The 113,873-nt window shown below is 65.1% G+C and carries 102 protein-coding genes (1 of these 102 running past the window's edge); 58 read left to right on the top strand and 44 right to left on the bottom strand.

What is annotated here, in order from left to right; all coding sequences use genetic code 11:
• On the bottom strand, positions 1-779 hold the 5' portion of the coding sequence (locus tag AC3FKG_RS15395; RefSeq protein ID WP_488743465.1) for a tripartite tricarboxylate transporter substrate binding protein. The gene continues 229 nt to the left of window position 1, outside the view; only the first 779 of its 1,008 coding nucleotides appear in the window; its start codon is at positions 777-779; its stop codon lies off the left edge, out of view.
• A 278-nt stretch (positions 780-1,057) separates the two neighbouring features.
• On the opposite strand from AC3FKG_RS15395, the gene AC3FKG_RS15390 reads away from it, so the two are divergent.
• From AC3FKG_RS15390 to AC3FKG_RS15380, 3 genes are read left to right on the top strand one after another with little or no spacing between them, the layout of a single operon-like run.
• On the top strand, positions 1,058-1,390 hold the full coding sequence (locus tag AC3FKG_RS15390) for a helix-turn-helix domain-containing protein (RefSeq protein ID WP_483708281.1): 333 nt from the start codon (positions 1,058-1,060) through the stop codon (positions 1,388-1,390).
• Entirely contained in the window at positions 1,383-2,699 is a 1,317-nt protein-coding gene (locus AC3FKG_RS15385) for a HipA domain-containing protein (protein ID WP_488743464.1), read from the top strand. The genes AC3FKG_RS15390 and AC3FKG_RS15385 overlap by 8 nt, the downstream gene beginning before the upstream one ends.
• A 46-nt stretch (positions 2,700-2,745) precedes the next feature.
• On the top strand, positions 2,746-3,132 hold the full coding sequence (locus AC3FKG_RS15380; RefSeq protein WP_483708279.1) for a RidA family protein: 387 nt from the start codon (positions 2,746-2,748) through the stop codon (positions 3,130-3,132).
• A gap of 108 nt (positions 3,133-3,240) precedes the next feature.
• Here AC3FKG_RS15380 and AC3FKG_RS15375 read toward each other — a convergent pair whose 3' ends face one another.
• The 5 genes from AC3FKG_RS15375 to AC3FKG_RS15355 all read right to left on the bottom strand — a co-directional run bounded on the left by AC3FKG_RS15375 (position 3,241) and on the right by AC3FKG_RS15355 (position 9,429).
• The gene (locus AC3FKG_RS15375; protein WP_488743463.1) at positions 3,241-4,950 is read right to left on the bottom strand and encodes a gamma-glutamyltransferase family protein; all 1,710 of its coding nucleotides are present in this window, start codon (positions 4,948-4,950) and stop codon (positions 3,241-3,243) included.
• Positions 4,951-5,069: 119 nt separating this feature from the next.
• Entirely contained in the window at positions 5,070-5,606 is a 537-nt protein-coding gene (locus tag AC3FKG_RS15370) for a DUF1097 domain-containing protein (protein ID WP_488743462.1), read from the bottom strand.
• A gap of 26 nt (positions 5,607-5,632) precedes the next feature.
• On the bottom strand, positions 5,633-6,901 hold the full coding sequence (locus AC3FKG_RS15365; protein WP_483708276.1) for an amidohydrolase family protein: 1,269 nt from the start codon (positions 6,899-6,901) through the stop codon (positions 5,633-5,635).
• Between the two features lie 273 nt (positions 6,902-7,174).
• Positions 7,175-7,828, bottom strand: coding sequence for a response regulator (locus AC3FKG_RS15360; RefSeq protein WP_483708275.1), 654 nt, complete (start codon positions 7,826-7,828; stop codon positions 7,175-7,177).
• On the bottom strand, positions 7,825-9,429 hold the full coding sequence (locus AC3FKG_RS15355) for a PAS domain-containing protein (RefSeq protein WP_488743461.1): 1,605 nt from the start codon (positions 9,427-9,429) through the stop codon (positions 7,825-7,827). Before AC3FKG_RS15355 ends, AC3FKG_RS15360 begins: the two co-directional genes overlap by 4 nt.
• Positions 9,430-9,704: 275 nt before the next feature.
• Here AC3FKG_RS15355 and AC3FKG_RS15350 point away from each other — a divergent pair, with 275 nt between their 5' ends.
• Positions 9,705-10,370 (top strand): GntR family transcriptional regulator, encoded by a 666-nt coding sequence (locus tag AC3FKG_RS15350; RefSeq protein ID WP_488743460.1) that lies wholly within the window; start codon positions 9,705-9,707, stop codon positions 10,368-10,370.
• 118 nt (positions 10,371-10,488) lie between these two features.
• On the opposite strand, the gene AC3FKG_RS15345 is transcribed toward AC3FKG_RS15350, so the two are convergent.
• The 9 genes from AC3FKG_RS15345 to dapC all read right to left on the bottom strand — a co-directional run bounded on the left by AC3FKG_RS15345 (position 10,489) and on the right by dapC (position 18,952).
• Positions 10,489-11,079, bottom strand: coding sequence for a cysteine peptidase family C39 domain-containing protein (locus AC3FKG_RS15345; protein ID WP_488743527.1), 591 nt, complete (start codon positions 11,077-11,079; stop codon positions 10,489-10,491).
• A gap of 220 nt (positions 11,080-11,299) precedes the next feature.
• Entirely contained in the window at positions 11,300-12,427 is a 1,128-nt protein-coding gene (locus tag AC3FKG_RS15340; RefSeq protein WP_488743459.1) for a CAP domain-containing protein, read from the bottom strand.
• Positions 12,428-12,472: 45 nt separating this feature from the next.
• Positions 12,473-13,741 (bottom strand): MFS transporter, encoded by a 1,269-nt coding sequence (locus AC3FKG_RS15335; RefSeq protein WP_483708269.1) that lies wholly within the window; start codon positions 13,739-13,741, stop codon positions 12,473-12,475.
• A 156-nt stretch (positions 13,742-13,897) separates the two neighbouring features.
• Positions 13,898-14,791: a 50S ribosomal protein L3 N(5)-glutamine methyltransferase gene (gene prmB, locus AC3FKG_RS15330; RefSeq protein WP_488679312.1), complete on the bottom strand. Its 894-nt coding sequence runs from the start codon at positions 14,789-14,791 to the stop codon at positions 13,898-13,900.
• Between the two features lie 42 nt (positions 14,792-14,833).
• Positions 14,834-15,985, bottom strand: coding sequence for a succinyl-diaminopimelate desuccinylase (gene dapE, locus AC3FKG_RS15325; RefSeq protein ID WP_488743458.1), 1,152 nt, complete (start codon positions 15,983-15,985; stop codon positions 14,834-14,836).
• A gap of 16 nt (positions 15,986-16,001) precedes the next feature.
• The gene (locus tag AC3FKG_RS15320; protein ID WP_488743457.1) at positions 16,002-16,349 is read right to left on the bottom strand and encodes an ArsC family reductase; all 348 of its coding nucleotides are present in this window, start codon (positions 16,347-16,349) and stop codon (positions 16,002-16,004) included.
• A gap of 25 nt (positions 16,350-16,374) precedes the next feature.
• Positions 16,375-16,734 carry a hypothetical protein gene (locus tag AC3FKG_RS15315; RefSeq protein ID WP_483708264.1) on the bottom strand — a complete coding sequence of 120 codons (360 nt, stop codon included), beginning with the start codon at positions 16,732-16,734 and terminating at the stop codon, positions 16,375-16,377.
• A gap of 114 nt (positions 16,735-16,848) precedes the next feature.
• Entirely contained in the window at positions 16,849-17,676 is an 828-nt protein-coding gene (gene dapD / locus AC3FKG_RS15310) for a 2,3,4,5-tetrahydropyridine-2,6-dicarboxylate N-succinyltransferase (RefSeq protein ID WP_011298055.1), read from the bottom strand.
• Positions 17,677-17,752: 76 nt separating this feature from the next.
• Positions 17,753-18,952 (bottom strand): succinyldiaminopimelate transaminase, encoded by a 1,200-nt coding sequence (gene dapC, locus AC3FKG_RS15305; protein WP_483708263.1) that lies wholly within the window; start codon positions 18,950-18,952, stop codon positions 17,753-17,755.
• 174 nt (positions 18,953-19,126) lie between these two features.
• Here dapC and AC3FKG_RS15300 point away from each other — a divergent pair, with 174 nt between their 5' ends.
• A complete protein-coding gene (locus AC3FKG_RS15300; protein WP_488743456.1) occupies positions 19,127-20,092 on the top strand; it encodes a DMT family transporter in 966 nt (321 codons plus the stop codon).
• A gap of 22 nt (positions 20,093-20,114) precedes the next feature.
• On the opposite strand, the gene AC3FKG_RS15295 is transcribed toward AC3FKG_RS15300, so the two are convergent.
• A complete protein-coding gene (locus AC3FKG_RS15295; RefSeq protein WP_483708261.1) occupies positions 20,115-20,942 on the bottom strand; it encodes a ferritin-like domain-containing protein in 828 nt (275 codons plus the stop codon).
• A gap of 406 nt (positions 20,943-21,348) precedes the next feature.
• On the opposite strand from AC3FKG_RS15295, the gene smc reads away from it, so the two are divergent.
• Genes smc through def form a run of 4 tightly spaced genes read left to right on the top strand, consistent with a single transcriptional unit; the run spans position 21,349 to position 28,843 of the window.
• The gene (smc, locus tag AC3FKG_RS15290; RefSeq protein ID WP_483708260.1) at positions 21,349-24,864 is read left to right on the top strand and encodes a chromosome segregation protein SMC; all 3,516 of its coding nucleotides are present in this window, start codon (positions 21,349-21,351) and stop codon (positions 24,862-24,864) included.
• Entirely contained in the window at positions 24,861-26,168 is a 1,308-nt protein-coding gene (locus tag AC3FKG_RS15285; RefSeq protein ID WP_483708259.1) for a cell division protein ZipA C-terminal FtsZ-binding domain-containing protein, read from the top strand. The genes smc and AC3FKG_RS15285 overlap by 4 nt, the downstream gene beginning before the upstream one ends.
• A gap of 12 nt (positions 26,169-26,180) precedes the next feature.
• Complete coding sequence (ligA, locus tag AC3FKG_RS15280; RefSeq protein WP_488743455.1) at positions 26,181-28,313, top strand: NAD-dependent DNA ligase LigA; 2,133 nt, start codon at positions 26,181-26,183, stop codon at positions 28,311-28,313.
• Entirely contained in the window at positions 28,310-28,843 is a 534-nt protein-coding gene (gene def, locus AC3FKG_RS15275) for a peptide deformylase (protein WP_488743454.1), read from the top strand. Before ligA ends, def begins: the two co-directional genes overlap by 4 nt.
• A gap of 96 nt (positions 28,844-28,939) precedes the next feature.
• Here the strand turns inward: def and AC3FKG_RS15270 are convergent, their stop codons facing one another.
• The 3 genes from AC3FKG_RS15270 to map all read right to left on the bottom strand — a co-directional run bounded on the left by AC3FKG_RS15270 (position 28,940) and on the right by map (position 34,471).
• Positions 28,940-30,880 carry a pseudouridine synthase gene (locus AC3FKG_RS15270; RefSeq protein ID WP_488743453.1) on the bottom strand — a complete coding sequence of 647 codons (1,941 nt, stop codon included), beginning with the start codon at positions 30,878-30,880 and terminating at the stop codon, positions 28,940-28,942.
• A 23-nt stretch (positions 30,881-30,903) separates the two neighbouring features.
• A complete protein-coding gene (locus AC3FKG_RS15265) occupies positions 30,904-33,486 on the bottom strand; it encodes a [protein-PII] uridylyltransferase (RefSeq protein ID WP_483708254.1) in 2,583 nt (860 codons plus the stop codon).
• Positions 33,487-33,562: 76 nt separating this feature from the next.
• On the bottom strand, positions 33,563-34,471 hold the full coding sequence (gene map / locus AC3FKG_RS15260) for a type I methionyl aminopeptidase (RefSeq protein WP_488743452.1): 909 nt from the start codon (positions 34,469-34,471) through the stop codon (positions 33,563-33,565).
• Positions 34,472-34,724: 253 nt separating this feature from the next.
• Here map and rpsB point away from each other — a divergent pair, with 253 nt between their 5' ends.
• From rpsB to AC3FKG_RS15180, 16 genes are all read left to right on the top strand, one after another.
• Positions 34,725-35,468: a 30S ribosomal protein S2 gene (gene rpsB / locus AC3FKG_RS15255; RefSeq protein WP_483708252.1), complete on the top strand. Its 744-nt coding sequence runs from the start codon at positions 34,725-34,727 to the stop codon at positions 35,466-35,468.
• A gap of 296 nt (positions 35,469-35,764) precedes the next feature.
• Positions 35,765-36,643 carry a translation elongation factor Ts gene (tsf, locus tag AC3FKG_RS15250; protein WP_483708251.1) on the top strand — a complete coding sequence of 293 codons (879 nt, stop codon included), beginning with the start codon at positions 35,765-35,767 and terminating at the stop codon, positions 36,641-36,643.
• A 267-nt stretch (positions 36,644-36,910) separates the two neighbouring features.
• Positions 36,911-37,621, top strand: a complete 711-nt coding sequence (gene pyrH / locus AC3FKG_RS15245) for a UMP kinase (RefSeq protein ID WP_483708250.1) — start codon at positions 36,911-36,913, stop codon at positions 37,619-37,621.
• Positions 37,622-37,727: 106 nt separating this feature from the next.
• The gene (frr, locus tag AC3FKG_RS15240) at positions 37,728-38,288 is read left to right on the top strand and encodes a ribosome recycling factor (RefSeq protein WP_483708249.1); all 561 of its coding nucleotides are present in this window, start codon (positions 37,728-37,730) and stop codon (positions 38,286-38,288) included.
• Positions 38,289-38,336: 48 nt separating this feature from the next.
• Positions 38,337-39,107, top strand: coding sequence for an undecaprenyl pyrophosphate synthase (gene uppS, locus AC3FKG_RS15235; protein WP_483711495.1), 771 nt, complete (start codon positions 38,337-38,339; stop codon positions 39,105-39,107).
• A gap of 39 nt (positions 39,108-39,146) precedes the next feature.
• Positions 39,147-39,968 carry a phosphatidate cytidylyltransferase gene (locus AC3FKG_RS15230; RefSeq protein WP_483708248.1) on the top strand — a complete coding sequence of 274 codons (822 nt, stop codon included), beginning with the start codon at positions 39,147-39,149 and terminating at the stop codon, positions 39,966-39,968.
• Between the two features lie 17 nt (positions 39,969-39,985).
• Complete coding sequence (ispC, locus tag AC3FKG_RS15225) at positions 39,986-41,173, top strand: 1-deoxy-D-xylulose-5-phosphate reductoisomerase (protein ID WP_488743451.1); 1,188 nt, start codon at positions 39,986-39,988, stop codon at positions 41,171-41,173.
• A gap of 120 nt (positions 41,174-41,293) precedes the next feature.
• On the top strand, positions 41,294-42,685 hold the full coding sequence (rseP, locus tag AC3FKG_RS15220) for an RIP metalloprotease RseP (RefSeq protein ID WP_488743450.1): 1,392 nt from the start codon (positions 41,294-41,296) through the stop codon (positions 42,683-42,685).
• Between the two features lie 98 nt (positions 42,686-42,783).
• Positions 42,784-45,138 (top strand): outer membrane protein assembly factor BamA, encoded by a 2,355-nt coding sequence (gene bamA, locus AC3FKG_RS15215; protein ID WP_483708245.1) that lies wholly within the window; start codon positions 42,784-42,786, stop codon positions 45,136-45,138.
• A gap of 21 nt (positions 45,139-45,159) precedes the next feature.
• On the top strand, positions 45,160-45,687 hold the full coding sequence (locus tag AC3FKG_RS15210; RefSeq protein WP_483708244.1) for an OmpH/Skp family outer membrane protein: 528 nt from the start codon (positions 45,160-45,162) through the stop codon (positions 45,685-45,687).
• 32 nt (positions 45,688-45,719) lie between these two features.
• On the top strand, positions 45,720-46,808 hold the full coding sequence (lpxD, locus tag AC3FKG_RS15205; protein ID WP_483708242.1) for a UDP-3-O-(3-hydroxymyristoyl)glucosamine N-acyltransferase: 1,089 nt from the start codon (positions 45,720-45,722) through the stop codon (positions 46,806-46,808).
• A gap of 15 nt (positions 46,809-46,823) precedes the next feature.
• A complete protein-coding gene (gene fabZ, locus AC3FKG_RS15200) occupies positions 46,824-47,276 on the top strand; it encodes a 3-hydroxyacyl-ACP dehydratase FabZ (protein WP_483708241.1) in 453 nt (150 codons plus the stop codon).
• A 108-nt stretch (positions 47,277-47,384) separates the two neighbouring features.
• Positions 47,385-48,188 (top strand): acyl-ACP--UDP-N-acetylglucosamine O-acyltransferase, encoded by an 804-nt coding sequence (lpxA, locus tag AC3FKG_RS15195; RefSeq protein ID WP_483708240.1) that lies wholly within the window; start codon positions 47,385-47,387, stop codon positions 48,186-48,188.
• A gap of 12 nt (positions 48,189-48,200) precedes the next feature.
• Positions 48,201-49,409, top strand: a complete 1,209-nt coding sequence (gene lpxB / locus AC3FKG_RS15190; protein WP_488743449.1) for a lipid-A-disaccharide synthase — start codon at positions 48,201-48,203, stop codon at positions 49,407-49,409.
• The gene (gene rnhB / locus AC3FKG_RS15185; protein ID WP_483708239.1) at positions 49,409-50,065 is read left to right on the top strand and encodes a ribonuclease HII; all 657 of its coding nucleotides are present in this window, start codon (positions 49,409-49,411) and stop codon (positions 50,063-50,065) included. Before lpxB ends, rnhB begins: the two co-directional genes overlap by 1 nt.
• 28 nt (positions 50,066-50,093) lie before the next feature.
• Positions 50,094-50,879 (top strand): TrmH family RNA methyltransferase, encoded by a 786-nt coding sequence (locus AC3FKG_RS15180; RefSeq protein WP_483708238.1) that lies wholly within the window; start codon positions 50,094-50,096, stop codon positions 50,877-50,879.
• Positions 50,880-50,891: 12 nt separating this feature from the next.
• On the opposite strand, the gene ppsR is transcribed toward AC3FKG_RS15180, so the two are convergent.
• On the bottom strand, positions 50,892-51,797 hold the full coding sequence (ppsR, locus tag AC3FKG_RS15175; protein ID WP_483708237.1) for a posphoenolpyruvate synthetase regulatory kinase/phosphorylase PpsR: 906 nt from the start codon (positions 51,795-51,797) through the stop codon (positions 50,892-50,894).
• Between the two features lie 291 nt (positions 51,798-52,088).
• On the opposite strand from ppsR, the gene ppsA reads away from it, so the two are divergent.
• The 3 genes from ppsA to AC3FKG_RS15160 all read left to right on the top strand — a co-directional run bounded on the left by ppsA (position 52,089) and on the right by AC3FKG_RS15160 (position 56,073).
• A complete protein-coding gene (gene ppsA, locus AC3FKG_RS15170; RefSeq protein WP_483708235.1) occupies positions 52,089-54,473 on the top strand; it encodes a phosphoenolpyruvate synthase in 2,385 nt (794 codons plus the stop codon).
• 183 nt (positions 54,474-54,656) lie between these two features.
• Positions 54,657-55,082, top strand: a complete 426-nt coding sequence (locus AC3FKG_RS15165; protein WP_483708234.1) for an NfeD family protein — start codon at positions 54,657-54,659, stop codon at positions 55,080-55,082.
• A gap of 61 nt (positions 55,083-55,143) precedes the next feature.
• Positions 55,144-56,073 carry an SPFH domain-containing protein gene (locus tag AC3FKG_RS15160; RefSeq protein ID WP_483708233.1) on the top strand — a complete coding sequence of 310 codons (930 nt, stop codon included), beginning with the start codon at positions 55,144-55,146 and terminating at the stop codon, positions 56,071-56,073.
• 19 nt (positions 56,074-56,092) lie between these two features.
• Here AC3FKG_RS15160 and smpB read toward each other — a convergent pair whose 3' ends face one another.
• On the bottom strand, positions 56,093-56,545 hold the full coding sequence (gene smpB, locus AC3FKG_RS15155; RefSeq protein WP_488743448.1) for an SsrA-binding protein SmpB: 453 nt from the start codon (positions 56,543-56,545) through the stop codon (positions 56,093-56,095).
• A gap of 212 nt (positions 56,546-56,757) precedes the next feature.
• Between smpB and AC3FKG_RS15150 the strand changes: the two genes are divergently transcribed.
• Both AC3FKG_RS15150 and AC3FKG_RS15145 read left to right on the top strand, forming a co-directional pair.
• On the top strand, positions 56,758-57,195 hold the full coding sequence (locus tag AC3FKG_RS15150; protein WP_483708231.1) for a type II toxin-antitoxin system RatA family toxin: 438 nt from the start codon (positions 56,758-56,760) through the stop codon (positions 57,193-57,195).
• Positions 57,182-57,529, top strand: coding sequence for an RnfH family protein (locus AC3FKG_RS15145; protein ID WP_483708230.1), 348 nt, complete (start codon positions 57,182-57,184; stop codon positions 57,527-57,529). The genes AC3FKG_RS15150 and AC3FKG_RS15145 overlap by 14 nt, the downstream gene beginning before the upstream one ends.
• A 37-nt stretch (positions 57,530-57,566) precedes the next feature.
• On the opposite strand, the gene AC3FKG_RS15140 is transcribed toward AC3FKG_RS15145, so the two are convergent.
• Positions 57,567-58,103: a DUF4124 domain-containing protein gene (locus tag AC3FKG_RS15140; protein ID WP_488743447.1), complete on the bottom strand. Its 537-nt coding sequence runs from the start codon at positions 58,101-58,103 to the stop codon at positions 57,567-57,569.
• Positions 58,104-58,206: 103 nt separating this feature from the next.
• Positions 58,207-59,166, bottom strand: coding sequence for a DMT family transporter (locus AC3FKG_RS15135; RefSeq protein WP_488743446.1), 960 nt, complete (start codon positions 59,164-59,166; stop codon positions 58,207-58,209).
• Between the two features lie 123 nt (positions 59,167-59,289).
• Here AC3FKG_RS15135 and guaB point away from each other — a divergent pair, with 123 nt between their 5' ends.
• The 5 genes from guaB to pdeM all read left to right on the top strand — a co-directional run bounded on the left by guaB (position 59,290) and on the right by pdeM (position 66,699).
• On the top strand, positions 59,290-60,753 hold the full coding sequence (gene guaB / locus AC3FKG_RS15130; RefSeq protein ID WP_483708227.1) for an IMP dehydrogenase: 1,464 nt from the start codon (positions 59,290-59,292) through the stop codon (positions 60,751-60,753).
• A 76-nt stretch (positions 60,754-60,829) separates the two neighbouring features.
• Positions 60,830-61,453, top strand: a complete 624-nt coding sequence (locus AC3FKG_RS15125; protein WP_483708226.1) for a hypothetical protein — start codon at positions 60,830-60,832, stop codon at positions 61,451-61,453.
• Positions 61,428-63,047: a glutamine-hydrolyzing GMP synthase gene (guaA, locus tag AC3FKG_RS15120; protein ID WP_483708224.1), complete on the top strand. Its 1,620-nt coding sequence runs from the start codon at positions 61,428-61,430 to the stop codon at positions 63,045-63,047. Before AC3FKG_RS15125 ends, guaA begins: the two co-directional genes overlap by 26 nt.
• A gap of 281 nt (positions 63,048-63,328) precedes the next feature.
• Entirely contained in the window at positions 63,329-66,007 is a 2,679-nt protein-coding gene (locus tag AC3FKG_RS15115; protein WP_488743445.1) for a ligase-associated DNA damage response DEXH box helicase, read from the top strand.
• Positions 66,004-66,699 (top strand): ligase-associated DNA damage response endonuclease PdeM, encoded by a 696-nt coding sequence (pdeM, locus tag AC3FKG_RS15110; RefSeq protein WP_483708221.1) that lies wholly within the window; start codon positions 66,004-66,006, stop codon positions 66,697-66,699. Before AC3FKG_RS15115 ends, pdeM begins: the two co-directional genes overlap by 4 nt.
• On the opposite strand, the gene AC3FKG_RS15105 is transcribed toward pdeM, so the two are convergent.
• Entirely contained in the window at positions 66,692-67,114 is a 423-nt protein-coding gene (locus AC3FKG_RS15105; RefSeq protein WP_488743444.1) for a hypothetical protein, read from the bottom strand. The genes pdeM and AC3FKG_RS15105 overlap by 8 nt on opposite strands.
• A 173-nt stretch (positions 67,115-67,287) precedes the next feature.
• Between AC3FKG_RS15105 and AC3FKG_RS15100 the strand changes: the two genes are divergently transcribed.
• Positions 67,288-67,794 carry a DUF1993 domain-containing protein gene (locus AC3FKG_RS15100; protein ID WP_483708219.1) on the top strand — a complete coding sequence of 169 codons (507 nt, stop codon included), beginning with the start codon at positions 67,288-67,290 and terminating at the stop codon, positions 67,792-67,794.
• A gap of 39 nt (positions 67,795-67,833) precedes the next feature.
• Here AC3FKG_RS15100 and AC3FKG_RS15095 read toward each other — a convergent pair whose 3' ends face one another.
• Entirely contained in the window at positions 67,834-69,039 is a 1,206-nt protein-coding gene (locus AC3FKG_RS15095; RefSeq protein ID WP_483708218.1) for an MFS transporter, read from the bottom strand.
• A gap of 421 nt (positions 69,040-69,460) precedes the next feature.
• Here AC3FKG_RS15095 and queE point away from each other — a divergent pair, with 421 nt between their 5' ends.
• The 5 genes from queE (at position 69,461) to AC3FKG_RS15070 (ending at position 73,998) form a co-directional block, all read left to right on the top strand.
• Positions 69,461-70,096: a 7-carboxy-7-deazaguanine synthase gene (queE, locus tag AC3FKG_RS15090; protein ID WP_483708217.1), complete on the top strand. Its 636-nt coding sequence runs from the start codon at positions 69,461-69,463 to the stop codon at positions 70,094-70,096.
• A 106-nt stretch (positions 70,097-70,202) separates the two neighbouring features.
• Positions 70,203-70,679 carry a 6-pyruvoyl trahydropterin synthase family protein gene (locus AC3FKG_RS15085; RefSeq protein WP_488743443.1) on the top strand — a complete coding sequence of 159 codons (477 nt, stop codon included), beginning with the start codon at positions 70,203-70,205 and terminating at the stop codon, positions 70,677-70,679.
• A gap of 7 nt (positions 70,680-70,686) precedes the next feature.
• The gene (gene tadA, locus AC3FKG_RS15080) at positions 70,687-71,220 is read left to right on the top strand and encodes a tRNA adenosine(34) deaminase TadA (RefSeq protein WP_488743442.1); all 534 of its coding nucleotides are present in this window, start codon (positions 70,687-70,689) and stop codon (positions 71,218-71,220) included.
• A 14-nt stretch (positions 71,221-71,234) separates the two neighbouring features.
• Positions 71,235-72,191: a muramoyltetrapeptide carboxypeptidase gene (gene ldcA / locus AC3FKG_RS15075; protein ID WP_483708214.1), complete on the top strand. Its 957-nt coding sequence runs from the start codon at positions 71,235-71,237 to the stop codon at positions 72,189-72,191.
• A 184-nt stretch (positions 72,192-72,375) separates the two neighbouring features.
• Complete coding sequence (locus AC3FKG_RS15070; RefSeq protein WP_483708213.1) at positions 72,376-73,998, top strand: ABC-F family ATPase; 1,623 nt, start codon at positions 72,376-72,378, stop codon at positions 73,996-73,998.
• Positions 73,999-74,078: 80 nt separating this feature from the next.
• Here AC3FKG_RS15070 and AC3FKG_RS15065 read toward each other — a convergent pair whose 3' ends face one another.
• The gene (locus tag AC3FKG_RS15065; protein ID WP_483708212.1) at positions 74,079-74,675 is read right to left on the bottom strand and encodes a hypothetical protein; all 597 of its coding nucleotides are present in this window, start codon (positions 74,673-74,675) and stop codon (positions 74,079-74,081) included.
• Positions 74,676-74,864: 189 nt separating this feature from the next.
• Here AC3FKG_RS15065 and AC3FKG_RS15060 point away from each other — a divergent pair, with 189 nt between their 5' ends.
• The 4 genes from AC3FKG_RS15060 (at position 74,865) to AC3FKG_RS15045 (ending at position 80,419) form a co-directional block, all read left to right on the top strand.
• Positions 74,865-76,295: an aldehyde dehydrogenase family protein gene (locus AC3FKG_RS15060; protein ID WP_488743441.1), complete on the top strand. Its 1,431-nt coding sequence runs from the start codon at positions 74,865-74,867 to the stop codon at positions 76,293-76,295.
• 124 nt (positions 76,296-76,419) lie between these two features.
• Positions 76,420-78,909 (top strand): penicillin acylase family protein, encoded by a 2,490-nt coding sequence (locus tag AC3FKG_RS15055; RefSeq protein WP_483708209.1) that lies wholly within the window; start codon positions 76,420-76,422, stop codon positions 78,907-78,909.
• A gap of 68 nt (positions 78,910-78,977) precedes the next feature.
• Positions 78,978-79,697 carry a glutamine amidotransferase gene (locus AC3FKG_RS15050; RefSeq protein ID WP_488743440.1) on the top strand — a complete coding sequence of 240 codons (720 nt, stop codon included), beginning with the start codon at positions 78,978-78,980 and terminating at the stop codon, positions 79,695-79,697.
• On the top strand, positions 79,694-80,419 hold the full coding sequence (locus AC3FKG_RS15045) for an MOSC domain-containing protein (RefSeq protein ID WP_488743439.1): 726 nt from the start codon (positions 79,694-79,696) through the stop codon (positions 80,417-80,419). Before AC3FKG_RS15050 ends, AC3FKG_RS15045 begins: the two co-directional genes overlap by 4 nt.
• Positions 80,420-80,435: 16 nt before the next feature.
• On the opposite strand, the gene AC3FKG_RS15040 is transcribed toward AC3FKG_RS15045, so the two are convergent.
• Positions 80,436-80,684 (bottom strand): DUF1289 domain-containing protein, encoded by a 249-nt coding sequence (locus AC3FKG_RS15040; protein ID WP_488743438.1) that lies wholly within the window; start codon positions 80,682-80,684, stop codon positions 80,436-80,438.
• 196 nt (positions 80,685-80,880) lie between these two features.
• Here AC3FKG_RS15040 and AC3FKG_RS15035 point away from each other — a divergent pair, with 196 nt between their 5' ends.
• From AC3FKG_RS15035 to yddG, 4 genes are all read left to right on the top strand, one after another.
• Positions 80,881-81,345 (top strand): PaaI family thioesterase, encoded by a 465-nt coding sequence (locus tag AC3FKG_RS15035; protein ID WP_488743437.1) that lies wholly within the window; start codon positions 80,881-80,883, stop codon positions 81,343-81,345.
• A 201-nt stretch (positions 81,346-81,546) separates the two neighbouring features.
• Positions 81,547-82,803, top strand: a complete 1,257-nt coding sequence (gene clsB, locus AC3FKG_RS15030) for a cardiolipin synthase ClsB (protein WP_488743436.1) — start codon at positions 81,547-81,549, stop codon at positions 82,801-82,803.
• Positions 82,800-83,777 carry a lysylphosphatidylglycerol synthase domain-containing protein gene (locus AC3FKG_RS15025; protein WP_488743435.1) on the top strand — a complete coding sequence of 326 codons (978 nt, stop codon included), beginning with the start codon at positions 82,800-82,802 and terminating at the stop codon, positions 83,775-83,777. The genes clsB and AC3FKG_RS15025 overlap by 4 nt, the downstream gene beginning before the upstream one ends.
• A gap of 253 nt (positions 83,778-84,030) precedes the next feature.
• Positions 84,031-84,954 (top strand): aromatic amino acid DMT transporter YddG, encoded by a 924-nt coding sequence (gene yddG, locus AC3FKG_RS15020; protein WP_488743434.1) that lies wholly within the window; start codon positions 84,031-84,033, stop codon positions 84,952-84,954.
• A 213-nt stretch (positions 84,955-85,167) separates the two neighbouring features.
• Here the strand turns inward: yddG and AC3FKG_RS15015 are convergent, their stop codons facing one another.
• The 5 genes from AC3FKG_RS15015 to AC3FKG_RS14995 form a co-directional block, all read right to left on the bottom strand.
• A complete protein-coding gene (locus AC3FKG_RS15015) occupies positions 85,168-85,842 on the bottom strand; it encodes a TetR/AcrR family transcriptional regulator (protein WP_483708198.1) in 675 nt (224 codons plus the stop codon).
• Positions 85,843-85,961: 119 nt separating this feature from the next.
• Positions 85,962-87,599, bottom strand: a complete 1,638-nt coding sequence (gene actP, locus AC3FKG_RS15010) for a cation/acetate symporter ActP (RefSeq protein ID WP_488743433.1) — start codon at positions 87,597-87,599, stop codon at positions 85,962-85,964.
• The gene (locus AC3FKG_RS15005) at positions 87,596-87,955 is read right to left on the bottom strand and encodes a DUF485 domain-containing protein (protein WP_488743432.1); all 360 of its coding nucleotides are present in this window, start codon (positions 87,953-87,955) and stop codon (positions 87,596-87,598) included. Before AC3FKG_RS15005 ends, actP begins: the two co-directional genes overlap by 4 nt.
• Positions 87,956-87,987: 32 nt before the next feature.
• Entirely contained in the window at positions 87,988-89,211 is a 1,224-nt protein-coding gene (locus AC3FKG_RS15000; protein ID WP_488743431.1) for an FAD binding domain-containing protein, read from the bottom strand.
• On the bottom strand, positions 89,208-89,687 hold the full coding sequence (locus tag AC3FKG_RS14995; RefSeq protein ID WP_488743430.1) for a VOC family protein: 480 nt from the start codon (positions 89,685-89,687) through the stop codon (positions 89,208-89,210). Before AC3FKG_RS14995 ends, AC3FKG_RS15000 begins: the two co-directional genes overlap by 4 nt.
• Before the next feature lie 222 nt (positions 89,688-89,909).
• Here AC3FKG_RS14995 and AC3FKG_RS14990 point away from each other — a divergent pair, with 222 nt between their 5' ends.
• Complete coding sequence (locus AC3FKG_RS14990; protein ID WP_483708191.1) at positions 89,910-90,824, top strand: LysR family transcriptional regulator; 915 nt, start codon at positions 89,910-89,912, stop codon at positions 90,822-90,824.
• Positions 90,825-90,982: 158 nt separating this feature from the next.
• On the opposite strand, the gene AC3FKG_RS14985 is transcribed toward AC3FKG_RS14990, so the two are convergent.
• Positions 90,983-91,141: a hypothetical protein gene (locus AC3FKG_RS14985; protein WP_488743429.1), complete on the bottom strand. Its 159-nt coding sequence runs from the start codon at positions 91,139-91,141 to the stop codon at positions 90,983-90,985.
• A 169-nt stretch (positions 91,142-91,310) separates the two neighbouring features.
• Here AC3FKG_RS14985 and AC3FKG_RS14980 point away from each other — a divergent pair, with 169 nt between their 5' ends.
• The 4 genes from AC3FKG_RS14980 (at position 91,311) to dctA (ending at position 96,166) form a co-directional block, all read left to right on the top strand.
• Positions 91,311-92,156 (top strand): HTD2 family dehydratase, encoded by an 846-nt coding sequence (locus AC3FKG_RS14980; RefSeq protein WP_483711492.1) that lies wholly within the window; start codon positions 91,311-91,313, stop codon positions 92,154-92,156.
• Positions 92,157-92,177: 21 nt separating this feature from the next.
• Positions 92,178-93,368: a CaiB/BaiF CoA transferase family protein gene (locus AC3FKG_RS14975; protein ID WP_488743428.1), complete on the top strand. Its 1,191-nt coding sequence runs from the start codon at positions 92,178-92,180 to the stop codon at positions 93,366-93,368.
• Positions 93,369-93,421: 53 nt separating this feature from the next.
• Complete coding sequence (locus AC3FKG_RS14970; RefSeq protein WP_483711436.1) at positions 93,422-94,768, top strand: class-II fumarase/aspartase family protein; 1,347 nt, start codon at positions 93,422-93,424, stop codon at positions 94,766-94,768.
• Between the two features lie 69 nt (positions 94,769-94,837).
• Complete coding sequence (gene dctA, locus AC3FKG_RS14965) at positions 94,838-96,166, top strand: C4-dicarboxylate transporter DctA (protein ID WP_483711435.1); 1,329 nt, start codon at positions 94,838-94,840, stop codon at positions 96,164-96,166.
• Between the two features lie 20 nt (positions 96,167-96,186).
• On the opposite strand, the gene AC3FKG_RS14960 is transcribed toward dctA, so the two are convergent.
• Positions 96,187-97,110 (bottom strand): LysR family transcriptional regulator, encoded by a 924-nt coding sequence (locus AC3FKG_RS14960; protein ID WP_209761285.1) that lies wholly within the window; start codon positions 97,108-97,110, stop codon positions 96,187-96,189.
• 145 nt (positions 97,111-97,255) lie between these two features.
• Here AC3FKG_RS14960 and AC3FKG_RS14955 point away from each other — a divergent pair, with 145 nt between their 5' ends.
• The 4 genes from AC3FKG_RS14955 (at position 97,256) to AC3FKG_RS14940 (ending at position 101,773) form a co-directional block, all read left to right on the top strand.
• Positions 97,256-98,227: a Bug family tripartite tricarboxylate transporter substrate binding protein gene (locus tag AC3FKG_RS14955; RefSeq protein ID WP_488743427.1), complete on the top strand. Its 972-nt coding sequence runs from the start codon at positions 97,256-97,258 to the stop codon at positions 98,225-98,227.
• Between the two features lies 1 nt (position 98,228).
• Positions 98,229-100,265 (top strand): 4-oxalomesaconate tautomerase, encoded by a 2,037-nt coding sequence (locus AC3FKG_RS14950; protein ID WP_488743426.1) that lies wholly within the window; start codon positions 98,229-98,231, stop codon positions 100,263-100,265.
• A 175-nt stretch (positions 100,266-100,440) separates the two neighbouring features.
• A complete protein-coding gene (locus tag AC3FKG_RS14945; protein ID WP_488743425.1) occupies positions 100,441-100,641 on the top strand; it encodes a hypothetical protein in 201 nt (66 codons plus the stop codon).
• 205 nt (positions 100,642-100,846) lie between these two features.
• Complete coding sequence (locus AC3FKG_RS14940; RefSeq protein ID WP_488743424.1) at positions 100,847-101,773, top strand: HpcH/HpaI aldolase/citrate lyase family protein; 927 nt, start codon at positions 100,847-100,849, stop codon at positions 101,771-101,773.
• Positions 101,774-101,899: 126 nt separating this feature from the next.
• On the opposite strand, the gene AC3FKG_RS14935 is transcribed toward AC3FKG_RS14940, so the two are convergent.
• From AC3FKG_RS14935 to prpC, 10 genes are all read right to left on the bottom strand, one after another.
• Entirely contained in the window at positions 101,900-102,631 is a 732-nt protein-coding gene (locus tag AC3FKG_RS14935; RefSeq protein ID WP_483711430.1) for an amino acid ABC transporter ATP-binding protein, read from the bottom strand.
• Positions 102,612-103,268 carry an amino acid ABC transporter permease gene (locus AC3FKG_RS14930; RefSeq protein ID WP_483711429.1) on the bottom strand — a complete coding sequence of 219 codons (657 nt, stop codon included), beginning with the start codon at positions 103,266-103,268 and terminating at the stop codon, positions 102,612-102,614. Before AC3FKG_RS14930 ends, AC3FKG_RS14935 begins: the two co-directional genes overlap by 20 nt.
• On the bottom strand, positions 103,265-103,933 hold the full coding sequence (locus AC3FKG_RS14925; protein WP_483711428.1) for an amino acid ABC transporter permease: 669 nt from the start codon (positions 103,931-103,933) through the stop codon (positions 103,265-103,267). The genes AC3FKG_RS14930 and AC3FKG_RS14925 overlap by 4 nt, the downstream gene beginning before the upstream one ends.
• 22 nt (positions 103,934-103,955) lie before the next feature.
• Positions 103,956-104,762, bottom strand: coding sequence for a transporter substrate-binding domain-containing protein (locus AC3FKG_RS14920; RefSeq protein ID WP_483711427.1), 807 nt, complete (start codon positions 104,760-104,762; stop codon positions 103,956-103,958).
• Positions 104,763-104,773: 11 nt separating this feature from the next.
• Entirely contained in the window at positions 104,774-105,550 is a 777-nt protein-coding gene (locus AC3FKG_RS14915) for a GntR family transcriptional regulator (protein ID WP_483711426.1), read from the bottom strand.
• Positions 105,551-105,834: 284 nt separating this feature from the next.
• Positions 105,835-107,013: an MFS transporter gene (locus AC3FKG_RS14910; RefSeq protein ID WP_488743423.1), complete on the bottom strand. Its 1,179-nt coding sequence runs from the start codon at positions 107,011-107,013 to the stop codon at positions 105,835-105,837.
• Between the two features lie 336 nt (positions 107,014-107,349).
• Positions 107,350-108,471 (bottom strand): asparaginase, encoded by a 1,122-nt coding sequence (locus tag AC3FKG_RS14905; RefSeq protein ID WP_483711424.1) that lies wholly within the window; start codon positions 108,469-108,471, stop codon positions 107,350-107,352.
• 308 nt (positions 108,472-108,779) lie between these two features.
• Positions 108,780-109,973: a 2-methylaconitate cis-trans isomerase PrpF gene (gene prpF / locus AC3FKG_RS14900; protein ID WP_483711423.1), complete on the bottom strand. Its 1,194-nt coding sequence runs from the start codon at positions 109,971-109,973 to the stop codon at positions 108,780-108,782.
• Between the two features lie 69 nt (positions 109,974-110,042).
• Positions 110,043-112,655: a Fe/S-dependent 2-methylisocitrate dehydratase AcnD gene (gene acnD / locus AC3FKG_RS14895; RefSeq protein WP_483711422.1), complete on the bottom strand. Its 2,613-nt coding sequence runs from the start codon at positions 112,653-112,655 to the stop codon at positions 110,043-110,045.
• Between the two features lie 90 nt (positions 112,656-112,745).
• Positions 112,746-113,873 (bottom strand): bifunctional 2-methylcitrate synthase/citrate synthase (prpC, locus tag AC3FKG_RS14890; RefSeq protein WP_488743422.1); only part of this gene is annotated, 1,128 nt, incomplete at its 5' end.

Raw genomic sequence — 113,873 nt, 5'->3', positions numbered from 1 at the left:
ATGTTGATGCCCGGCACGCCAGCCTCGGCCAGCGTCGGGACATCGGGCGCGATGGCCGCGCGCTTCGTGCCGGTCACGGCGAGTGCGCGCACCTTGCCGGCGCGCACATGCGGCAGCGTGGTCGAGATGCTGTCGAAGGTAAGCTGGACCTCGCCCGACAGCATCGCCGTCACCACCTGCGCGCTGCCCTTGTACGGTACGTGTGTCATCTTGATGCCTGTCACCGAATCGAACAGCTCGCCCGCGAGGTGGCCGGTGTTGCCGTTGCCAGCCGAGGCGAACGTGAGCTTGCCTGGCGACGCCTTGGCTTCGGCAATCAGCTCCGGCACCGTGTTGGCACGCAGCGAACTGCTGCCGGCCAGAATCATCGGCAGGTTGGCCACCAGCGAGACCGGTGCGAAGTCCTTGCGCGTGTCATACGGCAGTTTGGGATACAGGCTGGCGTTGATCGCATGCGCGGCCAGCACCATGATCAGGGTGTTGCCGTCGGGTTTGGCGCGCGCCAGCATCTGCGTGGCGATGGTGCCGCCGGCGCCGGGACGGTAGTCGAGCACCACGGGCTGGCCCAGCCGTTCCTGTAGCCTTGCGGCCACCGGGCGCGCGAGCAGGTCGGCGCTGCCGCCGGGCGGGTACGGAATCAGCAGCTGGATCGGACGGGAAGGCCAGGTCTCTGCCCCGGCCAGGCCGGCGTGGCCAAGCGTGGCTGCAGCGGCAAATGCCAGGCCGGTTGCCAGCAGCCAGGCGCGGCGATGTGTTCCAGTGCTCGAATGCGTGTTCATCGATGTCTCCTTCGGTTTCTTATACCGGTTGTGCCGCAGCGTCCTCTCGCGTGGCGGCTGGGACACTTATGTGGGAAACCTTAAATCGCGCGCGCAAGCAGGGGAATTCCGAAATGGCAAAGGTTGGCTTCTGCAACACGGTGCTTGGCCGGAATCTTGGTGTTTGGGGAGATTTTGGCGTTTGGTTCCTTCGATCAAGCAGAATCTCTGTGATCAGGGAGATTTCTTGCTTCTGCTAGCGTGGCAACCTAAAATCCTTGCGATCAGGGAGATTTTTTATGCAACTCCAGCTTGGCGATGCCGCCGACATCGGTGCCATCGTACGTGCATCCCGGAAGGCACACGGCATGCGACAGGACGACGCCGCTGGCGCGATCGGCGTTAGCGAGAACTTTATGGTCCGCGTCGAAAACGGCGCCGAGGGGATCCAGTGGGGCAAGTTGTTCCAGGTACTGAACGGATTGGGCATCCGCATCGTGGTGGACGTGCCGGAGGCCGCTTTCCCGCTGGTCGATTCCGAGCGCGACAAGCTCCGGCATCGCCAGGCCCGCAGCCGCCGGCGCCGGGCTTCGGCGGGAACGGAGCCTGCAGCAAAGGATGGGCATGGCTGATCGTGTCCTGCTGGCGAGCATCAACGGCGCACTGGTGGGCACGCTGCGCGACGAGCACGACGTCTGGTCATTCGAATACACGCCCGCCTGGCTGGCGGATTCGCAAGGCTTTGCGCTGAGCCCGGCGCTGCCATTGCAGGCCGGCCGGCAAATCGACGGCAGCAGCGTGCGTCCGGTCCAGTGGTACTTTGACAATCTGCTGCCCGAAGAGGGCCAGCGCGTCTTGCTGGCCCGTGACGCAGGCATCCGCAACGAAGCCGACGCCTTCGCCTTGCTGGCGTGGTATGGCGCGGAATCGGCCGGATCGCTGACGTTGCTGCCGCCGGGCAAGTCCTTGCAGCAGGCGCCGGCGATGCGCCCGTTGCCGGACGCCGAACTCGATGCGCGCATCCGCAATCTGCCGCGCGTTCCGCTGACGCACGATGCGCTCAAGCGCATGTCGCTGGCGGGCGCCCAGCACAAGCTGGCAGTGGTGCTGCAAGACGGCCAGTTGTACGAGCCCGGCGCGGATACCCCATCGACGCATATCCTCAAGCCGACGCACCAGGAAAACGCGTTCTATCCGCACTCGGTCGCGAACGAGTGGTTCGTGATGTCGCTGGCCGCAAGGCTGAAGCTCGACGTGCCGGGGGTGCACCGGCGTTATGTGCCGTCTCCCGTCTACATGGTCGATCGCTTCGACCGTCGCCATCTTCCGCAGGGCTGGCGGCGCCTGCACGCCATCGACGCGTGCCAGTTGCTGAACCTCTCGCGCGCGTTCAAGTACGACCAGGGCAGCGTCGAAAGGCTGGGGGAGCTGGCGGATCTATGCCGTGCGCCGGCACTGGTGCGGGCGAGGCTGTTCGACTGGCTGGTGTTCAATATCCTGACAGGCAATTCCGACGCGCATTTGAAGAACCTGAGTTTTCTGGTTTCCGGCGAGGGCATTGCGCTGGCGCCGTTCTATGACCTGCTGAGCGAAGCGGCATACGGCACGCGCACTTACGACAAGACCAACTGGCCGGACGGACACCGCTTTGCGTGGCCGGTGCTGGGCGTCGAATTCTATGGCGACTTTTCGCGTGCGCTGGTGCTAGAGGCCGGGCGCTTGATGGGGCTGGCGGCACCGACCGCGGAGCGTCGCCTCGATGTCATGCTGAAGGCCATCGGGCCCGCCGTCGAAGGCCTCTATGCGCAGGCGGAACAGGAAAACACCGCCATGGCAGCGAAGGATCCGGCACTGCGCAGCGGGCTGGCTGGTGAACTGTCCTGCTTGCGCGTGATTCGCTTCACGGTGATTGACGACATGTTGAGAGTGCTGTCGCGGTGAAGGTTGCGGCATAAGATTGTTGGGAGCTCTTCACAAGGTGCCGAACATGACGATTGACTACTTTGCAGAAAACAATCCCGCAACACGAATGCTACCGCGCTCGCTGGCGACAAAGGCCGGTGACTTTGTCTATGTATCCGGGCAAGTGGCAAGGGCGGAAGACGGTACTCTTGTCGTCGGCGGGATTGAAGTACAAACGCGCCAGACCTTGCACAACGTTGCCAGTGTTCTGGCACTGGCAGGTTGCACACTCAACGACGTCGTCAAGACAACGGTGTGGCTCGAAGACCCGAGCGACTTCGAGGGATTCAATCGCATCTACGGCGAGTTCTTTCCCGGAGGCAAGCCGGCACGTTCGACATTGCAGGGCAGGAATATGGCAGGCACCAAGATAGAAGTTGAGGCTATTGCCTTTAACCCTGTTTCTTCGTGAGCGGGATCGAGGTCATGGAAGAAGCCGCAGATGGCACCGAGCGCCAGCGGAACCCGGTTCAGTCGGCGGAGCAGGCCTGGGATGAGAGACCTGCTCAAGCCGGGATCTTCACAGACCGAGTGCCATGCCGTCACTGCGTGGATCATGTGCCCCGGTTATGCGCCCGTCCGGATCGAGGCGGATCGCTCCGGGATGGCCGGCAAGCTGGCTCTGGGCCGGCAGCGGGCTGAGTTCGTGTCCACGCCTGGCCAGCTCCGCAAACACTGGCTTGCCGGCGTCCTGCTCCAGCTTGAGACTGTCCCGGCTGTCGGAGAACGTCTTGCCCAGCAGGAAGCGCGGGCGGCGCAGCGCGGTGAGCGGGTCCATGCCGTAGTCGATCAGCCGTGTCAGGACCGCAGCCAGCGTCTGTGGCTGGCCATCGGCCCCCTGCGTGCCGTAGAGCAGGTGCGGCTGCCCTTTCTTCAGGTACATGCCGGGGTTCAGGGTGTGGAACGGACGCTTGCCGCCCCGCAAGACGTTCGGGCTCGCCGGGTCGAGGCTGAAGGCCGCGCCGCGGTTGTGCCAGAGGATGCCGGTATCCCCCGCGACAACACCACTGCCCCAGTCGAAATAGACCGTCTGGAGCATGCTGACGCAGTTGCCGTGGCTGTCGGCCGCACCGATATAGACGGTGTCGCCAGGTTTGAACACCTGTGGCCAGGGCATCGCCTTGTCCAGGTGTATGCGCCTGGCGTGGGCGTCCAGGTTCTGTTTGGACAGCAAGTGGTCCACCGGTACGTCGGCGAAATCGGGATCCGCGACATACTGGTTCCGGTCGAGGAAGGCCAGCTTCACGGCTTCCACGAGCAGGTGATAGTAATCGGCGCTGCCTTCCGGGATCGACGCAAGGTCGAAACGATTGAGGATGCCCATGATCTCCAGCGTGGTCACGCCCTGGGTGGGAGGCCGCAGGCCCAGCAGTTCGCCATCCCGATACGCCACCCGCAGCGGTACTTCGTCCCGCGCGCGGCAGCGGGCCAGGTCCGCGGCGGTCAGCGGCGATCCGGCCCGCTTCAGGCCTGCGGCGATGCGGCCGGCGAGGTCGCCCTCGTAGAATTCGCGGCCGCCATACGTTGCCAGCCGGTCCAGCGTGCGGGCAAGTTCCGGTTGCCTGAAGGGTTCTCCGGCGGCCGGAATCCTGCCTTGCGGCATGAAGACGCGGTCGAAGCCCGGCCAGTCGGCCAGGTCCGCGGCGCGAAATTCCTGCCAGAAGCGCTGCGACGGCGTCACCGCGAAGCCGTTGACCGCATATTCGGTGGCTCTGGAGAACAGGGAGGACCATGCCTGCTTGCCGCCCCATTCCTTGCGGCTGAGCTCGAATGCCTGCTCCCAGGTGGCCACCGTCGCCGCGGCGGTCAAGGTAGCGCCGGGGCCCCGTGTCGGAATGGCGCTACCGTATGCAGGCGGACGCATGGCCGCCTGACCGATGCCGGAGAGCGTGCGGACATTGCCATGCCGGTCGCTGATGACCAGGAATGCGTCGCCGCCCAGCCCCGTAAAGTGCGGGTACGTGACGCTCAGCACGGCGCCAATGGCGATGGCCGCCTCGATTGCATTGCCTCCGGCCTGCAGCACTTCCAGCCCGGCCCGGCTGGCGAGTTCGTGCGGGCTGGTTACCATGCCATGTGTCGAGCGCGCCGGCCTGCGCTGATCCGGCAGCGTGTCCGCCTGCCCGTTGCACGGCAGCACGGCCGCGCCTGCCACGGCGGCAGAGCCGGCCAGAAACTCCCGGCGCGTGGTGCCCGCGCTGACCGGAAAGCCGTCGTCAAGAATTCCCATGAACGTTCCCCAAAATCTGCTTCGTCTGCCGGATTGATTGCCGGACCTGACAGTTGCCACACAAGACTGCCGGGCAGCGGGCATGCAGCGCGAGTCAGCCGCATGCCCCCTACGCAGACTCAAGCCTCCTGTTGCCATCCATTCCACGACTTCTTGCCGCTGCCCTCGGGGGCCGAATAACGCTCCTTGAGCCATGCGTATGCCGGCCCGAGCGCGTTCATCGCCACTACGGCGCCCAGGGCGGCAACGGGATCGTGCGGCACCGGTCCGAAACCTCCGAACAGGGTGGCAAAGTACGATGCGAAGCCGAAGAACATCCCCGGGATAAAGCCAAGTAACGGGAAGACGCGGGCCAGGAACATCATGCTGGCGTTTAGCGTGAACAGGATCACCATCTGTGCAACGATGAACGACGCGCCCGTGAACTGCGTCGAGGCCTGACGGAAGCACAGTACGATCAGGAACGCGAACAGCGATCCGACCGGCAAGGTCGGCCAGATCTTCTTCAGGTTCTCTGCCGTCGGCCCGCCCATGGCGAACGTGGCGGCCCAGCTGATGAAGATCGCCCAGGGCGGCAGGTGATAGGGCGGCAAGGCGATCAGGACCGTGGTGACGGCGAGCAACGACGCTACGATCTCTGCAGGCAGCTTCTTCATGGTGGTCTCCTCCTGGTCAGGACAATTCAGTGCGCACAGCACTGGTGGCGGTGGATTTCACAGCGATGCTGGGTCACGACGGTGATCCTTCCGCGCTTGACGACCCAGAGCCGAGGCGGAATATCCAGCAATGCGTCGGCCACCTTGTAGGCGTCGAGGACGATCAGGTCGGCGTCCTTGCCGACGGCAAGGCCATATCGCCCGTCCAGTCCGATGGCGCGAGCCGCGTTGTAGGTCCCCATGTCGAGCACTGCAAGCTGGTGCTCGGGCACGCCGAACTGCGCGACATGCGCGAGCATGTTGCCGATCTGCAGCATGTCGGCCGTGCCAAACGGGGTGAAGGCATTGCGGACGTTGTTCGACGAATAGGCAACATTGACGCCGGCACTGTGCAGCGCTTTCACCGGGGTAAGTCCGCGTCGCTGGCAAACTCGATCCTTGCGGCCGCCCAGGTAGAGATCGGTGGCCGGCAGGGTCACGATGCTGATGCCGGCTTCGCGCACCAGCTCGATCAGCGGTGCGAGTTCGTCGGGATCGAGCGCGCCCAGGCTGGTGACGTGGCCGAGCGCTACCTTGCCCTGGTACCCGGTCTCGATGGTCTTCTGCGCGATGTAAGAGATGGCGGCGAAGCGCTGGTCGCTGGCATCGTCCGCGAAGTCGGCATGGAGATCGACGGGCGCGCCATAGTGCTGGGCCAGTTCGAACACCATGTCGATATGGCGCCGGGTGTCGGCCCACGTCAGTTCGTTGTATGGGCAGCCGCCGACCACGTCGGCGCCCATCTGCATGGCCTCGTGCATCAGCGCGTAGGTGCCGTTGGATTTCAGGATGCCTTCCTGCGGGAAGGCGACGATCTGGAGGTCGAGCAGGTCGTTGTATTCCTGCTTCAGCTCCAGCAGCGTCTCCACGCCAATGAGGCCCTGGATCAGGTCCACGTCCGGATGCGCGCGAACCGCAACGGTGCCATTCCTGACGGCCATGTCGAGTACCTGCCGCGAGCGATCGAGCACGTCTGCGCGTTCCTGCTTGCCCTTCAGGATGCCGGTGACGCGGATGGCCTCGTCGAGGGTGCCGAACCGGGCTGGCAGGCGACGGTGCAGCAGCGCCTTGTCGAGGTGCAGGTGTGCCTCGATCAACCCGGGAATGACGGCGCGGCCACCGGCGTCGATGATCTCGTCCGCATGGACGTCGATGCCAGGCTCGATCGCTGCGATCCTGCCGTTGGCGATGGCGATATCGGTCAGCGGTGCGTCATCGCGGACGCAGGCGTTCCGAATCAGCAGATCTGTCTGCATGGGTGTCTCCTCGCATGAGGTTTTGATTGGATTGCCTGCTGGTTTCACAGGCGGCGCGGCGTCCATGTCGGTGGTGTCTCATGCATCCGCCGCGAGATCCGGCGGATGGGGAAACAGGCAGGAGGCGGAATGACAGGCGCTGCGTTGACTCAAGCGTAGATGCGCGGGCCGGTGCCTTGCATCAGGATCGGCTGGTTTTGGTCTAAGGATTTTCTTAGACCGACGCGAGCATGCCGTGGCCTGGCGATGCGTGCAATACGTGCAATGCGTGGCTCAGGACCAGCTCTCGGGCGCCTCGCCAATCAGGCCGTGATGGATGGCGTAGTGCACCAGACCCGCCGTCGACGCGATGTCCATCTTGTGATGGACATTGGCCTTGTGTGTGCTGACGGTCTTGTTGCTCAGCGACAGCGCTTGCGCGATGTCGTTGATGCTCCTGCCCTCTGCCAGCATCTGGAAGATCTGGAACTCGCGCGCGGTCAGGCCGGCATGCGGCAGTGCGGCCTCTGGCCGCTGCACCTGGCGAATCAGTTTCTCGGCAATCTGAGGGGATACGACGGTTCCGCCTTGCGCGATCCTGCGAATGGCGCCGACCAGCTGGTCGGTTTCCGTGTTCTTGGTCAGGTAGCCGGCCGCGCCGGCGCGGATGGCCTGTACGGCGTACTGCGATTCCCTGTACATGCTCAGGACCAGGATGGGCAGGGCAGCGCGGCAGGCGCGAATCTGCTGGATCAGCGCGATCCCGTTTTTTCCGGGCATCGACATGTCGAGCAGCAGGATATCGGCGGTGGTCTTGCGCAGCCTGGCGAGCACATCGGTCCCGTCGACGGCTTCGTCCACGACGCACATCTCGGGCACGGTCGAGATGATCTGTTTCAGACCGTCGCGAATGATGGCGTGGTCGTCGGCAATCATGATCCGTATCATGACGTCAGCTGCCCCCCTGGCGGCGTGTAGGCGACAGGGATCTCGGCCTCGACGCGGGTTCCCCCCGCTTCCTGATTGCAGACTGTCAGCCGCCCTCCGAGCATCAATGCGCGTTCGCGCATGCCGAGCAGGCCAAGACTGCCGCGCGGCGTGGCCTGGGACGCATCGATGCCGCAGCCGTTGTCGGCAACGACGACGTGCAGCATCCCGGCCCGTTCATCGAGCGATACCGATACCGCTGTCGCATTGCCATGGCGGCGGGCATTGGTGAGCGCTTCCTGCACGATGCGGAAGACGCCTGTGCTGATCTCCGGCCCGAAGTCGCGCTCGCGCTGCGCTAGTTGCAGTGCGCAGCGCAAGCCGGTTCGCTCGGCAAAGGATTCGGCAAGCCATTCGATGGCCGAGCCCAGCCCCAGTTCATCCAGCACGGGAGGGCGCAGGTCGGCGGCGATGCGCTGCACCGATTCCACCGTAGAGTCCGCGATCTCCTTGAGCCTGCGCACGTGCTGCCGCCACGCGGTGTCCTCGGCGGCCGGCCGCTGTGTTTCAAGGAAGTTCAGGCCCAGCCGCAGCGCGGTCAGCGACTGCCCCAGTTCATCATGCAGTTCGCGCGAGATACGGGTTCGCTCGGCCTCCCGCACCGTTTGCAGGTGGGCGGACAGCTCGCGCAAGCGGGAACGGGATTCCAGCAACTCCTCCCGCGCCTGCCGGCCGCGGGCCGCCTCGGCGATATAGTCCAGCGAGAACGAGAGATCGCGCGACAAGGCCGCGGCGAGCCGGGCGATATCGGGGCTGAAGAAATCGGCATCCCGTGCGAACAGCAGGCAGTAGCCGACGGGCTTTCCGGACTGGGTCAGGGGCAGCGCGACAAAGCTGCCCATCCCCAGGGAGCGGGCCACGCGCGCCTGGGAGCCGAAGCGGCGTGGTCGCGCGATATCCCGGCACACATATGCGCGCGGCTCGGCGGGAAAAAGCCCGCCGAGCCCGTACCAGCCGGCCTCGGCGCCAGCCATGAACTGCTCTTGCAGCGCCTGCGTGCTGGCGTGGCAGGCTACCCCTGAAGTGGCATCCTCGGGCAGGCAGATCCATGCCAGCTGCAGTCCGCCGGCCTCGACCGCGATCCGGCAGACCCTCGAAAGCAACGCATCGGGCCGCCCGATCTGTGTGATGGCCTTGTTGATCCCGCTGCGCAGCGCATAGAGGCGGTTCAGCCGCGCCATATCGCGCTCGAAGCGCTTGCGGTCGCTAATGTCCCGCGAGATGCCGACGGTGCCGATGACGGCGCCGTCGGCGTCGCGGATGGGCGTCTTGATGGTGTCGAACCACCTTGGCACGCCATCCGCGGAGATGCGGCTTTCCTCGTAGCGGCTGCGTCGGCCGCTCGACACGACGGCCCGATCGGTGCGCATATACACCTGTGCCCACTCCGTTGACCAGACCTTGTCCGGCGTACGGCCCAGGATCTCGTGCTCCGGGTGGCCACATGCCGCCACGAAGGCCTCGTTGACGAGGATGTAGCGGGAGTTCTTGTCCTGCAGCCAGGCCTGATCGGGAATGTTGTTGAGTATGGTGCGCTGCAATTCCCCGTAGATGTCCACCATTTCTCCCGATCATGCGTCTTTGCGCGTCATGCAGGCGCGTTGCCCGCCAGGATGTCGCCGGGCAGTCTGAGCGACGCACTTGGTCAACCAAGTCTAGCCAATTTGGTCAGCCATCGTTGTTGGTGATTTCCCCAAGAATGGATGACCATATCCGGTATCCCCTACAATCGAGCCGCCCGCCACTTCAGAGCCGCCACATGTCGACGTCGAGTGCTTCCCCCATCGCGAGCGGTCCGCAACGCGGGGTAACGCCTGGGCCGCTTGCCGCAGCGGGTGTGGAAGATCGCATCTACGCGGCCATCAGCGCCGCGTTGCTCGGCGGCAAGCTGCGCCCCGGCATGCCGCTGCGCGAGCGCAGCCTGGCGGAGGCCTTCCACTGCACACGTGGCGCGGTGCGCAAAGTGCTGGCGCGCCTGGGCGCCGAAGGCAAGCTCGAGCTGGAGCCCAATCGCGGCGCCTACGTGCCGCGTCCATCGGTGGAGGACATCCGGCAGGTCTATTGCGCCCGCCGCGCTGTCGAGGCAGGTATCGTGGCGACGTTATGCGGCCGTCTCGACGACGCGCAGCTTGCCCGGTTGCTGCAACACGTAGAGGCGGAGGAGGCGGCGCTGCATGCGCATCGCCGCGAAGAATCGATCTGCCTTGCCGGTGGCTTCCATGCACTGCTCACCGAAATGGTTGGCAGCGCCGACCTGCTGGCGTTCGTGGGGCGGCTGCTCACCAGGACCGAACTCTACAAGGCGCTCTATGATCCTGCGGAATTCATCGAATGCGCGCCGACCGAGCATCGGGAGCTGGTCGAGGCGCTGCGAACCGGGGATGTGCAGGTCACCATCGACATGATGAGCGCGCATCTCGACGACATCGAAAGGCGCGTGGTGGAGCAGGCGCAGCGCGCAGAGGAAGTTCCCGACGTGAAGACGATCTTCGCCGGCGGCTAGGTGAATGTCTCTGCCAGGTTCTCGATGGCGCAGCAGAGCTCGGTGCTGAGACGCCGCCGTCGACCTGATTCGTTCATCGGTCCATGCAGCGGTGGACGGATGCGTGGCCTGAACGATCCTAAACCTGCTTGCGGGATGCCATGCTCGCAAGCAGTGGGGGCCACATCTTCCGCCGACCGCCCGCAAGGCATAGCCTCGTAACGGTCGAAGCAAGCAGTCGTCCGCCGTGGCGAAGCCAAGCTGGCTGCGGCGCCGCGCCAGCCTGGCAAGGCTGCGGGATTTCAGTATCGGCCGCCGAATCGGGTCTTGAAGCGGGCTGTGCCAACACTGCGTGTCCGCTGTACTGGGCCAGCAGTTCATCGTGATCGACCTCTTGCACGCCGCCGCCCCAACCTGGCAAGCCGACGATCAGCCGTCCGTCATCGCAGCGCCGCAGCAGCACGCACGGCCTGTTTCCGTCGAGCAAGAGGATGGCGGGCAGCGTGGTGTCGGATATCTCTTCGAGACTGCAATCCACCAGCCGCGTCGACAAGCCGAAATGTGCCGCTGCGACGCCCAGCAGCGGTAACGTCAGCTGCATGCCGTCCCCAGCGCCCATTTCCGCCAGGGCTGCGGACGACACCGGCCGTCGCAGGGCACGGTTCAACAATAGCAAGCAGCCCAGCAGCGGATCGTCTGACCCCGATCGCCGACCCGCCGCGCACGACATCCGATCACCCATGATTCCCCCGGTTTCACTGGTGTGATTCTTTGCTTCGAGCGTAGTGCAACGCGGCACGTGCGCCTATCGTGAAAACGGGCGATAGCAACCGCCCAAGGCTGAGTCACGATTGAAACGCCTGTCTGGATGGTCGACTTCATCTGCCGCTTGCTCGGCCCTGAAGAAAATCGACCAGCAGTTTCGCCGCTGAGCCGCCTGCGCAGCCGCCTCAATACGCCGTAAAGCGCCACGATTTGTTGATCGCCACGCCATTTCGCGCACCGGCAAAGCTCGCGGTATAAGTGCCGGCAGCGATGGGCTGCGTCGGCAGCAGGAACACCACGCCGCGATACAGGCTCGCGTCCGCGATAGCCGAAGCCACCGAGCCAGCCTTCGATTCGGCAGGCACCAGGATGCGAGCGGGCACGGCATCACCGCGTGGGCCCGTTAACGTGAAACTGGAAACCGTCAGCACGTCAGCCGGTTTTTCCACGTTCACCCGGAACATGATCGGCGTACCCGCGGTGGCCAGGTCGGGCGCCGGATTCGGGGTCTCGTCCGCGGGAATGAACAGGCCGTGCACGCTGGCATTGTTGGCGGGGTAGTGCGCGGCAGCGCCAGCAGGCAATTGCTGGCCGCCCCATTGCGCGAGGCCATAGCCACCTGTACCCGCCGCGGTCACCACGCCAAAGTTCGCCACGCAGTAGTTGTCACGCATGGCGAGGCCGATGGTCTCCTGATTGCTGGTGATCCCCTGCAAGTGATAAACCGAGTTCGCCAGCGCGGCAAGACAGCGGCCGATATCGCCGTTGTAGGCATTCTGCCCGACCCATTGCTGTTGCGCGCCGCCCACGGCAAGCACCTGGTGGTACGGATCGGGGCTGGTGAAGCCGGGATTCCCGGGGATCTCCGTATGGCTCATCACCGCGTTGAGTTTCATATACTCGAGATGGTTCTCGGCCGCGGCGTCGAGGGCCGGATCCTGGCGCAATGCCCCGACCCCCATTGCGACCCGCAGGGCGTTGAGCGCGTTGAAGAATTCGAAGCGCGGATCGGTTCGGAAGTACGTGGATCTATGCGCGATTCCGGCCGGAGCAGACGAAGTCATTTCCTTGCTGGCGGTCGGTTTGCGCGACAGGTTTGCGACGATGGTGGGAGGGGTGGCGCCAGCGCTGTCAATGCTGGCGCAAACCGCGACGACGACAGACGTCGCGGCGCATGCGAGGAGGCTCTTTCTCACGTTTTCCGGGTTGTTTTTGTCTGACCAAGGGAGCTCATGGTCCGCGTAGGACGTCTGCTGATCCGCTTCCGGAGGCTTAACGTGAAAGGATGAAGATTCGTGTACAGGAGCCCGCATGCCCGCGGGCGGAACGGCTGCGTTCGGGCTTATTCGTGCCCGAAACTAATGATTGCCCTGCGCCGGACTGAAGAAATAGGGCACCAGCGCTGCAGCCACCAGCACGGCCGCCGACAGGAAGATCGCGGCATACGTCGCGGGCTCGCCCCAACGCTGCAGATGGCCCATATTGGCGATCAGCCCATAGCCCCACGACGTCAGCGCGGAGCCCAGAAACACGAAGGTATTGAGCAATCCCAGCCCGCGCCCGCGTTTGGACGGCGGGATCAGGCTGCGGCCCTGCGCCATCACGAGCGGATGCAGCATGCCGATGGTCGAGAGCAGGGCCATCATCGCCACGCCGCTCACGACGCCGGAGGCGGGCCACAGCGTCAGCAGCACGCCACCGGACATCGACAGGACGGACCACGCGAGGATGGCGGTCTTGAGCGTGCTGCGCCGTACCAGGACGGGCAGCAGGAAAGCGGTGAGGAATCCGGCCACGCTCAGCAGCGTGAGCGCCACGCCGCGGGACCCCGAACTGAGCCCGTAGACATCGGCCAGATAAGGCCCGCTCCATGCATTGCGGAAGGCCGTGCCAGCGGACATGGCCACGCACAGCGGGATCAGCGTCCACAGCGGCACCAGCCCCAGCAGCCGGGCGCTTTGCGTGAGCATGGACGGCCACGAGGCGCTGCGCGCCTCTGCGTGGCCGGTGTCGCGCACGAAGCGCCAGACGCCCCACGCGGCGACGACCATGCCCAGTGCCGATACCGCCATCGACGGGCGCCAGCCCACCAGTTCGGTCGCCCACCCCAGCGGCGCGGTCGCGCACAAGGCACCGATCATCCCCATGGCGTTCGACTTGCTGACCACTTGCGTGTAGTCGCGCTCGGACAGCTGCTCCGAGGCGAAATGCAGCAGCCCCATGAATACCGGCGCGCACGCCAGCCCCAGCCCCACCTGCGCCAGCGTGGCCACTGCACCGTTGGGCGCCAGGACGAAGAGGATCGACGATACCGCGCCGATCGCCAGCATTCCGGCAGTGGGCCGGCCTACGCCATAGCGGTCGAAGGCGATGCCAACCGGGATCTGGGCCACGGCAAAGGCCAGGAAAAACGAAGAGGACAAAGCACCGTATCCGGCCGGGGACAGACCGAAATCGTGCTGCAGTTCCGGCGCCATGACCGCCAGGCAGGAACGGAAGAACTGGCTGAGCGCGAAGGCGAAGGTCAGGACGGCGATGCCGCGCAAAGCGTGCGTCGTGGCGGCAGCGGCGGGCAGGGCGGGGGATCCGGGAGGCGATCCGGGAAGCGGAGTGGGACTTGGGGTCACGGCGTCAGTGGCGCTATCTCTGCCGCGAGTGTAGAGCCTGCGCGTGTTGCGGGATCAACGCGTGGCCGATGTTCGCCCAGATTGCGTGGGCGCAGCCTGTGCCGGCGGGAGACTCCTTCTCCCGCGGCACAGGGTTGCCATCATGTCGAACGGGAATTATCCCGGCAGAGCGTCGTAGGTCAGCAGGAAGACCTGCTCGTCGCCCGCGCTGACGGGCAGCCAGACGATCTCCAGGTCCGGGAACGCCGCTTCGACATTGGCGTGCTCGTTGCCGATTTCCACCACCAGCACGCCGCCCGGGTTGAGGCGGGCCTTGGCGCCGGCAATGATGCGGCGCACGATGTCCATGCCATCGTCGCCGCCAGCCAGTGCAATGCGCGGCTCCGCCTGATACTCGGGCGGCAGCGCCTGCATCGAGGCTTCGTTGACGTACGGCGGATTGGTCAGGATCACGTCGTACGTGGCGCCAGGCGGCAGCGGTGCGTACAGGTCGCCCTCGAACAGGTGGATGCGGTCCTGCATCTTGTAGTCGGCCACGTTGCGGCGCGCCACGGCGAGCGCATCGGGCGAGATGTCGACGGTATCGATCTGCGCGTTGGGCCAGACGTGGGCGGCAATGATCGGCAGGCAGCCCGAACCCGCGCACAGTTCCAGCACGGGGCCGATCTTGGCGGTGTCGCCGATCCACGGCTCCAGTCCGTCCTGCAGCAGTTCGCCGATAAAGCTGCGCGGCACGATCACGCGCGAATCGACGTAAAAGCGCAGGCCGTGCATAAAGGCTTCATGCGTGATGTAGGCGGCCGGCACGCGTTCGGTGACGCGGCGGTCGATGACTTGCATGACCGCGTCGATTTCCTCGGGCAGCAGGCGCGCGTCGAGGAACGGGTCGAGCGTGTCGAGCGGCAGGTTCAGCGTGTGAAGCACCAGGTAGGCGGCTTCGTCATAGGCGTTGGCGCTGCCGTGGCCGAACGAAAGACGCGCGGCCGTGAAGCGCGACACCGCCAGGCGCAGCAGGTCGCGCACGGTGCGCAGCGGGGAGGGAGTTGCCATGGTCGTGGATCCTGTGTCGAGAAGGGTGCGATCGGCAGGCGATCAGGCAATGAGCCGTTCCAGCACGCCACGGTAGACGTTTTTGAGCGGCTCGATAAAGCGGACTTCGACGTTCTCGTCGATCTTGTGGATGGTCGCGTTGGGCGGGCCGAACTCGATCACCTGCGGGCAGATCTTGGCGATGAAGCGGCCATCGGAGGTGCCGCCCGTGGTCGACAGTTCGGTCTTGACGCCGGTCTCGGCCTCGATGGCGGCCGAGAGCGCGTCGGACAGCTCGCCGCGCGGCGTCAGGAAGGGCTCGCCGCCGAGCGTCCAGTTCAGCGAATACTCGAGCTTGTGCTGGTCCAGGATCGCATGCACGCGCGACTTCAGGCCTTCCGGCGTGCTCGCGGTCGAGAAGCGGAAGTTGAAGTCGATCGTGACATGGCCCGGAATCACGTTGGTCGCGCCGGTGCCGCCGTGGATGTTCGACATCTGCCAGCTCGTCGGCGGAAAGTATTCATTGCCCTGGTCCCATACTTGCGCGGCCAGTTCGGCCAGCGCGGGGGCGGCTTCGTGGATCGGGTTGCGGCCCAGGTGCGGGTAGGCGATATGGCACTGCACGCCCCTGACGACCAGCTTGCCCGACAGCGAGCCGCGGCGGCCGTTCTTGACCATGTCGCCCAGCGTGTCGACCGATGTCGGTTCGCCGATCACGCAGTAGTCCAGTCGTTCGCCGCGTGCCTTCAGGGCCTCGACCACCTTGATGGTGCCGTCATGCGCCGGCCCTTCTTCATCGCTGGTGATCAGGAAGGCGATGGTGCCGGCATGGTCCGGATGCGCCTTGACGAATTCCTCGACCGCGACGACAAAGCCGGCGATCGATGTCTTCATGTCGGCGGCACCGCGGCCGAACAGGCGGCCGTCACGGTGCGTCGGCTCGAACGGGTCGGAGTTCCACTGTTCGAGCGGACCGGTCGGCACGACGTCGGTATGGCCGGCGAAGGCCAGCAGCTTGCCGTCCTTGCCTTGCGTGCCGCGCTTGACGGCCCACAAGTTGGTCACGCGGAAATCGTCGGGACCGCTGACGAGCGCTTCGCAGGCGAAGCCGAGCGCCTTCAGGCGGGTTTCCAGCACGGCCTGGCAGCCTTCGTCGGCGGGCGTGACGGAGCGGCGGCGGATCAGGTCTTCGGTGAGGGCAAGGGTGGCGGTCATGGCAGGGCGAAGAAATTCAGAACTGGCTGGCGTACTGGTCGGCGGAAAAACCCACGCTGACCTTGCCGTCGTGCGCAAGCACCGGGCGCTTGATCAGCGACGGGCTTTGCTGCATCAGCGCGATGGCGCCGGCTTCATTTTCGGCGCGGACCTTGTCGGCGTCCGATAGCGCGCGCCAGGTTGTGCCCTTGCGATTGAGCAGGGTCGACAGCGGCACATGTTTCAGCCAGCCGCGCAGCATGGCTTCATCGACGCCTTGCTTCTTGAAATCGTGGAAGGTGTAGGCGACGCCGTTGGCGTCCAGCCAGGTGCGGGCCTTCTTGACGGTGTCGCAATTCGGGATGCCGTAGAGCAGGACGGTCATGGCGGGTGAGAATTCGTGCTGATGTTCAGCGGAAAAGCAGGTTCAGGGCAATCACCAGGCCGCCAAGGCCAAGCGCCACGCCGGCCATTGCCACCGTCGTCATCAGGCGCAGTCGGCGGTCCAGCCGCGCGGCTTCCTTGCGCAAGGCGTCGATGGTGATGGCGTGCTGCTCGGCGAGCAGCTTGACTGCCTCGGCCTGCTGCACGGCGGCGGCCTCCAGTTCCGCGATGCGTGCGGCCGGGTCTCGTGTTTCCGGCGCGGCGCCATCGGTGCCGTCATCCTTGCGCCGGCCCTTCTTGATCTTGTCGATGGTCTTGTTGGCCTGTTCGAGGATCGTGGGCAGGAGGGAGAGCACGGTGCTGACGGTGGTGGGATCCAGGGCCATGAGTCGCTTGCGGAGGGAGGGCACGTCGCGGGCGGTGTGGCGGGGTGATGCGGGGAGGGCCCGGCCAGCCGCCGCGCGCATGGCGCAGCGCCGGGCCGGGCCAGCCGCGGGCGATCAGTCGCCGCGCAGCAGGTCGTTCAGGCTGGTCTTGGCGCGGGTCTGCGCGTCCACCTTCTTGACGATCACGGCGCAGTACAGGCTGTACTTGCCGTCCTTGGACGGCAGGTTGCCCGCCACCACGACCGAGCCGGCCGGCACGCGGCCATAGTGGATCTCGCCGGTTTCGCGGTCATAGATCTTGGTCGACTGGCCCAGGTACACGCCCATCGAGATGACCGAGTTCTCTTCGACAATCACGCCTTCCACGACTTCCGAGCGGGCGCCGATAAAGCAGTTGTCTTCGATGATGACCGGGTTGGCCTGCAGCGGCTCCAGCACGCCACCGATGCCCACGCCGCCCGACAGGTGGACGTTCTTGCCGATCTGCGCGCACGAACCGACGGTGGCCCAGGTGTCGACCATGGTGCCTTCATCGACATAGGCGCCGATGTTCACGTACGACGGCATCAGCACGGCGTTCTTGGCGATGAACGAGCCGCGGCGCGCCACGGCGGGCGGCACCACGCGGAAGCCGGCCTTGGCGAAGTCGTCGCCGCTCCAGTTGGCGAACTTGGTCGGGACCTTGTCGTAGAACTGGGCAAAGCCGCCGGCGCTCATCGGCGCGTTGTCTTCCAGGCGGAACGACAGCAGCACGGCCTTCTTGACCCACTGGTTGACGATCCAGTCCTTGCCTTGCTTCTCGGCCACGCGCAGGGTGCCGGCGTCGAGCTGGCCGATCACATTGGCGACGGCCTCGCGGATATCGGCGGGGGCGGACTTCGGCGACAGGCTGGTGCGGTCTTCCCAGGCCTGGTCGATCAGGGCTTGCAGAGCTTGCGTCATTTGGGTTTCTTCAGTGGTTGTTTGGAAAAGGCGCGGCGGTCGGGCCGCGCCACGGTATGCGTTGGATCCCGACGGATCAGCCCAGCGACTTGCAGAATTCCACAATCCGCCGCGCGCCTTCCAGGCATTCCTCGGGCGTGGCCACCAACGCCATGCGCACGCGGTTCGCGCCGGGGTTGATGCCATCGGCTGCGCGCGCCAGGTAGCTGCCGGGCAGCACGGTGACGTTCTGCGCCGCCAGCAGTTGCGCGGCGAACTCGACATCGTTCAGTCCGGTGCGCGACACATCGGCCCACAGGTAGAAGCCGGCATCGGGAAGCGCCACGTCCAGCACCTCGGCCAGCATCGGCGTGACCTCGCTGAACTTGCGCACATAGGCGGCGCGGTTCTCGCGCACGTGGGCCTCGTCGTTCCAGGCGGCAATGCTGGCGGTCTGAACGGCCGGGTTCATCGCCCCGCCGTGGTAGGTACGGTATAGCAGGAATTTCTTCAGCAGGGCGGCGTCGCCGGCGACGAAGCCGGAGCGCAGGCCCGGCACATTCGAGCGCTTGGACAGGCTCGAGAACATCACCAGCCGATCAAAACCGCGGCCCAGCTTGTGCGCGGCCTCCAGCGCACCGAGCGGTGCGCGGCTCTCGTCGAAGTAGATTTCCGAGTAGCACTCGTCCGACGCAATCACGAAGCCGTACTTGTCCGACAGCGCGAACAGCTGCTTCCAGTCTTCGAGCGACAGCACCGCGCCGGTCGGGTTGCCGGGCGAGCAGACGAACAGCAATTGCACCTTCTGCCAGACTTCGTCGGCAATGCGGTCGAACGCCGGGGCAAAGTTGCGCGCCGGGTCGCTGTTCGCGAACACCGGCGTGGCGCCGGCCAGCAGCGCAGCGCCTTCGTAGATCTGGTAGAACGGGTTCGGGCACAGCACCAGCGCGCCGGGGCGCGTGCCGTCGACCACGGTTTGTGCGAACGCGAACAGCGCTTCGCGGGAGCCGGTCACGGGCAGCACCTCGGTCGAGGCGTTGACCTTCGGCAGCCCATAGCGGCGTTCCAGCCAGCTGGCGATGCACTGTCGTAGTGCATCGGAACCAGCCGTTGTGGGATAATTCGCCAGCCCGGCCAGCGACTCGGCCAGCGCCTGCTTGATGAATTCGGGCGTCGGGTGCTTGGGCTCGCCAATGCCGAAGCTGATCGCCGGCTTGTCGGCCGGCTTCACTTCCGCGAAGAGCACCCGCAGTTTCTCGAAAGGGTAGGGCTGGAGCAGGTCGAGGCGCGGATTCACGTTCTGGATGGGGCCGGTTGAAACGCAGCATTATAAGGGAACGGCGCCCTTTCCCGTGCGATGGCGCGGCCCGCGCCGCGCATGCGGTGTGCGGATGCCGGGCATCACCGGCATGTGATGCCGGCGGCGGATGTACCGCGTTTCCCCGGCAAGCCGGCCCCTAGCCATTTCCAAATGACCAACAAGAATATTGCGGCGCAACATGGGGCCGCCGACCGCCATGCGGTCAAGTCCTCGCTTTCCATCCTGATCGGTGCCTCGGTTTGGGGCATTGCCTGGTTCCCGTATCGCCTGCTGGCGGGCTGGGGCCTGGGTGGCATGAGCGCCGCGGCGCTGGTGAGCTGTGCGGCCGCGCTCCTGTCGCTGCTGGCCTTTCGCAGGCAGCTGCGTGGCATGCGCGCATCGTGGCTGTTCGTGGCGATCGGCCTGGCCGCGGGCGTGACCAATGCGGGCTTTGTCTGGGGCAGCGTGAACGGGCACGTCATGCGCGTGCTGCTGCTGTTCTACCTGACTCCGGTCTGGACGGCGTTGTTCGCGCGCATGTTCCTGGGCGAACGGCTCTCGGCCGGCGGCCTGGCGCTGATTGCGCTGGCGCTGTCGGGCGCCGGCCTGATGCTGTGGACGCCCGAGGTCGGCGTGCCGCTGCCGGGCAGTGCCGCCGAATGGTCCGGGCTGGTCGGCGGCATGGGCTTCGCCGTCAACAACGTGCTGTCGCGGCGCGCCGGGCAGCGCTTTCCCGATATGGACGCGCGCCTGCGCACGGTGGTGGTCTACCTGGGCTGTACCGCCGTCGGCGTGCCGTGCGCGCTGCTGCTCGATGGCCCCTCCGCGATCATCGTCCTGGGAGCAGGCGGCGCCGTGCTGGCCCTGGTGGCGGCGCTGGCCGCGGTGCTGGTGCTCAGCAATTCGGTGGTCCAGTACGGCCTGCAGCGCCTGCCGGCCAATCGCGTATCGCTGCTGATGCTGTTCGAGATCGTGGTGGCGGCCGTGTCGTCGTGGTGGCTGGCGACCGAGACGCTGAGCTGGAAGGAGTCCGCGGGCGGCCTTTGCATCGTGGCCGCCGGGGCGCTGTCGGGGCTGGTGCATCGGAGCCGGCGCGCAACCGAAGCCGTGGCGTCCGGGGCCGAAGCGGCCGCCTGAGCGGCGCAAACGGCGTTCCGGGTCAGTGCAGCATGACCCGGCTCACGACGGCGACGAGCGGCTTGCGCACCGCCCGCTCCAGCGTGCTGTGCAGATGCAGCGGCCGCAGCAGCATCTTCACGGTCATTTCGACGGGCAGGTGGCGCCGGACCACGGCACTGACGCGCGAGTTGAGTGCTTTCACCTCATGTTCCGGGATGTCTTCCTGTCCGCGCTCCATGCGCAGGACATTGCGCAGCGCGATGGCCGCATCCTCGTTCTTGATTTCCAGCAGCCGGCGCGCCAGGGCGCCCAGCACCCTGGCGCGGCCCAGCCCTTCGGACTCGGCAAAGTGGTTGAAAAAGCGATAGAAGTGCTTGTAATGCCGCACCTCGTCATCGGCAATGCGCCGCGTCAGGGCGCGTAGCACCGGTTCGTCGCTGGCCTGTTCCAGGGCGCGGTAGTAGGCTGCCGTGCCGGTCTCCACGACGCAGCGGGCCGCCATTTCCAGCGCCTCGGTCGGCTCGAACTGGTCGATCGAGCAAGTCTGGCTGTACTCCGCGAAAAAGCGCCGGTAGCCGCGTTCCCAGTCGAATTCCGGCCAGACATGCTCGACATAGCGGCGCAGCGCCAGGCCGTGCTGCAGTTCCTCGGCTTCCCAGTGGTGGGACAGCCAGCCGGCCGCTTCAGGCGCTCCGGCGTAGTAGACCGCGAGGTTGCCGGCGTAGGTGTCGGACCCGCTCTCGATGAACGACGCCGATACCAGCAGGTAGAACAGGTCGCGGTTTCCGCGCACGCGTTCGGACTCGATGGCCCGGTAATCAATCTCGCTGACAGACCACGGCAGGGTTGCCGCTGACGGCTGGGTCATGCTGGATCCTCCGCAAATGGCCGGTGCCGCCCTGATTGTCACCCGGAGGGCATCCGGCGTCACGCTGGCATATCAGAGAGACTGGCATTTACCCTAGTTAGTTTCCCGGTTATTGCCTAACTATTCCGACACGCGAGGCGCCGGCCCCTCCCAAAAGTGCTTGCAAAAACGCCTGTAAATGGCTGTGAGCAAAGGGAAACCGGGCGCCAAAAATGCCGTGGAACCCACTGCCGGAGCGGCCGGAACGCCGGGTTGCGATGGTATGATTACCGCCAATTCTCGGGCACGGGGGGCGAGAAGGGACGCTGGCGGCACGCCGCGCGTCCGCCCGTCCGCGTGCGCCGCTCATTCCTGAACGCTCTAATGCTGCGCGCGCTGCCATCAGCGCCGATACCACACGACAACCGTGCGACTATCTTCGATCAAGCTGGCGGGCTTCAAATCATTCGTCGATCCGACCAATTTCCAGGTGCCCGGCCAGCTGGTCGGGATCGTAGGTCCCAACGGCTGCGGCAAATCCAACATCATCGACGCGGTCCGCTGGGTGCTGGGCGAATCACGCGCGTCCGAGCTGCGTGGCGAATCCATGCAGGACGTCATCTTCAACGGTTCCACGGCCCGCAAGCAGGCGGGGCGGGCCAGCGTCGAACTGGTCTTCGACAATGCCGAGGGCCGCGCCGCCGGCCAGTGGAGCCAATACGCCGAAGTGGCGGTCAAGCGCGTGCTGACGCGCGATGGCACCTCGTCCTATTACATCAACAACCAGCCGGTACGCCGCCGCGATATCCAGGACATCTTCCTGGGCACGGGCCTTGGGCCGCGCGCCTACGCGATCATCGGCCAGGGCATGATCTCGCGCATCATCGAGGCCAAGCCCGATGACATGCGGATCTTCCTCGAAGAGGCCGCGGGCGTATCCAAGTACAAGGAACGCCGCCGCGAAACCGAGAACCGCCTGTCCGACACGCGCGAGAACCTGACGCGCGTCGAAGACATCCTGCGCGAGCTCGGAACCAACCTCGAGAAGCTTGAAGGACAGGCCGAAGTCGCGCAGCGTTTCAAGACGCTGCAGGCCGACGGCGAAGAAAAGCAGCAGCTGCTGTGGCTGCTGCGCAAGCGCGAGGCGCAGGTCGAGCAGGAACGCCACCAGCGCGCCATCGAACAGGCCCAGATCGACCTCGAAGCCCAGACCGCGCAACTGCGCCACGTCGAAGCCGACCTCGAGACCATGCGGGTCGCGCACTACGCGGCCTCCGACGGCATGCACGCAGCGCAGGGCGCGCTGTACGAGGCCAATGCCGAAGTCAGCAAGCTGGAAGCCGAGATCCGCTACGTGGTGGAATCGCGCAACCGCGTGCAGGCCCAGATCGCGGCACTGACCACGCAGCGCGAGCAATGGCAGGGCAAGTCGGAGCAGGCCAGCGACGAACTCGCGCAGGCCGAGGAAAACCTCGCCGTGGCCGAAGGCCGCACCGTCGAAGCGCAGGAAGCGGTGGCCCAGAAGACCGATGAGCTGCCGACGCTGGAAGCGCAGTGGCGCGACGCGCAGCAACTGCTCAACGAGCAGCGCTCCGGCATCATGCAGGCCGAACAGGCGCTCAAGCTCGAAGCCGCGCAGCAGCGCAGCGCCGACCAGATGCTGCAGCAGCTCGAACAACGCCGCGAACGCTTGTCGGGCGAGGAAAAGGGACTCGATCGTCCGGACGAGGCGCGGCTGGAAGAGGCACGTGCCGAACTGGCCGAACAGGAAGCCGTGCTGGAGGAAGCGCAGGCTATCCTGGCCGATGCCGAGGACAGCGTACCGCGCCTCGACGGTGAGCGCCGTGCCGCGCAGGAGCGCGTGCAGAGCGAAGCCGCGGCGATCGCTGCGCTGGAGGCGCGCCTGTCCGCGCTGAAGCAGCTGCAGGAAAACGTGCAGACCGACGGCAAGGTGCAGCCGTGGCTGGCCAGGCATGGCCTGGCGGAATTGCCGCGCCTGTGGAAAAAAGTCCATATCGAGCCGGGTTGGGAAAGCGCGCTGGAATCGGTGCTGCGCGAAAAGCTCGCCGCGCTCGAGGTATCGAACCTGGACTGGGTCAAGGCCTTCCTGTCGGATGCGCCGCCCGCCAAGCTGGCGTTCTATTCGCCGCCGCCGGCTGCCCGTCCGATCGAAACGCCAGCAGGCCTGCGTCCCCTGATGTCGCTGGTGCAGATCACCGAGCCCGGCATCCGCGCGGTGATGCAGGACTGGCTGGCCGATATCTACACGGCCACGGACATGGCGCAGGCGCTGGCCGCGCGCAACACGCTGCCCGACGGCGCGTCGTTCGTGGTGGCCGAAGGACACCTGATTGGCCGCAACGCCATCCAGATCTATGCAGCCGATTCCGAGCAGGCCGGCATGCTGGCCCGCGAGCAGGAAATCGAGAACTTGCAGAAGCAGGCCCGCGCCCAGGTGCTGCTCTCGGACGAGGCCAAGAGCCAGGCCGTGCGTGCCGAAGCGGCCTATACGCAGGCCAGCCAGGCCCTGGCCGAGGCGCGCTCGCGCGGCGAGCAGGCCACGCGTCGCGCGCACGCGCTGCAGATGGACGTGCTCAAGCTGTCGCAGGCAATGGAGCGCTACGCCGCGCGCAGTGGCCAGATCCGCGAGGAACTGGCCGAGATCGGCGCGCAGATCGACGAGCAGCGCGCCATCCGGGCTGAGTCCGAAGCAAGCTTCGAGCAGCACGATGCCGCGCTGGCCGAGATGCAGGCCACGCATGAAGACCAGCAGATGGCGTTCGAAGCGCTGGACAGCAAGCTGTCGTCGGCGCGCCACCAGCTGCGCGACCTCGAGCGCGCGGCGCAAGAGGCGGTCTTTGGCGAGCGCAACCTGGCCAGCCGCATCGAAGAGCTGCACCGCAATATCCAGGTGGCCAGCGACCAGGCCGAGCGCATCGCCGAATCGCTCGAGAACGCACGCGCGGAACTCGAAACGATCAACGAGCAGACCGCCCACACCGGCCTGCAGGACGCGCTGGAACGCCGCGCCGAGAAGGAAGAAAAGCTCGGCGCCGCCCGCATCGAGCTGGATGCGCTGACCGCGCAGTTGCGCCAGCACGACGAACAGCGCCTGGCCGCCGAGCGCAGCCTGCAGCCGCTGCGCGACCGCATCACCGAATCCCAGCTCAAGGAGCAGGCCGCGCGCCTGAACCAGGAGCAGTACAGCGAGCAACTGGCCGGGGCCCAGGTCGACGAGGTGGCGCTGGCCGACAAGCTGACCACGGACCTCAAGCCGTCCTATCTGCAGGGCGAAGTCACGCGCATCAACAATGCCATCAACGCGCTGGGCCCGGTCAACATGGCCGCGCTCGACGAACTGTCCGCGGCGCGCGAACGCAAGACCTTCCTCGACGCGCAGTCGGCCGACCTGAACGATGCGATCACCACGCTGGAAGACGCCATCGCCAAGATCGACCAGGAAACCCGCGCGCTGCTGCAAGGCACCTTCGACCAGGTCAACCACCATTTCGGCGAGCTGTTCCCGTCGCTGTTCGGTGGCGGCCAGGCACGCCTGATCATGACCGGCGAGGAAATCCTCGATGCCGGCGTGCAGGTGATGGCGCAGCCGCCGGGCAAGAAGAACTCAACCATTCATTTGTTGTCGGGCGGCGAAAAGGCGCTGACCGCGATTGCGCTGGTGTTTGCCATGTTCCAGCTCAATCCGGCCCCGTTCTGCCTGCTGGACGAGGTGGACGCCCCGCTCGATGACGCCAATACGGAGCGCTACGCCAATATGGTGGCCCGCATGTCGGACAAGACGCAGTTCGTCTTCATTTCGCACAACAAGATCGCCATGGAAATGGCGCACCAGCTGATCGGCGTGACCATGCAGGAGCAGGGCGTGTCGCGCATCGTGGCGGTGGATATGGATGCGGCGGTGTCTATGGCGGAGGCAGCATGAGCATCAACATGGATTTGCAGACCTCGCTGATCGTCGCCGGTCTTGTTTTCCTGGCGCTGCTGTTTGGCTACAACCAGTGGCAGATCCGCAAGGCGCGCCGCCCGCGCGAGCTGCGCCCCGAGGATGACCTGCCGCCGATGCGCGAGCCTGTGGTGGGCGAGTCCACCGCGCCGGAGGTGGCTGCCAAGCTGCATGAGGCCCCTGCACCGGAGCATGTCGAGCGGCGCGAGCCGACGCTGACGCCGGCCGCGCGCCCGGCGCCGCATGAGGTGGCGGCGGTGGCCGCTGCCGCCGCGGCTGGTTCGGCGGACGCCGATGAAGCCGTAGCCGACGAGGTGGCACTGGCAGCCGCGCCGGCCGCCTCTGTCGCCGCCGAAGCCGAACCTGAAGAGAAAGCCGAGAACCAGGCGCAAGCAAAGGCAGAGCCGCCGCCCAGGGTGGCTGAGCCCGTAGTGTCCGACGGCCAGCCGCAGCCGGCCACGATCGATCCGCTGATTGACTGCATCGTGCCGCTGCACCTGGAGCGCAAGGCTTCGGGCGACCGCATCCTGCCGCTGACCGGCCGGCTGCGCCGCGCCGGGACCAAGCAGATCCATATCGAGGGCCTGCGCGAGGAAGCCAATGCCTGGGAGCCGGTGACCGCCGGCCACCAGTATGAGGACCTGCAGGTGGCCGTTCAGCTGGCCAGCCGCAGCGGCCCGCTCAATGCGCTGGAGTTCTCCGAATTCGTGAACGCGGTCGAAGCACTGGCCGAATCGCTGGATGCCTCGGCCGACCTGCCCGACATGGGCGAGACCGTCGCCAACGCGCGCGAACTTGACGGGTTCGCCGCAAGTTGCGACGTGCAGCTTGGCGTCAACGTGATCTCGGACGGCGCGCCGTGGTCGGCTGCCTACGTGCAGAGCGTGGCGACACAGGACGGCCTGGTGCTGTCGCGCGACGGTACGCGCTTCATCCGCTACGTGGCCAATGCCGAAGGCGTGCAGCGCACGCTGTTCGCGCTCCAGTTCGGCGACACGAACTTCCTGCGCGATGACCTGACCGTCAAGGGCGGTGGCCAGATCACGCTGCTGCTCGACGTACCGCAAGCGGACCAGGGCGGCAAGCCGTTCAAGACGGTCTGCGAATACGGCTACTCGCTGGCCCAGCGCATGGGCGCGCAACTGGTCGACGACAATATGCGGCCGCTGACCGAAGCCTCGTTCGTCGCGATCTTCAACCAGCTCGAGGCCCTCTACCAGAAGCTGGAGGCACGCGGCATGCCCGCCGGTTCGCCGGTTGCGGTACGGCTGTTCAGCGTCTAGCCGGAGCCTGTCATGAACGCAACCCATCGCGGCGCGCAGGCAGATGCCTCCGCGCCGGCCGGCGGCTTGTCGCCCGCAGCCGCCCCTGAACGCGTGCAATGGCTGCGCGAGGAACTGGATCGCCACAACTACCAGTATTACGTACTGGATGCCCCGACCATCCCGGATGCCGCGTACGACGCGCTGTTTTCCGAACTGCAGGCGCTTGAAGCCGAGCACCCCGAACTGCTGACGCCGGACTCGCCGACGCAGCGCGTGGGCGGCGCACCGCTATCGGCCTTCGATACGGTGCGCCACCGCGTGCCGATGCTGTCGCTCAACAACGGTTTTTCCGAAGAAGACGTGATCGGCTTTGACCGTCGCTGCGCACAGGGGCTTGGACGCAGCGCGGCGGGCGGCGCGCAGGATTTGTTCAGCGCCGCGGAAGCCGTCGAGTACGCGAGCGAGCTGAAGTTCGACGGCCTGGCGATGTCGCTGCGCTACGAGGACGGCCGGCTGGTACAGGCGGCAACGCGCGGCGACGGCGAGACCGGCGAAGACGTGACGGTGAACGTGCGTACCATCAAGGCGATTCCGCTGAAGCTGCGTGGCGCGGCGCCGCCGGTGCTTGAAGTGCGCGGCGAGGTCTTCATGTACCGGCGCGATTTCGACAAGCTCAATGCACGGCAGGCCGAGGCCGGCGAGAAGACCTTCGTGAACCCGCGCAATGCCGCCGCTGGCAGCCTGCGCCAGCTGGATCCGCGTATTACCGCCAGGCGTCCGCTGTCGTTCTTCGCCTATGGGCTTGGAGAATTGCAGGGCATGGAACGTCCTGCCACGCACAGCGCCATGCTCGACGGCTTTGCCGCCATGGGGCTGCCGGTCTGCAAGGAGCGCGCGGTGGTGAGGGGCGCGCAGGGCCTGCTGGATTTCTACCGCAAGGTGGGCGAGAAGCGCGACCAGCTTCCGTACGACATCGATGGCGTGGTCTACAAGGTCAACGCGCTGGCCGAGCAGGAGCAGCTCGGCTTCGTGTCGCGCGCGCCGCGCTTTGCGCTGGCGCACAAGTTCCCGGCGCAGGAAATGACCACCGTGGTCGAGGACATCGAAGTGCAGGTCGGCCGCACCGGTGCCATTACGCCGGTAGCGCGCCTGCAACCGGTGTTCGTCGGCGGCGTGACGGTGACCAATGCCACGCTGCACAACGAGGACGAGGTGCGGCGCAAGGACGTGCATATCGGCGATACCGTGATCGTGCGCCGTGCCGGCGACGTGATTCCCGAAGTGGTCGCCGTGGTGCTGGAGCGGCGCCCCGACGACGCACGCGCCTTCGTCATGCCGACCACCTGCCCGGTATGTGGTTCGCATATCGAGCGCCTGGAGGACGAGGCCATCGCACGCTGCACGGGCGGCCTGATCTGCGCCGCGCAGCGCAAGCAGGCGCTGCTGCATTTCGCGCAACGCCGCGCCATGGATATCGAAGGGCTGGGCGACAAGGTGGTGGAGCAGGTGGTGGACCAGGGCATTGTCCACACGCCGGCGGATCTCTACAAGCTAGGCGTGGCCAAGCTGGCAGCGCTGGACCGCATGGCCGACAAATCGGCCGGCAACCTGGTGGCGGCCATTGACGCGTCGCGCAGCACGACGTTCAACCGGTTTATCTTTGCGCTGGGTATCCGGCATGTTGGCGAGGCCACGGCCAAGGACCTGGCGCGCCATTTCGGCAAGCTGGACGCGCTCATGGCGGCTGACGAGGCCGCGCTGCTCGAGGTCAATGACGTGGGGCCCGTGGTGGCGCAGTCGATCGTCAACTTCTTCGGCGAGCCGCACAACGTGGAGGTCATCGAGCAGTTGCGCGCGGCGGGCGTACACTGGGCCGAAAGCGAGCCTGCCGCCAGGGCGCCGGCGCCGCTGGCCGGCAAGACTTTCGTGCTGACCGGCACCTTGCCGACGCTTTCGCGCGAGGCCGCAAAGGAAATGCTGGAAGCCGCCGGGGCCAAGGTGGCCGGGTCGGTATCGAAAAAGACTGACTACGTGGTGGCAGGCGCCGAGGCTGGCAGCAAGCTCGACAAGGCCGAAGCCCTCGGCGTGCCGGTGCTCGATGAGGCCGGCATGCTGGCGCTACTGGAATCGGTCGGGGCAGGGCAACCGGGGGAACAGGCATGATCCGAGAGATTCTCAAGATGGGCGACGCGCGCCTGCTGCAGGTGGCGCGGCCGGTGGAGCGCTTCAATACGCCGGAACTGCGCGCGCTGATCGAAGACATGTTCGACACCATGGACCATGCCAATGGCGCGGGCCTGGCGGCGCCGCAGATCGGCGTGGACCTGCAGGTGGTGATCTTCGGCTTCGACCGCAATCCGCGCTATCCCGACGCGCCTCAGGTGCCCAAGACCGTGCTGATCAACCCGGTGCTCGAGATGCTGTCCGACGAAATGGAAGACGGCTGGGAAGGGTGCCTGTCGGTGCCGGGGCTGCGCGGCGTGGTGCCCCGCCACACGCGGCTGAAGTACAGCGGCTATGACCTGCGGGGTGAGCGTATCGAACGCGTCGCCGAGGACTTTCACGCGCGCGTGGTGCAGCATGAATGCGACCACCTGCAAGGCATCCTGTACCCGATGCGCGTCCGCGATTTCACGCGTTTCGGTTTTACCGAGGTGCTGTTTCCCAACTTGCCGCCGAACAGCGACGATTGACGGGGTGTGACACCAATGCAAACGGGGCGCCATCTGGCGCCCCGTTTGCATTGGTGCCTGCCGGCGATGCGAGCGCGCCGGCAGTGATGCCATACCTCAGAATTTCTCGAACGGCCCGAGGAAGCGCCATTGCCCCGGCGGCAGGTCGCCCAGCACGATGCGGCCCATGCGCACGCGCTTGAGGCCCACCACCTCCAGCCCCACCTGTTCGCACATGCGGCGAATCTGGCGTTTGCGGCCTTCACGCAGCACGAAGCGCAATTGCTCTTCGTTCTGCCAGCTCACCTTCGCCGGTTTGAGGATCACGCCGTCGAGCGACAGGCCGTGGCGCAGCAGTTCGAGCTGGTCTTCCGGGAAGACTTCGCTGACCTTGCGGTCGACCACGCCTTCGGGCGAGTGCCATTGCACGCGCACCAGGTATTCCTTCTCGACGTTCGAGTCCTCGCCGATCAGGGCGCGGGCCACGCGGCCATCCTGCGTCAGGACCAGCAGGCCGGTCGAGTCGATATCGAGGCGGCCGGCCGGCGCCAGGCTCTTGCGTTGCCACGGCGCAAAGCGCTTGCGCGTTGGGTCTTCCGACCACTGGTTCTCTTCGGTGAAGAGCACGGCGGCGGGCTCGTAGCCATCTTCGGCCTGGCCGGAGACAAAGCCCATCGGCTTGTGTAGCAGCACCGTGACGCGTTCGCCTTGCTCGGAGCGGGCGGACTGATGGATCTCGATGCTGGCATCAGCCCGCACGCGCGAGCCGAGTTCGGTCACGGGCTTGCCGTCGACCAGCACCCAGCCGCGCGGGATCCATTCGTCGGCTTCGCGACGCGAGCACAGGCCCAGTTCGGACATGCGCTTGGACAGGCGCACCAGGCCGTCATCGTGGCTGGACTCATGCGCGTCGGCGTCGGCGTGGGACGGCTTGTCGGCGCGAGGCGGCCGCGCGCGGTCGGCGGTGTCGCTGAAGCGGCGCGCCGGCGCATCGCTCTCGCGGCGCGGGCGTGGCGGCCGGTTGTCATCGCTGAAACGGCGCGGGCGTGCGTCGTCATTGCCGAAACGGCGCGGGGCTTCACCGCCTTCGCGGCGCGGCGGGCGGTTGTCGTCGCTGAAACGGCGCGGGCGTGCGTCGTCATTGCCGAAACGGCGCGGGGCTTCACCGCCTTCGCGACGCGGCGGCCGGTTGTCGTCGCTGAACCGGCGCGGGCGTGCGTCGTCATTGCCGAAACGGCGCGGGGCTTCACCGCCTTCGCGACGCGGCGGCCGGTTGTCATCGCTGAAACGACGCGGTCGTGAGTCGTCATTGCCAAAGCGACGGGGCGCGTCACCACCCTCGCGGCGCGGTGGGCGGTTGTCGTCGCTGAACCGGCGCGGGCGTACATCGTCATTGCCAAAGCGGCGCGGTGCATCACCGCCTTCACGGCGCGGCGGGCGGTTGTCATCGCTGAACCGGCGCGGGCGCGAATCGTCATTGCCGAAGCGGCGCGGTGCGTCACCATCCTCGCGACGCGGCGGGCGGTTGTCATCGCTGAACCGGCGCGGGCGCGAATCGTCATTGCCGAAGCGGCGGGGCGCATCACCACCCTCGCGACGCGGCGGGCGGTTGTCATCGCTGAACCGGCGCGGGCGAGCGTCGTCATTGCCGAAGCGGCGGGGCGCATCACCACCCTCGCGACGCGGCGGGCGGTTGTCGTCGCTGAAACGGCGCGGGCGGGCGTCGTCATTGCCGAAGCGACGCGGGGCTTCACTGCCCTCGCGGCGCGGCGGGCGGTTGTCATCGCTGAAACGGCGCGGGGGTGCCTGCCGCTCGCCATCGGCCGGACGGCCCTGGCGCGGGGCGCGGCCAGTGGCAGGTTCGCCCGGTGACTTTGTCCCCTTGGCGGGCTTCGCGCCGCCTTGTGCGCGCCGGATGCCATCCGCCACGGCCTGCACGCGCTTGCGGTTCAGGTCCGAGACGCGCACGGGCCGGTTGCCGGCCGGCTTGCGGACGGCGTTGTCTTCGGGCGGCTTGATGCCGAGCGTCTTGCGCTTCGGCGAATTGCTGTCGGTCATATCTTCAATGCTGCGCGGCCGGGTCAGATTTCCAGCGCGGCGAGCAGGTCCTGTTCAAGCTGAATCTGCAATCGGTTGTCGGCGGCAAGACGGCTGCCGTCGACAAGGAACACGTCTTCGACGCGTTCGCCAAGGGTATTGATGCGTGCCGTATGCACGGACACGCGATGCTTCGCCAGTACGCGCGCGATCGCGTAGAGCAGGCCGGTGCGATCATTGGCCGACAGCGACAGCAGGTAGTACTGGCCGCGCTCGTCGGGCCGCAGGTCCACGCGCGGCTTGATCGGGAAGCTGCGCGACTGGCGCGACAGCCGGCCCTGGCTGGGTTCCGGCAGCGCGGCCTGTTGCTGCAGGCGGTCGCACAGCTCGTGCTCCACCAGCGCGAGGATGTCGCGGTAGTTGCCGCCTTCGCCAACCATGCCAGGGTCGGTCACCTGGAACGTGTCGAGCGCGTAGCCGTGGCGGGTGGTGTGGATCTTGGCGTCCTGGATCGAGAACGCCTTGCGCTCGAAGTAGCCGCAGATGCGCGCGAAGAGGTCGGGCTGGTCCTTGACATAGACCGCTACCTGCAGGCCTTCGCCTGCCGGCGAGATCCGGGCCTTCACCACCGGCACCGGACTGTCCACCTTGTTGAACAGGTGGCGCGTCAGCCAGGCGATATCGCGGGAATCGTGCCGCAGGAAGAAGGCCACGTCGAGCTGGGCCCACAACGGCTTGCCCAGTTCGGGATCGAATGCGTTCAGGCGCAGTTGCGAGACGGTTTCTTCCTTGCGCTGCGCCCAGATGGAATGCCGGTCGACCTTGGCGCCGCCCAGCACGCGCAGCGTGATGCGGTACAGGTCTTCGATCAGCTTGCCCTTCCAGGCATTCCACACCTTGGGGCTGGTGCCGCGGATATCGGCGACGGTCAGCAGGTACAGTGCGGTGAGATAGCGTTCGTCCCCCACCACGCGCGCGAAGGCGTGGACCACTTCGGGGTCGGTGAGGTCCTGCTTCTGGGCCACCTGGCTCATCGTCAGGTGGTGCTCCACGAGCCAGCAGATCAGGTCGGCGTCTTCGCGCGCAATGCCGTGCCGCTTGCAGAAGCGGCGTGCATCGACGGTGCCGAGCTTCGAGTGGTCGCCGCCGCGGCCCTTGGCGATATCGTGGAACAGTGCCGCCACCGAGAGCACCCACGGCTTGTCGAAGCTCGCCATGAGCTGGCTGCAGAACGGGAATTCGTGCGTGTGCTCGACAATCGCGAAGCGGCGCATATTGCGCACCACCATCAGGATGTGCTGGTCCACGGTGTAGACGTGGAACAGGTCATGCTGCATCTGTCCGACGATGCGCCTGAAATTGATCAGGTAGCGGCCCAGCACGCTGGTCTGGTTCATCAGGCGCAGCGCATGGGTGATGCCTTGCGGCTCCTGCAGGATGGCGAGGAACAGGCGGCGGTTTTCCGGGTCGTTGCGCCAGCGCGCATCCATCACGGTGCGCGCGTTATACAGGCCGCGCAGCGTGCGCGGCGACAATCCCTTGATTCCCGGCGTGCGTTCGTACAGCAGGAAGGTTTCCAGGATCGCGTGCGGATCGTCTTCGTAGAGGCTGTCGCTGGTGATTTCCAGCATGCCCTGGCGCTCGACGAAGCGCTCGTTGATGACGCGCGTCACCTGCGATTCGCTGGGGAACAGCAAGGCCTCGATGTTGAGCAGCAGTACGCTGTTGAGCTGGGTCACCGCCTTGGCCGCCCAGTAGTAGCGGCGCATGAGCTGCTCGCTGGCGCGCTTGTTGTCGTTCTGGCGGTAGCCGAACGATTCGGCCAGGGCGGTCTGCAGGTCGAAGACCAGCACATCCTGGCGGCGTCCCGCAATCAGGTGCAGCCGGGCGCGGATGGTCTTCAGCAGGCGTTCGTTGCGGGCCAGTTCCTGCGCTTCGCGCTGCGTCAGCAGGCCTTTCTCGAACAGCTCCTTCCAGCTGTCGCCCAGGCCGGCGGCCTTGGTCATCCACAGGATCACCTGCAGGTCGCGCAGGCCGCCCGGGCTTTCCTTGCAGTTCGGTTCGAGCGAGTAGGGCGTGTCCTGGTACTTGGCGTGGCGCTGGCGCATTTCCAGCAGCTTGGCCTGGAAGAAGTCGGCCGGATCGAGGTCGGCCTTGTGCTGCACGCGCATCGCGTTGAACAGCTTGCGCTCGCCCGTCAGCAGGCGCGCCTCCAGCAGCGAAGTCTGGATGGTGATGTCCGCGCGGGCTTCACGGATGCAGTCTTCCACGGTGCGGACCGAGGAGCCGATCTCCAGCCCAAGGTCCCAGCAGATGCCGATAAAGCGCTCCAGCCGGCTCGCGGTGGTGGCGTCGGGTTCGGACGACAGCAACAGCAGCACATCCACATCGGAATACGGGGACAGTTCCCCGCGGCCGTAGCCACCGACGGCGACCAGCGCCGCGTCCGCGGGCATGTCGAGTCCGCGCCAGGCTTCGACCAGCGCGGCGTCAACGGCACGGCGCAGGCGCGTGATCAGTGTGCCGACGTGCGCCGTCAGGGCGAAGTCGGCAAACAGGGCCTGCTTGTCGGCTTTCAGCTGATCGCGAACGCGTGCGGCGAGCAGGAGTTCCGGCGTGGTGTCCATGGGCTGTGCAGGAAGATTCGTGGGCATGGCTGGAAAAAGAAAGGCGCCCGTCAGGCGCCCCCAACCATGTTGCGGCTCAGGCCGCGACCGACTCCGTGATAAAGGCCGGTGGTGCCGGCGTGGCGGCGGACACCGTCAGCACCTCGTAGCCGGTTTCCGTCACCAGCACGGTATGTTCCCATTGCGCGGAGAGGCTGCGGTCGCGTGTCTTGACCGTCCACTGGTCGGGCATGGTGCGGATATCGCGCTTGCCGGCATTGATCATCGGCTCGACGGTGAAGATCATGCCTGCCTTGATCTCGGCGCCGGTGCCGGCACGGCCGTAGTGCAGGATCTGCGGATCTTCATGGAAGTTCTTGCCGATGCCGTGGCCGCAATACTCACGCACCACGCTGTAGCCGGCCGCTTCCGCATGGACCTGGATGGCATGGCCGATGTCGCCCAGGCGCGCGCCGCCGCGTACCTGCGCGATGCCTTTCCACATGCATTCGTAGGTCACCTGCGCGAGCCGCTTGGCCAGGATCGAGGCCTCGCCGACCAGGAACATGCGGCTGGTATCGCCGTAGTAGCCTTCCTTGGTGATGACGGTGATATCGAGGTTGACCGCGTCGCCGCTCTTGAGCACGCGGTCGCCGGGGATGCCGTGGCAGATCACATCATTGACCGAGGTGCAGATCGCGCCAGGGAAGGGCGGGTAACCCGGGGGCGCATAATTCAGAGGCGCCGGCACGGTGCCTTGCACGTCACGCATATAGGCATGGCACAGGCGGTCGAGTTCGCCGGTCGTCACGCCGGGCTTGACGAACGGCGTGATGTAATCGAGGACTTCCGAGGCAAGGCGGCAAGCCACGCGCATTTGGGCGATGTCTTCGGCGGTGTTCAGGTGGATGCTCATGCTGCTTCGCCAGAAAAAGTGAAGGCGAGGCCACGGGCCGCGCCAGAATCGAATAGGGAATGTGGGATTATCGCACCATCGGGACTCCATCGCAGCGGTTCGCCCGGCAATCGGGGTCAGATGAGAGGGGCCTGGCCGTTTTTCCGCGTCCCGTCGGCAGCGTTCGGCTCCGCTTGAGTGGTGTGGGCATTTATTGCTAGAATAGCGGGCTGGCCTGATTGCGGTGCAACATTTGCCGCTGCGGTCGTTTTTGAAATCGTGAAATCGCTGGTCCGCCCATCCGGGGTGTTCCTTTTCAGGAATGTCGGGGCGGACTTCAGACCTAACCCTATTGGAGAATCACATGTCCGTTACCATGCGCGAAATGCTGGAAGCCGGTTGCCACTTCGGCCACCAGACCCGCTTCTGGAACCCGAAGATGGCCCCCTACATCTTCGGTCACCGCAACAAGATCCACATCATCAACCTCGAAAAGACGTTGCCGATGTTCCAGGACGCAATGAAGTATGTGCGTCAACTGGCTGCCAATCGCGGCACCGTCATGTTCGTGGGTACCAAGCGCCAGTCGCGTGAAATCCTGGCTGAAGAAGCTGGCCGCGCCGGCATGCCCTACGTCGACGCCCGCTGGCTCGGCGGCATGCTGACCAACTTCAAGACGGTCAAGACCTCGATCAAGCGCCTGAAGGACATGGAAGCCGCCAAGGAAGCCGGCGCGCTGGAAACCATGAGCAAGAAGGAAGCGCTGATGTTCGAGCGCGAAATGATCAAGCTCGAAAAGTCGATCGGCGGCATCAAGGAAATGGGCGGCGTGCCTGACGCCATCTTCGTGGTGGACGTCGGCTACCACAAGATTGCCGTGACCGAAGCCAAGAAGCTGGGCATCCCCGTGATCGGCGTGGTCGATACCAACCACTCGCCGGAAGGCATCGACTACGTGATCCCGGGCAACGACGACTCGTCCAAGGCCGTGGCCCTGTACGTGCGCGGCGTGGCTGACGCGATCCTGGAAGGCCGTGCCAACGCCGTTCAGGAAGTTGTCGAAGCCGCTCGCGGCGGTGACGACTTCGTCGAAGTGCAGGAAGGCTGATAGCCGGCTGCCGAGAGGACCCCGATCACGCGCATCGCCACGGAACGATCTCAATGCATCGGCCACCGGACCTGGCAAAAGGTACGGGGCGTTGCGCGGAGCCGGTGAATACCGGCCTCGGCACGGCGACAAGAAGAAAAGGGGGCACATCCGGCGCCCCCTTTTTTTAAATTTGCAGTATCTGGATTGTTGTCATCCGCCGCAGGCAAGCTCTGCCGCGGGTGAGGCTGTACACCCCGGCCGGTTGCCAGACAGGAAACTGGGGCACCCGGCGCGAACCATTCAAGGAGTGACAAATGGCGGCAATTACCGCAAGCATGGTGGCTGAACTGCGCGCGAAGACCGACGCGCCGATGATGGAATGCAAGAAGGCCCTGACCGAGGCCGACGGCGACCTGAACAAGGCTGAAGAGCTGCTGCGCGTCAAGCTGGGCAACAAGGCCAGCAAGGCCGCATCGCGCGTGACCGCCGAAGGCGTGGTCGCCTCGTTCATCGACGGCACCACCGGCGTGCTGGTCGAATTGAACTGCGAGACCGATTTCGTCTCCAAGAACGACGACTTCCTGGCTTTCTCGGCCAAGGTCGCCGAGCTGATCGCCAAGCAGAACCCGGCCGACGTGGCCGCGCTGTCGGCGCTGGAAATCGATGGCGTGAGCGTCGAAGCCACCCGTACCGCCCTGATCGGCAAGATCGGCGAGAACCTGACGATCCGCCGCTTCGTGCGCTACGCCAACGGCGGCAAGCTGGTTTCGTACCTGCACGGCACCCGTATCGGCGTGATGGTCGAGTTCGATGGCGACGAAGCTGCCGCCAAGGACGTCGCCATGCACGTGGCCGCCATGAAGCCGGTGTCGCTGTCGGCTGAGCAGGTTCCTGCCGAGCTGATCGCCAAGGAGCGCAGCATTGCCGAGCAGAAGGCTGCCGAGTCGGGCAAGCCGGCCGAAATCGCCGCCAAGATGGTGGAAGGTTCGGTCCAGAAGTACCTGAAGGAAGTGTCGCTGTTCAACCAGCCGTTCGTGAAGAACGACAAGCAGACCGTCGAGCAGATGCTCAAGGCTGTCAACACGACCGTGAAGGGCTTCACCCTGTACGTGGTGGGCGAAGGCATCGAGAAGAAGCAGGACGACTTCGCTGCCGAAGTGGCCGCCCAGGTGGCCGCTGCACAGAAGGGCTGATGTCCGGGGCGGGGTGCCACCCTTCCGGGTTGGCCCGCCGCCTATAATGCCGAAGGGGCGCCGCGAGGTGCCCCTCTGTGTAAGTAGGATCGAAGCAGCAGCACGCGGTCTCCTTGTGTGCACCGCAACAGCCAGTTTCCGGGGTCATCCGCCCGTCGCGGGTGACCTCGAAAACCGGTTCAATCCGGCATTCGCGCGGCCTGCCGCACGGGTGTATCAAAACTATACGTCTCAAATCGAGCGACTTGCTCCTGTCCGAGGGTGAACATGCCAGCCTACAAGCGCGTCCTACTGAAACTCTCCGGTGAAGCCCTCATGGGCGACGATGCCTTCGGCATCAACCGCGCCACCATCGAAGGGATGGTCAATGACATTGCCGAGATCGTGAAGCTCGGCGTCCAGGTCGCGGTCGTGATCGGCGGTGGCAATATCTTCCGCGGCGTCGCCGGTGGTGCGGCCGGCATGGATCGCGCCACCGCGGACTACATGGGCATGCTGGCCACCATGATGAACGCGCTGGCCCTGCAGGACGCCATGCGCCACGCCAATATCGAAGGGCGCGTCCAGTCCGCGCTGCGCATGGACCAGGTGGTCGAGCCTTACATCCGTCCGCGCGCCATCCGCCAGCTCGAAGAGGGCAAGGTGGTGATCTTCGCCGCAGGCACCGGCAACCCGTTCTTCACCACCGACACCGCTTCGGCGCTGCGCGGGGCGGAGATCGGCGCCGAGATCGTACTCAAGGCCACCAAGGTGGACGGTGTGTACACGGCCGACCCCAAGAAGGACCCGAGCGCCACGCGCTACACCACGATTACGTTCGACGAGGCTATCTCGCGCAACCTGCAGGTCATGGACGCCACGGCTTTCGCGCTGTGCCGCGACCAGAAGCTGCCGATCAAGGTGTTCTCGATCGTCAAGCCGGGCGCGCTCAAGCGCGTGATCCTGGGCGAGGACGAAGGTACGCTGGTCCACGTCTGAAGGCGGTCCGGGCGCGAAATCTGGTGCGCGGCCCGGCAAAGAGTAGAATGATTCATTTTCGATCCCGGGATGCCGGGATTCTGGTAGCTGATTTCCGGAGGTAATGATGAGCGTCGCCGAAACCAAGAAGAGCGTCGAGCAGAAGATGCAGAAGTCGATCGAGGCCTTCAAGGCCGATCTGGCTAAAGTCCGCACCGGCCGTGCCCACACCGGCCTGCTCGACCACGTACAGGTGGACTACTACGGTTCGATGGTACCGATCAGCCAGGTCGCGAACGTCGGCCTGGGCGATGCCCGCACCATTACCGTCCAGCCCTGGGAAAAGAAGATGGTTGGCGCGATCGAGAAGGCCATCCGCGACTGCGACCTGGGCCTGAACCCGGCCACCATGGGCGAGGTCATCCGCGTGCCGATGCCGGCTCTGACCGAAGAGCGCCGCAAGGAGCTGACGAAGGTCGTCAAGGGTGAGGCCGAGGGCGCCAAGGTAGCGGTGCGCAACCTGCGCCGTGACGCCAACGAGCAGTTCAAGAAGCTGGTGAAGGACAAGACCATCTCCGAGGACGACGAGCGCCGCGGCCAGGACGATGTGCAGAAGCTGACCGACAAGTTCGTTGCCGAAATCGACAAGCTGGTCGCCGAAAAAGAGAAGGAGATCATGACGGTCTGAGGACTGCCCCGCGCCTTGTCGCCGGAGTCTTCAGTGTCGTTTGCCACCATGCAGCACATCAGTTCTACGCTCGCCGTCCCTGACACCACTTATGTGCCCCGCCACGTTGCCATCATCATGGATGGCAACGGCCGCTGGGCGACGCAACGCCATCTGCCGCGCGTGGCCGGTCACAGTCGCGGACTCGATGCCGTGCGCGCCGTGGTGGAAGCCAGCGCCGCTCGCGGCGTGAAATTCCTGACCTTGTTTGCGTTCAGCTCGGAGAACTGGCGCCGCCCTGCGGACGAGGTCTCGTTCCTGATGCGCCTGTTCATGACGGCTCTGCGCCGCGAAGTGGTCAAGATGCACGCGAACAATATCCGCGTGCGTGTGGTCGGGGATCTGAGCCGCTTCAGTCCGCGCATCCAGCAGTTGATCCGGGATGCCGAGGCGCGCACGGCGGACAACAGCGGCCTGACCGTGACCATCGCCGCCAACTACGGCGGTCGCTGGGACCTGCTGCAGGCCATGCGCAAGATGCTGGCCCGCTCGCCCATGCTCGATCCCGAGTCGATCGACGAGTCGGTGCTGGCGCCGCACCTGGTGATGTCCTACGCGCCGGAGCCGGACCTGTTTATCCGGACCGGGGGCGAGCAGCGCATCAGTAATTTCCTGTTGTGGCAGCTGGCCTATTCCGAGCTGTATTTCACCGACGTCTACTGGCCGGACTTCGACGCCGCCGAGCTCGACAAGGCCTTCGCCTCGTACCGCCAGCGTGAACGCCGCTTTGGCCGCACCAGCGCGCAGCTGGTTGCGCCGGGGCTGTCCGGCACTGCCTGAGCGGCAGGCCGATCCACCTTTCCACGGGACTAGCAGCGCATGCTTCTCACCCGCGTCATCACCGCCCTGTGCCTGTTGCTGCTGATTCTGCCGATCCTGTTCCTGGCGCCGCCTTCGGCGCTGGCCGGCCTGGTCGCGGTGATCGTGCTGCTCGGCGGCTGGGAGTTCGGGCGGCTTATCGGCCTGCGCGGCGCCTGGCCTTACGTCTATGCGGTGGCCTGCCTGCTGGCCCTGATCGCCTGGCATGATGTCCCGTCCCGCCAGGGCCTGGTCTGGCTGCTGCAGGCAGCCGTGGTCTGCTGGGGCGTTGCGCTGGTGCTTCTCGCGCGCGGCGTACGCTCGGCAACAGCCAGCTTCACACTTCTGGGCGCCATTCTCGGCCTGATCATGCTGCCCGCCTTCGGGCACGCAACGATGATCCTGCGTGGCGCCGGCATCGGCGTGCTGCTGACGGCGGCGGTGCTGGTGTGGGCCGCCGACATTGGCGCCTATTTCGTCGGCAAGGCCATCGGCCGGCGCAAGCTGGCGCCATCCATCAGCCCGGGCAAGTCCTGGGAAGGCGCCATCGGCGGCTGGCTGCTGGCGATGCTGATCGGCCTGAGCCTGGCGGCGACGCATGCGTTTGCCCCGACCTGGTTCTCTGTCATGGCCGACCATGGCGGGCTGGTGCTGGTGGCGCTCTTGACCACGCTCCTGGTTGCGGCCAGTATCATCGGCGACTTGTTCGAATCGCTGCTCAAGCGGCAGGTCGGCATGAAGGACAGCAGCCGGCTGTTGCCGGGCCATGGCGGCGTGCTGGATCGCATTGATGCCCTGGTGCCGGTGTTTCCGCTGGCGGCCCTGATGGTGACCTATTTCTGAAGCCGTTCTGTCCTGATATGCATCGAATTACCATCCTCGGCGCAACCGGCTCGATCGGCGAAAGCACGCTCGACGTGGTGCGGCGCCACGCCGGCCGGTATGCAGTACATGCCCTGACCGCGCACCGGCAGGTGCAGAAGCTGGCGGCGAGCTGCATCGAGTTCAGGCCCGCCCGCGCCGTCGTGGGCACGCCGGAAGCCGCTCGGGAGCTGGAAGCGCTGCTGCGCGCCGCCGGGGTCACGACCGAAGTCAGCCACGGCGAGGCCGCGCTGGAGTCGGTCGCGAGCGATGCGCAGACCGACTCGGTCATGGCCGCGATCGTCGGCGCGGCGGGGCTGCGCCCCACGCTGGCGGCTGCGCGCGCCGGCAAACGCGTACTGCTGGCCAACAAGGAAGCGCTGGTCATGTCCGGGCGCATCTTCATGGATGCGGTGCGCGAGCACGGCGCCACGCTGCTGCCGATCGACAGCGAACACAACGCCATCTTCCAGTGCCTGCCGGCGAACGATCAGCGCTATCGCGCCGGTGTGGCAAAGGTCGTGCTGACGGCGTCCGGCGGTCCGTTCCGTACGCGCGACCCCTCCACGCTGCATGACATCACGCCGGACCAGGCCTGCGCCCACCCCAACTGGGTCATGGGACGCAAGATATCGGTAGATTCGGCCACCATGATGAACAAGGGGCTGGAGGTCATCGAAGCCCACTGGCTGTTCGCGGCGCCGGCCGAGCATATTGAAGTGCTGATTCACCCGCAGAGCATCGTGCATTCGATGGTCGCCTATCGCGACGGTTCGGTGCTGGCGCAGTTGGGGAATCCGGATATGCGCACGCCGATCGCCTATGGCCTGGCCTATCCCGAGCGGATCGATGCGGGGGTTTCCGCGCTGGACCTGACTCTGGCCGGCGCGCTTAATTTCGAAAGGCCGGACCTGGCGCGGTTTCCCTGCCTGGCACTGGCCTTCGACGCGCTGCGCGCGGGCGGTGTGGCGCCGGCGGTGCTGAATGCGGCCAACGAAGTGGCTGTGGACGCATTCCTGCAGGGTGGCGTCCGCTTTACCGACATCGCACGGATCGTCGGCAACGTGCTGGAAAGTACACCCAACCACGCCGCCGATTCGCTTGAATGCGTGCTCGATGCCGACCAGAAGGCGCGGCACGCTGCACGTGCGTGTCTACAGGAGCTAACAATCAGCGCGCCGCGCTGACAGCGTGGCCAGTGGCATCTGCGACAATGGCAATGCTGCGATGGCGCGCGCTCCTGACAGGTGCGACCGTCATGCGGCCTGGCCATCGCCAGCCCGGCCAACTTTCCTGACGACCCTGCCATGCAAACCGTAATCGCCTTTGTCGTCGCCCTCTGCGTGCTGATCTTCGTGCACGAGATGGGCCACTACCTTGCCGCGCGCGCTTGCGGAGTCAAGGTGCTGCGGTTCTCGATCGGCTTCGGCCGGCCGCTGCTGCGCTGGACCTCCAAGGGAAGGGACCGCACGGAATGGACTGTCGCGGCGATCCCGCTGGGCGGCTACGTCAAGATGCTGGACGAGCGCGAACGGGACCCCGAGCACGATGCGGCCATCGACCCGGCCGAGCTGCCACGCGCCTTCAACCGGCAGCCGGTGGGCAAGCGCTTTGTCATTGTCGCGGCGGGACCGCTGGCCAATTTCGTGCTGGCGATTGTACTGTACTTCGCACTCTTTACAGGCGGGATGCGCGAGCCGGCACCCATCCTCACAGCTCCAGCGAGCGGCACGGTGGCGGCCCTGGCCGGCGTGCGCGAAGGCGACCGGGTGCTGTCATTGGAGGCCAACGGGAGTAAAGAAGCCATCCGTTCGTGGAACGAGCTGCGCATGGCGGTATTTGCCGAAGGCTTCGGTGACGCGCGCGCCGTGCTGCGCGTGCGCGGCGCCGACGGCGGCGAGCGCGACCTGACGCTGGCCCGGCTGCCGAGCACCGGCAGCAATCCTGATCAGGATCCGCTTGCCATGATGGGCCTGGCGCTGAAAGGTGGCCCCGTGACGATCACGGAAGTCCTGCCCGGTTCCGCGGCGGAACGGGCCGGGCTGAAACCGGGCGATCGGGTCGTGGCATGGCAGGGCACATCTCTCACGCAGGCCGCTGAACTGATCAAGGCAGTGCGCGCGCAGCCGGGCCAGCGCGTGGCGCTGGGCATCGAACGCGGCGGCCGGCGCCTCGATGTTCCGGTAACGCTAGACAGCACGCCACCCCGCGAAGGCGACGCCCATGGGGCAGCCCCTTCTGGCAAGCTGGGCGCGGCGCTTACCCAGGCGGTGCAGATGGAAACCGTGCGCTATGGGCCGGTACTGGCGCTGTCCCGCGCCACCGGCCAGGTCTGGAGCACCAGCGTCCTGTCGCTCAAGCTGCTCGGCAAGATGCTGATCGGGCAGGCCTCGCTGCAGAACCTGAGCGGCCCGCTGACCGTGGCGGACTACGCCGGACGTGCCGCTCACCTCGGCGTACAGGCCTTTGTCAGCTTCCTGGCGCTGGTCAGCGTCAGCCTCGGCGTGCTGAATTTGTTACCTATTCCGGTTCTGGATGGGGGGCATTTGCTGTATTATTGCGTGGAATTTTTGACTGGCAGGCCCGTCCCAGACCACTGGCAGGCAATGCTGCAGAAGGTAGGCATCGCCTGCATCTTGCTCCTGACTTCGCTCGCTTTGTTCAATGACGTCAGCCGGATGTTCCTGGCCAATGGCTAGAAACAGGTCACGGCAAGCAGGGCGGTCGTGTTGCCGACACCATCGCCCGGGACGCTTTGACAGGCGCAGTCCCACGAAGCATCGGAGCGCAATCCTGGATGGAATCAAAGAGGGGATCAAGATTGATCAGACATAAGCGCATCTCGCTGGGCTTGCTAGCGAGTGCCATTATTGCAGCCTGGAGCCCGGCAGGCTGGGCCGCCGATCCGTTTGTCGTGAAGGACATCCGCGTTGAGGGTCTGCAACGCGTGGAACCCGGTACGGTCTTTGGCTACCTTCCCGTCCGCGTCGGTGAGACGTTCACCGACGACAAGGGCGCCGACGCCATCCGCGCCCTGTATAACACGGGCTTCTTCAAGGACGTGCAGATCCGCGCCGAAGACGGCGTGCTGGTCGTGCAGGTGGAAGAGCGCCCGGCTATTTCGCAGCTCGAATTCGTCGGCATCAAGGAATTCGACAAGGACACGCTGCGCCGCTCGCTGCGCGCCGTGGGTGTCGCCGAAGCGCGTTACTACGACAAGGCCCTGATCGACAAGGCCGAGCAGGAACTGAAGCGCCAGTACGTGGCCCGCGGCTATTACGCGGCCGACGTGCAGACCACGATTACGCCGGTGGACCGCAACCGCGTGTCGGTCGTGTTCAACGTGGAAGAAGGCCCGGTCGCCAAGATCAAGCAGATCAATATCGTCGGCAACAAGGCCTTCAAGGAAGGCACGCTGCGTGACGAGATGCAGCTGTCCACGCCGAACTGGCTGTCCTGGTACACCAAGAACGACCTCTACTCCAAGCAGAAGCTCACGGCTGACCTGGAAGCACTGCGTTCGTACTACCTGAACCGCGGTTACCTGGAGTTCGCCATCGAGTCGACCCAGGTGTCGATCACGCCGGACAAGAAAGACATCTACCTGACGCTGAACATCAAGGAAGGCGAGCAGTACAAGGTGTCCGATATCCGCCTGGCCGGCGAACTGCTCGGCAAGCAGGAGGAAATGGAAAAGCTGCTGCAGCTGAAGAAGGGCGATATTTTCTCTTCCGAAAAGCTGACGGCCAGCACCAAGTCCATTACGGACCTGCTCGGCACCTATGGCTACGCGTTCACGACGATCAACCCGCAGCCGCAGATCGATCAGGAAAAGCGTGAAGTCGCGCTGACGCTGATGGTCGATCCGGGCCGCCGCGTGTACGTGCGCCGCGTGAATGTGGTCGGCAACAGCAAGACCCGCGACGAAGTGGTGCGCCGTGAAATGCGCCAGATGGAAAGCTCGTGGTTCGACAGCGAGAAGCTCCAGCAGTCGCAGGCGCGTATCAACCGCACCGGCTACTTCACCGACACGAACATCACCACCGAGGACGTGGCGGGCGCGCCTGACCAAGTCGATGTGAACGTCAATGTGACTGAAAAGCCGACCGGCCAGATCAGCCTGGGCGTGGGCTTCTCGTCCACGGACAAGCTGGTGCTGCAGGCCGGCCTGCGGCAGGACAACGTGTTCGGCTCCGGTACCAGCCTGGGCCTGGACGTGAACACCGCCAAGTCGTTCCGTACCATTGCGCTGACGCAGTACGACCCGTACTTCACGGTGGATGGCATCAGCCGCTCGACCGATATCTACTACCGTACGTCGCGTCCGCTGTACTACACCGGCGACCAGGACTACAAGATCGAAACGGCGGGTGGCGGCTTCAAGTTCGGCGTGCCGTTCTCGGAAGTCGATACCGTGTTCTTCGGCATCGGCTACGAATGGACCCGTATCTCGGTCTCGCCGAATACGCCGGCCCAATATGTCAAGTTCCTGCACGACATCGGCAAGCTTCCGGCCGGCCAGACCGTGGGTACCGCGTCGCCGATCAACAACTTCCCGTTCACGATCGGCTGGGCGCGTGACCGCCGTGACTCGGCGCTGGTGCCGACCAAGGGCCCTTACACCCAGGCCAATCTGGAAGTCGGGATTCCGGGCGGCGACGTGCAGTACTACCGTGCCAGCGTGCAGCAGCAGTATTTCTATCCGCTTTCGAAGGCCTTTACGCTCGCGCTTAACGGTGAAGTTGCTTATGGCCACGGCTATGGCAACACCCCGTTCCCGGTGTACAAGTACTTCTACGCCGGTGGTATCGGCTCGGTGCGTGGCTACCAGACCAGCACGCTGGGCCCGAAGGACCAGAACGGCAACCCGGTGGGTGGTGCGTCCAAGATGATCGGTAACGTGGAATTCATCTTCCCGCTGCCGGGTTCGGGCGTGGACCGCACGCTGCGCCTTTTCACCTTCTTCGACTTCGGTAACGTGTACCAGGAAGGCGCGCCACTGTCGTTCAGCGAACTGAAGTACTCGACCGGTTTCGGCATGTCGTGGCTGTCGCCGATCGGCCCGCTGAAGATCAGCATGGGCTTCCCGCTGAAGAAGGACGAGACCGACAAGGTTCAACGCTTCCAGTTCCAGATCGGCACTGCGTTCTGATTCTGTAAAAGGATCTGTTTCATGAATACAAAATCCAAATTGGTCAAGACCCTGAGCGCCGCCGCGGTGGCTGCTGCGGCGCTGTGCGCCGCAGCGCCGGCGATGGCCCAGGAAGCCCGCATTGCTGCCGTGAATTCCGAGCGCATCCTGCGCGATTCGCAGCCGGCCAAGGCCGCGCAAGTCAAGCTGGAGCAGGAGTTCTCCAAGCGCGACCGCGAGCTGCAGGACATGGCCCAGAAGATCAAGGGCATGGCTGACAAGCTGGACAAGGACACGGCCGTGCTGGCCGACTCCGATCGTCAGCGCCGCCAGCGTGAAGTCGCGGACCTGGACCGCGAGTTCCAGCGCAAGCAGCGCGAATTCCGCGAGGACCTGAACCAGCGCCGCAATGAGGAACTGGCACAGGTGCTCGAGCGCGCCAACCGCGTGATCCGTTCGCTTGCCGAGCAGCGCAAGTACGACCTGATCGTGCAGGAAGCCGTGTACGTGAACCCGCGCATCGACATCACCGACGATGTGATGAAGGCGCTGAACGCCGGCGGCAAGTAAGCCACTGGCCGTTTTTTTCAGGAAGTACCGCCATGCAGACACCCACACTGGGGCAGCTCGCCACCGAGAACGGCGCGCAGGTTGTGGGTGATCCCGACCTCGCGATCATTGGCCTGGCTCCGCTGGACCAGGCCGGTCCCGGCGAGCTCTCGTTTCTCTCCAATCCGCTCTACCTGTCGCAGGCGCTGGCTTCCAACGCCAGTGCCGTGATCGTGTCGGCGCCGGATCTGGAGCGCATCCGTGCGCAAGGGGCGGCCGACGGCCGCAACTGGCTGGTGGCGCGCAATCCGTACGCCTGCTTCGCCTGGATTGCGCAGCGCTTCGACCGGGCCAACCGCGACACGCGCACGGGCATCGACCCGCGCGCCAGCGTTGCCCCGGGGGTTGCCGTTCCGGCTTCGTGCTTCATCGGGCCGAACGTGGTGATTGAATCGGGCGCGCGCATCGGCGAGCGCGTGCGTATCCTGGCCAACTGCTTCGTCGGCGCCAATGCGGAGATCGGCGACGATTCGCTGATCTACGCCAATGTGTCCGTCTACCACGATTGCGTGGTGGGCGCGCGCGCGATCCTGCACAGCGGGGTCGTGATCGGTGCCGACGGTTTCGGCTTTGCGCCGGACATTGGTCCCACCGGCGTCGAGTACGTGAAGATTCCGCAGACGGGCCGGGCAATACTCGGCAACGATATCGAAGTTGGCGCGAATACCGCCATCGACCGTGGCGCGATGGCCGATACCGTGATCGAAGACGGCTGCAAGATCGACAACCAGGTCCAGATCGCGCACAACGTGCGGGTTGGCGCCCATACGGTGATTGCGGGCTGCGCGGCGGTGTCGGGCAGCACGCGCATCGGACGGTTCTGCGTGATCGGCGGTGCCGCGAATTTCTCGGGACACCTGACCATCGCCGAACGCACCACGGTGTCGGGCGGGACCTCGATCACCAAATCCATTACCAAGCCCGGCGGCCATTTCACCAGCGTGTTTCCGTTCCTGCCGCATGGCGAATGGGAGCGCAACGCCGCGATCGTGCGCGGCCTGACCAAGCTGCGCGAACGCGTCATGCAGCTGGAGCGCCGCCTGCGCGGCCAGTCCGCCGGGACCCAAACCTCACAAGACTAAGACAAGAGAAAGATCATGACCGCCGCCGAAATCGACATTCGCAAGATCCTCAAGCTGCTGCCCCATCGCTACCCGATGCTGCTGGTGGACCGCGTGCTCGAGTTCGAACCGCAGAAGCGTATCAAGACGCTGAAGAACGTCACCATCAACGAGCCGTTTTTCCAGGGACATTTCCCCGGCCAGCCGGTCATGCCGGGCGTGATGATCCTGGAAGCGCTGGCCCAATCGGCCGGCCTGCTGACCTTCGGCGCCGACATGGAGCGCAAGGAAGGCGCGCTGTACTACTTCGTCGGCATCGACGGCGCGCGCTTCAAGCAGGTCGTCTACCCGGGCGACCAGCTGCATATGAATGTGACCGTGGAGCGCTATATCCGCGGCATCTGGAAGTTCAAGGCATTTGCCACGGTGGACGAAAAGGTAGCGTGCGAGGCGGAGCTGATGTGCACCGTCAAGCAGGCTGACGCCTGAGTCCACATGCCCGCGGCAGCGCCGCGGGCACGGCGGCTACCTGCCGCCACGCCTGGGCCGGGGCGGCCCAGCCACGCCCCCAGACACCAGACCAACAGGACAGGACGTATGACGCAAATCCATCCCACCGCACTGGTCGACCCGAAAGCAGAACTTGCGGCCGACGTGACCGTTGGCCCGTTTTCCATTGTCGGGCCGAATGTGCGGATCGGCAGCGGCACCCAGATCGGCGCGCACTCGACGGTCGAAGGCCATACCACGATCGGCGAAGGCAACAAGATTGGCCCGTACGCTTCGGTGGGCGGTGTGCCGCAGGACATGAAGTATCGCAACGAGCCGACCCGGCTCGATATCGGCGATCGCAACACCATCCGCGAATTCACCACGATCCACACCGGCACGGTGCAGGATCGCGGCGTGACCACGATCGGCAGCGACAACTGGATCATGGCCTACGTGCACATCGCGCATGACTGCTCGGTGGGCAACCACACGGTGTTCTCCAGCAACGCACAGATCGCCGGCCACGTGGAAGTGGGCGACTGGGCAATCCTCGGCGGCATGAGCGGCGTGCACCAGTTCGTGCGCATCGGCGCCCATGCCATGCTGGGCGGTGCTTCCGCCCTGGTGCAGGACGTGCCGCCGTTCGTGATCGCGGCCAGCGACAAGAGCGGCAACAAGGCCACGCCGCACGGCGTCAACGTGGAAGGCCTGCGCCGCCGCGGCTTTGATGCTGGGCAGATCGCCGCGCTGCGCCAGGCTTACAAGCTGCTCTACAAGTCGGATCTCAGCTTCGACGACGCCCGCAATGAAATTGGCGCCCTGCTGGCGCAAGCCGATGCGAGCACCGCAGAGCCCCTGCGCGCGTTCCTGGACTTCATTGCCGCTACCCAGCGCGGCATCGTACGCTGAGACTGGCCGGACATGGTCGACGTCGCGATTCGGGGCAGCTCGCCTGACGGTACTGCAAGCAACGCAAGCCAGCGCGGCACCATTGCCATGGTGGCCGGCGAAGCCTCCGGCGACCTGCTGGCATCGTTGATGCTGGGCGGACTCAAGGCCCGGCTGGGCGATACGGTCAGCTATGCCGGCATCGGCGGCAAGCGCATGATGGCGGAGGGATTTGTTTCACATTGGCCGATGGAGACACTGTCGGTCAATGGCTACGTCGAGGTCCTGGGTTCGCTGCGCGAGATCCTGGCCACGCGCCGCGCCATCCGTGATTCGCTGCTGGCCAATCCGCCGGTCTGCTTTATTGGCGTCGATGCGCCGGACTTCAATTTCGGGCTCGAGGTGCCGCTGCGGCGCGCGGGGATTCCGGTGGTCCATTTCGTCAGCCCATCGATCTGGGCCTGGCGGGGCGGGCGCATCCGCACCATCGCGCGCGCGGTCGACCACATCCTCTGCCTGTTTCCGTTCGAGCCCGAGATCTATGCCAAGGCCGGCATTCCGGCCACCTATGTAGGCCATCCGCTGGCCGACGTCATTCCGATGGTGCCCGATGTCGCGGGCGCGCGCGCGGCGCTGGGCCTGCCCGCGGGCCATCGCGTGGTGGCGGTGCTGCCGGGCAGCCGGCAGTCCGAGGTACGCAATCTCGGCGCCACGTTCTTTGCCGCCATGGCGCAGATGCAGCGCATGGACCCGAACCTGGCGTTCGTGCTTCCGGCCGCGAGCGCGCCGTTGCGCGCCATCGTGGAGAGCCTGCACCTGCAGTATCCGGAGCTGCGCCTGACGATTGTCGATGGCAATTCGCACCTGGCCATGGAATCCGCGGATGTGGTGCTGCTGGCCAGCGGCACCGCGACGCTGGAAGCGGCGCTGTACAAGAAGCCGATGGTGATCTCGTACAAGGTGCCCTGGCTGACCGCGCAGATCATGAAGCGGCAGGGCTACCTGCCCTACGTCGGCCTGCCGAATATCCTGTCAGGTCGCTTTGTCGTGCCCGAGCTGCTGCAGGACGATGCCACGCCCGAAGCGCTGGCGCGCGAGACGCTGCTGCAGCTCAACGACCAGGGCAATATCGCCTTCCTGTACGAACACTTCACGCGCATGCACGAAACGCTCAAATGCAATACCGCGCAGATTGCCGCTGACGTGGTCGTTGACCTCGTGCGCGCGCGAGGGCTGGCTTGATGGCGCGCCGCGATTCGCCGTCTCCGCAAATGGGACTCGACCTGGCACCGGTCGCGGCGAGCGTCCGGTTCCTGTGCGGTGTCGATGAGGCAGGTCGGGGCCCGCTCGCCGGGCCGGTGTACGCCGCGGCCGTGGTGTTCGATCCGGCCAGGCCGATGCTTCGCGGGCTCGCGGATTCGAAGATTCTCACCGCGAAAAAGCGCGAGGAGCTTTACGACAAGATCTGCGAACGCGCGCTGGGCTGGCATATCGCCTTCGCCACTGTGGAAGAGATCGATACCATCAACATCCTGCATGCATCCATGCTCGCCATGCAGCGTGCAGTGCAGGGACTGGCTGAGAAGGGCATTACGCCGGACCTGGTCCAGGTAGATGGCAACCGCTGCCCGCAGGTACCGTTTCCGGTCGAGGCGATCGTCAAGGGCGATGCCTTGGTCAAGGCTATCTCGGCGGCGTCCATCCTGGCGAAGGTTGCAAGGGACCGGGAGCTGCTGGTCTTGCATGACGCTTATCCGCAGTACGGCTTCGACGCCCACTCGGGCTACCCGACGCCGCAGCATCTGGCGGCCCTTGCGCAATTCGGCGCTTCGCCGCACCATCGGCGGTCGTTCGCACCCGTGCGCGAGGCATTGGCCCGCGGCCCGGCAGCCTTTTGAGCGCAGCGCGCGCATCGAGAATCAACCTGTGAAGCACGTCACTTCGCGCGACAACGCGCTGTTCAAACATCTCAAGGCGCTCGCCACATCGACGCACCAGCGCCGCAAGGCCGGGCAGTCGCTGCTCGATGGCGTGCACCTTGCGCAGGCCTATGTCGGGGCGCTGGGGCAACCGGTAAGCTGCGTGGTGTCGGAGCGCCACTACGATCATGCGGAAGTGGCACCCTTGCTGTCACAGATCGATAGCCAGCGCGTCGTCGTACTGGCCGACGCGCTGTTCGTGCAGGTCAGCGGCGTAGCCAATGGCATCGACCTGATGCTGGTGATCGAAACCCCGCCGGGACATTTGCCGGCGCGGATCGAGGAAGACTGCATTATCCTCGATGGCTTGCAGGATGCCGGCAATGTCGGGTCGATATTGCGTAGCGCGGCCGCGGCGGGTATCCGTCACGCGTTCCTGGGCACCGGCTGCGCGTTCGCGTGGTCAATCAAGACGCTGCGCGCCGGCATGGGCGCCAACTTCCACCTGAACATCGTCGAGCACTGCACCATCGACATGCTGGCGCCGCGGCTGGCCGTGCCACTGCTGGCGACGTCATCGCATGCCGATGCGGCGGTGTTTGATACCGACTTGCGCCAGCCGGTCGCATGGATCGTGGGCAACGAAGGCGCAGGCGTCAGCGCGGCATGGATGGAGCGCGTGGCGCGCACCGTCGGCATTCCGCAGCCCGGCGGCCTGGAATCGCTGAACGTGGGGGCCGCGACCGCGATCTGCCTGTTCGAGGCAGTGCGGCAGCGGCGCACGGCGCCATAGGCGCCGCGACGTTCAGTAGTTGTCGCGATCGACCTTGATTTCCTGCAGGATGGTCGTGGCAATTTCCTCGATCGACTTGTGCGTCGATGATAGCCACTTGATGCCCTCGCGGCGCATCATCGCCTCGGCCTCGTTCACCTCGTAGCGGCAGTTTTCCACGGCGGCGTACTTGCTGCCGGGACGGCGCTCGTTGCGGATTTCCGTGAGACGCTGCGGGTCGATGGAAAGGCCGAAGATCTTGCTCTTGTAGTCGTACAGGGCCTTGGGCAGCTTGCCGCGCTCGAAGTCGTCGGGAATCAGCGGATAGTTCGCCGCCTTCAGGCCGTACTGCATGGCCAGGTAAAGGCTGGTCGGCGTCTTGCCGCTGCGCGAAACGCCGACGAGGATGACGTCGGCCTCCTGCAAGTTCTTGTGTGACTGGCCGTCATCATGGGCGAGCGAGAAATTGATGGCCTCGATGCGGTTCTTGTAGGCCTCGGTATCCGCGTTCTGGTGAAAGCGGCCGATCGCGTGCGTCGACTTGAGCCCGAGTTCCTTTTCCAGCGGTTCGATGAAGGTCTGGAACATGTCCAGGATCATCGCCTTGGCGCGTCGCAGTGCCTTGTTCGCTTCCTGATTGACGAGCGTGGTGAAGACGATCGGCGGAGCACCTTCAGCGTAGAACGCTTCGTTGATTTTCCCGACGGCAATATGTGCCTTTTCCGGAGTATCGACGAACGGCATGCGCACCTTGCGGAAGCGCATCTCGAACTGTGCCAGGATCGAGTGGCTGAACGTTTCGGCAGTAATGCCGGTGCCGTCCGAGACGATGAATACCGTGCGGGTGGCGGGGCGGTCGCTCGCGACGGGTTGGGGAGACTGCGGCGTGGCACCGGCATTCGCCGGCTGGGCGCCGTCCGGCGCGACAGGCTCAGACATGGGCAAGCAGAATAAATAGATTGGATGTTCCGCAGAAAAGTGCGGCGCAGCACGGTAGAATAGCGGCGATCTTTTCGCTAAGCAATTCCGTTGGGCCTTTGCCGGTGCGGCCTTCCCGGCTGGAATTGTTGACAATGTGCGCTGCGAGACGAGAGCCACAAAACACAATTCCCCTGATGTATGCGGGGTTGTTTAGCCAAGCGATCTGTTTATGAACAGAGCTCCGGGAACAGAACAACAAGAACATACCGGACAGTCGCGCCAGATTTCTTACTTTGTTTTGAGGCTTTCATGACTAACCAGGCAAATAACGGCGCCTACGTGCAGCCGTTCGAGCAGTTGCGCATGTCGGATGTGGAAACGGTTGGCGGCAAGAATTCGTCGCTGGGCGAGATGATCTCCCAGCTGGCCGAAGCCGGCGTCCGTGTCCCCGGTGGTTTTGCCACCACCGCGCTGGCGTTTCGCGACTTCCTCGCTCACAACAACCTGACCCAGCGCATTTCCGATCGCCTGAAGACCCTGAACGTCGATGACGTCAAGGCCCTGGCCGAAGCCGGCGCCGAGATCCGCAACTGGGTCGTCGAGGCACCGTTCCAGCCGCGCCTGGAGCAGGAAGTCCGCGAGTTCTACGCCCGTGCCGCCGAGCGCGAAGGTGCCGAGGCATCGTTCGCCGTGCGTTCTTCCGCTACGGCCGAAGACCTGCCGGACGCTTCCTTCGCCGGCCAGCAGGAGTCCTACCTGAACGTCAGCGGCATCGACGACGTGCTGGACAAGATCAAGCACGTGTTTGCGTCGCTGTACAACGACCGTGCCATTTCGTACCGGGTGCACAAGGGCTTTGCGCATGACGTGGTCGCACTGTCGGCAGGCGTGCAGCGCATGGTCCGTTCGGACCTGGCTTCGTCGGGCGTGATGTTCACCATCGACACCGAATCGGGCTTCCCCGACGTGGTCTTCATCACCTCCAGCTATGGCCTGGGCGAAACGGTGGTGCAGGGCGCCGTGAACCCGGACGAGTTCTACGTCTTCAAGCCGACGCTGCAGGCTGGCAAGTACCCGATCATCCGCCGCTCGATCGGCTCCAAGCTGATCAAGATGGAATTCACCAAGCCGGGCGAAGCCGGCCGCGTGAAGACCGTTGACGTTCCCGCCGAACTGCGCAACCGCTACTCGATCACCGACGCCGACGTGTCGGAGCTGGCCAAGTACGCCGTGATCATCGAGAAGCACTATGGCCGCCCGATGGATATCGAGTGGGGCAAGGACGGCAAGGACGGCAAGATCTACATCCTGCAGGCCCGCCCGGAAACCGTGAAGAGCCAGTCGGCCGGCAAGGCCGAGCAGCGCTTCAAGCTGAAGGGCACCGCCCCGATCCTGACCAGCGGCCGCGCCATTGGCCAGAAGATCGGTACCGGCCCGGTGCGCGTCATCAACGACCCGGCCGAGATGGAGCGCGTGCAGCCCGGCGACGTGCTGGTGGCCGACATGACCGACCCGAACTGGGAGCCGGTGATGAAGCGCGCCTCGGCGATCGTCACCAACCGTGGCGGCCGTACCTGCCACGCGGCCATCATCGCCCGTGAACTGGGCGTGCCGGCCGTGGTCGGCTGCGGCGACGCCACCGACGTGCTGAAGGACGGCACGCTGGTCACCGTGTCGTGCGCCGAGGGCGACGAAGGCCGCATCTACGACGGCCTGCTCGAAACCGAAGTCACGGAAGTGCAGCGCGGTGAAATGCCGGAGATCGCCGTCAAGCTGACGATGAACGTGGGCAACCCGCAACTGGCCTTCGACTTCGCGCAGATCCCGAATTCCGGTGTGGGCCTGGCTCGCCTCGAGTTCATCATCAACAACAACATCGGCGTGCACCCGAAGGCCATCCTCGACTACCCGCAAGTCGATGCCGACCTGAAGAAGGCAGTGGAAAGCGTGGCCCGCGGCCATGCCAGCCCGCGCGCGTTCTACGTCGACAAGCTGGCAGAAGGTATCGCGACGATCGGTGCCGCGTTCTATCCCAAGCCGGTCATCGTGCGCCTGTCGGACTTCAAGTCCAACGAGTACAAGAAGCTGATCGGTGGCTCGCGCTACGAGCCGGACGAAGAAAACCCGATGCTGGGCTTCCGTGGTGCGTCGCGCTACATCGCCGAAGACTTCGCCGAAGCCTTCGAGATGGAATGCAAGGCCATGAAGCGCGTGCGCGACGAAATGGGCCTGACCAACGTCGAGATCATGGTGCCGTTCGTCCGTACGCTGGGCCAGGCCGAGAAGGTCATCGGCCTGCTGGCCAAGCATGGCTTGAAGCGTGGCGAGAATGGTCTGCGCGTCATCATGATGTGCGAAGTGCCGTCTAACGCCATCCTGGCCGAGCAGTTCCTGGAGCATTTCGATGGTTTCTCGATCGGTTCGAACGATCTGACCCAGCTGACCCTGGGCCTGGACCGCGACTCCGGCATGGAGCTGCTGGCGAAGGACTTCGACGAACGCGACCCTGCTGTGCGCTTCATGCTTTCGCGTGCGATTCAGGCCTGCCTCAGCCAGAACAAGTATGTCGGCATCTGCGGCCAGGGTCCTTCGGACCACCCGGATTTTGCCGCCTGGTTGGTCAAGGAAGGCATCAAGTCGATCTCGCTGAACCCGGATTCGGTCGTCGACACGTGGCAACAACTGGCGTCCTGATGTATTTGGCGTCACAATAACGACAACTGCCGGCGCTACGATGCGCCGGTTGGCACCGGCCCTGCGGCAGGTGTGAAAAGAACCCCCGCAGACGCCGATGGCGTTGCGGGGGTTTTTCTTTGCCCGACGCATTGGATGACGGTGGAAAGGGGAAGCCCGGCCTCGCCGGGGGAAAGGGGACACATGGCAATGCACTACCTGTGGTTCGTCGCCGCGGCCGTGCTCGTGATCGCCGAGCTGGCTACTGGTACGTTCTATCTGCTGATGGTTGCGCTCGGCCTCGCCGCGGGCGGCTTAGCGGCACTGTCAGGCCTGGAGCCACCGACGCAGACGGTGGTGGCGGCAGTGGTGGCCATCATCGGCATCGTCCTGCTGCGCCGCACGCGCTTTGGCCGTCTGCGCAGGAGCAATGCGGCGTCCGATCCAGGCGTCAACCTCGACATCGGCCAGGAACTCGAAGTGCCGGCGTGGGATACCTACCGCCGTGCGCGTGTGCCGTACCGTGGAGCGGACTGGACCGTCGAACTGGCGCCTGGCCCGGATGCGGCGCCGGGGCGTTATCGCATTGTCGAAGTCCGCGGTTCGACGCTGATCGTCCTGCCGCGCTGAGTCCCGTTGTTGCCGCGCCCTGGCGGCGCGGCATTGCTGTCAACTGTCCGGAGGGTCTTACATGGAAGTCTTTCAGCTTGGCTTGTTGCCGCTGATTATCCTAATCGGTGCCATCGTGCTGATTGCGAGAGGCGTCAAGATCGTGCCCCAGCAGCATGCCTGGGTGCTCGAGCGCCTGGGGCGGTATCACGCAACGCTGACGCCGGGGCTGACGATCGTGGTGCCGTTCGTCGACCGCGTCGCCTACAAGCATATCCTGAAGGAAATCCCGCTCGACGTCCCGAGCCAGGTCTGTATCACGAAGGACAACACCCAGCTTCAGGTCGACGGCGTGCTGTACTTCCAGGTCACGGACGCGATGAAGGCCTCTTACGGATCCAGCAATTTCGTGGTGGCGATCACGCAGCTGTCGCAGACCACGCTGCGCTCTGTCATCGGCAAGCTGGAACTCGACAAGACCTTCGAGGAGCGCGAGTTCATCAATCACAGCGTGGTGAATGCGCTGGACGAGGCGGCTTCGAACTGGGGCGTGAAGGTGTTGCGCTACGAGATCAAGGACCTCACGCCGCCGAAGGAGATCCTGCACGCCATGCAGGCGCAGATCACGGCCGAGCGGGAGAAGCGCGCGCTCATTGCCGCGTCCGAAGGCAAGCGCCAGGAGCAGATCAACCTGGCGTCAGGCGCGCGCGAAGCCGCGATCCAGAAGTCCGAAGGCGAAAAGCAGGCCGCCATCAACAAGGCGCAGGGCGAGGCGGCAGCCATCCTTGCGGTGGCGGAGGCCAACGCGCAGGCCATCCAGAAAATCGGTCAGGCTATCCGCGTGGACGGCGGCATGGAGGCCGTGAACCTCAAGGTGGCCGAGGAGTACGTCACGGCCTTCGGCAACCTGGCCAAGCAGGGCAATACGTTGATCGTGCCGGGCAACCTGGGCGAGATGAGCAGCATGATTGCCTCTGCCTTGCAGATCGTGAAAGGGCAGAAGGCCGTCTGATTGAAGCAGGGCCGGCGGCTTATTCCTTGCTGCCGCCCTTCATGATGCGCGACTTCTCGCGCTGCCAGTCGCGTTGCTTCTCGGTTTCTCGCTTGTCGAAAAGCTTCTTGCCCTTGCCCAGGCCGATCTCGCATTTCACGCGGCCGCGCGTGTAGTGGAGGTTCAGCGGCACCAGCGTATAGCCGCGCTGTTCGACCTTGCCGATCAGCCTCTTGATCTCGTCGGCCTTGAGCAGCAGCTTGCGCGTGCGCACCGGGTCCGGATTGATGTGGGTCGACGCGCTCTGCAGCGGGCTGATGTGGGCGCCGATCAGGAACATCTCGGCATCGCGCACCACGACGTAGCCTTCCTTGATCTGCACGCGGCCGGCGCGGATCGCCTTGACTTCCCAGCCTTCCAGCGCGATGCCGGCCTCGTATCGCTCTTCGATGAAGTAGTCGAAAAAGGCCTTCTTGTTATCTGCAATGGTCATGCGTGCTGGGCAGGGGTGCGTGAGTGAAAAATCTCGCCGGACGGGGCGGGCCTGGTGGCCCATTCTGCGGCGGGGATGCCGCGGGCGCCTGTGTCGGCTAAAATCCGGATTTTAGCAAACCAGCCCCGGTACCGGTCCATGTCCGCGGCGCGCCAGGTCCGATTGGCGCGATATTGCAGTGCGGGATGACCGGATACCCGATTTTTCCATTCATGGCAGACGTCCATAAATCCGTGCTGCTCGGCTATTCGGCCGGGCAGATGTACGACCTGGTCACGCGCGTGGAGGACTATCCAAAGTTCCTCCCGTGGTGTGGCGGCGTCGAGGTGTTCGAACAGACCGAGACCACGCTCGATGCCAAGATCCATATCCAGTTCAAGGGTATCCAGCAGTTTTTCCATACGCGCAATACGCAAGAGCGGCCCACGCGCATCGACATGACGTTTGCCGACGGGCCATTCAAGACGTTCAACGGCTCCTGGCGCTTTACCCCGCTGCGCGAGGATGCCTGCAAGATCGAATTCCACCTGCATTACGAGTTCTCCAGCTTGCTGCTGGAAAAGATTATCGGCCCGGTATTCAGCGTCATCGCGAATACCTTCGTGGATGCCTTCGTCAAGCGTGCCGAGGTGGTTTATGGCGCCAACTGATGCCGCGCCGGGCACGGTGCGCATCTCGGTGTGCTACGCCAGGCCGGATTCGGTTTTCCTGGAGGAAATCGATGTGCCGGAGGGCACCACGATTGCCGCGGCCATCGTCGGCTCGGGGCTGCAGCAGGCCTGCCCCGAGGTGGATCCGTCGACCATGCGCGTCGGTATCTACGGCAAGCTCAAGACACCCGATACCGTGGTGCGGGCTGGGGATCGTCTCGAAATCTATCGGCCCCTGACCGCGGATCCGAAACTGGCCCGGCGCCGGCGCGTGCAGAAGACGCGCGCGAGTGGCACGCGCGAAGGGCAGAAGTGGTTGCGCGGGGGCGGTTGAGGGCCGGGGACGCCAGCGTTGGTGTTCGGTACTGGCCTTAGCCGCAGTCCTTCTCGATATTGGCGTTGGTTTTCACGATCTCGGCCTGGCGTTGTTCGCCGCCGAGAAACTGCACGCCGCCGTCTGCGGTCATCACGCCGGTACGCGCGCCTTGTTGCAGGCCCTGCGCGTAGTTGCGCAGCTGGGCGCAACGCGTGGCCCGCTCGTTGGCTTCCGCCTCTTTCTGCGCATCCTTGGCAGCCGCCTCGAGCCGCTCCGCGCGGCGCTTCTGGAACGCTTCCTCGGCCGTTGGTGCGGGTGCCGCGGCGGCCTTTGCGGCGGCCGGCCGGGCCGGAGCGGCTTCGGCAGTGGCGGGTGTGACGGATGTGGCGGGCGTGGCCTCGACGGGCTTGTATTCGCCGGAAAGTTTCCCTGGCCCCTTCACGATGCGCGTGACGTCTGGAGGCGGGGGCACGTCGCTATACACCATCCGACCACTGGCGTCGCGCCATTGCCACTGGGCGGATGCCGATGCCGGCACAGCGGCGAGGGCGGCGGCAAGCAGCGAAAGCGACAGCGCGGACGAGCGGATCATGGCTGGGTACGAGTAGTGTCTGGACAGATGTTCCGAGGCCGGCGTTGGCTTGCCGGGCCGGCCGGGCATCCTGGATGTGACCCCGGCGACATCGAGTGCAAGTCTACGCAGACTTGTCGCTGGCGTGCAAGCGAACAGACCAGGCGACGCCGACCATGAGCAGTGCGATGGCGGCGATTTCCAGCGGCCGCGGCCAGCGGTGATCGAACACAAACCCGTATGCCAGCGCGAAAAGCGTCTCGAACACGATCATCTGGCCCGACAGTGTCAGCGGCAGCCGGCGGCTGGCGATGTTCCAGAGGTTGTTGCCAATCAGCGACGCTCCCAGTGCCACGGCGGCGTTGACCATCCAGAACCATTGCCAGTCGCGCCCGGAGCCAGGGGCGCTCAGCGCGTCGCCGGCCAGCAGCCAGCCGCCCAGGGCGAGCACGGCGGAGACCGCGCCGGTCGACAGTCCGTACAGCGCCGACCACTCATTGCCGCTGTAGTGCGGATTGCGCTGCAGGTAGCGCGCGTTATCCACGGCATACAGGGTCCAGCAGACCAGCGCGCCGGCCGCGCAGGCTACCCCCGCGAGCTTCTGCCAGACTGGCCGGGCGATGGCGCCGGCTGCGGCGGCATGCGCGCTCTGGCCGCCGCCGAACAAGTCGATGTTGATGCAGGCAATGCCGGCCGCGACCACCAGCAGCGGCCATACCAGCCGGGACAGCGGCACCGCGCCATGGTCGCGCCGGCCCATGATGGTCACGGAAATCGGCAGGATGCCGATGATCAGCGAGGTCGGACCTACCCCGGCGAGCTGCACGCCGAAGGCCAGCAGTACGTAGTACAGCAGGTTGCCCGTGAAGGCCTGGCGCAGCAATGCCACGCAATCGGCACGCGTAAGCTTGCGTGCAATGCGCTTCATCAGCGGCAGGGCGGCGACTAGTGCGACCACCCCGTAGGCCAGGTAACGCCCGATGGCCAGCTCCCACGGCGAAAACGCCGGCAGCAGCTTGGGCGCGATGAACACCATGCCCCAGAACGCGCCCGCCAGCAGTCCGCACAGTACGCCAATCCCCATTCCCGCCACACTTCGAAGAAAAAAGATTTCGAGCATAGCAGAGGCCGTCGTGCGCGGGCGTTTGCGCCGCGTCAAGATGCGCGCCTTCCTGTATAATTCGGTTTTGCGCCTAGAGGAATTGCTATGCGTCTTGTCCAGAAAGCACTCACGTTCGATGATGTGCTGCTCGTGCCGGCCTATTCGGCCGTCCTGCCCCGGGATGTCTCCCTTCGTACCCGCCTGACCCGTTCGATCGACCTGAACATTCCGCTGGTGTCCGCCGCCATGGATACCGTGACGGAGGCTCGCCTGGCTATTGCCATGGCGCAGGCGGGCGGCATCGGAATCGTTCACAAGAATCTGAAGCCGGCCGACCAGGCCCGCGAAGTGGCTCGCGTCAAGCGCTACGAATCGGGTGTGCTGCGTGATCCGATCACCATTTCCCCCGACATGAAGGTGCGGGAAGTGATCGCGCTGTCGCAGCAGCATGGCATTTCGGGCTTCCCGGTGCTGGAGGGCAAGACCGTCGTCGGCATCATCACCAACCGCGACCTGCGCTTCGAGGAAGAGCTGGACGCGCCGGTGCGCGCCAAGATGACCCCGCGCGAAAAGCTGGTGACCGTCAACGAAGGCGCCACGCTGGAGGAAGCCAAGCGCCTGATGAACCGTCACCGCCTGGAGCGTGTGCTGGTGGTCAACCAGGCCTTCGAGCTGCGCGGCCTGATCACCGTGAAGGACATCCAGAAGGCCGTGGACAATCCGCTGGCCAGCAAGGACGACCATGGCCAGCTGCGCGTCGGCGCGGCGGTCGGCGTGGGTCCGGACAACGACGAGCGTGTCGAACTGCTAGTCAAGGCCGGCGTGGACGTGATCGTGGTCGATACCGCCCATGGCCACAGCCAGGGCGTGCTGGACCGCGTGCGCTGGGTCAAGCAAAACTACCCGCAAGTGCAGGTTGTCGGCGGCAACATCGCCACTGGCGACGCCGCGCGTGCGCTGGTCGAGCATGGCGCGGACGGCGTCAAGGTCGGTATCGGCCCGGGCTCGATCTGCACCACGCGTATCGTTGCTGGTGTCGGCGTGCCGCAGATCACCGCCGTGTCGAACGTGGCCGAAGCCCTGAAGGGCACCGGCGTGCCGCTGATCGCCGATGGCGGCGTGCGCTACTCCGGTGACGTGGCCAAGGCGCTGGCGGCCGGCGCCCACACCGTGATGATGGGCGGCATGTTCTCGGGTACCGAGGAAGCGCCGGGCGAGGTGTTCCTGTTCCAGGGCCGCTCGTTCAAGAGCTACCGCGGCATGGGTTCGGTGGGCGCCATGAAGGACGGCGCGGCTGACCGCTACTTCCAGGAAGACAACACCGCCAACGTCGACAAGCTGGTTCCGGAAGGCATCGAAGGCCGCGTGGCCTACAAGGGCTCGGTCATGGCCATCATCCACCAGCTCACCGGCGGCGTGCGCGCCTCGATGGGCTACTGCGGCAGCAAGTCGATCGCCGACTGGCATGAGAGCTCGCAGTTCGTGCAGATCACCGCGGCCGGCATGCGCGAGTCGCACGTGCACGACGTGCAGATCACCAAGGAAGCGCCGAACTACCACATCGACTGACCCGCGCGGCGGGCCTGCCGAGCCAGGTGACAGGCATCCCGGCAGGCAAGCCTGCCGGGCCTGCTGAGGACCGCTCATGAAGGTGCTGCTGCGAGCCGTACTGTTCTTTGACGCCTTGCTCGACCTGATGCTCGGCGTGCTGCTGCTGATGTCGCCGTTCACGACGTTGTATGCGGCCCTGCAACTGCCCCAGCCGCAACCGGCGCTGTTCGGACAGTTGCTGGGTGTCGCGCTGATCGGCTTGTCCTGGCTGCTGTGGCATGCCACCGTCAACGGACAGATGACGGTGACCGTGGCTCGGACCGTTGGCTACGTGAACTTGGCCAGCGCGCTGCTGATCCTCTCCTGGCTGGTGTTCCTGGAACTGCCGCTGGAAGGCGCCGGCAAGGTCTGGGTGCCCATCCTGGTGGCCATGCTTGGCTTTTTCGCGCTGGTGCAGATACCGGCGGCCAAGCGCGTCCGCAACCGCGAGCGGCAGGCGAAGGCAGAGCGCGAGCTGCAGCAGGCCAGCGAAGCCCATGATCCACGCCCGCAACCCGGCCCCGCGCGCCGCGCGCAAACATCGACATTCCCCGACAACCGGCGCGAGCCGGTCATCACACCGCCGCCCGGCTATGGCCCGGGCACGGAAGTGACAACCGAACCCGAACCGGAAGATACGCCACCCGCCCATCATGCACGACAAAATCCTTATTCTTGATTTCGGCTCGCAGGTCACGCAGCTGATTGCCCGCCGCGTTCGCGAGGCCCACGTCTACTGCGAGATCCATCCGAACGATGTGAGCGACGAATTCGTCCGCGAATTCGCGCCCAAGGGCATCATCCTGTCGGGCAGCCACGCCAGCACCTACGAAGACCACCAGCTGCGCGCGCCGCAGGCGGTGTGGGACCTGGGCGTGCCGGTGCTCGGCATCTGCTACGGCATGCAGACCATGGCCGTGCAGCTCGGAGGCAAGGTCGAGTGGAGCGATCACCGCGAATTCGGCTACGCCGAAGTCCGCGCGCATGGCCATACCGCGCTGCTCAAGGACATCGAGGATTTCACCACGGCCGAAGGCCATGGCATGCTCAAGGTCTGGATGAGCCACGGCGACAAGGTTGCCGCGCTGCCGCCTGGCTTCAAGCTGATGGCCTCCACCCCGAGCTGCCCGATCGCCGGCATGGCCGACGAGGCGCGCGGCTACTACGCGGTCCAGTTCCACCCGGAAGTCACGCACACGTCGAAGGGCCGCGAGATGCTGGAGCGCTTCGTGCTGGGCGTCTGCGGCGCCGGCGCGGACTGGGTGATGAAGGACCACATCGAGGAAGCGGTATCCCTGATCCGCAAGCAGGTCGGCGACGAGGAGGTGATCCTGGGCCTGTCCGGCGGCGTGGATTCGTCGGTGGCTGCCGCGCTGATCCATCGCGCGATCGGTGACCAGCTCACCTGCGTGTTCGTCGACCATGGCCTGCTGCGCCTGGACGAGGGCAAGATGGTGATGGAGATGTTTGCCGGCCGCCTGCATGCCAAGGTCGTGCATATCGATGCGTCGGAGCAATTCCTCGGCCATCTGGCCGGCGTGACCGACCCCGAACAGAAACGCAAAATCATCGGCCGCGAGTTTGTTGAGGTCTTCCAGGCGGAAGCCAAGAAACTCACCAACGCGAAGTGGCTGGCCCAGGGCACGATCTACCCCGACGTGGTCGAGTCGGGCGGCACCAAGACCAAGAAGGCCACCACCATCAAGAGCCACCACAACGTGGGTGGGCTGCCCGAGACGCTTGGCCTGAAGCTGCTGGAGCCGCTGCGCGACCTGTTCAAGGACGAAGTCCGCGAACTGGGCGTGGCGCTGGGCCTGCCGCCGGAGATGGTGTACCGCCATCCGTTCCCGGGTCCGGGCCTGGGCGTGCGCATCCTCGGCGAAGTCAAGCGCGACTACGCGGACCTGCTGCGCCGTGCGGATGCCATCTTTATCGAGGAACTGCGCAAGACCATCGCGACGGAGCAAGACGCCGCCGCCGGCTTGTGCGAGCCGCAGCAGGTGGGCAAGAGCTGGTACGACCTGACCAGCCAGGCTTTTGCGGTGTTCCTGCCGGTGAAGTCTGTGGGTGTGATGGGCGATGGCCGGACCTATGACTACGTCGTGGCGCTGCGCGCCGTGCAGACCACCGACTTCATGACCGCGCACTGGGCGCACCTGCCGTACTCGCTGCTGGGCCGTTGCTCGAACCGGATCATCAATGAAGTCCGGGGCCTGAACCGGGTCGTGTATGACGTGTCGGGCAAGCCGCCTGCGACGATCGAGTGGGAATGATGCGGCGCGAGCCGATCGCTATCCCAGGCGGTTGAGCCAGTACCGAGTCTGTCACCGAAGCCCGCGCTGTTGCGCGGGCTTCGTGTTTTTTGGCGATCACGAGATCGCTATCCGTGTGGGAATACGCCGACAACGGAACGGGATGTCACCGGCTGACGACGGCAAACGCGTCGCCTACGCTTCACGGTAGCGGGTGGTGGCTGGCAGCGGGATCCGCTCGGGTTTTCGACTGCCGGGTTCCATCTGGCAATGGGCCACCTGAACGGCCGGTCGGGGGAAGCATGGCAACAAAGCGGCGTGACGTCACGCCACCTTCGCCCCCGGTAGCGCGCAAGCTGCCGGAATTGTTTGCCGCGCGTCACTGGCAGCCGTTCGACTTCCAGCGCGCGGTATGGGACGCCATCGGACGAGGGCAAAGCGGCTTGCTGCACGCCACCACAGGCACCGGCAAAACCTATGCCGCATGGCTGGGCGCCTTGCTCGCCTTTGCCAGCCCGCCAACCCGCCCCGGAGCGCCGTCACCTTCGTTGACCGTGCTCTGGCTGACGCCGATGCGCGCGCTTGCGGCGGACACCACCCGGGCGCTGCTCGCACCGCTTGCCGAACTCGGCCTCGACTGGAGTGTGGGGTTGCGCACCGGCGATACCAGCAGCAGCGAGCGCGCGGCACAGGCACGCCGGCTGCCGACCGCGCTGGTCACCACACCGGAAAGCCTGTCGCTGCTGCTGACGCGCGCCGATGCGCGCGAGGCGCTCCAGAGCGTGCGGCTAGTCGTGGTCGACGAGTGGCACGAACTGATCGGCAGCAAGCGCGGGGTGCAAGTGCAACTGGCGCTGGCCCGGCTGCATCAATGGCAGCCGGACCTTTGCGTGTGGGGCTTGTCCGCGACGCTTGGCAACCTGAATCATGCGCGCGATGTGCTGCTCGCCGGTGTTGCGCCGGAACGGCGCGTGCTGGTCCACGGCCATACGCCCAAGACACTCATCATCGACACGCTGCTACCGGACGCCGCCAGCCGTTTCCCATGGGCGGGACACCTTGGCCTGTCGATGTTGCCGCACGTGGTGCGCGAACTGGAAGCGAGCACCACCACGCTTGTGTTCCTGAATACTCGATCGCAGGCGGAGCTCTGGTACCAGGCATTGCTGGAGGCTCGACCGGACTGGGCCGGCCAGATTGCGCTGCATCACGGATCGCTGGACCGCGCCGTGCGCGAATGGGTCGAGCAGCACCTCAAGAACGGCGAGTTGCGCGCCGTGGTGTGTACCTCCAGCCTGGACCTTGGCGTGGACTTCCTGCCGGTGGAACGCGTGCTGCAGATCGGCTCGCCCAAGGGCGTGGCGCGGCTGCTGCAGCGCGCCGGGCGATCGGGGCACGCCCCGGGCAGGGCATCGCGCGTGACCGTGGTGCCCACGCACAGCCTGGAACTTGTGGAGTCGGTCGCAGCTAGAGAGGCTGCGCTGGCCGGGCGGATCGAGGCGCGCGATTCGCCGGACAAGCCGCTCGACGTGCTGGTGCAGCATCTGGTCACGGTGGCACTGGGCGGCGGATTCCGGGCGGACGACCTGCTGGCCGAAGTGCGGACCACGTGGGCCTACCGCGCGCTGACCGGGGAGGAATGGCGATGGTGCCTCGACTTCGTGCGAAATGGCGGCGGTACGTTGTCTGCCTATCCCGACTATCACCGAGCGATGCCCGACGATGACGGCGTCTGGCGCGTGCCGGATGCCCGGCTGGCGCGCCGGCACCGGATGAGCGTGGGTACGATCGTCAGCGATGCGACGATGCAGGTGCGCTACTGGACTCGCGCAGGCAGCGGCGGTGCATCCCTGGGGACAGTCGAGGAAGGCTTTATCGCTCGCCTGGCGCCCGGTGACTGTTTCCTGTTCGGCGGCCGCCTGCTGGAACTGGTGCGCACGCAGGAGATGACCGCCTACGTGCGCCGCGCCACGGGCAAGCGGCCGGCCGTGCCGCGCTGGAACGGCGGCAAGATGCCGCTTTCCACGGAGCTCGCCGACGCCGTCGTCGCCACACTTGATGCCGTGCGCGCGGGTCGGCTGGATCTGGCCACGACGCCCGAACTGCCGTTGATCGAGCCGCTCGTGGCCTTGCAGATGCGCTGGTCGTCAGTGCCTGCGCCGGACACGCTGCTGGCGGAGACGCTGCATTCGCGCGAAGGCTGGCACCTGTTTCTCTACCCCTTCGCCGGGCGTTCCGTGCATCTCGGCCTCGGCAGCTTGCTGGCATGGCGGCTGGGGCAGAAAGTACCGGCTACGTTCTCGGTGGCAGTCAACGACTATGGATTGGAGTTGCTGGCGTCCGCGCCGCTGGATTGGGGGCAGTGGCTGCCACAGGTGCTGGCCGAAGAGCGCCATCGCGATCTGGCCGCCGACGTGATGGGCAGCCTGAACGCCGGCGAGCTGTCGCTGCGCCGCTTCCGCGAGATCGCTCGCGTGGCGGGGCTGGTGTTCCAGGGCTATCCCGGCGCCGCCAGGAGCGCGCGGCAGCTGCAGGCCTCGTCGAGCCTGTTCTATGAAGTCTTTCGCAAGCACGACCCCGGCAATCTGCTGCTCGGGCAGGCCGAACGCGAGGTGCTGATGCAGGAGCTGGATGCGCACCGCCTGACCACCACGCTGGCGCGGCTGGCGTCAATGCGGCTGGACTTGCGCGTGCTGGAACGGCCGTCGCCGCTGGCGTTCCCGCTGATCGTGGAATTCCTGCGCGAGAAACTCAGCACCGAGAAGCTTGCGGACCGCATCGCCCGCATGCTCTCCGACCTGGAACGCGCCGCGGGTCCGGCGCCGGACTACACGGGGCCGATGCATGACATGCCGCCCGGCGTTGATGCAGCGCGCGTGGCAGAGCAAGCGCGCTTCGGCATGTCCGACCACGCAGGACCGGCGGGCCCGCGCAAGCCTCGACGGACGCGCAAGCCGTCCCGGCCACTACCGCTGCTATGACCGGCATGAGCGATATCCACCTGGTTGCGTCGGGGGCCCATGCCGTGCGTGTGGCCGGCGAGACGCTGTGGCTGCTGCCGGAGCATGCGGTGTGGTGGCCGGCGGGCAGCATGCTGCTCGTGGCGGATGTCCATATCGGCAAGGGCGCGGCCTTCCGCGCATTGGGTCAGCCGGTGCCGAGCGGGACCACTGCCGACAACCTGGCGCGGCTACATGCGCTGGTGCGTCGCTATCCGGCGAACGAACTGGTGTTTCTCGGGGACTTTCTGCACGCCCGCGCCGCGCGCACGGGCGCTGTGTTGATGGCGCTGCGCGACTGGCGGCGCTGCCTGCCGGCGCATCTGCGCTGCACGCTGGTACGCGGCAACCACGACACTCACGCCGGTGATCCGCCGCCCGACCTGGAGATCGCAGTCGTCACCGAGCCGCTTTCGGCCGGACCCTTTGCTTTGTGCCACATGCCGGGGACTTCGCCTCAAGGCTTCGTCCTGGCGGGCCATCTGCACCCTGCCTGCGTGCTGCGCGGCACCGGCGGCGATGTGTTGCGGCTGCCGTGTTTTGTGTTCGGCGCAGAGGGCGCCATCCTGCCAGCGTTTGGCGCGTTCACGGGACACGCTACGATCCGGGCGCAACCGGGCGAGCAGTGCTACGTGGTTGGCGACGGCCGGGTGTGGCCCGTGCCGGTCAGGTAAGGCAGGGGCGCAACTCAGGCCCGCCCAGCAGATCCTGCTCATCCAGCAGCGCATAGGCAATCTCGGGCGTGGTCTCCATCGCCCGGCGTATCGCCGCTGGAATCGCCTGCTTCGTCTTCCGGCATAGTCCCGGCTTATCTTCGAGCTGGATGTTGATCCCCCGCAGCGTGCGCACGCCATTCGCGCTCGGCGTGATGGTCAGGACGATGCCAAGTTGTGCCTGCAAGCGGCCGCCCAGATGCCGCAGGTCGGCGAGGCTCGTCACGCTTTCCAGCCGCGCCACCAGCCGTTTTTCCTCCTCGCGGGTCAGGCGCAGGACGCTGAGATCGGCGGCCGGATCGGCCAGCAGTTCTTCCCTGCGGCAAGTGCAGGCGCCGGGGGGGCATTCCGTGCGGATCGGGAAGGGCGCGTTCATCGGGGGCGGCCGGGCTGGCCCCATGCGGGGGCGGTAACTGGATATCTTAATGCACGGCGCGGTGGGCCGGCGCATGGACCGTCTGCAAGAGGCGCCAATTCGATTTATGCTGCCGCTGGCGACGCAGCACAGCCGCATACCCATAACCGGATATGACCATGCCAGGAGACCACATGGCCCTCTCGATGTATGAAGTATCGATTCCCGCGTTTATCCGCGCCTTGAACAACCTGTCGGCCATTTTGGAAAAAGGCGCGGCGCATGCGCAGGCGCAGGGCATGGACCCCGCCGACCTGATCCAGACGCGACTGATCGCCGACATGGATACGCTGGCGAACCAGGTGCAACGCGCCAGCGATGCCGCGAAGGGCTGCGCGGCGCGGCTCGCGGGGATCGATGTGCCATCGTTTGCCGATACGGAAGCGACGTTTCCCGAACTGCAGGAGCGCATCGCGAAGACCGTGGACTTCCTGAAGTCGGTCCGTCCCGAGCAGCTCGAAGGCAGCGAAGCAAGAAGCATCGAACTGAAGCTCAGGCAGGGTGCCATCACCTTCGACGGGAAAAGCTATCTGCTGGGCTTTGCCCTGCCGAACTTCTACTTTCACATCACCACTGCCTACGACATCCTGCGCCACAAGGGCGTGCAGATCGGCAAGATGGATTACCTCGGCACGCGCTGAGCCCCCGGCCTTGCCCCGGGTGGGGCAATGGGCCGGAGTTCAGTGCATAGCGGCGCCGGCAGGCAGTGGGCCGCGTGCATCGAAACCGGCGGCGCGGTCCAGCCGGCCGCTCAGTTCCGTCAGGCCAAGCGCCACCAGCACAACCAGCGCGCCGATCCACGGCGTATGCATCAGGCCCAGGTGCGTGACGATCAGGCCACCGGCCCAGGCCGCCCCGGCAATGCCAAGGTTGAAGGCCGCGATGTTCAGCCCGGACGCCACGTCGACGGCATTGGGCGTATGGCGCTCCGCCTGCTTGACTACGTAGACCTGCAGGCCGGGCACATTGCCGAAGGCCACGGCACCCCAGGCCAGCACGGTGGCGACCACCAGCCAACGGTGAGGCGCGGTGAACGTCAGCACGAACAGCACCACGGCGAGCAACAGGAAGACCAGCCGCAGGGCGGGAATGGGGCCATGGCGATCGGCCAGGCGGCCGCCCCAGATATTGCCCACCGCCACGGATACGCCGTACACGAGCATCACCAGCCCGACGGCGCTGGCGCTGAAGCCCGATACATCCTGCAGGATCGACGCCAGGAAGGTGAACGGAATGAACGAGCCGCCATAGCCGATCGCCGTCTTCGCATACACCAGCAACAAGCGTGGCTCCGCCAGCACGCGGGCCTGCTGCAGCAGCGAGGCAGGCGGCGAATGCGGGATCGACGACGGCACGAACAGCAGGCTGCCGACAAAGGCGATCATGCCGAGTGCCGAGACGGCCAGGAAGGTCTCGCGCCAGCCGAAATGCTGGCCGATGAAGGTGCCCAGCGGAACGCCGGTCACCAGTGCGACCGTCAGGCCGGTGAACATGATGGCAATGGCACTGGCCGCCTTGTCCTTCGGCACCAGGCCGGTAGCGATGGTGGAGCCGATCGAGAAGAACACGCCGTGGGCCAGGCCGGTCAGGATGCGCGCGACGACCAGCGATTCATAGCTCGGCGCTTTCCAGGCAAGCAGGTTGCCAAGCGTGAAGAGCGCCATCAGCGAAAGCAACAGTGCCTTGCGCGGCAGCCGGCCGGTCAGTGCGGTAAGCACCGGAGCGCCGACCGCTACCCCAAGGGCATAAAGGCTGACCAGCATGCCGGCCGACGGCACGCTGATGTGCAGGTCGGTGGCGATGGTCGGGATCAGTCCGACGATCACGAATTCCGTCGTGCCGATGGCGAACGCGCTGAGTGTCAGCGCTAACAGGGCAATGGGCATGGTCTGCCTCCAGGAGAAGATGGGATGGCGGCAGTGTGCCTGTCTTACCTTTGCGGATTAAGGTGGTGAACGACAGAAGATATTTGAAATGAACGCAACAATGGTTCGTGCGTCCTGACGAGGCTGTCCGGTGCCCGGGCGAGAGGCGAGGTGATGGCGGCGACCCTTGCGCCACGTGCGGTGCGGTGGCCATCTCAGCGAAAACCCTGACTCGTCTGGTATACTTCCGCGTTGTCTGGCCGCTGCCGGATACAGCCTGCGAGAGGCCATGCGGAGCCCCGCCCCGATGCACTGCCGGAGGCCGCCTTGCCTCAAGCCATCTCTGATCCGGAGTCCTGGCCTCGCTCTCCCGACCCATGAAAGACTGGCCGCCATTGGCCGCTGAAACCATTGCGTTCCTGACCGGAGCGCGCCGCAAAGCATGACTTACGCCGTCAAGGAAATCTTCTATACGCTGCAGGGCGAAGGCGCCAACGCCGGCCGAGCCGCGGTGTTCTGCCGCTTTGCCGGCTGCAACCTGTGGAGCGGGCGCGAAGAGGACCGGTCCACTGCGGTTTGCCAGTTCTGCGACACGGATTTCGTCGGCACCGACGGCACGCGCGGCGGCAAGTACCGCACGGCCGGGGAACTGGCCGCGACGGTCGCTTCCGAATGGCCGCAAGGCGCCGGCGGCAAGCCGCTGGTGGTGTGCACCGGCGGCGAGCCGCTGCTGCAGCTCGATGGTCCGCTGATCGACGCGCTGCACGCGCAGGGCTTCGAGATCGCGATTGAAACCAACGGCACGATCGAGGTGCCGCCGGGAATCGACTGGGTTTGCGTGAGCCCCAAGATGGGCTCCGAACTCGTGGTCAGGAAGGGCGACGAGCTGAAGGTGGTGATGCCGCAGGCCGGGCAAGACTTCGCCGCATACGAGCAGCTGGATTTCCGGTATTTCCTGGTGCAAGCCATGGACGGCCCGCTGGCCCGCGAAAATACCGCCGCCGCCGTGGCGTTCTGCCAGCGACACCCGCGCTGGCGCCTGTCGCTGCAGACCCACAAGCTGCTGGGCATCCGCTGATTCAGGCGGATTCCTGTCCCGTGGCCGCAGCGTGGGCCACAATAGAGCCTGCGGACTCCGGCATGAAGTCCACCCAATGCAGGCCGCCTTGCAAGCGCCCGTACCCATGAGAAAACAAGTTTCCATTACCCGCCGGCTCGAATTCGATTCCGGCCATCGCATCCCGAACCACTGCGGCCAGTGCCGCAATATCCATGGCCATCGCTATCGCCTGGACCTGACGCTGTCGGGCGAGGTGCTGCATCGCGAGGGTGCGTCGGATGACGGCATGATCCTCGATTTCGGCGATATAAAGTCGCTGGCCCAGGACCACCTGGTGTCCAAATGGGACCATGCGTTCCTGATTTATCGCGGCGACACCGCGCTGCTGAACTTCCTGCAGTCGATGGAAGGGCACAAGACCGTGGTGCTGGACGCCATCCCGACGGTCGAGAACCTGGCGCAGATCGCCTTCGACATGCTGGCCCCGGTGTTCAAGGACTGCTTCGGCCACCATTTGCAACTGACCCGCCTGGTCCTGTTCGAAACGCCCAACTGCTGGGCCGAAGTCACCGCCACGGCGGAGCTGCCGGCACAGGACTGAGTCGCCCATGTCGGAAACCCGCACGGCGGAGGACATCGCGCGCGACGAGCGCTATATGCGCGCTGCCATGGACGAGGCGCGCCTGGCCGAAGCCGCGGGCGAGGTGCCGGTCGGCGCGGTGGTGGTGTGGAACGATGCCATCATCGCGCGCGGGCACAACCTGCCGATCACGTCGATGGATCCGTCGGCCCATGCCGAGATGCAGGCCCTGCGCGCGGCCGCGCAAGTGCTGGGCAACTACCGCATGCCCGAGTGCGAGCTGTACGTGACGCTGGAACCGTGCGCGATGTGCAGCGGCGCCATCCTCCATGCGCGCCTGCGCCATGTGGTGTTCGGCGCGACGGACCCGAAGACGGGTGCGGCCGGCAGCGTGGTGAACCTGTTCGAGCAGGCGCAGCTCAACCACCAGACCACCATGACGAGCGGCGTGCTGGCAGCCGAATGCGGGCAGATGCTGAAGGACTTCTTCGGCGCCCGGCGCCGCGCGCAGAAGGCCGCGCAACTCGCTGCACGAAGCTTGTCCGATCCCGAACAACCCTGATCAAGCCAACCCGTATGAGCACACCGAGCATCCAGCCGCATACCGAAGTCCGTCTGATCGCATCGTCCGGGTATCCGCACGATGTCGCCATCGCGGCACGCGGCTGTGCCTGGCTCAAGGCGCACGGGTACCACACGACCAACCCCGACGTGCTGGCGCGGCGCTACCTGCGCTTTGGCGGCACCGATGCCGAACGGCTCGCGGACCTGCATGCGATCGGCACCGGTACTCCGCACGAGCTCACGCTGGCCGTGCGTGGTGGCTACGGCATCGCACGACTGCTGGAGCGGCTCGATTTCGCGCAGATCGCCGAGCAAGCGCGCGCCAGCGGCACGCCCATCGTCGGCCACAGCGATTTCACGGCGTTCCAGCTGGCCTATCTGGCGGCAACCGGCGGCGTGACGTTTGCCGGGCCGATGCTGCTGGCGGATTTCGGCGCGGACATGGTCGACCCGTTCATGTGGGAGCACTTCGAAGGCATCCTGCGCGATCCGGCCTACACGGTGACGGTGCTGGCCCCGCAGGACGGCGGGCAGCCGTTCTCGGGCACGGTGGCGGGCACGCTGTGGGGCGGCAACCTGGCCATGCTGTGCAGCCTGCTGGGCACTCGCTTCATGCCGAAGGTGGAAGGCGGCATCCTGTTCCTGGAGGACATCAACGAGCCGCCGTATCGCGTGGAACGCATGCTGGTCCAGTTGCACCAGGCCGGCGTGCTCGGTGCGCAGCGCGCCGTCGTCCTTGGTGATTTTTCGAACTACCGCGTGACGGACTACGACAACGGCTACGACATGGACGCCGTCGTCGCCTACCTGCGCGACGAGTTGAAGGTGCCGGTGGTGACCGGCCTGCCGTTCGGCCACTGTGCGCGCAAGCTGACGCTGCCGGTTGGCGCGCAGGCGCAGCTCAGCGCAAGTGCGGAGGGGTTCACGCTGGGCCTTTCGGATTATCCGGTGCTGCCGGCCCTGGCCTGACGCGCTTTCGACCCGCACCCTCCGGTCGCCGGAAAGGCGTGCGGATGGTAAAATAATCGGTTATTTCCCCCATTTCCTCCGGGGTTCTCCCATGAACCGGGGCGCATCGCATTCGGCGGCGCCGCCCCGTTCCGGGAAGCCTGGCGCATTGGCGCCATACCCGTTTCCAGACAAGGTTCCAGACGTGCTTTCTACCGCAAACATCACCATGCAGTTCGGCCCCAAGCCGTTGTTCGAGAATATCTCGGTCAAGTTCGGCGAGGGCAACCGCTACGGCCTGATCGGCGCGAACGGCTGCGGCAAGTCCACCTTCATGAAGATCCTCGGTGGCGACCTGGAGCCGTCGTCGGGCAACGTCATGCTGGAGCCGGGCATTCGACTGGGCAAGCTGCGCCAGGACCAGTTCGCCTATGAAGACATGCGCGTGCTGGACGTCGTGATGATGGGCCACACCGAGATGTGGGCCGCCGCGCAGGAGCGCGACGCCATCTACGCCAACCCCGAAGCGACCGACGAAGACTACATGAAGGCCGCCGAACTGGAGGCCAAGTATGCCGAGTACGACGGCTACACCGCCGAGGCCCGTGCCGGCGAACTGCTGCTGGGCGTAGGCATTCCCACCACCCAGCACCAGGGCCCGATGAGCGACGTCGCGCCGGGCTGGAAGCTGCGCGTGCTGCTGGCGCAGGCACTGTTCTCGAACCCGGACGTGCTGCTGCTCGACGAGCCGACCAACAACCTGGACATCAACACGATCCGCTGGCTGGAGACTGTGCTCAACGAGCGCAACTCCACCATGATCATCATCTCGCACGATCGCCACTTCCTGAACTCCGTGTGCACGCACATGGCCGACATGGACTACGGCACGCTCAAGGTCTACCCGGGCAACTACGACGACTACATGGAAGCGTCGATGCAGGCCCGCGAGCGACAGATGGCCGCCAATGCGCGCGCCAAGGAGCGCATCAGCGAACTGCAGGACTTCGTGCGCCGCTTCTCGGCCAACAAGTCCAAGGCCCGCCAGGCGACCTCGCGCGCCAAGCAGATCGAGAAGATCAAGGTCGAGGACATCAAGCCCTCGTCGCGCCAGAACCCGTTCATCCGCTTCGAGTTCGAGAAGAAGCTGCACAACCTGGCGGTCGAGGTGGAAGGCATCACCAAGACCTACGACCGCAAGATCATCAACAACCTGTCGCTGGCGATCCAGGCCGGCGAGCGCGTGGCGATCATCGGCGAAAACGGCGCGGGCAAGACCACGCTGCTGCGCAGCCTGCTGAACGGCGCGGTGCAGACCGGCGTGCAGCGCGGTGTCGAGGTCGACCGCGGCCTGGTCAAGTGGGCCGAGAACGCCAACGTCGGCTACATGCCGCAGGACACCTACGAGGAATTCCCGACCGACCGCGACGTCATGGACTGGATGAGCCAGTGGACACAGGCCGGCGACGACGAGACCTCGCTGCGCGGCACGCTGGGCCGCCTGCTGTTCTCGGCGGACGACATCAAGAAGAACGTCAAGGTGCTGTCCGGTGGCGAAAAGGGCCGCATGATCTGGGGCAAGCTGATGCTGGGCCGCCACAACGTGCTGGCGCTGGACGAGCCGACCAACCACATGGACATGGAGTCGATCGAGTCGATGCAGATCGCGCTGGACAAGTTCCAGGGAACGCTGATCTTCGTCTCGCACGACCGCGAGTTCGTGAGCGGCCTGGCCACGCGCGTGATCGAAGTGCGTACCGATGGCACGCTGACGGATTACCTCGGCACGTATGACGAGTACCTGCAGTCGCAGGGCATCGACGGCTAAGCGCCCGAACCCGTGTCAACGCAAAGGCCGCCTCCGGGCGGCCTTTGTGCTTCTCGTTCGCTGTTTGCGACGGCTCGAGTTCAGCCGCCTGCGTCCATCCCCATCATCCTGACGAGCTCGTCGAGCTGCCCGGTGATGGCTTGCGCGGTGATCTCGCCCTTGGCCTTGAGCAGTGCGCCGTTGAGCGGGTCACGCAGGGCGATCAACGCCGGGAGATCGGTGGCTTTTTCGACCTTGACCTGCATGACGTAACCGCGCAGGCCAAGGTGCTGGCTGATGACGTCCGTGTAGAAGTGGTACAGGCGCTGGTAGGCCCGGATATCCGCCTCTGAGTGGGGCGCCGTAGCCGGCGCCTGGGCGGACTCCTGCGCTTCGACGCGGCGCATGGCATACATCGAGAAGAGATTGCTGTCCTCGCTGGCGGGTGCGGCCTTCACCGGGGCGGGCCGCTGCTGCGGGGCGGCTTCCGGCACGGTCTCGACCAGGGCCATTTGCACCAGCTGTTTGAGCGACTCCGACCCTATTCCCATGCCGTCAAGCTGCGACAGCAGTTCCTGCTCGCGCCGTTCGCCATTGACGATCAGCAGCAGGGCGCGCAGCTTGTGATCCAGCTTGCGCGCGCGCGTCTTGATCTCGTCAAGGCCGGCTTCGGTCTTGCGGTAAATCGGGTTAACCACGTCTCGCTCCCTGTTATGTATCCGCCGCGCTGGCGAGATCCCAGGGGCGCGGCCGATTATCGCCATCTGTTGCCTCGCGGATGGCGCAGCCTGAAAAACCGCCTGCTCCAATCCGCTCTACAATGTGGTGCACCATAAAAGTAACAAAATAATTGCAACCGCTGATTGACCAAACTGACAACTGTGGCCATGCAACAACGAGACAAACTCTTTATCAACGGCAAATGGGTCAGCCCGCACGGCACGGGGCTGATCGACGTCATCCATTCCACCACCGAAGCGGTCATGGGGCGTATCCCCGAGGGAAGCCCGCGCGACGCGGAAGACGCGATCCAGGCTGCCCGGGCCGCGTTTGATGGCTGGGCCAGCACGCCGCCGGCGGTGCGCGCCGACTATATCCGCAAGATCGCCGAGGGCCTGAAGGCGCGGACCGAAGAACTGGCCCAGCTGATTGCGGGCGAGGTCGGCATGCCGATCAAGCTGGCACGCGCGATCCAGGTCGGCGGCCCGGTCTACAACTGGGGCCAGGCCGCGAAGCTGGTGGAAAGCTTCGAATTCGAGGAAGAGGTCGGCAATTCGCTGGTCGTGCGCGAGCCGGTCGGCGTGGTGGCCGCGATCACGCCATGGAACTACCCGCTCAACCAGATCACGCTGAAGGTGGCGCCCGCGCTGGCCGCCGGCTGCACGGTGGTGCTCAAGCCGTCGGAAGTGGCGCCGCTCAATGCCTTCGTGCTGGCCGAGGTGATCGAAGCGGCAGGCCTGCCGCCGGGCGTGTTCAACCTGGTGACCGGGTATGGTCCGGTGGTAGGCGAGGTGCTGGCCAGCCATCCCGAGGTCGACATGGTGTCGTTCACGGGCTCGACCCGGGCCGGCAAGCGTGTGTCGGAACTGGCATCGCAGACCGTCAAGCGCGTGGCGCTGGAACTGGGCGGCAAGTCCGCCTCGGTGGTGCTGGACGATGCCGACCTGCCGGCGGCGGTGAAGGGCACCATCAATGCGTGCTTCCTGAATTCCGGCCAGACCTGCTCGGCGCATACGCGCATGCTGGTACCGCGCGGCCGCTATGACGAAGTGAAGGCGCTGGCCGCGAAGGTGGCCGAAGGCTTTACGGTGGGCGACCCGCTGCAGGAAACCACCCGGCTCGGGCCGCTGATTTCCGCGGTGCAGAAGGACCGCGTGACAGGTTATATCCGCCGTGGGCTGGAAGAGGGTGCCGAACTGGTCGCGGGCGGCCCCGACGCGCCGGCGGGCCTGGAGAAGGGCTTCTTCGTCAAGCCGACCGTGCTGGGCAATGTGGACCCGCGCGCCACGGTGGCGCAGGAGGAGATCTTCGGGCCGGTCCTGTCGATCATCTGCTACGACACCGAGGAAGACGCGGTGCGTATCGCCAACGACAGCGTCTATGGCCTGGGTGGCGGTGTCTGGGCCGGTGACGAAGCGCGCGCGATCCGCGTGGCGCGACGCATCCGTACCGGCCAGGTGGACATCAACGGCGGCCCGTTCAACATGCAGGCGCCGTTCGGCGGCTACAAGCAGTCCGGCAACGGGCGCGAGGCCGGCAAGTACGGGCTCGAGGAATTCCTCGAGTACAAGGCCCTGCAACTCAAGAAGCCGGCCTGATAGCCGATAATCCGTCCGGGTATCTGGGTCCAAGGCCCCGCATGGCAGCATGCGGGGCTTCTTGTTTGTGCGCGTTGGTGGCGATAATTGCCGCCAAACAAAAATTCTCTCGGGGAGATGACCGATGCGCTGGTTCCGACGGCTGGCCTGGCTGGTAGCGGTGCTGTTGCTGGTGTCCGCGGCGGCGCTGGCGGGCGGCTATATCTGGTATCGGCAGGCGTCGCAGCCGCAGTCGGCGGGCACGCTGGCGCTGCCCGGGCTGCACGGACGCGTCACCATCGTGCGCGATCGCAACGCCGTGCCGCATATCCAGGCTGCTTCGCGGCTGGATGCGTATTACGCGCTGGGCTTCGTGCATGCGCAGGACCGCCTATGGCAGATGCAGATGAACAAGCGCATCGTCGCGGGCCGGCTCGCCGAGATCCTCGGGCCCAAGGCGCTCGATACCGACCGCTTCCTTCGCACGCTGGGCGTGCGCCGCAATGCCGAGGCAATCTTCGCGCAGCTCGAACCGGACTCGCGTGCCGCATTGCAGGCTTATGCGGCCGGCGTGAACGCCTATATCGACCAGCGCAAGGAACCGCTGCCGCCCGAGTTCGTGATCCTGCGGACGCGTCCGGAGCACTGGGAGCCCGCCGACACGCTCGGCTGGCAGACCATGATGGCATGGGACCTGGGCGGCAACTGGACCCAGGAAACCCTGCGCATGGCGCTGTCGCAGGTATTGCCGACCGCGCGCATCAGCGAGCTGCTGGCACCGTATCCGGGCGAGCGGCCGGTCCGCACGCTGGACTACGGCAACCTGTACCGCCACCTGGCCCCGCTGGCCTCGGCGCTGGCCCGCGCCGGCGACATGGCGCCGCCCGGCTACGTGGAAGGAATGGGATCGAACAACTGGGTGGTGTCCGGCGCGCATACGCGGTCGGGCAAGCCCATGCTGGCGAATGACCCGCACCTCGGCCTGCAGGCGCCAGCGCTCTGGTACCTGGCTAGGCTGCAGGCGCCGGGGCTGGACGTGGCCGGCGCCACGCTGCCTGGGTCGCCGCTGGTCGTGTTGGGCCATAACGCGCGCATTGCCTGGGGTTTCACCAATACGGCGCCGGACGTCCAGGACCTGTTCCTCGAACGCCTGCAGCCGGGCAGCACCGAGAAATACCAGACGCCGGATGGCTGGGTGTCGTTCCTGACGCGTGCCGAGACCATCCATGTCAAGGGCGCGGCCGATGTCACCCTGACGGTGCGCGAAACCCGTCACGGCCCGGTCATTTCCGATGTGGCCGAACCCGTCGCCAATGCCGCGGCCCCGCTAGGCGCGCGTTACGTCGTGGCGTTCCAGTGGACGGCGCTGCGCCCTGACGATCTCACCTTCCAGGCCGGGCTGAAGATGAACCTGGCCACCGACTGGGCGAGTTTCACGCAAGCGCTGCGCGACTTCCACTCGCCGCAGCAGAACATGGTTTATGCCGACGTGGACGGCAATATCGGTTTCATCGCGCCGGGACGGGTTCCGCTGCGCCGCGCCGACAACGATCTCAAAGGTTTGGCGCCGGCACCGGGCTGGGACGCGCGCTATGACTGGAACGGCTTTATCCCGTTCGAGCACCTGCCGCGTGCCTACAACCCGCCCAACGGCATCATCGTGACGGCGAACCAGCGCATCGTCGGGCCCGACTATCCCTACTTCATCACGAGCGAATGGACCGTGCCGTATCGCTACCAGCGCATCCGCGCGCTGCTCGATGGCGTGCCGCGCCATACGTTCGAGTCGTTCGGGGCCATCCAGAAGGACGTGGTCTCGCTGGCCATGCGCGATGTCCTGCCGCTGCTGCTGGCAGCGCCCGTGGCGAATGACGCCACCCGGCCACAGCGCGAGCGCGAACTGTTCGAGGCGTTGCGCAACTGGGACGGCACCATGGATGCCGCGGCGCCGCAGCCGCTGATCGTCACTGCCTGGCTGCGCGAGCTGTCGCGCCGGCTGTTCGAGGACAAGGTCGGCGAGGCGCTGTTCCAGCGCATGTGGGAGCAGCGCAACGTGCAGCAGCCGATGCTCAACATCCTGCGCAATGCCGCCGGCCCCGGCTCGCTCGGCAGCTTCTGGTGCGACAAGTCTGGGACGACCGAGCACGAGACCTGCGCCGATGCTGTCGCGGATGCGTGGACACTCGCGCTCGCCGACCTCTCGCGGCGCTATGGCGACAACCCCGGCAAATGGCGCTGGGGCAATGCGCATGCGGCCCGCTCCGAACACAAGCCGTTCGGCAAGCAGCCGTACCTGTCGGGGTTGTTCAACCTGCGCGTGCCGACCGGAGGCGACACCTACACGGTCAATGTCGGGCGCAACAACCCGCGCGACGAGCAGGCGCCGTTCGAGAGCACGCACGCAGCCAGCCTGCGCGCGCTCTATGACCTGGCCGACCTGGATGCCTCGCATTTCATGGATTCGACCGGACAGTCGGGCAATCCGGTGTCGCCGAACTACCGCGACTGGACCGGCAAGTGGGCGGCGGTGGAGTACATCACGCTGGCGCGGCGGCGTGAACCGGCGCGCGAACCGTTCGACACGCTGGTGCTGGAGCCCGCCACGGCAAAGGAAGGGGGCAGTCGTGGCAAATAGCCGCGTTGCGGACGTCCTTGACCGAATGGCAGTACTATTTCGGGCCATCCCATCGGCAGGAGCCGTGCATGGCAACGTCCACCCCTTCGCGTACCACTCACATCATCCAGCACGTCGCCTTTGAACACGGCGGCGTGATTGCCGAAGCGCTGCGCGCGCGCGGCCACGCCCTGCAGGTATTCCAGGCCGGCGTCGATGACCTCCAGCCCATTGCGGACCATCCGGCCGACCTGCTGCTGGTGCTCGGCGGACCGATCGGGGTCTATGAGACCGAGGCGTACCCGTGGCTGGAACAGGAAATCGCGCTGATTCGCGCGCGCCTTGCCGCCAAGGGGAAGGTGATCGGGGTTTGCCTCGGGGCGCAGCTGATTGCGCGGGCCTGCGGTGCGCGCGTGTACCCGGGAACGCGCGAAATCGGCTGGGCGCCGATCGTGCCGACCGCCACTGGTCGTGCCTCGGCATTGGCCGAACTGGCCACGGCCAACTGGGAGGTCTTGCACTGGCACGGCGACACCTTCGATCTGCCCGCGGGGGCGGAACTGCTGGCATCGACCGCCGCGGTGCCCAACCAGGCGTACGCCATCGGCAACCAGGTCCTGGCGCTGCAGTTCCATCCGGAAGTGCTGCCGCGCGATATCGAGGCCTGGCTGATCGGCCACACGGTTGAACTGGGCAAGGCGGGCATTGACCCGCGCACCATCCGCGCGCGTACCGCGGAAATCGGCGAGACAGTCGCGGCGGCGGGCCGCCGCATGTTCGCGCGCTGGCTCGACGAGGCCGGCCTGTGAACCGCACCGACCTGCCCGCGCTGCGTGGCGTTCCGGTCGATGCGGTCCTGATCGGCCAGGTTCGCCCTTTCGGCCCGCAGGGTGTGCCGAGCGGCATCGACAAGCGGGCGATCGCGGATGCTGTGCGGGTGACTGCGCTTGGCCTGTCGGGCGATGGCCAGGGCGATCCGAAGCACCATGGCGGTCCGGAAAAGGCGCTGCATCACTACGCATACGACCATTACGCGGCCTGGCGGGCCGAGCTTGCGGATCTCTGCGCGCCGGCCGGCACGGTCTTGTCCGCGCCGGGGGCCTTTGGCGAGAACTTGAGCACCACGGGGCTCACCGAAGCGGACATCTGCATCGGCGACCGCTTCCGCCTTGGCACCGCACTGGTGGAGGTGTCGCAGGCGCGCCAGCCATGCTGGAAGCTGAACCATCGCTTCGGGCACGCAGGCTTGTCGCGCGCGGTGCAGCAGAGCCTGCGCACGGGCTGGTACTACCGCGTGCTGGAAGAGGGCGAACTGCGCGTGGGCGACGGACTAATGTTGGTCAGCCGTCCGTATCCGGACTGGAGCATGGCCCGCCTGCTGCGCGTGCTTTATGTGGATCGCCTGGACTATGCGGCGTTGGCCGAGATGGCCGAGTTGCCGCCGCTGGCCGAGAGCTGGCGCAAGCTGGCCCGCCAGCGGCTGGCGAAGCACGAAGTCGAGGACATGGAAAAGCGCCTGACAGGCGGCTGAAACGGGAAGCGGCCGGCTACGCTCGGCCCTGGCGGAAGCGCCGGGCCGTGCCCTCGCGCGTGATGCGTTCCCAGACCGCCTGCTTTTCCCCATCGCTCAGGAATACCCAGTTGCTGACTTCCGAGGCGGTGCGTCCGCACCCTTGGCAGATTTCGTCGAACAGCGTCGAGCAGATGCCGACGCAGGGGCTGTCAGGGCGGTCAGCCAGTCCGGTGGCGTCGGACTGGACGGCGGACAGGACGGAGTCTGAGGGGGAAGACGACATGCAGGCGTGGAAAGGGCTGGCAGTCGGGCATTATAAACGGGCTGCTGCTGCGGCCCCGGTTCCATGCGCGGACAGATTTGAAGCGAGTGCCGCCGGCAGGGCATGGAATCATTCCGATTACCTCGGAGGTCGTTGAGCCGCTGCATCATGCCGCGTACGCTGCGTTGCGTTGACCATCGATCCCAAGGAGCCACAGATGCGCGAAGCCATCGCCCCAGCCGTTTCCGTTCCCGCCGTGACGCACCCCCGCATGCGGCAGATGGTGGAGGAGGTCCTGATGGGCTCGCCGGTCGCGCGCGCGCTCGGCGTGCAGCTCCAAGTGCTCAAGCCGGAGCACGTGGAGCTGGTATTGCCGTACAGGCAGGAGAACGTCACCCTGGGCAACACGGTCCACGGTGGCGTGATCGCCACGCTGATCGATATCGCGGGCGCTGCCGCCGCGGCCTCCGGTGCCGATCCGGAGCAGGTGAAGGGCGGGGCCACGGGTTCGCTCACCATCCAGTACCTGGCCCCGGCAAACGGAGCAGGCCTGCGCGCCGTCGCGAGCGTGGTGCGGCGCGGCCGCCGGCAGGTGATCAGCGATGTCGAGGTGTACGCCGAAGCGTCCGATGCCGGCATCCTGGTGGCCAAGGCGCTGATGAGCAGCACGATGTTCGGGTAAAGGTCGAAGGTCGCCACGACCCTTTACCCGGCTTCGCCCGCTGGGCAATTCCTACATCTTGCCGACCTTCGGCGGCTGGTTTCGACCATGCGTGGGCCGTGGGCGGGACATGCCCGTCGGCGCTGGCCTTGCCGTGGCGCGGGTTTCGTCTCCCGCCACCCCGGCACGTCCGCCGGGCACCAATCCTGCTAGTTGGCGGAAATGGACAGCGCATGGACGTCGGGGAACCGGTTCCGATTGCTTGAGAACGGGGAGGAGTTCTTCCCGAGCCTGATCGTGGCCATTGGTGCCGCGCGCAGCAGCGTGCTGCTGGAAACGTTCATCCTGGCCGACGACGAGGTCGGCAAGCCGCTTGCCGACGCACTGGTGGCGGCCGCGCAACGGGGCGTGGACGTCGCGCTGACCGTCGATGGTTTCGGCACGGCCGAGCTCTCCGCCGACTATATGGCGCGACTGGCCGAAGCTGGCGTTGCGGTGCGCATGTTCTCGCCGGGCCACCACCTGCTGGGCAAGCGGACCAATCTGTTTCGACGGCTGCATCGCAAGCTGGTGGCGATCGATGCGTCCATCGCCTTTGTCGCGGGGATGAACCTGTGCGTCGATCACCTGGTCCAGGCCAGCCCCAGAGCCAAGCAGGACTATGCCGTGGAGGTGCAAGGGCCGGCCGCGCAGGTGATCCACGCATTCATGCTGGAGGCCATTGGCGCGGCTGCCACCGGGCCTTACGCCACGCACCGGTGGCGGCGTCCGGCTGCGCCTGGCAACACTGCGTTCGAACCCTCGCTGCCCGGGGCCGCGTTGCTCGTGACGCGCGACAACCACGAGCACCGCAACGACATCGAGCGGCATTACCTGATGGCGATCCGCGCGGCACGGCACGAGATCATCATTGCCAACGCCTACTTCCTGCCGGGCTATCGGCTGCTGCAGGCGATCTGCGCCGCGGCGCAGCGCGGCGTCGATGTGCGGCTGATCCTGCAAGGCCGGCCGGACATGCTGTGGGTCAAGCGCGCCGTCGACATGCTGTATGCGCGCTTGCGCGAATCGGGTGTGCGGATATTCGAATTCTGCGAGCGGCCGAACCATAGCAAGGTGGCCGTGGTGGACGATGACTGGGCCACAGTGGGATCCAGCAATCTCGACCCCTTGAGCCTGTCGCTGAACCTCGAAGCCAATCTCGTGATCCGCGATAAGGCGTTCGTGGCCTTGCTCAAGGATAACCTGCGCGGCCTGATGTCCCGCAGCTGCACCGAGATCTCCGCGGCCGAAGGGCGGCACGAGGCGTGGTGGCACGGCATCGTCACGCCGGTGATCTTCCACTTCCTGCGCAAGTTTCCCGCGTGGGCGGGATGGCTGCCGGCCCATACGCCGCAGCTGGTGTCGCCGGAGGTACCGGAGCCGGCCATCGATGCGCCGGCTGGGATGGACGTGGACAACGCTCAACGGGATGGTCCATGAAGGCCACGGTCCGCCTCCGCCAGACTCTGCGGCGCGGCAAGCCCTGGCCGATCATCCGGCGCGTGGCAGTCATCGCCTTCGTGGCGCTCGTCGTGTACCTGATCTATCACAGCCTGCGAGGCGTCGACTGGGCGCAGGTATGGCAGGCCCTGACGCGCTACAACGTCGCCACGCTGTTGCCGGTGATGGGCCTGGCCTGCGTCAGCTTTGCCCTGCATGCCTCGTTCGACGTCCTCGGGCGCCAATACACCGGACACCACCTATCCACGCCGCGCGTCATGCTGATCGCGTTTATCGCCTATATCTTCAATCTCAACGTGGGGGCGGTGGTGGGCGGGCTGGGCATGCGGCTGCGGCTCTATTCGCGCGCGAACGTCAGCGGGTCGCAAGTGGCCGGCGTCTACACCATTGCCGTCATTACCAACTGGACCGGCTACATGCTGCTGGCCGGCGGCGTGCTCGCCATCGTGCCGCCCCTATTACCGGTCGAGTGGGGTGTCACGCCATGGATGCTGCGCGCCATCGGCTTGCTGATGCTGACATGCGGGCTGCTCTACTGGCTGGCCTGCGCGAAGGCCAGCACACGCAGCATACGGTTCAGGAAGCGCGTGTTCCGGCTGCCCGGATTCCGTTTTGCCTTGCTGCAGACAGCGTTGTCCGTCACGAACTGGATCGTGCTCGCCAGCATCCTGAATTTGCTGCTGCCCAAAGAAGTGACCCTGTGGCAGTCGCTCACCGCCTTGCTGGTCGGCGCGGTCGCCGGCGCGATTGCCCATATCCCGGCCGGTATCGGCGTCCTGGAAAGCGTGTTCGTGCTGCTGCTGCGTCCGGTCGCCCCCGAGCATGTCGTGGTCGCGGCCCTGATCGCTTACCGGGCGCTCTATTACCTGTTGCCGATGGTGATCGCGTCGGCGATGTACGCGTGGATGGAACTGCGCGGCGCGCCCGCGACGGGGCAGGCCGACCATGCCTGAAGCGTCAGCGGGACATCCACGCCCGCGGGCGCCACATACTCCGTCATGCGCCGCCGCGACAGATCCATATGGGCGCGCGGAACCGTTTCCGGACGACTGGGCCGGATAAAGCTCGCTTCGCGGGACCGGTCATCTCCGTCCTAAGCATGACCAGTACACCGAAATCAAGACGATCCGGATCGACGTGCCGGCCCCGGCACGGTAACGTACGACCCTTCATGCATTTATCGATGGCCCCACCCAAATGGCATTCATGCAAAGAAAACAGGCAACGCTGATCGGACTCGTGGCCGTGCTGCTCTGGAGTTCGATCGTCGGCCTGATCCGCGGCGTCAGCCAAAGCTTCGGCGCCACGGGCGGGGCAGCCCTGATCTACACGGTCGCCGCCGTGCTGCTCTGGTTCTCGGTGGGGCCGGTGCGGCGAGGCGCGCTGCCGCGCAGCTATCGGCTCTGGGGCAGCCTGTTGTTCGTCTCGTACGAACTGTGCCTGTCGCTGTCGATCGGCTATGCCAACAGCGGGAGGCAGGCCATCGAGGTCGGCATGGTCAATTACCTCTGGCCCACGTTCACGATGCTGGCTGCGATCCTGTTCAACCGGCAGCGGGCAAACTGGCTGATCGTGCCCGGCTTCCTGGTGGCCATCCTGGGCATTGCGTCGGTGCTGGGCGGTGATCAGGGACTTGATCTGCAGAGCATGGCTGGCAACGTGCGGGACAACCCCTTGAGCTACGGCCTGGCGTTTGCCGGTGCGGTGATCTGGGCGGGCTACTGCACGGTGACGGCGCGCATTGCGCAGGGCAAGAACGGCGTCACGCTGTTCTTCATCCTGACGGCGCTCGCGCTGTGGGCGAAGTACCTGTTCACCGGCGGCGAGATCATCAGCTTCAGCGTCGCTGGCCTGATCTACCTGGCGTTGGCGGCTTGTGCAATGGGCTTTGGCTATGCCGCGTGGAATGTCGGCATCCTGCATGGCAACGTGACGGTCCTGGCCGGCGCGTCATATTTCATCCCGGTGCTTTCGGCTGCCCTGGCCGCTGCGCTGCTGCATGCGCCGCTTTCCCTCGCGTTCTGGAAAGGGGCGGCGATGGTTTGCGCGGGCTCCGTCCTGTGCTGGCTGGCTACGCGTGGGCGAGGGGAGCGAGCGTCCGCGTCGTCCGGTTCAGGTCAGACGACATAGCAACTTCACCCGGGGCTACGTATCCCAAGGGAATTTAGCAATGTCGGGGGCCATAGCCAGGTCGCCATGGCGAGCGGTTTCCCGCATGGCAGCCGCTGGGGGCCTGAAGGACACCGAGGAGCTCGGCGGCGGCACCAAGGCCATCTTTCAGCTCGACGCGTTCTCGAAGCGCACGGACGTCTACGTGCAAGCGATGGTCCAGCACGGCGCCGCCTACTTCGCCTTTGCGCGCAGCGCGCGTATGGTCGCCGGGGCGCCGTTCAGGAACATGTCGACTTTCTGCCGGACCACGGCTTCCATGTCGGTCGGCACCTTGAGCCCGTAAATCCACTTGCGCACGCCGATATAGAAGATCGCGGCGTGCAGGCCCCAGATCATCTCGATCTCGGCTTCGGTCTCCGCCGCGTCACGGGGGGCGGGAATGCCGAACTCGGCCCTGACCTCGGCCAGCACGGGCACGAACACCTTGCTGCGCAGCTTGCCGAGGTATTTCTTGTTGATGCCTTCGTGCGTGAGCCCGGCGAAGATGAACAGCCGGATCCATTCTTCGCGGAGGATGACGGACGAGTAGTCGAGGTAGAACGCGTAGAGCCGTTCCGTCAGCGGCAGGGAGCGGTCGGTGATCTGCTGGTCCCAGTCCGGACGCCACTGGAACACCTCGTTGTAGACGCGTTCGATCAGTGCATCCTTGCTCTCGAAATAGCGGTACAGCAGCGGTTGCGTGACGCCGATCTGCCGTGCCAGCTCGCGCGTGCTGCCGCCGAAGCCGTTGCGCGTGAAGTGCTCGATGGCCTTTTCGACAATCTGTTGCTCGCGTTCCTCCGGCAACAGCCGCCGCGTGCCCTTGGCAACGGCGTCTTCCATGTCGGGTTCGTGGCCTGTCTCCATGACGTTCTCTTTCGCCATTGCGATGCGGATGATGGCGGATTGTACCAATCGCGCGATCCGCGAGAAGACGGGCAGGCGCGGTTGTCCGCGTCCGCCCGTCGGCATTGGGACGTGCGGCGCTAGCTCGCCGACTTGCCACCCATGCCCAGTTCGCAGTCCACGCGCTGGTTCTGGTAGGCGGCCCGTTCCCAGGCGCCGCGCGCCGAGCGGTCAGTGACCGAGAACACATAGATCCCGGCAAAGGCCGCCAGCATCGAGAACAGCGCGGGGTACTCGTACGGATAGACCGGCGAGGCATGGCCCAGCACCTGCACCCAGACGGTGGGACTGAGGATGGTCAGCACGACCGCCGTCACAAGTCCCATCATGCCTCCGAGCACAGCGCCGCGCGTGGTCAGGCCGCGCCAGTAGATCGACAGCAGCAGGACAGGGAAATTGGAGCTGGCGGCGATCGAGAAGGTGAGGCTGACGATGAATGCAATGGTCTGCTTCTCGAACAGGATCCCGAGCAGGATCGACAGCACGCCCAGCACCAGCGTGGTGAGGCGCGACACCCGCATCTCGTCCTTGTCCGAAGCCTGGCCCTGGCGGATCACCGTCGCATACAGATCATGCGAAATGGCCGACGACCCCGCCAGTGTCAGACCCGCCACGACCGCGAGAATGGTAGAGAACGAGACGGCGCAGATGAAGCCGAGGAAGACATTGCCGCCGACCGCATGCGCCAGGTGCACGGCCACCATATTGACGCCGCCGATCACCGCGCCCGCGCCGTTGTGATAGAGCGGGTCCGGTGCCACCAGCGCGATCGTGCCGAAGCCGATCACGATGATCATGGCGTAGCCGGCGCCGACGATGCCAGTCGCATAGAGCACGCTCTTGCGCGCGGCCTTGACGTTTGCGACGGTGAAGAAGCGCATCAGGATGTGCGGCAGGCCCGCGGTGCCGAAGATCAGCGCCATGCCCAGCGACACGGCCGAAACCGGATCGGAAACCAGGCCGCCGGGGCGCATGATCGCGTCATGCTTGCCGTGGGCCGTGATGGCGTGCTCGAACAAGGTGTCTAGGCTGAAGCCGAAACGGCTCAGCACCATGAAGGCCATGAACGCGCACCCGGCCAGCAGCATGACCGCCTTGATGATCTGGATCCACGTGGTGGCCAGCATGCCGCCGAAGAACACGTAGACCACCATCAGGACGCCGACCAGCACGACCGCCGATGTGTAGTTGAACCCGAACAGCAGTTCGACCAGTTTGCCGGCGCCCACCATCTGAGAGACCAGGTAGAGCAGCACGATCACGATCGAGCTCGATGCCGAGAAGCCGCGGATCGGGCGCTGCCGGAGACGGTAGGAAAGCACGTCGGCCAGCGTATAGCGGCCCAGGTTGCGCAGCGGTTCGGCGATCAGGAACAGGATGATCGGCCAGCTTGCCAGGAAGCCGATCGAGTAGATCAGGCCATCGTAGCCGCTGGTGAAGACCAGTGCCGAGATGCCCAGCAGCGAGGCGGCCGACATGTAGTCCCCCGCAATGGCCCAGCCATTCTGCATGGCCGTGATCTTGCCGCCGGCGGCGTAGTGATCGGCCACGCTGTGGTTGCGCCTGGCAGCCCAGCGCGTGATGGCAAGCGTCGCCGCGACGAACGCCAAGAACATGCCGATCGCGATCAGGTTCAGCCCCTGGCCGACGGGCGGCGTGGCGGCGCAGGCCGGGGTGGTCGCCGCCAGCGCGGCAACCGTGGTCAGCAGGTGTTTCATGACGGTTCTCCGTTGCGGATGTCCGCGATCATCCTGTCGTAGACGGTGTTGCTTCGATGCACGTAGATGGCGACGAGCGCGAAGGTGAACGCGAACATGCCGAAGCCGATCGGGATGCCGATGCTCATCGGCCGGCCGGCCACCAGCGGCTGGGCAAGCAGGTCCGGCCTGAAGGCCAGGGTCAGGATGAAGCCGAAGTAGACCAGCAGCATGGCGGCGGTAAGCGACCATGAGAAGCGCCGTCGCATGCGGTGCAGGCGCTCGAAGGCCGGCTCGCTCAGCATCGGGTGCGGCACGGCGGGCGTGTCGGATGCGGCAAGGCCAAGGCCAGCCGGGCAGGGGGCAGCTTGGGGCATGGTGTTGTCTCCCAGTGATTGTCGTTCAGGTTTCAGAAGCGCCGCGACACGGCGGTTTCGCGCATGACGGCCTCGGGCGTGCGATAGCGTTCGGCCATTTCGCGGTCCTGTGCGCTGCGCAGTTGTGCCTGCATATACGCGCCAAGATGCCGCGCATGCTCGACGACGGCCTGGCCGACCGGCACGCGTTCGGCGCTGTAACGTTCCAGCGCGGCTTCGACGGGTTCGTGCCCGGCCAGCGCGCGGACCAGCGCCATGGCATCGCCGGCCGCCTTGGTGACGCCCATGCCGCAATGCGGACGCGCGACAAAGGCGGCATCGCCGAGCAGTGCGATCCGGCCGAAGGCCATGCGCGGCACGGTCAGGTCGTAGATCGGCTGGAACAGCGGCTGCGGCGTCCTGGCGACGACTTCGGCGAACGGGGGCGCGAGCAGGTCGGTGGCGGCGCTTTCCATGTCGGCCAGCACATCGGGGCGGATCAGGCCCGGCGGGATGCCATGGGCCCACACCTTGCCCGTGGCGTCCGTCAGCAAGTCCGGCAGCTGATCGACCTCCCGAGTCGCGCGGTACCAGACGAAGTTGTAGCGGCGCCGGCCCGGTTCGGTGCTGTTGCCTTCGCCCGCCACCGGGTAGCCCAGGATCTGCTCGTGCGGCGGCAGGCAGAAGGCAAACTTGCCGAAGATGGCGGCATGCGTGTCCGCAGAAAGCCGCGCCTCATCCACCAGGCCGCGCCAGGCAATGTAGCCCGCGTACTCAAGGCGCACCGATGGCAGCAGGCGTTCGCGCACGGCGGAACGGAAGCCGTCCGCGGCGATGACGATATCGGCGTGGTGTGTCGACCCGTCCTGCAGCGTGACCACGGCGTGGTCGGCATGCGAATCCACGGCGGTCACCGTGGCACCCGTGCGGTAGACGCCGGAGAAGGCCTTGGCCAATACGTCGTACATCTTTCCCCATGCCGTCAGCGTCTGCGGCATCGGGCGTTCGGACACGGCGCCGCCGTCGCGCGAGAGCGTTACGCGGGCCTCGACGCGAACGCCGATGCTGTCATCGATTACCACGCCGGCGGCGGCGAGCGCCTCGAACAGCTCGGGGTGGGTGACGATGCCGGCGCCGCGGCCCGTCAGCGCCTCGGGCGTTCGCTCGAAGATCTCGACGTCCCAGCCATCGCGCAAGAGCATGTTGGCGGCAAACAGCCCGCCGAGCGAGCCACCGACGAGGATGGCCCTGGGTTTCCGGTTCGGTGCGGGGTTCATGCCATGGCTCCGTCAGTGGATTGCGCCGCGTGCGGCAGTTCCAGGCCGGCGACTTCGCTGGCCGGATAGTTCAGTTCGATGGTCACGCCCGACGGGTCTTCCAGGAAGACCTGGTGCAGGCCGAGGCTTGGGACGGTGCGGTCGCGCCACGCAATCCCGGCGGCGCGCAGGGTCGCCCACATCTCGCGCACGCCGGTGGCCAGGAAGGCGATGTGGTCGAGCGTGCCGGTGCCCGACGCAGGCCGGGCCTTGTCGCCGAGATAGGCAGACAGCCCCGAGGGATCATCGGGGTCCACGCCAATGATGTGCACGGTGCCGTAGTCGCGTTCGTCGTCGCCCATGTAGAGCCACGCGCCGGGAAAGTCGAACGGTGGGCGGTATCCGCGACGGAAACCCAGGATGCGTTCGTAGAACGCGCAGGACCGCTCCAGGTCGGTGGTGCGGATCGAGAAATGTGCCAGCCTGGCCAGTGCCATCGCTTCCTCCTTAATTTATCAATTGATCAGTGATCGGTTGATAAATAATAGGGCGAAAGATACGATCAGCCAAGGGCGGGGAAGGTGGTATTAACCCTGATCCGGCGGATGCGATGAACGGGGACGGTGTCGCTGCAAACGCGTCCGGCAGCGTGTCGTCGGCGGCACAAGGCATCGTGCTCGGCAATAATGGCAGCCACTGCATGAACGCTGAGGCAAACGATGGACAAGCTGCTGGCTTTGAAGATGTTCGTGGAGACGGTGGATGCCAAGGGCTTTTCCGCCGCCGCGCGCCGCCTGAACCTGGCGACGTCGTCGGTCACGCGCGCGCTGGACGGCCTGGAGGATTCGCTTGGCGCGGTCCTGCTGAACCGCTCGACGCGCCTGATTTCGGTCACCGAGGCCGGTGCTGCTTACTACCAGCGCGCCCGCAGCATCCTGGATGCCGTCGCGGAGGCCGACGCGCTGATCGCTGACCGGGGCGACGTGCCGGTCGGGCAACTGCGTGTGTCGCTGCCCGTGGCGTTCGGGCGCCAATGCATCGCGCCCTATCTTGGCGGCTGGCTGGCGAAGTATCCGCAGGTCGAACTCGACGTGACGCTGACCGATGACATCGTCGACCTGCTGGGCGAACGGATCGACCTGTCCGTGAGGCTGGGCAGCCCGGCATCCTATGACAACGTGGTGGCGCGGGAGATCGGCGTGTTTCGCCGCCGCGTCGTGGCCAGCCCCGCCTATCTGGAAAAGCACGGCATGCCGGCCGAACCGGTCGACCTGGTGAACCATCGCTGCAGCCGTTTCAGCTACGGGTCGCGGGATCAGGTCTGGACCTTCCGGCAGGGCGAGACCGAGATTCGGGTCCCCGTCAGGGGGCATTTCCGCAGCAATAACATCGATGTCCTGCGCGATGTGGCGCTCGCTGGAGGCGGCATCGGGCTGCTGCCGGACTGGCTGGTCGATGACGATATCGACAGCCAGCGGCTGACGGTGCTGTTTGACGCGTGGTCGGTCAATCCGGACCAGGCGAGTTCGGCGATCTCCGCGCTGTATCTGCCGAACCAGCGCGGCTCGCGGCGGATCGGCGCATTCCTGGAGTTCCTGGCGGAACTGCCAGGGCCGACGCGCCGCCGGCCCTGACTGCACGCGCCGGGCGATGGTTCAAGCGGACGGCAGCCTGCCTTCGAATGCGTCTTCCGGCAATTGCCGGATGCGGTCACGCCCGAGCGGCCGCGACGTTCCCCCCAGCGTGTGGCAAAGCTTGTGATGCAGTCCTGCCGTCACGCTGCCGAGCACGGTCACGCGCCATAGAGCGCGTCGCTGCGTGCGTTGCGCACGGCCTCGCCGGTGCGGTCCGCCGTCACCGCGCTGAGATTGACTTCAACCGAATCAATGGCGGTTACGCGCTTCCTTCCTTCATGGGCAGCAAGGCCGGTGGCGGTATTGGCTTGCGGCACCGCTTCTAAAGAACCCGGACCCGGTGCACGAGCAGCGATTCATGCACCGTGTTGATCAATCTATAGGAATTATGCAATTCCCTCCCTTGAGCGAGGAGACCAGAATCAATTCGCGTGCAGGTGCCGCTCTGGCACGGACAGCAAGGAGAGAGCAGTGAACGAACAGGCAATGGACCCGCGGACATGGATCGGACGCAGGGAGCAGCATGAAGATACGATTACCGCGGTTCCTGTGACTGCTCTGCGGGCTACGCTGGACTATCCGGCTGCACCACAGCCGACTGGTACGCCATTGCCCCCCCTGTGGCATTGGCTTTACTTTCTTCCCATGCACCGACAGAGCGAGATCGGTGCGGATGGTCATGCCAAGCGTGGTGGCTTCCTGCCTCCCGTGCCTTTGCCACGTCGCATGTGGGCTGGTGGCCAGTTTGAATTTCGTACTCCGCTTCGGGTGGGTGACCGCGTTGTGCGCACCTCGACCATCGATGACGTCTCGACCAAGGAGGGCAGGACCGGCAAGTTGGTCTTCGTCAAGGTCCGTCATGAGGTGTGCGTCGAAGGGCTCCTTGAGCCCTCGCTCGTCGAGTTCCATGACATCGTCTATCGCGAGGCACAGCAATCGGGTGATGTTGCCGCCACACCCCAAGTGGCGCCTTCTGAAGCGGCCTGGCGACGCCAAATCGTGCCGGACGATGTACTGCTGTTCCGCTATTCGGCGCTGACATTCAATGGCCACCGGATTCACTATGACCGCCGCTATGTGACGGAAGTAGAAGGCTACCCAGGCCTCATCGTACACGGACCGCTTATCGCCACGCTGCTGCTGGACCTGCTTCGGCGCGAGCTCCCGCAAGCTGACGTGGCGAGCTTCCGCTTTCGCGCAGTGCGTCCGACATTCGACCTGCACCCTTTCCACGTCAATGGGCAGCCTCAGGCTGATGGCAAGACCATTCGTCTTTGGGCGTCGGACCATGAAGGATGGCTGACCATGGACGCCACTGCCGTCTTGCGCTGATTTGCTTCCCGGACTCTCACAATGCAACCACTTAAAGACATCACCGTCGTTACGTTCGAGCATGCTATCGCGGCGCCGTTTGCGACCCGTCAGCTAGCCGATCTGGGCGCCCGTGTCATCAAGATCGAAAGGCCGGGCGTGGGCGACTTCGCTCGCGGATACGACGAACGGGTGCGCGGCCTGGCGTCGCATTTCGTATGGACCAATCGTTCGAAGGAGAGCTTGACGCTGGACGTCAAGCATCCGGCGGCTGCTGACGTGCTCGAGCGTCTCATCCTGAACAAGGCGGACGTCGTGGTGCAGAATCTCGCGCCCGGGGCGGCCGCCCGCCTGGGACTGGGCTATGAGAGGCTGTCCGCGGTCAAGCCGGAACTGATTGTTTGCGATATTTCCGGCTACGGCGATGACCCGGTCAATCCAGGGCCCTATCGGGACAAGAAGGCCTATGATCTCCTGATTCAAAGCGAAGCCGGCTTCGTCTCGGTGACAGGGACCCCCGAGGAACCCTGCAAGGCTGGACCGTCCATCGCCGATATTGCCGCAGGCATGTATGCCTACTCCAATATCCTGGCCGCGCTGCTCCAGCGCGGTCAGACCGGACGCGGTCAGCGTATCGATATCTCGATGCTTGAATCGCTGGCGGAGTGGACAAGCTATCCGCTTTACTACGCGTTCGACGGCGCGGAGCCGCCGCCGCGCACTGGCGCGAGTCACGCCACGATCTATCCGTATGGTCCTTTCCCTGCAGGCGACGGCGTCACTGTGATGCTGGGTCTGCAGAACGAACGGGAGTGGGCGAGCTTCTGCCTGAAAGTGCTGCAGCAGCCCGAACTTGTCGAGGATCCGCGCTTTACCTCCAACTCGAAGCGGGTGGCCGCGCGCACAGCCTTGCGGCAGATTATCGTCGACGCCTTCGCTTCGCTGACCGGCGCGCAGGTGGCGGAGCGGCTGGAAATCGCGCAGATCGCCAATGCCCGTGTCAACGATATGAACGGGGTCTGGGAACATCCGCAACTCAAAGCGCGGTGTCGCTGGACTGAGGTTGGGTCGCCGCAGGGCACGCTGCCTGCCTTGTTGCCGCCTGGCACCTGGAACGAAGGGCCGCGTATGGACCCGATCCCTGCCCTTGGCCAACACACCGACTCCATTCTTGCGGAGCTCGGATACGCCTCCCACGAGATTACGGCACTGCGTTCGGACAATGCGGTGTGAATCCGATTCCATCCGTCGACTCGTTCGACAAGATCAAGCAGAGGTAGAACATTATGGCTTCCACAATTATTGACTCGCGCATCTTTGGCGACATGTTCAGTGATGCGCGCATGCGCGAGGTGTGGTCGGACGAGAACCGGACCGCCAAGTACCTTGACATCGAACGCGCCCTGGCAAAGGTGCAGGGCGAACTCGGTATCATCCCGAAAGAGGCCGCCGACGAAATCGTGCGCAACTGCGAACTCTCGCAGATCGACTGGGTTAAGCTCAAAGCCAAAACCGAGCAAATCGGCTATCCAATCATCGCCGTGGTCAACCAGATCAACCAGAACTGCCGGGACGGCCTCGGCGAGTTCTGTCACTGGGGAGCCACGACCCAGGACATCACCGACACTGCGGCAGTGCTGCAAATGCGTGAGGGTCTCGCACTGATCGAGGCGGATCTGGACGACATTGCGGGGGCGCTCGCCAAGCTGGCGAAGACCTATCGGGACACGCCAGTCATCGGCCGTTCTAACTTGCAGCAAGCCACGCCGATTACGTTCGGCTACAAGATGGCCAGCATCCTGGCTGGCATTGACCGTCACCGCGAGCGGTTGCAGCAGCTTAAGCCGCGTGTACTGATGGGAGAATTCGGCGGCGCCTCCGGTACGCTTTCTTCCCTGCAGACGGGCGCTATGGAGACGCAAGCCGCGCTGATGAAAGAGCTGGGTTTGGCGCAGCCGCTCATCTCCTGGCACACGGTACGCGACACCGTAGCCGAGGTTGGCGCCTTCCTGGGTCTCGTCGGTGGATCGCTTGGCAAGATTGCCATGGATGTGAAGCTGATGATGCAGACGGAGGTGGCGGAGGTGTTCGAGCCATTCGCGCCCGGGCGCGGCTCGTCGTCTACCATGCCGCAGAAGCGCAACCCGATTTCGTGCCTATACATCCACGCGAACATTTCAGTGGTGCGGCAACACGCAGCGGCCCTGATGGATGCGATGGTCGCCGACCATGAGCGCTCCACCGGGCCGTGGGAGATTGAATGGGTGTCGTTGCCCGAGATCTTCTGCCTGATCTCCGGCGCGTTGAAGCAGGCCAAATTTGTCCTGCAAGGGCTGGAAGTAGACGCCGACCGCATGCGCGCCAACATCGATATGACCAACGGGCTTGTGATGTCCGAAGCGGTGATGATGGGGTTGGGCCCGTACATCGGCCGGGAATATGCGCATGACCTGGTCTATGACCTGTGCCGCAAGGCCATCGACGAAAACCGGCCATTGATCGACATACTCGCGGCTCACCCGGAAATCAGCGGACATGTCACACGAGCACAACTCGAGGCGATGTGCGACCCCGCCAATAACCTGGGGCAGGCTGGCGTGATGGTCGACCGCGTGCTTGCAAGCCGGCGTTGAAAGATCGACACGCTTGGCGAAAATCCGGCAATTCACATGCCGGTCGCAATAATATAAGGAGACACCGTTATGAAACTACGGAGCCCATTCAAGCACTTATACGTCCAGGTGCTCATAGGACTGATGCTCGGCATCACTGTCGGGCACTACTGGCCAGATATCGGTGCATCGCTCAAGCCGCTCGGCGACGGGTTCGTCAAGCTGGTCAAGATGATGATCGCGCCGGTCGTGTTCTGTACGATAGTGACCGGCATTACGTCGCTTAGCGATACCAAGGAGATTGGAAAGACTCTGCTGAAGTCGATGGGGTTGTTTTATGTGCTGACCATCATTGCCTTGCTAACCGGCCTCGTCACGGTATTTCTGATGCAGCCCGGCGCAGGTATGCACATCGACCCGAAGCAGCTCGATGCAAGTGTTGCGGCGCGCTTTGCCAACGACGTCCATATCCACGGCTTTGCCGACTTTGCATTGCACATCATTCCTAATGCGTTCGTCGGGGCGTTCGCGCAAGGTGAGGTCCTTCCGGTCCTGTTGCTCGCGGTGTTGTGCGGTTTCGGCCTCTCGCGCATTGGGTCCGCGGCTCGTCCCGTACTGGACACCATCGATGGCTTCTCCCACATGCTTTTCGCCGTCTTTGGCGTCATCATGCGGGTGGCACCCATCGGGGCTTTCGGGGCGATGGCTTTCACGGTCGGACGCTATGGAATCAAGTCGATTGGCTCTTTGGGACTCCTCATCGGGACTTTCTATGTAGCCTGTTCCTTCTTCGTCGTAGTGGTACTCGGTCTCCTGTGTCGCCTGCATGGTTTCCGACTTTGGCAGTTGCTGCGTTATATCAAGGAAGAACTACTTGTCGTCCTGGGTACGTCGTCAAGCGAGCCGGTGCTGCCTCGGTTGTTGTTGAAACTCGAGCGCCTGGGCTGCAAGAAGGGCGTCGTCGGGTTGGTACTTCCGACAGGGTACTCCTTCAACCTGGATGGCACCGCGATCTATCTGACCCTTGCGTCGATGTTTATTGCCCAGGCGTGCGACATCCACCTGACCTGGCATCAGATTGCTGCCATGCTCGGCATCATGTTGTTGACCTCAAAGGGCGCAGCGGGGGTAACCGGGAGCGGATTCGTGGCACTGGTAGCTACGCTGACCGTCATGCCGGACCTTCCCGTTGCAGGCGTCGCGCTTATCGTCGGTGTTGACCGCTTCATGTCCGAGGCTCGGGCCCTGACGAGTACGATCAGTAACGTCGTTGCCTGTATCGTGGTTTCGATGTGGGAGAACGCTTGCGATCGTGAAGTACTGAAGCGCGAGTTGACATCGAACTACACATTCACGGAGGCAAAGCTCGAGGCGGGCGATGTGCCGTCGGTGGTCATGGCCGGTCCGTCGCCGCGCTGAATGCGTGTGGCTGTTCGTAACTATGCGCGGCGACTGCCGCGCTTGCCCCGCGTTGACTTCATTTCGCTGAGGAAATCATAGAGCTGTTGCGCCGCGGGCGGCAACGAACGCCCCTTGCGGCGAATGAGTCCGATATTGCGCGTGATGACGGGATCGGTCAGCGGAACACTTACGAGTAGCGGATGGTCCGGACCGGGCATGGCAATCGAAGGCACAGCCGCAACGCCGAGCCCGGCTTCGACCAGTCCCAGCGTTGTTGTGACGTGCTGAGTCTCATAGATGCTGTAGGGGAGGCCGGATACGTTGGATAGCGCCTGGTCTAACAGCAGTCGGTTGCCGGAGGCCTTGCTCACGGAAATATAGTCATACTCGGCCAAGTCTGCCCACTTGACACGCCGATGCTTCGCGAGTGGATGGTCGCGCCGGCATGCCGCCACGAATCTCTCTTCAAGCAGGGGCCGAAACTCGATTTCCGGCTCCTGGTTACCCACGAAATTGAGTCCGAAGTCCGCTTCACCGCCCGATACCGCGGACAAGACCTCGTTTGCGCTGGCGTCAAGGAGCTTGACGCGAATCTTCGGATAGCGCTCGTGATAGCGCGAGATGACCTGCGACAAAAAATAATAGACCGTTGAAGGTACGCAGGCGATGGTCACTTCCCCCATGCGTGTGGTCGTTACCCCTCGTATGCCAAGCAGCGTCTGGTCCAGGTCATCCAGAATCTGTTGGAGCTTGCGGTCGAACTCCCGCCCCACCGATGTCAGGCTAACGCGTCGCGTGGTGCGATCCAGCAAGCGGACACCCAGTGCTTCTTCCAGCTTTTCGATTCGGCGACTGAAGGCCGGCTGCGAAATATGCAGTGCGTCGGCCGCCTTCCGGAAGTTGTTCAACTCGGCAACGGCACGGAATGCCTGCAAGTCGTTGAGGTTGAAATTGATGGTCATTGGTGTGCCTTGCTTCGCCCTCACTGATCCATAGTGTGCATCAACCGTTCGTAATTATGCAATTCCATAGGTATCAGAAAAGTACGACGATACGTTCGCGGGCCGCAGAGGCCTCGATCGAACGATAACTAATCGGAGCAGGCAGATGCGGTTGACCCAACGACTCATCCTCGGCAGTCTCGCCATCGCGGCCGCCATGGCCAGCCCGGGTGCCTGGAGCGCCTTCCCGGACAAGCGCATCACCCTGGTCGTGCCCACTGCGGCCGGAGGCGCCAACGACGCGATCGCGCGCGTGGTTGCGCAAGCCATTTCGTCAATTCTCAAGCAGACCGTTGTGGTGGACAACAAGGCCGGCGCCAACGGCGCAATTGCCAGCGAATTCGTGATGCGAGCCCCGCCCGATGGTTACACGCTCTTGCTTGGATACGTCGCCACCCATGCGATGAATCCGGCACTGCAGCGTCTGCGCTACGACCCGGTCAAGGACTTCGTGCCGGTCGGCATGGTCGGGTCGTCGGCGACGGTGATGGTCCTCAATCCCGGGGTGAAGGCGAACGATGCGAAAGCTGTCGTGGCGCTGCTGAAAGCGACGCCGGGCAAGGTCAGCTACGCATCCGCCGGCAATGGGACCGCCCCACACTTTGCCGCCGAGATGTTCAAGCTCTCCACGGGCACCGACATGCTGCACGTGCCGTATAAGGGGTCTGCACCCGCGATCAACGACACCATGGCAGGCCAGACACAAGTGATGTTCCCAAGTCTTTTTACGGCCATTCCCTATATAAAGGGTGGCAAGCTCAAGGTGGTCGGCGTCGCGGGCAGCAAGCGTTCTGCATTGATGCCGAACGTCCCCACACTAAAAGAGCAGGGCATCAATGATGTCGACGTTTCGCAGTGGTATGGAATCTTCGCGCCTGCCAATACCCCAATGCCCGTCGTAGAAGCGTTAAACAAGGCTCTCAACCAAGCACTGGCGGAGAAAAGCGTTGTTCAACGTCTGGAAGGCCAGGGCGCGGAGGTCGCGACGATGACGCCAGGTCAAATGCAAGTATTTATGCAACAGGAGCAAGTGAAATGGAAGGCGGTTGTGCAGGCGGCGAAGTTGAAGGCGGACTGAGATGAGTAAAACTATTCCCTGTGTCCTGATGCGCGCCGGCACCTCTCGCGGACCGTTCTTCCTGCGCGAATGGCTACCGGAAAACGATGAGGAGCGCGACCAGGCGCTGATTGGCGCTATCGGAGCATCGGATCCCCTGCAACTTGACGGCGTTGGAGGCGGCAGCACGCTTAACAGCAAGGTAGCCATTGTGTCACGGTCCGCGCAGCCCGATTGTGACCTGGACTATCTGTTTGTACAGGTGGGGGTGGGGAACTGCTCGGTGGATACGCGCCCCAACTGCGGCAACATGCTGTCAGGCGTCGCGCCTTTTGCCATCGAACAGGGTCTCGTCAAGGTCGAGCGCGACACGACTCGCGTACGCGTGCATAACGTCAATACTGGCGCTCGAATTGACGTGACCGTACGTACGCCGGATGGCCGGATCACCTATGACGGTGACACCCGCATCGACGGCGTCGCTGGAACCGGCGCTCCGATCCTGCTTGATTTTCTGGATGCCTGGGGTGCCGTGACAGGTCAAGTATTCCCAACGGGAAACCGCATCGATGTGATCGACGGCGTCGAGGTGACTTGCATCGACGCGGCCATGCCGCTGATGATTGTCCGGGCTTGCGACCTGGGCGTCAGCGGCCGTGAAGCACCGGCCACGCTTGACAGTGATGCAGCATTGCTGGCGCGACTGGAGACGCTGCGATTGCAAGCCGGCCTGCTGATGGGGCTCGGCGATGTGTCCGACAGCGTCATTCCGAAGCCAGTGTTGGTTAGCGGGGGCGACTCGCGGGACAGCATCACATCGCGCTACTTCACTCCGCGCAAGTGCCATGCCTCTCATGCCGTTACGGGAGCTATCGGCGTGGCCAGCGCCTTCGCATTGTCGGGTACCGTCGCGAGCCAAAACGAGAGGCACTCTGGCCGACATGCCCTCGTGGTGCTTCATCCTGCCGGGCGGATCGAAGTCGAAGTAGAACTGGAAGGCGAGGGTGATGCCACAAATGTCACTCGTGCAGCGCTTGTTCGAACGGCCCGAAAAATCATGGCTGGTGAACTCCATCTGCCCGACTACGTTTTCTCCCGGCCCGCGCCAATGGCAAAGCCTTCGGTGGGATCGCGAGCGAAGCCTTTGCAAATCATCCTTCCTACACGCGCAGGCGGTGGCAATGACGCTGTGGCTCACCTCATCGGTCCCCGCATCGGGCGGCTGCTGGGACAAGAGGTGGTCATCGATAACCGGGCTGGTGCGAACGGAGGGATAGCCTGCGAGTATGTTGCGCGGGCGGTCCCCGATGGACATACGTTGCTCCTTGGCTACGTGGGAACACATGCAATGAATCCCGCACTTCAGAAGGTTGGGTACGATCCCCTCAGCAGCTTCGCGCCGATAGGTCTCATTGGGTCATCCCCGATATTGTTGGTGGCAAATCCGTCGAACGTGCCGGCTGACGTGGACGCTTTGATCGCCCGCTTGAAACAAGAGCCACATGGTCTGCGCTACGCGTCCGCAGGCGACGGCACACCGCCTCATTTCGGTGCGGAACTCTTCCAGCTTGCCACCGGCACATCGATGCGCTCTCTCACCTTTGACGGCGCCGCGCCGGCAATCGCGTCCACCATCGAAGGGCGCACACAGGTGATGTTTTCAAGCCTGCTCACTGCGTATCGGCCGCTACGGGCCGGGCGCCTTCATGCGCTTTCGGTTGCGGGTCCGCAACGCCTCTCTTGTTTGCCGGAAGTTCCTACCCTGGCTGAAGCGGGGATTTCTGGCGTGCAATTGACACAGTGGTACGCGCTGTTCGCGCCCGCTGGCACTCCCTCCGCTAAGGTGGATGAGCTGAATCAAGTACTGAACGAGGTTTTGCGAGACCCAGACGTCATTGCGGGTTTTGAAAGTTATGGTGCGACGGCGGAGCCAAGCAGTCCGGAGGCGCTGACGGCAAAAGTAGAGTCCGAGCTGACCCGATGGCGGCGCGTCGTTACGGAGTCAAGTCTGGCGCCGGCACTTCCCGCTCCATATCCTCAATTAGCCGACTCGTGTTAACTGCACTGTGATGAGCAGGCCAAGGGACTGCCTACAGTCTTGCAACTGCATATCAGCCGGGTTCCGTGTCGGCTTGAAGGAAGTTGGCAATGATTTCGGCAGACTTGGTCGGCGGAAAAGTGAAAACCGCTTTAAACCCTCTACGGATTCAGCAATAGCAGCAATAGGAGAAGTCATGACCATAGTCGAAGCTCACTTGGGCAGCGAAACGAGGCCGGAGCTGGTATCCCGGCCTTGCTACGCTGTCACGCCGGTTGCGGTTAAGGACCCCGATCCAATCGCCATTTCTTGGAGACGGACACCGACCGAGGTGCTGATGGCGAATTTGAATGACCGGCAAGACGTGACCGATATCGCATTCTTGGGATACAACTAGCCGTTCTCGACGATGGCGAGCTTCGAACGGTACGCCGCGACTTCCGTAGCGAGCCATAGTCTTCATTTTCTTGCATCTGGTCGACCGCCGTCGCAGTTGGCCGTACTGAGCGGCTGATCAACTGCGCCGCGTCGCACGTGATTGAGCAGCACGACGTGCACGAGGACTCCGTGTTCCACCTTGCCGCCCACTGAAAGGCACCGCCATGAACATCGCCACCACCTATCTCTTCGTGCCGGGCAATCGGCACGAGCGCTTCGACAAGGCCGTTGCCGCCGGCGCAGACGTGACAATCTTCGATTTGGAGGATGCAGTCCACCCAAACGGCAAGGACGCCGCCCGAGTGGCAATCGCCTCGTGGCTCGCGGCAAGGCGGCTTTCAGCGCAGGCGGCGAATGTCCTTGTCCGGATCAATGACGCCGCCTCGCCTTATTGCAGTGCCGACCTTGAGTGGCTCGCCAGCCTGCCCGCTGGCACGCCGCTGGCCGGGCTAATGGTTCCCAAGGCCGAACAACCTGCGGCGTTGGGCGGCGTCGCCGAGGCGCTGCGCAGGGTCAATCCACACGGGGTACTGGTGGCGCTCATCGAAAGCGCCATTGGGTTGCACCAGGCCGACGCCATCGCCACCGCGCCCGGCGTGGCGCGGCTTGCGTTCGGCTCCATCGACTATGCCGTCGACCTCGGCTGCGAGCACACCCGTGACGCACTGGCCTACGCACGCAGCCGCCTCGTGCTGGCCTCGCGCGTTGCCCGTCTGCCGCCGCCCGTCGACGGCGTGACCACTGCGCTGAAGGATGAGAGCGTTCTGGCCGAGGACGTTGCCTACGCCCGGGAACTCGGCTTCGCGGGTAAGCTGTGTATCCACCCGTCACAGGTGGCCGGCGTGAGGGCGGGCTTTCGGCCGTCCGCGCAGCAGATCGAGTGGGCCCGCCGCGTGATCGAAGCCACCTCGTCCGGCAGCCATGCCGTGCAGGTCGATGGCAAAATGGTCGACCGGCCCGTCATCGAGCAGGCGAAGCGCATCCTCGCGCTGTGCCTGCCACGGGTCGGAAACGTTTCCATGGACACAGTGATCCTCGACGTGACCGATGTTCCGGCCCATGAGCTCGCAGGGGAACGCTCATCACACTAGCCGACGATGCTCTGCATGCGGACAGCCTCGCGCGCCGGAACTATCGGCTACGAGGTCCTGACCCGCCGGGGAATCGCTATTTACGCTCGTACATTAATGATTGAGCGCTGGCCGCGGCATGCCCCTTCAGGCCTCGACCATCCCCAGAAACTGCTGAAGTTCAGGCGTCTGCGGTCGGCCGAACACGTCGTTGGGGGCGCCGGTTTCGTGGACCTTGCCCTGATGCATGAAGACAACACGGTCGCACACCTCCCGCGCGAAGCGCATTTCGTGCGTCACCATCAGCAGCGTCATGCCGTCTGCGGCCAGGCCGCGCACCACCTGCAGCACCTCGTTGACGAGCTCCGGGTCCAAGGCCGAGGTAATCTCATCGCACAGCAGCGCGGTCGGCTGCATGGCGAGCGCGCGCGCAATGGCAACGCGTTGCTGCTGACCGCCAGAGAGCTGGTCGGGGTATGCATCGAACTTGGCGGAAAGCCCCACCCGCGCCAGGTTGAGTTCAGCCAGTTCACGGGCCTTGGCCTCTGGCACCCCCTTTACGGTCATTGGCGACAGCATCACGTTGCGCCCGGCGCTCAGGTGCGGGAAGAGATTGAACTGCTGGAATATCATGCCTACCTTCAGCCGCAGCGCGCGCAGTTGCAGCTCGCTGTCGGCCAGATGAGCACCTGCCACGGTAATGGCGCCCGAATCGATTCGCTCCAGCCCGTTGATGCAACGTAGCAGCGTGCTCTTGCCCGAGCCACTCTTGCCGATGATGGCGATGACTTCGCCAGACTCAACCGAGAGCGACACACCCTTCAGGACCTCGTTGCTGCCAAACGACTTGCGAACCTGATCAATGGCGATGAGCGGCATGGAATCTCCTCTCCAGCATTTTGCTGTATTGCGAAAGCGGCCAGCACAGCGCGAAGTACATCAGCGCGACGGCGGCATACACGGTAAATGGTTGGAACGTGGCGTTCACGATCATGGTGCCCGCCTTCGATAGCTCGGTGAAGCCGATGATCGAGGCCAGCGCCGTGCCCTTGACGACCTGGACGCCAAAGCCAACGGTCGGTGCCACGGCAATCCGCAGGGCCTGTGGCAGGATCACGTAGCGCATCTGCTGCACGTAGTTCATCGCCAGGCTGCCCGATGCCTCCCACTGGCCGCGCGGGATGGCTTCCACGCAGCCGCGCCAGATTTCAGCCAGGAAGGCCGATGTCCACAGCGTTAACGCCAGCCCCGCGGCCAGCCACGCGGGCACCTCGATGCCGAACAGCGCAAGACCAAAGAACGCGAGGAACAGCTGCATCAGCAGCGGCGTGCCCTGGAACAGCTCGATATAGCCCCGCGTCAGCCGCCTTGCCCATGGACGCTTGCCGGTACGCAGCAACAGCACGAGCAGGCCAACGACGCCACCGCCTACGAACGCGACCAACGACAGCAACACAGTCCAGCGCGCCGCCAGCAGCAGGTTGCGGACGATATCCCACAACGAAAACTCGATCATCCCGCCCTCCGGGCAAATAACTGCCGGCCAATGCCGCGCAGCAACTGCCGCAGGGCAATCGCCAGCAGCAGATAGATCCCGGTGCTGACCAGATACACCTCGAACGCGCGGAAGTTGCGTCCCTGGATGAAATTGGCCGCGTATGTCAGGTCTTGCGCCGCAATCTGCGAGCAGACCGCGGATCCCAGCATCACAATCACCACCTGGCTCGACAGCGCGGGCCAGATCTTCTGCAATGCCGGGCGCAGCACCACGTGCCGGAACACCTGGAACGGTGACATCGCGAGGCTTGCGCCCGCCTCGAACTGTCCACGCGGTGTGGCAGCCAGACCGGCGCGCACGATCTCGGTACCATAGGCGCCCAGGTTGATGACCATGGCCAGCGATGCCGCCACCATTTCGGGCAGATGCACGCCAAGGCTAGGCAGCCCAAAGAAGATAAAGAACAACTGGATCAGGAACGGTGTGTTCCGGATCAGCTCCACATAGGTGCCGACCACGGCGCGCAGCCAGGCAGGGCCCTGGGTTTTGGCCCAGGCGCCCGCCACGGCGACTGCCACGCCGAGCACACCGCCCGTCAGCGTCAGCTGCGCCGTGACGGCAATGCCTTTTAGCAGCACGTCGGTGTAATCCAGCACCGATACGAAATCGAACGCGTATGCCATGCTTTTTCCTGGGCGGCGCGTGTCAGAGCTGGGCCGGCAGCGGACGCAGCAGCCACTTGATCGACAGCGTATTCAGCGAGCCGTCCTTCTTGGCTTCGGCCAGAATGGCATTGACCTTGTCCTGCAGCGGTTTTTCGCCCTTGTTCAGGCCGATGAAGCACGGCGAATTCTTGATCAGGAACTTGGTCTCCGGCGCCTTGGGCGGGTGCTTGGCAATCAGCGTGGAGGCCACCACGTTGCCGGTGGCAATCAACTGCACCTGTCCCGAAAGGAAGGCCGAGATCGTGGCGTTGTTGTCTTCGTAGCGCTTGATGTTCGCGCTGGCCGGGGCAATCTTGCTCAACTCCAGGTCTTCGACTGCGCCACGCGTGACACCTACGGTCTTGCCCGCCAGATCGACCGCGCTTTTCACGGCAATGTCCGCCGGCCCGAACACACCATTGAAGAAGGGCGCGTAGGCGTCCGAGAAATCAAGCACCTTCTCGCGCTCGGGGTTCTTGCCCATGCTCGAGATCACCAGATCCACCTTGCGCGTCTGCAGATACGGCACGCGGTTGGTACTGGTCACCGGCACCAGTTGCAGCTTTACGCCCATCTTCTTGGCCATCAGCGCGGCCACATCGATATCGAGACCCTGAGGCGTCATGTCGGCCCCCACCGAGCCGAACGGCGGGAAATCCTGCGGCACGGCCACGCGCAGCACGCCGGCCTTGGTGATGTCGGCTAGCGTATCGGCCTGCGCTGGCAACGAGGCCGCGCAAAGACCGGCCAGCAATGCGCACATCAGGCCGCGACGGGAAAACTTCGATTGGGACAGGGCTTGGAACATCGCGTGTTTCCTCAGGTTCGGGATGGGGAAGGGGAGAGAATTTGCGGCGCCTCGGAAACTTCCGCGGCGGGCGTCGTGGCATGTGGCGTGCGAGCCGGATCAACCGGTGCCAGCGCGTGGCGCAGATGTGCGAGTGGATCGGCAGGGCCCACGGCATCGAGACTCGTATGCACTTCGCCCAGATGCTCGGTCATCAGCCGCGCGGCCAGCGCACCATTGCCGTCGGCCAACGCATTGACGATGTCTTCGTGCTGGCTGCATGAGCGGCCGGCATCGGCGGCGGATTGATTGCGGCTGGCTACCAGTGTCGTGCGCGCAGTCAGGTCGCGCAGCGTGTCGACGAGCAGGCCATACCCCAAAGAGGCGCACAGACAAACATGAAAATCGCCCAGCAGGAAGCTGCGCATGCTGGCGTCGTCGCCTAGGAGAGCAGCCTTCTCGCGTGCGATATGGACCTTGAGCGTGTGAATGGCCTGTGCACCGGGCGGACGCTCGGGGCCGATTTCGCGCAACAAGCCGGTTTCGATAATGCGCCGGGCATCAAACGCCGCGCGAATATCCTCGGCGCCCGGTTCCACCAGGAACCAGCCGCGCCGGGAGCTGACGGTCACCATGCCTCGCGCGGCCAGTCGCGACAGCGCCTCTCGCACCAGCGTGCGGCTTACGCCAAACAGCGTGGCGAGTTCCTGCTCGCCCAGGCGAGAGCCGGGCAGCAACTTCTGGCCAAGCATCGCCTCGGTGATGCGATTGGCAATTTCGGCGGGAGAGTTTTCAGTCGTTGCGTTCACGGCTACCAGTTGAGCAAGTGGTATGCCATGCTTGTATGCAAGATATGTCGCCAAAAAGAGGCGTGAATGTCAGTCGGAAGCTAGCATCAACGCCGCTCGACTCCCCAAGGCAGGGAATCGCGCGCCGCGATGGTGCGCGACGCTGGCTCTTTCCCTTTTCGACGACTGATGCCTCATTGGGCAGCGACGAGAGCTGGCTTTTCCAATTGCAAGGCGGGGGCCAGGTGCCAGTACTTGTGCCAAGAAGGCTTGCGACGCGGTTCGCCGTATCGTTCAGCGCTTTCTCAGCGCCGTGCGGTGGCCGCGAGCGCCACCAGCGAGACCAGCGCCAGCCCGCTGCCGGCAACCACGATGCCGGTCCAGCCGAACTGCGTGTAAAGCGTGCTGGCCAGTGCGGAGCCGACCGCGCCGCCGGCAAAGATGGCGGTCATGTACAGCGCATTCAGCCGCCCACGGCTGGCGGCGTCGAGCGCATAGATGGCACGCTGACCCAGCACCATGTTCATTTGCACGGCGAAGTCGAGCACGATGCCGGTCACTGCCAGCCCGTACACGCCGCCCGCGCCGCCGGCCATCCCTGGAATAAAGCCGAGCGCTGCCGCAATCATCGCCGCGTACGACGCAATGCGGGTGTGGCCTGCGTCGGCCAGACGCCCGGCCACCGGTGCTGCGATGGCACCCAGTGCGCCGACCAGGGCGAAGATGCCGATCTGTGATTGCGACAGCCCGTAGCGGCCCGCCAGCTCCAGCGGCGCGGCGGTCCAGAACAGGCTGAATGCCGCAAACAGCAGGCCCTGGTACAGCGAACGCTGGCGCAACACGGGGTAGCGCGCCAGCAGGTGCCACAGCGACGAGATCAGGCTTGCGTACGTGGCGCGATGCTGGGGCGTACGGCGCGGCAGTGTCGTGGCGATGATTGCGACCGTTGCCAGTGTCATCGCGGCAGCGACATAGAAGACGGCACGCCAGCCGAGGTACTGTGCCAGCAGGCTCGACAACGGACGCGACAGCAGGATGCCGGAAAGCAGACCGCCCATGATCGTGCCGACGGTGCGCCCGCGCAGCGCTTCGGGCGCCAGGTGCGCAGCCAGCGGAATCAGGATCTGCACGCTCACCGAACTCAGGCCCAGCAGCAGCGATACCAGCAGGAACACGCCCGGCTGCGAAGCCGTGGCAGCCCCCACCAGGCTCGCCGTCGCCGCCACGCCGCTGATGGTCAGCAGGCGCCGGTTTTCATGCAGGTCGGCCAGCGGTACCAGGAAGAACAGGCCGATGGCGTAGCCGATCTGGGTCAGCGACACGATCACGCTGGCGCCTTGGGCGGTCAGGCCCACCGTCGGGGCAATCATCTCGATGATGGGCTGGGCGTAATACAGGTTGGCGACCAGCACGCCGGCGCACAGCGAAAACAGCGCGACCAGCGCGCCGGACATCGGGGCGGCCGCATGGGGGAGGGCGTTCATGCCCGGGGAATTTGCGGAGTTCATGGCTTCGGGTATCGGTTCAGTTACGACGCTCGAAGCTTAGGGGGCTATGGGCGTGAGTTGAATCACATCGGGATGCAAGTCTGCGTTGCGCGGCGCGCAACGCCAGCCACGCAGGCATGGCGCCAAATGAGGTCCGATCGATGTAAGGCTCGCGGCATGGGGACCGCACGAGGGCATTCCCCCTATTAACGCAATTAACCGACAGAACAGGATGTCCAAAACGAAAACGCGCCGGATTCTCCGGCGCGCTATCTGCTGCCAGCCCTGAGGCGCTGGCAACCGCTACCACCCGGGGGCTGGTGCCCCCGGGTCTCAGTACTTCCACATGATCTGCTGCAGAACCTTGCTGTCGTTGGTCTTGGTCAGCGCCAGGGCGGTCAGGATGCGCGCCTTCTGCGGCAGCTGGTCATCCGTGACGACCCAGTCGTACTTGTCGTCCGGCTGCTCGGCATTGCGGACCACGACGCCGCTACCGGTGCGCGACGCGCGCACGATCTGCACGCCCTTGGCGCGCGCGGCCTTAAGCGGCTCGACCATGTAGTCGCCGACGCTGCCGTTGCCGGTGGCGGCATAGACGATGGCTTTGGCGCCATTCTTCACCGCGGCATCGATGCTGGCCGGGTTCACGTTGCCATAGGCATAGACCACGGCCACTTCAGGCAGCTTGTCGATCTTGTCGATGTCGAACTCGGTCTGCGTGGTGTGCGGACGGGCAGGCAGGCGGTAGAACAGCGTGCGGCCTTCCACCACATAGCCGAGCGGACCAAACGGCGAGCGGAAGGTCTCGGCCTTGAAGGTGTTGGACTTGGTCACATCGCGGCCGGTGTGGATCTCGTCGTTCAGGACCGCCAGCGTGCCTTTGCCCCGGGATGCCGGGTTGGAAGCCACCACCACGGCGTCGTACAGGTTCAGCGCGCCGTCGGCGCCCAGCGCCGTACCGGGGCGCATCGAGCCGACCACCACCACGGGCTTGTCGCTCTTGAGCGTCAGGTTCAGGAAGTAGGCCGTTTCCTCGATGGTGTCGGTGCCGTGGGTGATGACGATGCCGTCCACGTCAGGCTGCTTGAGCAGTTCCGAAACACGCTTGCCGAGCTTCAGCAGGCGCTCGTTGTTGAAGCTCTCCGAACCGATCTGGAAAATCTGCTCGCCCTTGACGTTGGCGACCTTCGAGATCTCCGGCACCGAGGCGATGATCTTGTCGACCGGCACCACCGCGGATTGATAGGCCGCCGTGTTGGTAGCCGATGCACCGGCGCCAGCGATGGTGCCCCCCGTGCCGATGATGACGATATTGGCCTTGCGGGCCTCTGCCTGGGTCCCGGGCGTGGCCGATGGCTGTGCGGCCGGAGCAAGCTGGGCATGGGCGGTACCGGTGATCAGGCTGGCGGCAAGCAGGGCGGCGGCAAGCGTCGTAGTGCGGGCAAAGCGTTTCATGATTCTCCTCGTGTCGGAGCGGCATGGCGTGCCTTTTGGGCAGGACGCCGCCGTCCATATCTGGTCAGTGACTGCCGGGCAGGGCCTGGGTTTCAGGACCACTGTCGACAGCGGCTGCCACTATAAGGGAGGAGAAATTCTGGCGGGAAGGGGCGATACCCGGGTTATGCCGATTCGGCATGAACCCGGTATCTTGATAACTCAACTCACATAAAAGGCGAGCGGGTCATGCGGCACCGTCCAGGGTGGACGTGCCTGGTATCAGGCACCGCGTGGCGGCCCGCGCCGGAAACGGGTCCCGGCGCACGTCAGAACGCGTCGCCCGGTACGCGTACCCAGCCTTCCATCAGTACACGGGCGCTGCGGCTCATGATGGCCTTGGTGACGGTCCAGTCGCCGTTGGACTGGCTGGCTTCGGCGCCCACGCGCAGCGTGCCCGACGGATGGCCGAAGCGGACCGCATTGCGTTCGCCACCGCCAGCGGCAAGGTTCACCAGTGTGCCCGGAATCGCCGCCGCGGTACCGATGGCCACGGCTGCCGTGCCCATCATGGCATGGTGCAGCTTGCCCATCGACAGCGCCCGCACCAGCAGGTCCACGTCGCCGGCGCCGACCGGCTTGCCGCTGGACGCAACATAGTCCTTCGGCTTGGCGACGAAGGCGACCTTGGGCGTGTGCTGGCGCTTGGCCGCTTCGTCGACGTTCTTGATCAGGCCCATGCGCACGGCGCCGTAGGCGCGGATGGTCTCGAACATCGCCAGCGCCTTCGGGTCGCCGTTGATGGCGTCCTGCAGTTCGGTGCCGGTGTAGCCGATGGCTTCCGCATTGACGAAGATCGTCGGGATGCCGGCATTGATCATGGTCGCCTTGAACGTGCCGACGCCCGGCACTTCGAGGTCGTCCACCAGGTTGCCGGTCGGGAACATTGCGCCGCCGCCATCGCCGTCCTCGTCGGCGGCCGGGTCCATGAATTCGAGCTGGACTTCGGCGGCAGGGAAGGTCACACCATCCAGTTCGAAGTCGCCGGTTTCCTGTACTTCACCGTTGGTGATGGGCACGTGGGCGATGATGGTCTTGCCGATGTTCGCCTGCCAGATGCGTACGACAGCCGTGCCGTTCTGCGGCACGCGCGATGCATCGACAAGGCCGCCGCTGATCGCGAACGGGCCGACGGCGGCCGACAGGTTGCCGCAGTTGCCGCTCCAGTCGACAAAGGGCTGGTCGATCGAGACCTGGCCGAACAGGTAGTCGACGTCGTGGTCCGGGCGGCTGCTCTTCGACACGATCACGGTCTTGCTGGTGCTCGACGTGGCGGCACCCATGCCGTCGATCTGCTTGCCGTACGGATCCGGGCTGCCGATCACGCGCATCAGCAGCGCATCGCGCGCCTTGCCGGGGACCTGGGCGGTCGCGGGCAGGTCTTGCAGGCGGAAGAACACGCCCTTGCTGGTGCCACCGCGAATGTAGGTGGCGGGAATCTTGATCTGGGGTACGTGGGCCATGGAAGTCTTTGTCCTGGTCAAAACTGCAGCGGGCGGTACGTTGCCGCACCGCCCGCTCATCTCGCTACCTTAAGCAGCCGCTTTCGCGGATTCAAGGAAGTCCTGCGCGAAGCGCTGCAGCACGCCGCCGGCTTCGTAGATCGACACTTCCTCGTCGCTGTCCAGGCGGCACGTCACCGGCACTTCGACGCGTTCGCCGTTGCGGCGGTGGATCACCAGCGTCAGGTCGGCGCGCGGCTGGCGCTCGCCGGTCACGTCGTAGGTCTCGGTGCCGTCCAGGCCCAGCGTCAGGCGGTTCACGCCCGGCTTGAACTCCAGCGGCAGCACGCCCATGCCGATCAGGTTGGTGCGGTGGATGCGCTCGAAGCCTTCGGCGACGATGACTTCCACGCCTGCCAGGCGCACGCCCTTGGCTGCCCAGTCGCGCGACGAGCCCTGGCCGTAGTCCGCACCCGCGACGATGATCAGCGGCTGCTTGCGGTCCATGTAGGTCTCGATGGCTTCCCACATGCGCACGACCTTGCCTTCCGGCTCGACGCGTGCCAGCGATCCCTTCTTGACCTGGCCGTCGACCACAGCCATTTCGTTGATCAGCGTCGGGTTGGCAAACGTTGCGCGCTGCGCCGTCAGGTGGTCGCCGCGGTGGGTCGCGTAGGAGTTGAAGTCTTCCTCCGGCAGGCCCATCTTGGCGAGGTATTCACCCGCTGCGCTGTTGGCCAGGATCGCGTTCGACGGCGACAGGTGGTCGGTGGTGATGTTATCGCCGAGCACCGCCAGCGGACGCAGGCCCTTGAGCGTGCGTTCGCCGGCCAGCGCGCCTTCCCAGTACGGCGGACGGCGGATGTACGTGCTCTGTGCGCGCCAGTCGTACAGCGGGCTGATTTGCTCGCCGCTTTGCGCGGTGATCGCGAACATCGGCTCGTAGACCTTGCGGAACTGCTCGGGCTTCACGCTTTGCGCGACGATGGCGTCGATCTCTTCGTCGCTCGGCCAGATGTCCTTCAGGTACACCGGCTTGCCTTCCTTGTCGGTGCCCAGCACATCGCGTTCGATGTCGAAGCGCATGGTGCCTGCGATGGCGTAGGCCACCACCAGCGGCGGCGAAGCCAGGAAGGCTTGCTTGGCGTACGGGTGAATGCGGCCGTCGAAGTTGCGGTTGCCGGACAGCACGGCCGTGGCGTACAGGTCGCGGTCGATGATTTCCTGCTGGATCTTCGGATCGAGCGCGCCCGACATGCCGTTGCAGGTCGTGCAGGCGAAGGCGACGATGCCGAAGCCGAGCGCTTCCAGGTCCGGCAGCAGCTTCGATTCTTCCAGGTACAGCTCGACCGCCTTCGATCCCGGCGCCAGCGACGACTTCACCCACGGCTTGCGGGTCAGGCCGCGCGCGTTGGCGTTGCGCGCCAGCAGCGCGGCGGCAATCACGTTGCGCGGGTTGCTGGTGTTGGTGCAGCTGGTGATGGCTGCGATGATCACGGCGCCATCAGGCATCAGGCCTTCAGCTTCCTGCGCCTGGGCCTTGTCCAGGTCGACAGCGATGCCGCGCTCGGCCAGTGCGGAAGTCGGCAGGCGCTTGTGCGGGTTCGACGGGCCGGCCATGTTGCGCACGACGCTCGACAGGTCGAACTTCAGCACGCGCTCGTACTCGGCGTGCTTCAGCGAGTCGGCCCACAGGCCGGCGGTCTTCGCATAAGTCTCGACCAGCTTGACTTGCTCGTCTTCGCGGCCGGTCAGGCGCAGGTAGTCCAGCGTCTGGTTGTCGATGAAGAACATCGCGGCCGTGGCGCCGTATTCCGGGGCCATGTTGGAGATCGTGGCACGGTCGCCCAGCGTCAGGCTGGAGGCACCTTCGCCACGGAATTCCAGGTAGGCGCCGACGACCTTTTCCTTGCGCAGGAATTCCGTCAGGGCCAGCACGATGTCAGTGGCGGTGATGCCAGGCTGGCGCTTGCCGGTCAGCTCCACGCCGACGATGTCGGGCAGGCGCATCCACGAAGCGCGGCCCAGCATGACGTTCTCGGCTTCCAGGCCGCCCACGCCGATGGCGATCACGCCCAGCGCGTCCACGTGCGGCGTGTGGCTGTCGGTGCCGACGCAGGTATCGGGGTACGCCACGCCCTTGTCAGCGTGGATCACCGGCGACATCTTCTCCAGGTTGATCTGGTGCATGATGCCGTTGCCCGGCGGGATCACGTCGACGTTCTCGAAGGCCTTCTTGGTCCAGTTGATGAAGTCGAAGCGGTCTTCGTTGCGGCGATCCTCGATGGCGCGGTTCTTGGCGAACGCGTCCGGGTCGAAGCCGCCACACTCCACGGCCAGCGAGTGGTCGACGATCAGTTGCACCGGCACCACCGGGTTGACCTTGGCGGGGTCGCCGCCCTGGTCCGCAATGGCGTCGCGCAGGCCGGCCAGGTCCACCAGCGCGGTCTGGCCAAGGATGTCATGGCAGACCACGCGCGCGGGGAACCACGGGAAATCCAGCTCGCGCTTGCGCTCGATGAGCTGTTTCAGCGAATCGGTCAGCGTGGCCGGGTCGCAGCGGCGCACAAGGTTCTCGGCCAGCACGCGCGACGTGTAGGGCAGCTTGTCATAGGCACCCGGCTGGATTGCCTCGACGGCTTCGCGCGCGTCAAAGAAATCCAGCTTGGTGCCCGGCAGTGGTTTGCGGTGTGCAGTGTTCATGGCGTGGGGAGGAATACGGGGTAATGCACAAGGACGCGTGGAGCAGGGCGCAAGCGCCCCGATCCACGTTCCCCAGTCAGCGCGATGTGATCAGCGCTTCTCGATCGGCACGAACTCCAGGTTCTCAGGACCAGTGTAGTTGGCGCTCGGGCGGATGATCTTGTTGTCGATGCGCTGCTCGATGATGTGCGCAGCCCAGCCCGACGTACGCGCGATCACGAACAGCGGCGTGAACATCGCGGTCGGCACGCCCATCATGTGATAGCTCACGGCGCTGAACCAGTCCAGGTTCGGGAACATCTTCTTGATATCCCACATCACCGTTTCCAGGCGCTCGGCGATGTCGAACATCTTCATCGAGCCGGCTTCCTTCGACAGTTCGCGCGCGGTGGCCTTGATGACCTGGTTGCGCGGGTCGGCAATGGTGTACACCGGATGGCCGAAGCCGATCACGACTTCCTTGTTCTCCACGCGGCGGCGGATATCCGCCTCGGCTTCGTCGGCGTTGTCGTAGCGTTTCTGGATCTCGAAGGCCACTTCATTGGCGCCGCCGTGCTTGGGGCCGCGCAGCGCGCCGATCGCGCCGCAGATGGCCGAGTGCATGTCCGAGCCCGTGCCGGCGATGACGCGGCCGGTGAAGGTCGATGCGTTGAACTCGTGCTCCGCGTACAGGATCATCGAGGTGTGCATCGCGCGTTCCCACTGGGCCGACGGCTTCTTGCCGTGCAGCAGGTGCAGGAAGTGGGCGCCGATGGAGTCATCGTCGGTTTCGACTTCGATGCGGCGGCCGTTGTGGCTGAAGTGGTACCAGTACAGCAGCATCGAGCCCAGGCTGGCCATCAGCTGGTCGGCGATGTCGCGCGCGCCCGGGGTGTTGTGGTCGTCCTTCTCCGGCAGCACGGTGCCCAGCACCGACACGCCGGTGCGCATCACGTCCATCGGGTGGGCCGAGGCCGGCACGCATTCCAGCGCGGCCTTGACGTTGGCGGGCAGGCCGCGCAGCGACTTCAGCTTGGTCTTGTACGCGGCCAGTTCGGCCTTGTTCGGCAGCTTGCCGTGGACCAGCAGGTGGGCGATTTCCTCGAACTCGCAGGCATCGGCCACGTCCAGGATGTCATAGCCGCGGTAGTGCAGGTCGTTGCCGGTACGGCCAACGGTGCACAGGGCGGTGTTACCGGCGGTCACGCCCGACAGGGCAACGGACTTCTTGGGCTTCGG

The organism is Cupriavidus sp. 22TCCZM04-2, assembly GCF_057798895.1.
This window is presented reverse-complemented; position numbering and strand designations above follow the sequence as displayed.

Excerpts from the sequence above, each read along its gene's own strand:
- AC3FKG_RS15390 (WP_483708281.1), top strand. The coding sequence starts at position 1,058 with ATGCAACTCCAGCTTGGCGATGCCGCCGACATCGGTGCCATCGTACGT.
- AC3FKG_RS15385 (WP_488743464.1), top strand. The coding sequence starts at position 1,383 with ATGGCTGATCGTGTCCTGCTGGCGAGCATCAACGGCGCACTGGTGGGC.
- AC3FKG_RS15380 (WP_483708279.1), top strand. The coding sequence starts at position 2,746 with ATGACGATTGACTACTTTGCAGAAAACAATCCCGCAACACGAATGCTA.
- AC3FKG_RS15375 (WP_488743463.1), bottom strand. The coding sequence starts at position 4,950 with ATGGGAATTCTTGACGACGGCTTTCCGGTCAGCGCGGGCACCACGCGC.
- AC3FKG_RS15370 (WP_488743462.1), bottom strand. The coding sequence starts at position 5,606 with ATGAAGAAGCTGCCTGCAGAGATCGTAGCGTCGTTGCTCGCCGTCACC.
- AC3FKG_RS15365 (WP_483708276.1), bottom strand. The coding sequence starts at position 6,901 with ATGCAGACAGATCTGCTGATTCGGAACGCCTGCGTCCGCGATGACGCA.
- AC3FKG_RS15360 (WP_483708275.1), bottom strand. The coding sequence starts at position 7,828 with ATGATACGGATCATGATTGCCGACGACCACGCCATCATTCGCGACGGT.
- AC3FKG_RS15355 (WP_488743461.1), bottom strand. The coding sequence starts at position 9,429 with ATGGTGGACATCTACGGGGAATTGCAGCGCACCATACTCAACAACATT.
- AC3FKG_RS15345 (WP_488743527.1), bottom strand. The coding sequence starts at position 11,079 with ATGTCGTGCGCGGCGGGTCGGCGATCGGGGTCAGACGATCCGCTGCTG.
- AC3FKG_RS15340 (WP_488743459.1), bottom strand. The coding sequence starts at position 12,427 with ATGCGGGCTCCTGTACACGAATCTTCATCCTTTCACGTTAAGCCTCCG.
- prmB (WP_488679312.1), bottom strand. The coding sequence starts at position 14,791 with ATGGCAACTCCCTCCCCGCTGCGCACCGTGCGCGACCTGCTGCGCCTG.
- dapE (WP_488743458.1), bottom strand. The coding sequence starts at position 15,985 with ATGACCGCCACCCTTGCCCTCACCGAAGACCTGATCCGCCGCCGCTCC.
- AC3FKG_RS15320 (WP_488743457.1), bottom strand. The coding sequence starts at position 16,349 with ATGACCGTCCTGCTCTACGGCATCCCGAATTGCGACACCGTCAAGAAG.
- AC3FKG_RS15315 (WP_483708264.1), bottom strand. The coding sequence starts at position 16,734 with ATGGCCCTGGATCCCACCACCGTCAGCACCGTGCTCTCCCTCCTGCCC.
- dapD (WP_011298055.1), bottom strand. The coding sequence starts at position 17,676 with ATGACGCAAGCTCTGCAAGCCCTGATCGACCAGGCCTGGGAAGACCGC.
- AC3FKG_RS15300 (WP_488743456.1), top strand. The coding sequence starts at position 19,127 with ATGACCAACAAGAATATTGCGGCGCAACATGGGGCCGCCGACCGCCAT.
- AC3FKG_RS15295 (WP_483708261.1), bottom strand. The coding sequence starts at position 20,942 with ATGACCCAGCCGTCAGCGGCAACCCTGCCGTGGTCTGTCAGCGAGATT.
- AC3FKG_RS15285 (WP_483708259.1), top strand. The coding sequence starts at position 24,861 with ATGAGCATCAACATGGATTTGCAGACCTCGCTGATCGTCGCCGGTCTT.
- ligA (WP_488743455.1), top strand. The coding sequence starts at position 26,181 with ATGAACGCAACCCATCGCGGCGCGCAGGCAGATGCCTCCGCGCCGGCC.
- def (WP_488743454.1), top strand. The coding sequence starts at position 28,310 with ATGATCCGAGAGATTCTCAAGATGGGCGACGCGCGCCTGCTGCAGGTG.
- AC3FKG_RS15270 (WP_488743453.1), bottom strand. The coding sequence starts at position 30,880 with ATGACCGACAGCAATTCGCCGAAGCGCAAGACGCTCGGCATCAAGCCG.
- AC3FKG_RS15265 (WP_483708254.1), bottom strand. The coding sequence starts at position 33,486 with ATGGACACCACGCCGGAACTCCTGCTCGCCGCACGCGTTCGCGATCAG.
- map (WP_488743452.1), bottom strand. The coding sequence starts at position 34,471 with ATGGAGTCCCGATGGTGCGATAATCCCACATTCCCTATTCGATTCTGG.
- rpsB (WP_483708252.1), top strand. The coding sequence starts at position 34,725 with ATGTCCGTTACCATGCGCGAAATGCTGGAAGCCGGTTGCCACTTCGGC.
- tsf (WP_483708251.1), top strand. The coding sequence starts at position 35,765 with ATGGCGGCAATTACCGCAAGCATGGTGGCTGAACTGCGCGCGAAGACC.
- pyrH (WP_483708250.1), top strand. The coding sequence starts at position 36,911 with ATGCCAGCCTACAAGCGCGTCCTACTGAAACTCTCCGGTGAAGCCCTC.
- frr (WP_483708249.1), top strand. The coding sequence starts at position 37,728 with ATGAGCGTCGCCGAAACCAAGAAGAGCGTCGAGCAGAAGATGCAGAAG.
- uppS (WP_483711495.1), top strand. The coding sequence starts at position 38,337 with ATGCAGCACATCAGTTCTACGCTCGCCGTCCCTGACACCACTTATGTG.
- AC3FKG_RS15230 (WP_483708248.1), top strand. The coding sequence starts at position 39,147 with ATGCTTCTCACCCGCGTCATCACCGCCCTGTGCCTGTTGCTGCTGATT.
- ispC (WP_488743451.1), top strand. The coding sequence starts at position 39,986 with ATGCATCGAATTACCATCCTCGGCGCAACCGGCTCGATCGGCGAAAGC.
- rseP (WP_488743450.1), top strand. The coding sequence starts at position 41,294 with ATGCAAACCGTAATCGCCTTTGTCGTCGCCCTCTGCGTGCTGATCTTC.
- bamA (WP_483708245.1), top strand. The coding sequence starts at position 42,784 with ATGGAATCAAAGAGGGGATCAAGATTGATCAGACATAAGCGCATCTCG.
- AC3FKG_RS15210 (WP_483708244.1), top strand. The coding sequence starts at position 45,160 with ATGAATACAAAATCCAAATTGGTCAAGACCCTGAGCGCCGCCGCGGTG.
- lpxD (WP_483708242.1), top strand. The coding sequence starts at position 45,720 with ATGCAGACACCCACACTGGGGCAGCTCGCCACCGAGAACGGCGCGCAG.
- fabZ (WP_483708241.1), top strand. The coding sequence starts at position 46,824 with ATGACCGCCGCCGAAATCGACATTCGCAAGATCCTCAAGCTGCTGCCC.
- lpxA (WP_483708240.1), top strand. The coding sequence starts at position 47,385 with ATGACGCAAATCCATCCCACCGCACTGGTCGACCCGAAAGCAGAACTT.
- lpxB (WP_488743449.1), top strand. The coding sequence starts at position 48,201 with ATGGTCGACGTCGCGATTCGGGGCAGCTCGCCTGACGGTACTGCAAGC.
- rnhB (WP_483708239.1), top strand. The coding sequence starts at position 49,409 with ATGGCGCGCCGCGATTCGCCGTCTCCGCAAATGGGACTCGACCTGGCA.
- ppsR (WP_483708237.1), bottom strand. The coding sequence starts at position 51,797 with ATGTCTGAGCCTGTCGCGCCGGACGGCGCCCAGCCGGCGAATGCCGGT.
- ppsA (WP_483708235.1), top strand. The coding sequence starts at position 52,089 with ATGACTAACCAGGCAAATAACGGCGCCTACGTGCAGCCGTTCGAGCAG.
- AC3FKG_RS15165 (WP_483708234.1), top strand. The coding sequence starts at position 54,657 with ATGGCAATGCACTACCTGTGGTTCGTCGCCGCGGCCGTGCTCGTGATC.
- AC3FKG_RS15160 (WP_483708233.1), top strand. The coding sequence starts at position 55,144 with ATGGAAGTCTTTCAGCTTGGCTTGTTGCCGCTGATTATCCTAATCGGT.
- smpB (WP_488743448.1), bottom strand. The coding sequence starts at position 56,545 with ATGACCATTGCAGATAACAAGAAGGCCTTTTTCGACTACTTCATCGAA.
- AC3FKG_RS15150 (WP_483708231.1), top strand. The coding sequence starts at position 56,758 with ATGGCAGACGTCCATAAATCCGTGCTGCTCGGCTATTCGGCCGGGCAG.
- AC3FKG_RS15145 (WP_483708230.1), top strand. The coding sequence starts at position 57,182 with ATGGCGCCAACTGATGCCGCGCCGGGCACGGTGCGCATCTCGGTGTGC.
- AC3FKG_RS15140 (WP_488743447.1), bottom strand. The coding sequence starts at position 58,103 with ATGATCCGCTCGTCCGCGCTGTCGCTTTCGCTGCTTGCCGCCGCCCTC.
- AC3FKG_RS15135 (WP_488743446.1), bottom strand. The coding sequence starts at position 59,166 with ATGGGGATTGGCGTACTGTGCGGACTGCTGGCGGGCGCGTTCTGGGGC.
- guaB (WP_483708227.1), top strand. The coding sequence starts at position 59,290 with ATGCGTCTTGTCCAGAAAGCACTCACGTTCGATGATGTGCTGCTCGTG.
- AC3FKG_RS15125 (WP_483708226.1), top strand. The coding sequence starts at position 60,830 with ATGAAGGTGCTGCTGCGAGCCGTACTGTTCTTTGACGCCTTGCTCGAC.
- guaA (WP_483708224.1), top strand. The coding sequence starts at position 61,428 with ATGCACGACAAAATCCTTATTCTTGATTTCGGCTCGCAGGTCACGCAG.
- AC3FKG_RS15115 (WP_488743445.1), top strand. The coding sequence starts at position 63,329 with ATGGCAACAAAGCGGCGTGACGTCACGCCACCTTCGCCCCCGGTAGCG.
- pdeM (WP_483708221.1), top strand. The coding sequence starts at position 66,004 with ATGACCGGCATGAGCGATATCCACCTGGTTGCGTCGGGGGCCCATGCC.
- AC3FKG_RS15105 (WP_488743444.1), bottom strand. The coding sequence starts at position 67,114 with ATGAACGCGCCCTTCCCGATCCGCACGGAATGCCCCCCCGGCGCCTGC.
- AC3FKG_RS15100 (WP_483708219.1), top strand. The coding sequence starts at position 67,288 with ATGGCCCTCTCGATGTATGAAGTATCGATTCCCGCGTTTATCCGCGCC.
- AC3FKG_RS15095 (WP_483708218.1), bottom strand. The coding sequence starts at position 69,039 with ATGCCCATTGCCCTGTTAGCGCTGACACTCAGCGCGTTCGCCATCGGC.
- queE (WP_483708217.1), top strand. The coding sequence starts at position 69,461 with ATGACTTACGCCGTCAAGGAAATCTTCTATACGCTGCAGGGCGAAGGC.
- AC3FKG_RS15085 (WP_488743443.1), top strand. The coding sequence starts at position 70,203 with ATGAGAAAACAAGTTTCCATTACCCGCCGGCTCGAATTCGATTCCGGC.
- tadA (WP_488743442.1), top strand. The coding sequence starts at position 70,687 with ATGTCGGAAACCCGCACGGCGGAGGACATCGCGCGCGACGAGCGCTAT.
- ldcA (WP_483708214.1), top strand. The coding sequence starts at position 71,235 with ATGAGCACACCGAGCATCCAGCCGCATACCGAAGTCCGTCTGATCGCA.
- AC3FKG_RS15060 (WP_488743441.1), top strand. The coding sequence starts at position 74,865 with ATGCAACAACGAGACAAACTCTTTATCAACGGCAAATGGGTCAGCCCG.
- AC3FKG_RS15055 (WP_483708209.1), top strand. The coding sequence starts at position 76,420 with ATGCGCTGGTTCCGACGGCTGGCCTGGCTGGTAGCGGTGCTGTTGCTG.
- AC3FKG_RS15050 (WP_488743440.1), top strand. The coding sequence starts at position 78,978 with ATGGCAACGTCCACCCCTTCGCGTACCACTCACATCATCCAGCACGTC.
- AC3FKG_RS15040 (WP_488743438.1), bottom strand. The coding sequence starts at position 80,684 with ATGTCGTCTTCCCCCTCAGACTCCGTCCTGTCCGCCGTCCAGTCCGAC.
- AC3FKG_RS15035 (WP_488743437.1), top strand. The coding sequence starts at position 80,881 with ATGCGCGAAGCCATCGCCCCAGCCGTTTCCGTTCCCGCCGTGACGCAC.
- clsB (WP_488743436.1), top strand. The coding sequence starts at position 81,547 with ATGGACAGCGCATGGACGTCGGGGAACCGGTTCCGATTGCTTGAGAAC.
- AC3FKG_RS15025 (WP_488743435.1), top strand. The coding sequence starts at position 82,800 with ATGAAGGCCACGGTCCGCCTCCGCCAGACTCTGCGGCGCGGCAAGCCC.
- yddG (WP_488743434.1), top strand. The coding sequence starts at position 84,031 with ATGCAAAGAAAACAGGCAACGCTGATCGGACTCGTGGCCGTGCTGCTC.
- AC3FKG_RS15015 (WP_483708198.1), bottom strand. The coding sequence starts at position 85,842 with ATGGAGACAGGCCACGAACCCGACATGGAAGACGCCGTTGCCAAGGGC.
- actP (WP_488743433.1), bottom strand. The coding sequence starts at position 87,599 with ATGAAACACCTGCTGACCACGGTTGCCGCGCTGGCGGCGACCACCCCG.
- AC3FKG_RS15005 (WP_488743432.1), bottom strand. The coding sequence starts at position 87,955 with ATGCCCCAAGCTGCCCCCTGCCCGGCTGGCCTTGGCCTTGCCGCATCC.
- AC3FKG_RS15000 (WP_488743431.1), bottom strand. The coding sequence starts at position 89,211 with ATGAACCCCGCACCGAACCGGAAACCCAGGGCCATCCTCGTCGGTGGC.
- AC3FKG_RS14995 (WP_488743430.1), bottom strand. The coding sequence starts at position 89,687 with ATGGCACTGGCCAGGCTGGCACATTTCTCGATCCGCACCACCGACCTG.
- AC3FKG_RS14990 (WP_483708191.1), top strand. The coding sequence starts at position 89,910 with ATGGACAAGCTGCTGGCTTTGAAGATGTTCGTGGAGACGGTGGATGCC.
- AC3FKG_RS14980 (WP_483711492.1), top strand. The coding sequence starts at position 91,311 with ATGGACCCGCGGACATGGATCGGACGCAGGGAGCAGCATGAAGATACG.
- AC3FKG_RS14975 (WP_488743428.1), top strand. The coding sequence starts at position 92,178 with ATGCAACCACTTAAAGACATCACCGTCGTTACGTTCGAGCATGCTATC.
- AC3FKG_RS14970 (WP_483711436.1), top strand. The coding sequence starts at position 93,422 with ATGGCTTCCACAATTATTGACTCGCGCATCTTTGGCGACATGTTCAGT.
- dctA (WP_483711435.1), top strand. The coding sequence starts at position 94,838 with ATGAAACTACGGAGCCCATTCAAGCACTTATACGTCCAGGTGCTCATA.
- AC3FKG_RS14960 (WP_209761285.1), bottom strand. The coding sequence starts at position 97,110 with ATGACCATCAATTTCAACCTCAACGACTTGCAGGCATTCCGTGCCGTT.
- AC3FKG_RS14955 (WP_488743427.1), top strand. The coding sequence starts at position 97,256 with ATGCGGTTGACCCAACGACTCATCCTCGGCAGTCTCGCCATCGCGGCC.
- AC3FKG_RS14950 (WP_488743426.1), top strand. The coding sequence starts at position 98,229 with ATGAGTAAAACTATTCCCTGTGTCCTGATGCGCGCCGGCACCTCTCGC.
- AC3FKG_RS14945 (WP_488743425.1), top strand. The coding sequence starts at position 100,441 with ATGACCATAGTCGAAGCTCACTTGGGCAGCGAAACGAGGCCGGAGCTG.
- AC3FKG_RS14940 (WP_488743424.1), top strand. The coding sequence starts at position 100,847 with ATGAACATCGCCACCACCTATCTCTTCGTGCCGGGCAATCGGCACGAG.
- AC3FKG_RS14935 (WP_483711430.1), bottom strand. The coding sequence starts at position 102,631 with ATGCCGCTCATCGCCATTGATCAGGTTCGCAAGTCGTTTGGCAGCAAC.
- AC3FKG_RS14930 (WP_483711429.1), bottom strand. The coding sequence starts at position 103,268 with ATGATCGAGTTTTCGTTGTGGGATATCGTCCGCAACCTGCTGCTGGCG.
- AC3FKG_RS14925 (WP_483711428.1), bottom strand. The coding sequence starts at position 103,933 with ATGGCATACGCGTTCGATTTCGTATCGGTGCTGGATTACACCGACGTG.
- AC3FKG_RS14920 (WP_483711427.1), bottom strand. The coding sequence starts at position 104,762 with ATGTTCCAAGCCCTGTCCCAATCGAAGTTTTCCCGTCGCGGCCTGATG.
- AC3FKG_RS14910 (WP_488743423.1), bottom strand. The coding sequence starts at position 107,013 with ATGAACGCCCTCCCCCATGCGGCCGCCCCGATGTCCGGCGCGCTGGTC.
- AC3FKG_RS14905 (WP_483711424.1), bottom strand. The coding sequence starts at position 108,471 with ATGAAACGCTTTGCCCGCACTACGACGCTTGCCGCCGCCCTGCTTGCC.
- prpF (WP_483711423.1), bottom strand. The coding sequence starts at position 109,973 with ATGGCCCACGTACCCCAGATCAAGATTCCCGCCACCTACATTCGCGGT.
- acnD (WP_483711422.1), bottom strand. The coding sequence starts at position 112,655 with ATGAACACTGCACACCGCAAACCACTGCCGGGCACCAAGCTGGATTTC.